This is a genomic window from Clostridium sp. BNL1100 (assembly GCF_000244875.1).
GTDB lineage: Bacteria > Bacillota > Clostridia > Acetivibrionales > DSM-1351 > Ruminiclostridium.
Genome location: NC_016791.1, coordinates 477,501 through 592,843 on the forward strand (window position 1 = coordinate 477,501; position 115,343 = coordinate 592,843).

The window sequence follows — 115,343 nt, forward strand, 5'->3', positions numbered from 1 at the left end:
GGTCGAAGATAAATGACAGGAAGGCTTGAGCTAAGCTCGCTGGACTGAAAATCATTATCTTAGAGTTTCTTTACAATCACTGTTTAGTTTTCAAAGCCCATGTAACTATTGATAATAGTAATATGGTGTTTTAATTATTGATGGGCTCATAGCTCAGATGGTTAGAGCGCACGCCTGATAAGCGTGAGGTCGATGGTTCGATTCCATTTGAGCCCACCATACTAAACTGTAACAGTTTAGTATAAAATACCAGTTGACATGATAATTGAAACTGGTATAATAGGAACTCCGCAGTCAGTGTGGCAACACAAACAACTGCGAGGTTTGTACCTTGAGAACTGAATAATGTTATTCAAAGAATGCGTTTCAAACGAGAGTTTGAAATACGTTTTAAGAAGATGAGAAGACAAGAGATATATAATTAATTATGTATTTTCTGAAAAGTAATAAGGGTAACATGTGAAAAGGAGAAATCCTTTAAACACGTAAAGCAGTTTACGTTGGAAACATGCAACTCTTAGGAAACTAACTCATTGATAGGTTAAGACAATCACTTTAGTTCAATTACGATGTAATTGACATTGAGAATCTGATCAATCGAAGATATTCGATAAAAAATTGATAGAAGCAAGCAGTACAAGGAAGGCGACCGACGAGAAGCGGAGTTTACGGTGGTAAATGAGCATCGCAGGAGGGAAGCCTGACACAGTAATGCGAAGCTTATAGCAATTTTAGAGGTCAAGCTACTAAGAGCATAGGGTGAATGCCTTGGCACCAGAAGGCGATGAAGGACGTGACAAGCTGCGAAAAGCTACGGAGAGGCGCAAATAGCCATCGACCCGTAGATATCCGAATGGGGAAACCCGGCCGAGTTAAACACTCGGTCATCGTAACATGAATACATAGTGTTACGAAGGCAGACGTTGGGAACTGAAACATCTAAGTACCAACAGGAGTAGAAATCAAAAAGAGATTCCGTAAGTAGTGGCGAGCGAAAGCGGAAGAGCCCAAACCAAAAGATAGCAATATCTTTCGGGGTTGTGGACTAGCATAATGATCCTCAAGACATAGCAGAATGAGCAGCTGGAAAGCTGAGACCATAGAGGGTAAAAGTCCCGTAAGCGAAATGTTAAGAGGCAGGCTAGTATCCAGAGTACCACGAGGCACGTGAAACCTCGTGGGAAGCAGGGTGGACCACCATCCAAGGCTAAATACTAACTGGTGACCGATAGTGAAGCAGTACCGTGAGGGAAAGGTGAAAAGAACCCCGGGAGGGGAGTGAAAGAGAACCTGAAACCCTATGTTTACAAGCAGTTGAAGAGCGTTAAAGCTCGACAGCGTACTTTTTGTAGAACGGTCCGGCGAGTTATTGTATGCAGCAAGGTTAAGTACTAAAGGTACGGAGCCGAAGGGAAACCGAGTGTTAAAAGCGCGTCAAGTTGCATGCTATAGACCCGAAACCGGGTGACCTACCCATGGACAGGTTGAAGCGGGAGTAAAATCTCGTGGAGGACCGAACCACATGACCGTTGAAAAGGTCTGGGATGAGCTGTGGGTGGCGGAGAAATTCCAATCGAACTCGGAGATAGCTGGTTCTCCCCGAAATAGCTTTAGGGCTAGCCTCAAGGGAAAATCAAACGGAGGTAGAGCACTGAATGGGCTAGGGGCCTTACCGGGTTACCGAACCCTATCAAACTCCGAATGCCGTAATGATGTTACTTGGGAGTCAGACTATGAGAGATAAGTCCCATGGTCAAAAGGGAAACAGCCCAGACCATCAGCTAAGGTCCCAAAATCACAGTTAAGTGGAAAAGGATGTGGGCTTGCTAAGACAACTAGGATGTTGGCTTAGAAGCAGCCACTCATTCAAAGAGTGCGTAATAGCTCACTAGTCGAGTGAGCCTGCGCCGAAAATTACCGGGGCTAAACTGTGTACCGAAGCTATGGATCAGCGTACATCCAATAGTATTGCTAAATAAATTAAGAAGCGATGAGGTAATTTCACGAAATGTAACATATCAAAAATGATTCAAAACATTTCGTCAAATTCCCACAGCTAAACTTGTGCCATTAGCAGTAGTATTGGATGTACGAGGGTGGTAGGGGAGCTTACTGTTGTAGGTTGAAGCAAGATCGAAAGGACTTGTGGACGAAGCAGTAGTGAGAATGCCGGAATAAGTAGCGAGAGTAAAGTGAGAATCTTTACCGTCGAAAACCTAAGGTTTCCTGGGGAAGGTTCGTCCGCCCAGGGTAAGTCTGGACCTAAGCTGAGGCCGAAAGGCGTAAGTGATGGACAACAGGTTGAAATTCCTGTACTACCGTTAATCGATATGAGAGAGGTGGGGACGCAGGAGGATAAGTCAAGCGATCAGCTGGAAAAGATCGTGCAAGCGAGGTAGATAGTCCGGTAGGCAAATCCGCCGGATGTTTCGAAGACGTGATGCGGAGGGAAAACAAGTACCGAAGTGACAGATTCCACACTGACGAGAAAAACCACTATCCAGATTAAAGGTACCAGTACCGCAAACCGACACAGGTAGGTGAGGAGAGAATCCTAAGACGAGCGGGAGAAGCGTTGTTAAGGAACTCGGCAAATTGACCCCGTAAGTTAGCGAAAAGGGGTGCCTCAAGAGATTGAGGCCGCAGAGAATAGGCCCAAGCAACTGTTTATCAAAAACACAGGTCTCTGCTAAATCGAAAGATGAAGTATAGGGGCTGACGCCTGCCCGGTGCTGGAAGGTTACGGGAATTGCTTAGCGCAAGCGAAGGCATGAACTTAAGCCCCAGTAAACGGCGGCCGTAACTATAACGGTCCTAAGGTAGCGAAATTCCTTGTCAGGTAAGTTCTGACCCGCACGAATGGCGTAATGACTTGGGCACTGTCTCAACAACGTACCCGGCGAAATTGTAGTACTTGTGAAGATGCAAGTTACCCGCGACTAGACGGAAAGACCCCATGGAGCTTCACTGTAGCTTGATATTGGGTTTCGGTATTTTTTGTACAGGATAGGTGGGAGACTGAGAAGTGGTGGCGCCAGCCATCATGGAGTCGACGTTGGGATACCACTCTAAAAGTACTGGAACTCTAACCTGAGACCATAAGCTGGTCTAGGGACACTGTCAGGTGGGCAGTTTGACTGGGGCGGTCGCCTCCCAAAGAGTAACGGAGGCGTCCAAAGGTTACCTCAGCGCGGTTGGAAATCGCGCAACGAGTGCAAAGGCATAAGGTAGCCTGACTGCGAGAGAGACACCTCGAGCAGGTACGAAAGTAGGGCTTAGTGATCCGGTGGTATGAAAGTGGAATTGCCATCGCTCAACGGATAAAAGCTACCCTGGGGATAACAGGCTTATCTCCCCCAAGAGTCCACATCGACGGGGAGGTTTGGCACCTCGATGTCGGCTCATCGCATCCTGGAGCTGTAGCAGGTTCCAAGGGTTTGGCTGTTCGCCAATTAAAGCGGTACGCGAGCTGGGTTCAGAACGTCGTGAGACAGTTCGGTCCCTATCTGTCGCGGGCGCAGGATATTTGAGAGGATCTGTCCTTAGTACGAGAGGACCGGGATGGACGAACCTCTAGTGCACCAGTTGTCATACCAATGGCACAGCTGGGTAGCCAAGTTCGGCAGGGATAAACGCTGAAGGCATCTAAGCGTGAAACCCACCTCAAGATGAGATATCCCACTAGCAATAGGTAAGACCCCATGTAGACTACATGGTTGATAGGTCAGGAGTGTAAGCATAGTAATGTGTTAAGCTGACTGATACTAATAGGTCGAGGGTTTGACCCAAAGAAAACAGGTATTCAAAAGTAAAAGGTCTTAAAACTAGACAATGAGAGAGCTTCACATCTTCTTAAAAGGATAACATTAATCAGTTCTGAAGGTACAAAGTACCTAATAAATCTTCTGGTGGAAATGACGAGATGGCCACACCCGTTCCCATACCGAACACGGCAGTTAAGCATCTCAGTGCCGATAATACTTGGCTGGAAACGGCCCGGGAAAGTAGGTCTCTGCCAGATTTATATGAAAACCTCAAGCTCATAGCTTGAGGTTTTTTTACATAATCAAAAAAATGTGCAAGTAAAGTAAAAATATATTTTAAAACCACTTGCAAATATAAAAAATATGTAGTAAAATATTGAATGTTGTGGCGTGGCATACGATGACGCAGGAGATTGCTATTCATAGAAATAGGTAACTTTTGCTGAGAATGTCCGATTCAAGAAACCGGGCGACAAGTCACTGTACATTTTGAAGTGTAATATAATCGCTTTAAATGCCCAGGTTAAGTTTGTCCAATTAGGATAAGAACGATCCTGGGTTTTTATATAAAACGTTATGAAACACCCGGCATAGTGTACAGACAAAACTTGTTGTACGTGACAAAATCCAACGTACGAGGAGGTTTATGTATGTCAAACAAACAGAAAATACGTATCAGACTAAAGGCGTTCGATCATCAGGTGCTTGATCAGTCAGCTGAGAAGATCGTTGAAACTGCTAAGAGGACAGGCGCAAAGGTTTCAGGACCTGTACCGCTTCCTACTGAGAAAGAGATTATTACAATCTTAAGAGCTCCACATAAATACAAGGACTCAAGAGAGCAGTTTGAAATGAGAACTCATAAAAGATTGATAGATGTAGTTCTACCAACGCCAAAGACTGTTGACGCATTAATGAGGCTGGATCTTCCAGCGGGTGTAGACATTGAGATTAAATTATAATTTCAATATTTGAAAGTAATAAATGTCAAGCTAGTCTACAATGTTAAGTGTTAGTAGTAGGTCATGTTCATAGAAAATATGAACCAATAACCATAGGAGGTAATTTTAATGAAAAAAGCAATGTTAGGTAAGAAAATTGGAATGACTCAAATATTTGATGAAAATGGTTTGGTTATACCAGTTACAGTTGTAGAAGCAGGCCCATTAACAGTTGTTCAGAAGAAGACTGTTGAAACTGACGGATATAATGCTTTAAAAGTTGGATATCAAAAGGTTGCGGAAAAGAAACTTAGCAAACCTGCTTTAGGTCAGTTCAGCAAGACTAAGCTTGCTCCAATGAAGTATCTTAGAGAGTTCAGACTGGAAGATATATCAAGCTATGAAGTCGGTCAGGAAATTAAGGCTGAGGATATGTTCCAATCTGGAGATAAAATAGACGTAAGTGGCCTTTCAAAGGGTAAAGGATTTCAGGGTACTATTAAGAGATACGGCCAAAAAGGTGGACCTAAAACTCACGGTTCAATGTACCACAGAAGAGTTGGTTCCATGAGTGCAAACACCAATCCGGCAAGAGTATTTAAGGGCAAGAAGTTACCAGGTCATATGGGTATGGACAACACTACAGTTCAAAATCTTGAAGTTGTTAGAGTTGATGCAGAAAGAAACCTTATTCTTGTAAAAGGTGCTCTTCCAGGACCTAAAGGTGGATTGCTTGTTATTAAAAGTACGGTTAAATCCGGTAAATAATAACGTGAAGGGAGGAAGTAACACATGCCAAAGGTTGATTTATATAACATGAAAGGTGAAGTAGTTGGAGATATTCAACTTTGCGATAATGTTTTCGGTGCAGAAGTAAATAATGAAGTACTTCACGCAGTAGTAGTAAATCAGTTAGCAAATAAAAGACAAGGTACTCAGTCGACAAAAACCAAAAGTGAAGTTAGAGGTGGCGGTAAGAAGCCATGGAGACAAAAGGGAACCGGTCGTGCAAGACAGGGTAGTATCCGTTCAGCACAGTGGATTAAAGGTGGTATAGTATTAGGACCTAAGCCACGTAGCTACAGATACACTATGCCAAAGAAAGTAAAGCGTATTGCTATGAAGTCAGCATTGACATCAAAGGTTTCAGGAAATGAAATTTTTGTACTGGATGCTTTGACATTGGAAGCAATTAAGACTAAGTCAATGGTAGGTGTGCTTAACAATTTGAAAGTTGATTCAAGTGCTTTGATAGTAATAGATTCAAAGAATGAAAACATTGTTAAGTCTGCTAGAAATATACCAGGAATAAAGACAGCATACGTAAATACTCTTAATGTATTTGATATATTGAAATATGATAAGTTTATTATAACTAAGGATGCTGTTGAAAAGGTTGAGGAGGTGTACGCATAATGAGATTGCCACAAGACATAATTATAAAGCCATATATAACTGAAAAAAGTAATATGGAAATAGGTGCTGGTAAGTACACTTTTATTGTTGATGTAAAATCAACAAAAACCGAAATAAAAAAGGCAGTTGAAGCATTATTCAGCGTTAAGGTATTACAAGTTAATACCATGAACTTTGAAGGTAAAATCAAGCGCACAGGTGTTCACGAAGGACCACGTCCAGCTTGGAAAAAGGCAATCGTTAAGATTGATACTGATCCAAAGCCTGTTGAATACTTAGCAAAGGGCGGCAAGACTGTAACAAATAATAAGAAATATAAAAATAGCATTGAAGAATTTGGCGTTGCTCAGTAATTAAGCCAGGTTATAAAAGGAGTGAGAAGAGATGGCATTAAAAAAGTATAGTCCTACTTCTCCATCCAGAAGGTTTATGACAGGAATGGATTATTCAGATTTATCGAAAGTTGAACCTGAAAAGTCATTACTGGAACCTCTGAAGAAAAATGGAGGAAGAAACTCTTATGGTAGGATTACTGTTCGTCATCAAGGCGGCGGTAACAGACAAAAATATAGAGTTATAGATTTTAAGAGAGACAAAGATGGAATCAAAGCAAAGGTTGCTACAATCGAGTATGATCCAAACAGGACTGCAAATATTGCGCTTCTTAACTATTTAGATGGTGAAAAGAGATATATTCTTGCACCAGTAGGATTAAGTGTTGGCGATATTGTTGAGTCAGGAGCATCTGCGGATATCAAACCAGGTAACGCACTTCCTCTTACAAATATCCCTGTAGGTTCATTAATTCATAATATTGAACTTAAGCCAGGTAAGGGTGGCCAGATGGTTAGAGCTGCAGGAAACTCTGCTCAATTGATGGCTAAAGAGGGCGAATATGCTCAGGTTAGACTTCCTTCAGGTGAAGTTCGTATGGTTAGAATCAATTGTAAAGCTACAATCGGACAGATTGGTAATCTTGAACACGAAAACGTGTCACTTGGTAAGGCTGGTAGAAAAAGATGGATGGGTATCAGACCTACAGTCCGCGGTGTTGTTATGAACCCGGTTGACCATCCTCACGGTGGTGGAGAAGGTAAATCACCTATCGGTAGACCAAGTCCTGTTACACCTTGGGGTAAACCAACTCTTGGCTTGAAGACTAGAAAGAAGAAAAACAAGTCAGATAAGTTTATTGTTAAGAGAAGAAATCAAAAGTAATATATCGGGATATTTGGAAGTAAGAGCGGTTTAACCGCTCCGCCAAATCCTACGAGATGGCGGCGAAGGGAGGATTTTAGAATAATGAGTAGATCAGTTAAAAAGGGACCTTACGTGCTTGATTCATTGCTTAAGAAGATTGAAGAAATGAATAAAGTAAATGATAAGAAAGTTATCAAGACCTGGTCAAGGGCTTCAACTATATTCCCTCAGATGGTTGGACACACAATTGCTGTTCATGATGGAAAGAAGCACGTTCCTGTATATATAACAGAAGAAATGGTTGGTCATAAGCTTGGTGAATTTGCACCAACAAGAACATACAAGGGACATGGCGGTAACGAGAAGTCTTCTTCTCTAAGGTAAAAGATTTTTTAAACTAAAAGTTTAAGATTAGAACTGAAAGGAGGCTATTCAGTTGGAGAAAAAAGTATTGTCCAAAGAGGAGCTATTAAAGAATAAAGATCAGATTTTGGCTGAACAAAATGCTAAGCATACTAAGTCAAATAAGCCTGCACTTCTTACTAAGAAAGAGAGAAAAGTTCTCGGAATCGGTAAAGATGAAGGAAGAGCAGTTTTAAAATATGCACGTATATCATCCAGAAAGGTTAAAATCGTACTGGATTTGATAAAAAATAAGGGTATAGATGAGGCTTATGGTATCCTCAAATTTACACCTAAGGCTGCATCAGAGGTTTTGTACAAGCTTCTTAAATCAGCAGAAGCAAATGCTGTTAACAATAATAGTTTGAATCATGATAACCTTTTTATTGCAGAAGCTTTTGCAACTCAAGGACCAACATTAAAGAGAATTATGCCACGTGCTCAAGGTAGAGCATTTAAAATTCAAAAAAGAACCAGCCATATAACATTGGTTGTAAAGGAAAGAGAATAAGCGAGAAGGAGGTTGAGTAATGGGCCAGAAAGTAAATCCTCATGGATTAAGAATTGGAATTATTAAAGATTGGGATACAAAATGGTATGCTAATGACAAATCTTTTAGCAGCTATCTTGTTGAAGATGTGAAAATAAGAAATTTCATAAAGAAGAAGCTTTATATTTCAGGCATTTCTAGAATTGAGATTGACCGTGCAGCAAATAAGGTCAAGATTAATGTAAATACTGCAAAGCCAGGACTTGTAATAGGCAAGGGTGGCCAAGGTATTGAAGAACTTAGAAAAGAAATAGAAAAAATGACAGGAAAGAGCGTTCTGATTAACATCACTGAGATTAAAGTTCCTGAAATGGATGCTCAGCTAGTTGCAGAGAACATCGCGTCACAGCTAGAAAAACGTATATCTTTCAGAAGAGCAATGAAGCAGGCTATGTCAAGAACAATGAAACTTGGTGCTAAGGGTATCAAGACTGCGTGTGCAGGTAGACTTGGTGGTGCAGAAATAGCAAGAACTGAGCATTATCATGACGGTACTATTCCACTTCAAACACTTCGTGCTGATATAGACTATGGTTTTGCCGAAGCAAACACAACTTATGGTAAAATTGGTGTCAAGGTATGGATATACAAAGGAGAAGTTCTTCCTGCTGTTAAGAGAGACAGAAAAGCGGAAGGAGGGGTTAAGTAATGTTAATGCCCAAAAGAGTAAAACATAGAAGGGTTCACAGAGGTAGAATGACCGGAAAAGCTACCAGAGGTAACTTTGTTAGCAATGGTGAGTTCGGAATTCAGGCTTTAGAACCTGCTTGGATAACAAGCAACCAAATTGAGGCTGCCAGAATAGCAATGACTCGTTTCATCAAGCGTGGCGGTAAGGTTTGGATTAAAATATTCCCGGATAAGCCGGTAACAAAGAAACCTGCTGAAACTCGTATGGGTAGTGGTAAAGGTTCACCGGAATATTGGGTTGCAGTAGTTAAACCTGGAAGAGTATTATTTGAAATTGCGGGAGTACCTGAAGAGACAGCTAGAGAGGCATTAAGACTCGCTATGCACAAGCTTCCGGTTAAATGTAAATTTGTAACCCGCGAGACAGAAATGGGTGGTGAAGCAAATGAAAGCTAGTGAAATCAGAGAAAAGGATATTGTTGAATTAAACAAGGAATTGGGCGAATTAAAGTCTGAACTCTTTAAGCTTAGATTTCAGCTTGCTACAAATCAGCTTGAGAACCCAATGAAACTTAAGGATGTTAAAAAATCCATTGCCAGAGTTAAAACAATAATAAGGGAAAAAGAGCTTAGCGATAACAAGTAATAGCTATTTGCTAAAGTAATTGAAAAACCTTAACCATAATGAATAACGTCAGTTATGTTCTTTGTAATACATCAACCGATAGTATCACAAAGACGAGTATTCGGAAGGAGGTAATTCCACTTGGTTGAAAGAGCTTTAAGAAAGACTAGGGTTGGCAAGGTTGTCAGCAATAAGATGGATAAAACTATTGTTGTTGCTATAGAAACTAGTGTAAAGCATCCGTTATACGGAAAAATTGTTAAGAGAACTTATAAGCTAAAGGCACATGATGAAGAAAACACATGCCAGATTGGTGATAAAGTTAAAGTAATGGAAACAAGGCCATTGAGTAAGGAAAAGAGATGGAGACTTGTTGAAATCGTTGAAAAGGCACAATAATATATGTGCAGTCTGAGCAGAAATTTTGGAAGGAGGTACCACTATGATTCAAGTTCAGTCTAGAATGAAAGTAGCTGATAATACCGGAGCTAAAGAACTTATGTGTATAAAAGTTCTTGGCGGTTCTTGGAGAAAGTATGCTAATATAGGTGATGTTATAGTAGCTTCTGTTAAAAATGCAACACCCGGCGGTGTTGTAAAAAAAGGTGACGTTGTAAAATGCGTTATTGTACGCTCTAAGAAAGGCGTTAGAAGACCTGATGGATCTTACATCAGATTTGATGAAAATGCTGCAGTTATAATTAAAGACGATAAGAACCCAAGAGGAACTCGTATATTTGGACCTGTTGCAAGAGAATTAAGAGATAAAGATTTCATGAAGATTCTTTCTCTTGCACCAGAAGTATTGTAAGGAAGGAGGCGGCTTAATTTGGCAAACAAAGTTCATGTAAAAAAGAGTGATACAGTTCTTGTGCTTTCAGGAAAAGATAGAGGCAAGAAGGGCAAGGTATTAAGCGTAAATCCTTCTACTAATCAAGTACTTGTTGAAGGTGTAAATATGTCAACAAAGCACAAAAAGCCTAGAGGAAAATATCAACAAGGTGGCATTATCCATCAGGAGTCACATATCGACAGTTCAAATGTTATGCTGGTTTGTGATAAATGTGGAAAGCCTACCAAAGTTGCAAAGAAAGTTCTCGACAATGGGCAGAAGGCTAGAGCTTGTAAGAACTGTAACGAAATTATTGATATAGTATTAGATAAAAACAAAGACGGTTAATAGTACTGCCGAAAGGAGGTATAGCACATGGCAAGGTTAAAAGATAAATATCTTAGTGAAGCAGTTCCTGCTTTGAAAGAAAAGTTTAAATATAGCAGTAACATGCAGATTCCAAAGCTTGAGAAAATAGTTCTTAACATGGGAGTCGGAGAAGTAAAAGACAACCCAAAGGCTATGGATTCAGCAGTAAATGATATGACATTGATTACCGGACAAAAGCCGATTGTAACCAAGGCTAAAAAGTCAGTAGCGGCATTTAAGTTGAGACAGGGAATGAATATTGGCTGTAAGGTCACATTAAGAGGCGCGAGAATGTATGAATTCGTTGATAAGCTCTTTAATGTAGCCATTCCTAGAGTAAGAGACTTCAGAGGTCTTTCTAACAACTCATTTGACGGTAGAGGAAATTACTCTATGGGTGTCAAGGACCAGTTAATATTCCCTGAAATTGAATATGACAAGGTTGATAAGTTAAGAGGAATGGATATCGTTTTTGTAACTACGGCTAAGAGTGATGAAGAAGCTAAAGAGCTTTTAAAATTACTTGGTATGCCATTCAGCCAGAGCTAAGGAGGGATTGAAGGCATGGCAAAGAAATCTATGATTATAAAGCAACAGCGTACACCCAAGTTTAGTACAAGGGCTTACAATAGATGTAAAATATGTGGAAGACCACACGCATACATTAGAAAATTTGGAATTTGCCGTTTATGCTTTAGACAATTAGCGTACAAAGGTCAAATACCTGGCGTTAAAAAAGCAAGCTGGTAATATCATTGGAAGGAGGTTAAACATATGCAAATTACTGATGCAATAGCTGATATGTTAACCAGAATAAGAAATGCAGGTTCTGCTAAACATGAATCAGTTGATATACCCGCTTCCAACCTCAAGAGGTCTATAGCAAACATTTTGCTGGAAGAAGGATATATTAAGAATTTTGAAGAAATTAGTGACGGTAAGCAGGGCGTACTTAGAGTTAGCTTAAAGTACACCAATAATAAGCAAAACGTTATAACTGGAATAAAGAGAATTAGTAAGCCTGGTTTGAGAGTATATGCTGGAAAGGACGAACTACCTAAGGTATTGGGTGGACTCGGTATCGCAGTAATCTCAACATCAAAGGGAATAATGACTGACAGGAAAGCCAGAGTAGAAGGTATAGGCGGAGAAGTTCTGGCATTTGTTTGGTAAGTTATAAATCCTCAGGTAAAGTATTTTCAAATTCTTATTTAAGAATTTGAAAATACTCTAAGGTCTGAAAAGGGCACTAAATGGCCCATAATTTTAAGAACTGGAGGTATACGACATGTCAAGAATAGGAAAGTTGCCAATAGCTGTTCCAAAGGGAGTAACAATTAAACTAGACGGCGACAATTTATTGACTGTAAAAGGTACAAAAGGAACTCTTACAAAGCAGTTCCACAAGGATATGATTATTAAGGTTGAGGCTGATCAGATAGTAGTTGAAAGACCATCTGATTTAAAAATGCACAAATCACTACATGGTTTAACAAGAACACTTATTAACAATATGGTGGAAGGTGTTACCAATGGATATCAGAAGGCTCTTGATATCAACGGTGTTGGTTACAGAGCGCAGAAGCAGGGTAAGAAGTTGGTTTTAACACTCGGTTATTCACATCCTGTTGAGATGGAAGATCCTGAAGGCATTGCAACTGAAGTTCCTGCACCTAACAAGATAATTGTTAAGGGAATTGACAAGCAGGTAGTTGGAGAAGTAGCTGCTAAGATTCGTGAAAAGAGACCTCCTGAGCCTTATAAGGGAAAAGGTATCAAATACGAAACTGAAGTTATAAGACGTAAAGAAGGTAAGACTGGTGGCAAGGGTAAAAAGTAGAAAGGAGATGAGAGTAAATGATTAATAAGACAAATAGAAACGAAGTAAGACTCAGAAAGCATCTGAGAGTACGCAAAAAGATTACTGGAACTGTTGAGCGTCCAAGAATGAACGTTTTTAGAAGTTTAAACAACATTTATGTTCAGATAATCGATGATACAACCGGTAATACTCTTGTATCCGCTTCAACCCTTGATGCCGCATTAAAAGAAAAAGTTGCTAACGGCGGAAACAAGGAAGCAGCTAAAGAGGTTGGAAAATTAATAGCTTCTAAGGCTATTGACAAGGGTATAAAGAAAGTTGTATTTGATAGAGGCGGATATATCTATCATGGAAGAGTTAAAGAGCTTGCTGACGCTGCTAGAGAAGCAGGCTTGGATTTTTAAGGAGAAGGAGGGGAATACATGCAACGAATTGATGCCAGCACTTTAGGAGAGCTTAAAGAGAAAGTTGTTAATATAGGACGTGTAACAAAGGTTGTTAAAGGTGGTAGAAATTTTCGTTTCAGTGCGTTAGTAGTAGTAGGAGACGAAAACGGCTATGTTGGAAGTGGAATGGGTAAAGCTGCTGAAATACCTGAAGCTATTCGTAAAGGTATTGAAGATGCTAAGAAGAACCTGATTAAAGTTCCGCTTGTTGATACAACAATTCCACACGAAGCAATTGGAGTGTTTGGAGCAGGTAAAGTATTACTTAAACCTGCTGGACAAGGTACCGGAGTTATTGCCGGCGGGCCTGTAAGAGCCGTACTTGAACTTGCAGGAATTCGTGATATAAGAACGAAGTCATTGGGCTCAAACAACCCAATTAATATGGTTAATGCAACTATTGAAGGTCTTGCTCAGTTAAAGACAGCTGAAGAAGTTGCTAGACTTCGCGGAAAAACAGCAGAAGAGATTCTGGGCTAGGGGGGACATTAAATGGCTAAGTTAAAGATAACTCTAAAGAAGAGCACAAATAAGGCTGTTAAGAGTCAGGCTGCAACTGTTAAAGCTCTTGGTTTGGGTAAAATCGGAACTACAGTTGAACAAAATGACAACCCTCAAATTAGAGGAATGATTAGAAAAGTATCACATCTTGTTTGTGTAGAAGAAATATAAGGGAGGTGTAGTCAATGAAATTATTTGAATTACAGCCTGCTCCTGGATCAAAAAAGCTACCTAATAGAAAAGGTAGAGGTATAGGCAGTGGTAACGGTAAAACCGGTGGTAAGGGTCACAAAGGACAAAATGCCCGTGCCGGCGGTGGTGTTAGACCAGGTTTTGAAGGTGGTCAAATGCCTTTATATATGAGATTACCAAAAAGGGGATTTAATAACTACGAGTTTGCTAAAAAGTATACTGAAGTTAACGTATCTGATTTGAATATTTTTGATGAAGGTACAGTTGTAACTGAAGAACTTCTTAAATCTTCCGGCCTTGCTAAAAAGATTATAGACGGAGTAGCAATTTTAGGTAACGGAGAGTTAACTAAAAAGTTAACAGTTCAAGCGACTAAATTTACAAAAACAGCTACTGAAAAGATAGAAGCTGCGGGAGGAAAGGTCGAGGTGGTATAACGTGAGTGGAATGATGGATACACTTAAGAATTCCTGGAAGATTCCTGATTTAAAGAAAAAGATATTAATAACTATTGGCCTTCTCCTAATTTTTAGATTAGGATCCAGAATCCCTGTTCCTGGACTGAACCCTGATTGGTTTGCACAGCTTATCTCAAAGGGTGGACAGTTGTTTAACTTTATTGATATCATTGGTGGTGGATCCTTTAAGAATGCAACTATATTTGCAATGAGTATAACACCATATATCAATGCATCAATTATTATGCAGTTGTTAACGATTGCTATTCCTAAACTGGAACAGTTATCAAAGGAAGGCGAAGAGGGCAGGAAAAAGATAGGTCAATGGATAAGATATGCAACAGTAATTTTGGCATTCTTACAGGCTACAGCCATTACTATTGGTCTAAGAGGTGCTCTTATTTCAGGACTTAACGTTATAACCTTCATTACAGTAACACTTACACTTACTGCCGGAACAGCATTTTTGATGTGGCTTGGTGAACAAATCACTGAGTACGGTATTGGAAACGGTATTTCAATGTTGATTTTTGCAGGTATATTGTCAGCTGGTCCTACAGGGGCTAACTATATTATAAAGAACTACACTTTGGGTAACTTAGGAAGTGGTGCAATAGGTATTTTAGCAATATTAGGAATACTTGTTGTATTCGTTGCTGTTATTACTTGTGTTGTTTGGGTTAATCAGGCTGAGCGTCGTATACCTGTACAATATGCTAAAAGAGTTGTTGGTAGAAAGGTTTATGGAGGACAAAGTACTCATTTACCTATAAAGGTAAACTGGGCTGGAGTTATTCCTATAATCTTTGCAATGTCTATCATGATGCTTCCTTCAACAATTGTTGGTTTTGCAAGACCTAATGCAACTGGCGGATTTGCTGGATTTATAAAGAATTGGTCAGGTCATTGGTCTTATGCAATACTTTATGCATTATTAATTATCGGATTTACATTCTTCTATACTTATGTTCAGTTCAATCCAATTGAACTGGCTAATAACATGAAGAAGAATGGTGGATTTATACCTGGTATAAGACCTGGTAAGCCGACTTCCGAATATATTGCAAAGGTATTGAACAGGATAACCTGGTTTGGTGCATTGTTCCTTGCTCTTATAACGATATTCCCATATATCATTGGTTGGATTACAGGAGTACAAGGAGTTTGGTTTGCAGGAACAAGCGTTCTGATCTTGGTTGGTGTTGCAATTGATACCGTAAGACAAATCGAGTCACAAATGCTTATGAGACACTATAAAGGATTCTTGGAATAAGGTCCTTTCAAATTAGATTAGTTAGCAAATGGTTTGGGGTTTATGATACGTCATAAGCCCTAAACTTAATGTTATGAGTAATTGTAAAGAGGTGACAATAATGAGGATCATATTATTAGGAGCTCCCGGAGCTGGAAAGGGAACTCAAGCAAAAATTATTTCTGAAAAACTCACTATTCCGCATATTTCAACCGGTGATATTTTCAGAGCAAACATAAAAGGAAATACTCCTCTTGGACAAAAGGCAAAAGAATATATGGACAAAGGAGAACTTGTACCGGACGAATTGACTGTGGAAATAGTAAAGGACAGATTGGGAAATGCCGACTGTGCAAACGGATTTATTTTGGATGGCTTCCCAAGAACAATTCCTCAAGCCGAATATCTTGATAAAGTATTGGTACAAATGAATATTAATCTGGACGTAGCTATTTTAATAGATGTAAAAGATGAAGATATTATACAAAGAATGTCCGGAAGACGTGTGTGTACAAACTGTGGTGCAACATATAATGTTGTATTCAATCCTACAAAAGAAGAAGGAATATGTGATGTTTGCAAATCTCCTGTTATTCAAAGAGCTGATGATGCTGCAGAAACAGTATTGAACAGACTTGAAACATATCATAAGCAAACACAGCCACTTATCAATTATTATGAAAATGCTGGCAAGCTAAAAATAGCTGTAGGTGCCGGAGAAGTAGAAGAAACATCACAACGTGTAATGAAAGTTTTAGGTATTTAAAATGTATACTATAAAATCACAATCTGAAATTGAAAAGATGAAAAAAGCTGGGGAGATTTTATATGAAACTCTTCAACTAATAAAGAAAAATACTGTACCGGGTGTTACCACAAAGGAATTGGACAGAATTGCTGAAGAGTATATTACAAAGAATCATGCAATACCTTCTTTTAAAGGATATGATGTTGGTGTTCCTGGAATGGCTCCTTTTCCCGGCAGTATATGCGCATCTGTCAATGAGGAAGTGGTTCATGGGATACCAAGTTTAAAGCCTTTAAAAGATGGCGATATTATCAGTATAGATGTTGGTGTGTATTTAAACGGATATCATGCGGATGCAGCAAGGACCTTTGCCGTAGGAAATATAACTGCTGAAGCACAAAGACTTATTGATGAAACGCGTCAGAGTTTCTTTGAAGGATTAAAACAAATGGTTATAGGCAATCACATAAGAAATATATCAGAAGCTATTCAAAATCATGTTGAGAGTAAGGGCTTTTCGGTTGTAAGAGATTTTGTAGGGCACGGTATTGGAAGAGATTTACATGAGATGCCTGATATACCTAATTACGTTACAAAGAGAAGAGGCCCACGGCTTGAAAGCGGGATGACGATAGCTGTTGAGCCAATGATTAATGCAGGTAGCTATAGTGTAAAAGTTTTAGAAAACAGATGGACTGTTGTAACAACTGACAAATCGCTTTCTGCACACTATGAGAATACAGTAGCAATTACTAACGACGGACCGGTTATACTGACAAGGTTCTAATAAATATTTTAGATATTTTTATAAATTGTATTGTTATAATTTTAGTTTTCCTGTATAATTTATATTTGGTTTGACTGTGTAAATTTTATGCTTAGAGGTGAATTACATTGAATGTAGTCCTGGGACAGGTTGTACTTTCTAAAGCAGGGCGGGACGCAGGAAGAATATTTGTAGTGACAGGTTTGATTGATGATAGTTATGTACTCATCAGTGATGGAAGCTCCAGAAGATTGGAGAATCCTAAAAAAAAGAAGTTGAGACACCTGATTGTTACAAACAATGTTATCGAAGCTATTGCACAGAAAATTTCTTCAGGAGAAAAATGCACAAATGCCGAGGTAAGGAAGGCACTTGTTGAATATAATGTACCTGTTGACAGTAAAGTTTAGTTAAGAGCAATGAATTTATAAATGTATTATTTATCCTTTGGAGGAGGTGTTAGTTTGGCAAAAGATGATGTTATAGAGGTTGAAGGTACTGTTATTGAAGCATTGCCTAATGCTATGTTTCAGGTAGAGCTTGAGAACGGGCATAAGGTATTGGCTCACATTTCAGGTAAGCTCAGAATGAATTTTATAAGGATTCTTCCGGGAGATAAGGTAACCCTTGAATTGTCACCATACGACCTTACCAGAGGAAGGATAACTTGGAGAGCAAAATAATATATACCTAAAGGTATTATTTATTAATATAAAAGTATTACCCAATTAACTAATTAAGCAGATTTTTTTCTTATTATAAGGAGGATATAGCGATGAAAGTAAAACCATCAGTTAAGACTATATGCGAAAAGTGCAAAATTATTAAAAGAAAAGGCAGAGTAATGGTTATCTGCGAAAACCCAAAGCACAAGCAAAAACAGGGTTAATATTGGACCCACATCTATGTTTTATTTAATTTCGTAAAATCTCGGCAAGAAGCGGCTGAACAAAAGAATTTCCCGATTCATTGTTTTCTTGTTGACATTTTAAATATTTGACGATATCGTTTGGACATGAGCCTATGGGAATGGCATCGTTAAATTTCATGATCCAACGGTGGAGAATTAGTTTGAGTGCAGCAATTATGGCAGCACGAATTTTAATGGAGGTGTAAGTAAAGATGGCACGTATTGCCGGAGTAGATTTGCCCAGAGAAAAAAGGGTAGAAATTGGTCTCACTTATATTTACGGTATCGGAAGACCTAAGTCTAATGAAATTCTCGTTAAGACTGGCGTTAACCCTGATACTCGTGTTAGAGATCTCACTGATGATGAAATAAACAAAATCAGAGAAGTAATTGACAAAGAATACAAGGTTGAAGGTGACCTTAGAAGAGAAATAGCATTAAACATCAAGCGTCTTATTGAAATCGGATGCTACAGAGGAAGAAGACACAGAATGGGTCTTCCTGTAAGAGGACAGCGTACAAAGACAAATGCAAGGACTAGAAAAGGCCCTTCAAAGCCCGTTAGTGGCAAAAAGAAATAGTTAAAGGAGGTTTGCGAATAAATGGCAACGAAGACTGGTGCTAAAAGAACTACCAGAAAAAGAAGAGAACGTAAAAACATTGAACGTGGAGCTGCTCATATCCGTTCATCTTTTAATAATACAATTGTTACCTTGACAGACACTGCCGGAAATGCACTATCATGGGCAAGTGCAGGCGGACTTGGCTTCAGAGGTTCAAGAAAGAGCACACCATTTGCTGCACAGATGGCTGCTGAGACCGCTGCAAAAGCTGCAATGGAGCATGGACTTAAAACTGTTGAAGTATACGTAAAGGGACCTGGAGCAGGTAGAGAAGCCGCTATTAGAGCTTTGCAAGCTGCTGGACTTGAAGTAAGTCTTATAAAGGACGTTACACCAATTCCACACAATGGCTGCAGACCACCTAAGCGCAGAAGAGTATAATTGATAATTATTATGGAGGTGTTAACTTAGATGGCAAGATATACTGATGCATCTTGCAGACTCTGCAGAAGAGAAGGCGAAAAGCTTTTTCTAAAGGGCGAGAGATGCTATACTGATAAATGTTCTGTAGCAAGAAGACCTTATGCACCTGGACAACATGGACAGGCAAAGAAGAAGATGTCCGAATACGGCATACAGCTTCGTGAAAAGGCTAAGGTTAGAAGATTTTATGGCGTTTTGGAAGGCCAATTCAGTGAATACTTTGAAATGGCATCAAGACGTAAGGGTATAACAGGTGAAAACCTGCTTCAAATCCTTGAAACAAGACTTGACAACGTAGTATACAGACTTGGACTTGGTACTTCAAGACCTGAATCAAGACAGTTAGTTACACATGGTCATTTCACAATAAATGGTAAGCGTGTTAACATACCTTCATACCTTATAAAGGTTGGAGATGTTATAGCAGTAGCTGACAAGAGCAAGAGTTCACCAAAAGTTAAATCAATTAGAGAAATTGCCGGTGGAAAAGTAGTTCCAAAGTGGTTGGAATTTAATGAAGAAAACCTGGTAGGAAAAGTTGTTGCTCTTCCTGCAAGAGAAGACATTGATTTACCAATCAAGGAACACTTAATCGTAGAGTTGTACTCCAAGTAATATATATTAGATGGAATTATAACTTGGAAGCAACTGAAAGAATTATTTATAATTCTCTATGAAAAGTACGTTTAGAATCAGTTGCCCTCAAAAAATAAAAAGTTGTTAAGGGAGGGTTCTTGGTGATAGAAATAGAAAAGCCTAGAATTGAATGTGTATCAAATAGCGATGATAACACTTATGGCAAGTTTATAGTTGAGCCTTTGGAAAGAGGCTATGGTATTACCCTCGGTAATTCTTTAAGAAGAATATTACTTTCTTCATTACCCGGTGCTGCTGTCAATTCAATAAAGATTGATGGAGTATTGCATGAATTCTCCACAGTTCCAGGGGTAGTAGAAGATGTAACTGAGATAATACTCAACATCAAATCTCTTTCATTATTAATTCATGGCGAAGGATCAAAGGTTATTTATATCGATGCAAATGGAGAAGGGCCAATAACAGCTGGTGACATTATCACTGATCAGGATGTAGAAATACTTAATCCTGACCTTCATATTGCAACATTGAATGGCGATCATAGATTCTACATGGAGATGGTAATCAGCAAAGGCAGAGGATATGTTTCTGCTGATAAGAATAAACAGGCTGGTCAACCTATAGGTGTGATTCCTGTTGATTCAATATATACACCCGTCAAGAAAGTAAATTACACTGTTGAAAATACACGTGTTGGTCAGATTACTGATTATGATAAGCTGACGCTGGAAGTATGGACTGACGGAAGTATTAATCCTGATGAAGCTATTAGTCTCGGAGCTAAAATACTTAGTGAGCATTTAAATCTGTTTGTAGATTTGTCTGATCAGGCTAAACATACTGAGATTATGGTTGAAAAGGAAGAAACCAAAAAAGAGAAAGTTCTTGAAATGACTATTGAAGAGCTTGATTTATCAGTTAGATCATATAACTGTTTAAAGAGAGCAGGAATCAATACTGTAGAGGATCTTACCAACAGAACCGAAGAGGATATGATGAAGGTAAGAAACCTTGGAAGAAAATCTCTTGAAGAGGTTCTCCAGAAACTTCAGGCACTTGGATTGTTCTTAGCACCAAGTGAAGAATAATTGTTATAAAAATTAGACGCTAATTATATAGTAGTGTAAAATACGAGGCAAGGAGGGATAGGTAATGCCAGGTCAAAGAAAGTTGGGGCGTGCAACAGACCAGAGAAAGGCAATTTTAAAGAATCTTACAACAGCTTTATTTGTAAGTGGTAGAATTGAAACTACCGAGGCAAGAGCCAAGGAAGTTAAAAGTATAGCAGAAAAACTTATCACTTTAGCAATCAAGGAAGCAGATAACTTTACTTCAAAGCAGATTAAGGTTAGTGCTGCAAAAGTTGATAGCAAAGGAAAGAAGCTTACCGATACTAAAACATCAAAGAATGGTAAGAAGTATTTTGTAGTAGACAGAGAGCAAAAGACAGATATGGTATCTGTTGATAGTGCTTCAAGACTACATGCTAGAAGACTTATAATGAACTGGGTATATAGACCAACAACTGCTGATGGAGAGAATATCAACATCACAGATAAGCTTTTTGATGAAATAGCTCCTAAATACAAGGACAAAAAAGGCGGTTACACCAGAATCTATAAGCTCGGACCTAGAAGAGGCGATGCTGCAGAGATGGTAATACTTGAATTGGTTTAATATACTTAAATATCTGTATCAACATATATCTAAGTGATTATTATGTGGGGATTAAACAGTAAAAATGTTTAATCCCTATATTTATATACTTTGATAGAAATAAAATAACTGTATAAAATATAGAGGGTTGCTATTTGGGAGGCTTTTCAATGAGTAATAATATGTTCGAAATTGAAAACGTCAGTTTTTCATATAAATCATATGGAGAAGTAAATATTGATATTCCTGCATTGGAACATGTAAGTACTACAATAGAAAAGGGTGATTTTGTAGTAATTTTAGGAAGAAACGGATCGGGAAAGTCAACATTTGCAAGGCTTCTTAACGCTCTTTTGATGCCTGTTGAAGGCAGGGTTATTGTTTTAGGTAAAAATACCGCTGATGAAAACAATTTATGGGATATTAGAAGCACTGCAGGAATGGTGTTTCAAAATCCGGATAACCAAATAATAGCTACAACTGTTGAAGAGGATGTAGCATTCGGACCGGAAAATCTGGGTATAGAACCTTCGGAAATAAGAAAAAGGGTTGATGACTCACTACAGACAGTGGGGATTGGAGATTATAAGAAAAGTGCACCTCATATGCTGTCGGGAGGGCAGAAGCAGAGAGTTGCTATTGCGGGTATCCTTGCTATGAAGCCGGAATGTATTATTCTTGATGAAGCTACCTCAATGCTTGATCCTATAGGGCGAAAAGAAGTTATAAATGTTCTAAAAAAACTTAATAAAGAAGAGGGTATTACTATAATACACATAACCCACCATATGGACGAAGCAGCAATTGCAAACAGACTTATAATTATAGATAATGGAAGTATTGTTCTGGACGGGACTCCTAAAGAAGTGTTTAGTAATGTTGATACAGTAAAAAACCTGGGACTAGATGTTCCGCAGGTTACTGAACTAACTTATCGTCTTAAAGAGTATGGTATTAATGTTGATAAACTACCGTTGACAGTAGAAGAAGCTTTTGAAATTTTAAAGGAAATATAACTTATTTCTTAATTGATTTATATACTCTTACCCCGCCGCTTTTGTCTACATCAGAGACATTACCAAAAGTTGTTTCCATAACCTTTTTTAATGTGGAACCACCCTTATTATGAAATGCTACAAGCCATAATGCACCATTTTTTGAAAGGTGTTCGTAGGATTCGGTTATCAATCTGGTGTTCAATTCTTTACCGGCGGCTATTGGAGGATTTGATATTATATCATCAAAGGTTCTTTCTTCAAGAGAACTAAAAAGATTACTGTTTAATGCTTCAATGGAAAGGTTGTTATTTGCGGCATTTTTTTTGGTATATTCCAACGCTCTATTATTAACGTCTATCATTGTAATGTTTTGCTGAGGAAATATGCTCTTAATAAAAAGTCCTATAGCTCCGTATCCGCAACCGATATCAAGTACTGACAAGCCACTAGGAGTAAAATTTTTAATTAGATTTTCTGAGGCTCGGTCTATTTTAGTTTCAAAGGAAAAAACACCGCTTACGGAGGTAAAAGTAAGGGAAGAACCGCATAGACTCTCTGTAAAGGTTTTTTCTTTTATTTCAGATTCAGGGTTTTCAGTAAAATAGTGTTGACTCATTTAGTTTAACAACCTCCGTAACTTATAATAATAAATATTATAATATATAATTGTAGATATTTCATTCATCAAGATGAATATTAAATATATAGTTTTAGTGGTGAAGCGGTAAAATGCTTAACCCTTCACTAATATAACTCATTTATGGTATTATAGTTTGTAATGTTATAAGATAATTTAACCACAGGAGTAGGACATGCCAATAAAAGTTGAAGATTTATATTATACTTACATGGGAGGCGGACCTTTCGAAAAAAATGCCATCCATGACGTAAATATTGAAATAGATGATGGATCGTTTATAGGAATTATTGGTCACACAGGTTCCGGAAAATCTACATTAATACAGCATTTGAACGGTATTTTAAAGCCCACAAAAGGCCGTGTTGTAATTAACGGGATTGACACCAAGCAAAAGAACCTGAAAGAATTAAGACGCCAAGTGGGAATTGTATTTCAGTACCCGGAACATCAGCTTTTTGAAGAGACCGTAAAAAAGGATATATCCTTTGGATTATTGAAACAAGGGCTTTTGCAGAGCGATATTGATGAAAGAGTAATGGCGGCGATACAATCGGTGGGACTTGATGAGGCTGTTCTTGAGAAATCGCCTTTTGAACTTTCCGGAGGCCAGAAAAGAAGGGTCGCAATTGCAGGGGTTGTAGCAATGACTCCTCAGATTCTGGTATTGGATGAGCCTACGGCAGGGCTCGACCCCAAGGGAAGAGATGAAATATTCGGCTATATAACTAAATTGCATAAAGATTCGAACATGACCATTATTCTTGTTTCACACAGTATGGAGGATATTGCAAGACTAACGGAGAGGGTAATTGTCATGAATGAAGGTACCGTATTCATGGACAAACCTTCAAAAGAGATATACTCACAGCCTGAAGAATTAGAGAAAATAGGCCTTTCAGCTCCTCAGGTAACATACCTGATGAAAAAGCTTAAAGCCGTTTATCCCGGAATAAATGAGAATATATTTACAGTAGAAGATGCAGCTAAAGAGTTGGCAAAGTATTTGAACCATTAGAAGGCTAGTGGAAGGAGACGGGCAATTGATAAGAGATATAACCATAGGGCAGTATGTGCCGGGAGATTCGCTTCTGCATAAGGCTGACCCTCGAACAAAAATAATTCTGACATTTATAATGATGATATTCATTTTTTTAATAAGTACCTACTGGGGATATTTGTTGCTGACATTGTTTACTGCTATTACGGTAATATCCTCAAACATACCTGTTAAATTTGTACTTAAAGGTCTGAAACCGGTATTATTTATTGTTATTTTTGCGGGGATTATAAACATATTCACGATAAAAGGAACTGAAATTTGGAGTTGGGGTTTCCTCAGCATAACATATGAGGGTATTAATGTAGCTATTAAGATGGCTATAAGGCTTTTCCTTCTTATAATTACTGCAAGTCTGTTAACCTATACAACCACGCCGATTGCCCTTACGGATGCAATTGAAAAGCTTCTGGGCCCCCTTAAACGTATAAAAGTGCCTGTTCACGAAATCGCAATGATGATGACTATAGCTTTAAGGTTTATTCCTACGCTGCTGGATGAGACAGATAAGATTATAAAAGCACAGTCATCCAGAGGAGCTGATTTTGATTCGGGAAATATGATTGAGCGTGCAAAAAGTTTTATACCTGTACTGATTCCGTTATTTATTAGTGCATTCAGAAGAGCTGATGAATTGGCTACGGCAATGGAGGCCAGATGCTATCGTGGCAGTGAGGGTAGAACAAGAATGAAGCAGCTTCGTTTTTCAGGAAGTGATGCGGTTGTAACAGTTATAACTGTAGCATTTATGACGTGGGTATTACTAATGGAATATGTGCTATTTTAGAAAAGGAATAAACAGATAAATTTATGAGGAAAATTAAGATTACTATTGAATATGACGGTACAGATTATCATGGTTGGCAGGTTCAGAAAAATGCTAAAACAGTACAGGAAGTAATTCAAAAAGCGATTTCTAAGCTATTGGGTGAAGAGGTTGGGGTTACAGGCTGCAGTCGGACGGATGTAGGAGTACATGCATACGGGCAAGTTGCACATTTTCTGACAGAGTCCCAAATACCAGGAGATAAGTTCTCTTATGCTATAAATAATTTGTTGCCTGATGATATAGTTATAAAGCACTCAGAAGAGGTTACGGGAGAATTTCACGCAAGATACTCTACAAAGGGTAAAAAGTACAGGTACCTGATATACAATGCTCCACACCCATCAGCTATTATGAGAAACAGATCTTGCCATGTAAGGCCTAAACTTAACATTGCGCAAATGCAAAAAGCAACCGAGTATTTTATAGGGGAACATGATTTTGCAGCATTTCAGGCCACAGGAGGACAGGTTAGAAGTACTGTAAGAGAGATTTATAGTATGGAAGTTTCTGAGAAAGAAGATAATATGATTTACATAGAGGTTACCGGAAACGGATTTCTGTATAATATGGTAAGAATAATAGCAGGAACTCTAATATACGTGGGGATGGGAAAGCTGCATGAGTCTGAAATCCCCTCTCTTATTGCAGGGCTTGACAGGACAAAGGCAGGTAAGACCGCACCTGCACAGGGGTTGTATTTAATGGAGATCTACTATTAGAAGCTAAAATGAAAAAAGTGAAATGACGAACGATTATATGAGAGATATGGAGATATATTAAGAAAAATAGAGAGATAATGAGAGATAAATTAAATTTATCGCATTTTCTACTTGACAGACAAATTTCTGTATATTAAAATGTTGTAGTGTCCTAAACGGTTACTTTTGGTGAATAATCTGAAACTAACTGCTAACATAAATAGGTTATAGATTTTTAAGGAGGTTGTATTAAGAAATGAAAACTTTCATGGCAAAGCCACAAGAAGTTGAAAGAAAATGGTACATTATTGATGCAGAAGGTAAGCCGCTTGGAAGATTGGCAAGTGAAATTGCCAGCATTTTAAGAGGAAAAAATAAGCCAATTTTCACTCCACATGTTGATACTGGCGATCATGTAATAGTACTCAATGCTGAAAAGGTACTTTTAACAGGTAAGAAACTGGATCAGAAGCTTTACAGATACCATACTCTTCATCCAGGCGGATTAAAGGAAATCAAGTACAAGCACTTGATGGAAAAACACCCAGAGAAGGCTATTGAATTAGCTGTAAAGGGAATGCTTCCAAAGAACAGTCTTGGAAGACAGATGTACAGAAAACTCAAGGTGTACAGAGGATCTGAACACAACCATCAAGCACAAAAACCAGAAGTACTTGATTTGAACATTTAATGGAGGGAGGAAAAAATAATGGCTAAGGTATATTACTACGGTACAGGACGTAGAAAAAAATCAGTTGCAAGAGTAAGACTTGTTCCTGGAGAAGGAAAAATTCTTATAAACGATAGATCATTGGATGATTACTTTGGATTGGAAACTTTGAAGGTTATAGTTAAACAACCATTAACCCTCACTGACACTGTCGCAAAGTTTGATGTTATATGCAAAGTTATCGGTGGAGGATTTACAGGTCAAGCCGGTGCTATCAGACACGGTATCTCAAGAGCTCTTTTAAAGGCTGACGAAGAATTAAGACCAGCATTGAAGAAAGCTGGATTCTTAACAAGAGACCCAAGAATGAAGGAAAGAAAGAAATACGGTCTCAAAAAAGCAAGAAGAGCACCACAGTTCAGCAAGAGATAATATTTACAACATACAAAAGCCCTCAAACGGTTATCGTTTGGGGGCTTTACTATTGACATGCAGCTTATATCCCTCCACTAAATGTCAGGACCAAAAGTACCGCATTTGCTGCCAGTATTACAGAAGTAATAATCCAGCCCACCACATTTGTAGCGGGTTTGTTTACGAGGGAACCCATAAGATCCTTCCTCCTTGTAATCAACAACATAGGGATGATTGCAACAGGGAGAATAAAGCTGAGAACTACCTGACTTAGCACAAGAGCCTGCATTGGATTAATTCCCAAGATAATTATGAGCATGGCAGGAAGCATTGTCACAATCCTCGTAACGTTGTCGTTTATCTTTAGGCCTACAAAACCCTGCATAATAGTAGTACCAGCCATGGTGCCCACGACAGAGGATGAAAGTCCTGAGGCAACAAGAGCCAATCCGAAGGCACCGCTTGAAGCAGCCCCTAAAAGTGGTGAAAGTGAACGGTGTGCTTGTTCTATAGTATCAACAACCAAACCGTTTCTGTAGAATACGGCAGCTGAAACTACGACCATTGATGCATTTATAATAAATGCAATATTCATTGCAATTGTAATATCCAATCTTTCCAGTTTGAAATGCTTTTTCTTCTGCGTTTCTGTCAAATCCTTATTTCTCTGCTGTACCAGCTGTGAGTGCAAGAATATTACATGTGGCATCACAGTTGCGCCTAACATACCAACCGCAATCATTACTGCCTCGCCGTTAGGGAGAGACGGCATCAAAACGTGAAGTCCGGCTGATGTCCAATCAGGCTTTGCGAGAAAAAGTTCCATTGTATAAGATATGCAAATTACTGCTACCAAGATAGAGATAATGCCTTCCAAAAACCTCTGGCCGTATTTTCCCATATATACAATAAAAAAAGTAAGTACGGCAGTAATCAAGCCCGCGAGTGCCATCGGAATACGGAACAAGAGGTATAAACCAAGAGTACATCCGAGGAATTCTGCAAGATTTGTTGCAATAGCAGCAAGTTCAGCCACAATCCAGAAACACCAATTTACTTTTCTTGAAAAAACCTTTCCGCACATCTGGGGAAGATTGTATCCTGTAGCGATGCCAAGCTTTGCTGATAAGGACTGAAGGAATATGGCCATCAAATTACTCCAAAGGATGACCCACATCAGATTATAATTAAACTTGGAACCTCCGCTGATATTTGTTGCAAAATTACCTGGTGCTATGTACGTATTGACACACTAAAAAGGTTTTTCAAAGTTATAGTGAATTTTTATAGTCATGTCTTCAAAGATTTCTATTTTATCAATTAATCTAGCAACGGTATGTCTTTCAATGTATTTAAAACTTACAAAGTCATTAATAAATTTTTTAATGGAGTCACTTGAATTTTGATTTTTTGCTTCAGGTTCAATTTTCTTTTTGAGTATATTTAGCCTTGTGTTCAAATATTGTTTTTCTTCGGACAACAGGCTGCTAATGTCTTTGAATTCGTCCACCGTAATAACACCGTTATTTTTATCCTGATACGATTTAGAAATATGCTTCTTGATGTCTGTCAGCCTTTTTTCAATATCCCGAATTTCTTTCTTGATGGTAGACCATGTACTGCGATTTTTAGCATTGATTTGGGAATTCATCTCTTTTTCTGCCATAGCTGTTAAAGCATTAATGTTCAGGATTTGTTCGGCTATTGTACGTACTTCCTGTTTTATAATACTGCTGAGCATTTCCTCTGAAAAAGTGTGCCTTGTACACGTTCTGTATCTTTTGTAGTTGGAACACATTGTGTAGAAATATTTGCCTGTCCTTGAAAAGGTTATACTTCCACCACAATCTCCGCAAAATATCAGACCTGACAGTAAGTGGGGATGAACTATACTGTTCCGGTGATAGTTTCTTTTACTCATAAGACACTGAACTGCTTCGAAATCTTCTTTTGATATGAGGGGTTCGTGAGTATCTTCAACGACAATCCATTTTTCTTTTGGTATGTTTTTGAATTTCTTTGATTTATAGCTCACTTTTTGAAGCTTGCCTTGAGAAAGTGAACCTGCATAAGTGGGGCTTGAAAGTATCATCTTTATTGTTTCTGGATTCCAAAGATAGTTTTTTGTTCTTCCACCTCTGTATAATGTGGTGTTTTCTTTATATTTTGCCGGTGACATAATGTGTTCTTGGTTTAGTATTGTTGCAATTCCACTAAAACTCATACCTTGAATATACATTTGATATATTCTTTTGACCACCTCACAGGTTTCGGGATTTACCACAAGTAAATTTTTATTCTGTTTATCCTTGAGATAACCATATGGAGCAAATGCCCCTATAAAACTGCCTTCTTCTTTTTTAGATTTAAGAATACTTGTTATCTTGGAAGAGGTATCGGATGAGTAAATCTCATTTAAAAAGCTTCTTAAAACCGGCATGATGTCTGTCTGAAAATTCCTGCAATACGAATCGGTACTGTCATTAACAGCAATTAATCTAACATTATTCATTGAACAGTACTCAAAAAACTTTAATGATTCCAACAGGTTTCTGCCTAAGCGTGACAAGTCTTTTACAATTATTAAATTTACACTATTTGTTTCAACATCATGAATCAGCCTGTTATAGCCCGGTCTGTCAAAAGTTGTGCCGGACACACCGTCATCATAATAAATATCTACCAATTCCCAGTTGGGCTTACTTAAGACTATAGGCTTTAAAAACTGTATCTGATTTTCAATACTTTCAGAATTTTTGTCTTCTCGTGATAAGCGGGCATATATTCCTACTTTGAAAATGTCATGATTACTTTCGACATAATTCTCAGTTAATGAAAACAAATCCATACCTCCTTTTAGACTTATGAGTCGGGATTGTTTTGCTTTGTATTTTGCAAATAAAACATTAAACTTTCCATAACAAGCTGCTCGAAGGATTTGCCTGACGATTTATACTCAGATATTATGCTGTATTGAAAGGATTTACTCTTTTTCCTCATAACTATCACCCTCTATAATGTATATGACTTCAAATGCTTGTCTTAGTAGCTTCTGATGACAAAGATAAGTGAAATTTAAGGAAGTAACAAGCCTATTTTACAATAAAGGAAGTAATAAGTAGAATTACTATTTTACAATATTTGATTTAATATAATACAATAAAACAAAATAGAAACATTTATAACATAAATTGACAAAATGTAAAATAAGTGATAAATTATAAATAGCTACTCATTTTAATTTCAAAATTCAAAAATAGACAAAAGCATAAAATATCCTCTTAACAGAAATTATTAAAGATTGCCATTGGAATCTCACTTGCAATTATAATATTCTGTTATACCTTGGTATTTCAAGGTTATCAAATAAGTAAAATAGGAGATTACGAGGATTAAAATATATAAGTTTTTTGGACATATTATTTCCAAACATAATAAGCTTACCGAAATTCACAAAAATCTTTTGTGTTAACAGATTCGTATTTTTTTCACTATTTAAGTGAAAATGTAATAAATAAATCTGAATTAACTGCTTCAAGCTTATATTAAATAACACATTTACTTATTAAGATATGTAAATGGCGTGTTGTAAGTGAAGCAAAGGAAAGGATAGGATATGTTAAAAAAGGTATTTTTATTTCCGGGGCAAGGGTCACAATACGTAGGTATGGGAGAAAAGCTGTGCAGACGTTCCGAAGTTGCAGCAAGAACATTTGATGAAGCAAGTGAAATACTGAATTTCGATCTGAAAAAATTATGTTTCAAAGGAGAGCTTACCGAACTCACAAAGACTGAAAATCTTCAACCGGCAATATTGACAATGAGTGTTGCTTCATTCAGAGCCTTTACCGAGCAATTTGGAGCAAGGGCAGATTACATGGCAGGACACAGCTTAGGTGAAATATCAGCCTTGACCTGCTCAGGAGCAATAGCTTTTGAAGACGCAGTAAAAATAGCCCGCCAAAGAGGAAAGTTCATGCAGGAGGCCGTTGCCGAAAATGTTGGTGCGATGGCTGCAATTCGTAATATAGACAAAGAGACAATTGAATTAAAGTGTAAAGAGGTCGCAGGAGATAAAAAATCCGTCTCTGTTTCCAACTACAATTCCAGAAATCAAATTGTAGTATCCGGTTATAAGGAAGATGTATTAAAGGTAACTGAAATCCTGACGGATATGGGTGCTCAAGCCAAAATGCTTCAAGTGAGTGCACCCTTTCATTGCGCATTGATGCAGCCGGCAGCCGATAGGCTTAAGACTGAACTGGAGAAATACACATTTAATGATGTAAGATATAAAGTCATTTCTAATGTCACCGCCCGACCTTATGAAGGTAAGGAATCAATTATAGAGAATCTGGTAAAGCAGGTTGTAAGCCCTGTTCAGTGGATCGAGTCCATGTTATATCTTCGTAGAAAAACAGTTGAAATAGGAATTGAATTAGGTGCAGGAAGTGTGCTCAAAAATATGATGACACACAATACACCTTCTATTCGTGTGTTTACATATGACAATGACAGTGATATTAAGACATTGGGAGAGATAGATTTGACCAGTAAGTACTCATTTTTCTCTAGGGCAATGGGTATAGCTGTCGCAACTCCTAATAAAAACTGGGATAATGAAGAATACCAAAAAGGCGTGGTTGAGCCATATAGGGTAATTCAAAAACTCAATGAAAAAGCCGAAAATGATAATTCAGAAATATCAATAGAAGACATGAAGAATGCTGTTGATATGCTGTCAATGATTCTTAAGACCAAAGGTACATCAGAGGTTGAAATTAAGGAAAGAATGGAGCAATTCTTTTGGGATACAGACACAATGGATATGTTCTGTAAGGCTGAGTAAACGTTATAGTAAAATCTCAAAGATTTAAATTTAGATATAAAATAAATCAGCGGTAATATAAGTATGGTTATTGCTGGGGAGAGGATAAAATATCTATGAATTTAAATGTGGATATGGAAGATTTTATATCGGCTATTCACAATCAAAATAAATTGGTCCAACAGAAATCCATTTCAACAACTGATATAGCAATAATAGGAATTAGTGCGAAAATTGGAAGTGCCGAAGATGTTAATGAATTCTGGAACTGTATAGGTAATGGATATGATTTAATAGATACCTTTCCGCCGGACAGGCAGAGAGATATTGACAGATATCTTAAGACATGTTTTGGAAAAGAAAGTAGCAGTTTCATTGAGATGGCATATTTGAAAAATGTAGATTTGTTTGATGCGGGACTGTTTAATATGACTCCTGTAGAGGCGGAATTAATGGACCCGGTGCAAAGGGTATTTCTTGAGTGTATGCTGGTAGCTGCCGAGGATGCGGGTTATGGCGGTAATAGGCTGTTCGGATCAAAGACAGGAGTTTATGTTGGCAGTAACAGTAATACAAATGATAATTATTTTTCTATGATATCAGCGCTTTCGCCTTCAAAAATGGGCTTGGCTTTAGCAGGAAATTTAAATTCGGTAGTAGCAAGCAGATTCAGCTATTTATTCAATTTAAGAGGTCCCGCAGAAGTGATAGATACTGCGTGCTCTTCTTCTTTAGTGGCAGTACATACTGCTTGTCAGGCTATAAGAAGTGGTGAAGTTGATATGGCTTTTGCCGGAGGGATAAAAATCGGTCTGATTCCGAGATCTGTAAGCAATGAAAATGATATAGGAATCACATCCTCAACAGGAAGAACAAAAACCTTTGATGATGAGGCCGATGGCACCGGGGCTGGGGAAGGAGCCGGGGTAGTTCTTTTAAAGCCTTTGCACAAGGCAATAGAAGATGGTGATAATATACATGCAGTAATAAAAGGAACTGCAACTAACCAGGATGGAACCTCAGTAGGCATTACCGCTCCTAATTCACAGGCTCAGACAGAAGTGTTGCTGGCAGCCTGGGAGGATGCAAAAATAAATCCTTTGACCCTTCAATATATAGAAGCACACGGAACTGCCACTAATCTGGGGGATCCAATAGAAATCGAATCAATTACCAGGGCCTTTCAAAGATATACCGATAGGACCCAGTTTTGTGCTGTTGGATCAGTAAAGACAAATGTGGGGCATCTCGATTGTGCAGCGGGTATTGCAGGCCTTATCAATGGGGTTATGATGCTGAAAAACAGGAAAATACCGCCCAATATTCATTACAAGAGCGGAAATCGTAAGATAGACTTTATTAATTCACCTGTTTACATAAATGATAAGCTTGACAACTGGGAACGAGGCCAGATGCCAAGAAGATGCGGCGTGAGTTCCTTTGGTATAAGCGGCACAAATTGCCACATGGTACTGGAAGAAGCTCCGGCTGTAGTAGAAAGTGTGAAAGATAACGGTTACTATATTTTAACGATATCTGCAAAGAGCAGGAAGACTGTTGACAAAATATTAAACAGCTATTCCCAATGGATGGAAGGAAATAAGGAGGTCTCCCTAAGGGATTTATGCTATACGACAAATGTAGGAAGAGGACACTATAATTGCCGTATGGCCATTATAATCAACAACGGGAGTGACTCAAAAACGGGAGAAGCCTTCCAAAATAGAGATTCGGATAATACATTTTATGGCGAATTTCAAATCAGTACCAATAATGAACTACATAATAAAGAAGGCAGTATAACTATTCAGCAAAAGGCTGAGTATACTAAAAAAGCTAAAGAAATTGTCAATAACTTAATTTCTGAAAAATCCCAGCAAAGAAAGAAAATATTATTGCAGGAACTGGCATTGCTTTATGTATCAGGTGCGGATGTTGAATGGGATATATTACACAAAGAACAATTCTGTAAAATGTTAAGTATCCCGACTTACCCTTTTGATCACAAGCGATATTGGATAAGTGGTGAAAAGAGAGTTAACACTGTTAATTCCACAACAAAGACAGAGTATGAAAAAAGACTTCATCCTCTTTTGGACCAATGTCTCGTTGATTCAATGGAAATTGTAGTTTTTTCAAGAAATATAAATGTAGATAATTGCTGGGAGCTTAAAGAGCATGTCATTGGCAGAAACCATGTCTTGCCGGGTACTGCGTTTGTGGAAATGGTACATAAGGCGGGAAGTAGGTATTATCGGACAAATAGTATTGAAATTGATGAACTGCTGTTTTTAATGCCTTTTTCATGTAATGAAGGAGAGCAAAGAGAAATACAGGTTATCGGAAAGAATACAAATGACTGTATTGAGATAGGAATTGTCAGTGCTGACGTAAATGAAAGTGAAAAAACCTGGATTAGCCATGTGACGGCAAAAGTGAGAAAAACTTCTCCTAATGTTGTCGAAAAGTGTGAAATAGCTGAGATTATCAAAAGATGTCCGGATACTTTAGATGTATATTCAAAAGGACATTCTCAAAACGGACATGTTGCTGTAACAGACAGATGGAAAACTAACAGGATGGTTCATTTTAACGAGACGGAATTGGTAGCAAAATTTGAACTGTCAGAAGAATACCATAAAGGATTAAATGACTATTATTTATACCCTCCTTTATTAGATGGGGCAGTCAACATTGGTAACATATTTACGAAAAGTGGCTTTTGCCTCCCTCTGTCCTACGGTAATGCAAAGTTTTACAAGCCTCTGCCTAGTGAATTCTACAGCTATTTAAAAGTAAAAAATTTAAAAACCAGTGATGAGATCACAATATTTGATGTTTGTATTGTATCAAAAGAAGGTGAGATCATTGCTGAGATCGATGATTATACTTTAAAAGAGGTAGATGAGAGGGAGATGAGCAGGGTTAAAGGAGAAATGCTCTACTCAGTGAAGTGGATTGAAAGTCAAAGAATACAAACTGCCGATAGCAGTTTATTTGCAGATAAATCCATATTACTGATTAGAACAGAAAATCAGAAGGATAACAGAATTTATAAGCAAGTAAAAACCTTGAATGCAAAAGCAATAATCGATGTAGCTATTTCGAATGAGTACAAAAAAACCGGTCCTGACAGTTATAAGGTAAGGTGCTGTGAAGAGGATTTTGGAGAGGTATTTGATGCTTTTTCGGATAGACACATTGACTATGTATTCCACATTGCATCATTGGAAGAAAATAATGAAGATACATTTGAAAATCTCCACCGCAGTATTGATGTGGGGATAAAAAGTATGTTTGTTTTTCTTCAGAGTATTGCAAAGCATCAGGTTAAAGTAAAAAATATTACCTCATGTATAGACAACTCGGTTACCGTAAATGGTAATGAAGAAGAAACAAAGCCTCTAAACAGGGCATTATCAGGAATGCTCAAGTCAGCTTCCAGGGAGTTTGATAATATCCGATTTAAAATTATTGATATTGATGAAGAAACAGACACCAGTGTGGTATTGGATGAAATTCTATACGGTGAGGATATGGTATTAACAGCATACCGTAGTAATTGCAGGTTTGTTGAAGCCTTCGCTGAACACGTGCAAAGTGAACGAAGGAAAATTTCAATCAAAAATGATGGGGTATACGTAATTACCGGAGGTCTTGGCGGTGTCGGGCTTGTTATTGCAAAGCAACTGGCTGAGATGAACGGAAACGTAAAGATAGCACTTCTAAACCGTAGCAAGGCTCCACAAGAAGCCCTCTCAGAAAAAGATGATAGGACTATCAATTCTCTGGAGAAGATTTATGAAATAACAGGGGATAAAAATTCACTGGAAGTCATATCTGTGGATATTTCCAATATTGAAAGTGTGAGCCGTGAAATATCATTACTAAGAGAAAAGTATGGAAAAATTAACGGTGTGATTCATTGTGCAGGGGTTGCCGGAAAAGGCTTTTTGTTAAGAAAAACATGGGACGAATTTGAAAATGTTCTCAGATCAAAGGTATATGGTACATGGATCGTTGACAAGGTCACTGAAAATGATGATCTTGACTTCTTTATCATGTGCTCCTCCATTTCGTCTATTTTCACATCAAGCGGCCAAAGCGATTATTCAGCAGCAAATTCTTATATAGACAGTTTTGCAGAGTTGAGAAGCAAAAGAAATAAGAACACTCTTGCAATAAATTGGACAGGCTGGAAGGAAACCGGCATGGCGGTAGATTATAAGGTTAATCAGGGGGAAAGTTTATTCAAATTTATTGATAATGCACGGGGACAGGAAGCTTTTGAATATGCTCTGGGCTCCACTCAACCGAGAATCATTATCGGTGAGCTAAACTACGAAATGATTCAAAAAAGCCGGAATTTTCTTGACGATTTAATTGTTTTTTCAAACAGCATCGAGAACAAACTAAGGCAATATCAAAATTTGAATAATAATGAAGATGAGCAAGAGGAAATAAAAATAAGCGTCTTAGGCAAAAGCAATGGTGATATTACATCAACAGAATATCAGGTTGCAAAGGCGGTAGCTAAGACACTCAGATTCGAAGAAGTAAATATTTATGACAAGTTCTTTGAAATGGGTGGGGATTCATTGCTGGCAGCTTCCTTTAAAAAGGAGTTGGATAAACTATTTCCGGATGTAGTTGATATTACAGATGTGTTTACGTATGTATCCGTTTACGAAATGGCCAAATATATAGACAGTAAAATAAATACACCCGGACCAGGTGTAACGGAAGATAATAAAGTTCAGACGGATGATGAGTTAATGGATTTATTAATGAAACTCAACTCCGGCTCCATTGATATTGAAGAAGCGGAGAAAAGGCTGCTATAAATCGGGAGGAGAAAAAATATGAGTAATTTAAAAAAGTACATTTTGGAGCAGGTCGGAAGCAAAAAATTGTCGCAAGATGATGCTTTTAAAATGTTAAAAGAACTCCAGGAGAGCAATTATGCCAAGGATGAAATAGCTATAGTCGGTATGGCATGCAAGCTTCCGGAGGCAGAAAATCCACAGGAATTCTGGAATAACCTTATAAGTGAGTATAGGTGTTTTATTCCAATGCCTTCTGAGAGGCACGATTTTTACGACCCTTTTAGGAATCCTCATTACGCTGAATTTTTAGGAATGAAAGCCATACCCAGACAAACAGAAACAGAGGATACCAGTCTTGTTTCTGTAATTACTGATATTGATAAGTTTGATGCTGCCTTTTTTGGGATTCCCCCCAGAGAGGCAAAATATATTCATCCGGGACAAAGAATATTTCTGCAAACTGCATGGTCCGCTATTGAAGATGCCGGTTATGGTGTAGATAATATACAGGGCAGTAATACAGGAGTGTTTGTGGGTGAAGATCGTAATAATACACTTTTATACAAATATATAACCGAGCCTGACCAGATGCACCTGACCGGTTCATGGGAAGGAATAATGGCAAGCCGAATAAATTACATATTCAACCTCAGGGGACCATCAATGGTATTGGATACGGCATGTTCGTCGGGGTTGGTTGCTATTCATGAGGCAAGTAATGCCTTAAAGAACCATGATTGTGAAATGGCAATTGCCGGGGGTATTTCGTTGGGTGGAGGAACAACAGGAACCGGGCCTGACGATGAGGATGCCACAGAAGATGCATTGGCTGCAGTTGCATCTGATGACGTAGTCAGGGCATTTGATAAAAAGTGCTCAGGAACTGTTTTCGGAGAAGGATGTATAGCAATTGTGCTAAAACTCTTAAAAAATGCTATAAAAGACGGAGATAATATATACGGTGTAATAAAGGGAAGTGCTCTGAATAATGATGGGGCATCCAACGGTATTACAGCACCAAATCCGGTTGCTCAGGAAGATGTAATAAAAGAGGCGTGGAGCAATGCAAACATTAATCCTGAGACCGTTCAATATGTTGAGGCTCATGGAACTGGTACTATATTGGGAGACCCTATTGAGGTAAAAGGTCTTACTAATGCTTTCCAAAAATTTACTAATAGAAAACAATTCTGCGGTTTGGGTTCATTAAAGACTAACATGGGGCACATGGTCGGAGCATCAGGGTGTGCCGGTGTAATGAAAGTGGTTTTAGGCTTACAAAACAATGTAATCCCTGCAAGTATGTATTTTGAGGAGCCAAATCCACACATTAATTTTGTTGATTCACCTATGTTTGTTGTAGATAAACCTCTACCATGGGAGAAACGGGATTTGCCAAGAAGGGCCGGAGTCAGTTCCTTTGGATTCAGCGGAACAAATGGCCATGCAATTATTGAAGAAGCTCCTGTATTGGAAGAAAGAAATGATATAAAAGATGGGAAGCTTAATGTTATTACTCTTTCAGCAAAAAGCGAAACGGCTATTAACAACCTTGTTAAAAGATATCAAAAATTCTTGTGTGACAAGGCAGAGCTTGATATTAAAGATGCCTGCTATACAGCAAATACGGGTAGAGGGCATTATGAATACAGGATTATAATGCTGATTGATGATTTGAACTCATTAAAAGAAAAAATCAATCTTTTAGCAGAACGTGGAATAGCTACCTACGCTGAAGAAAACATCTTCTTCGGTCAGCATAAAATTGTATCAGATAAAAGACAATCTTTGCAGGATAATGAAATCAAAGAAGCAGGACTGCGTGCATTAAATACTGAGGTTGAGCAGATGATGCCGGAGTTATTCGAAGCTGATAAAGATTGCTATAACAGCATGCTTCAAAAAATGTGTACATATTATGTAAAGGGTGCCAGCATTGACTGGAAAAAGCTGCATTCAGGCAGAAAGAACCGCAGAGTAAGTCTGCCTACATATCCTTTTGACAAAACACATTATTGGGCTGATGTAAAGAAATCAAAAATTACAGGCAGTGTTCAGGCAGAAAACAGTACAAAACTCCACTACCTTATTGATGAACTTGTTATCTCATCAATGAACGAGGATATATACCGTGCAAAACTGTCTCCCGAAACTCATTGGGTATTGAAAGAACATGTTATCCTTGGAAACAGCACTGTTCCTGGAACAGCATACATAGAGATTGCCAGGGCTATCGGAGAAATATATTTCAATACGGATGAGCTGGAAATCAATAATTTCATTTTTTTGACTCCTCTTGTAGTACCAAATGATACACAAGTAGAACCTCAGATTATAGTTTCCAAAAAGGATGAACAAATTCAGATTACAGTTGCCAGCATGGTTAAGGATGAGAAAAGCGGTGTTGAAAGATGGGTTACACATGCAAAAGGTGAAATAAAACAGCATAAAAAGAGTACAGCGGAAATCCTTGACTTTACAGGTGTTATAAGCTCCGAAGATGCTCAGGAATCACCTACAAACCTTCCTGCTCTTAATGCACAAGGTTTGATGGGCCTTGGAGACAGATGGGACAATGTAGTCAAAACATACAGACAAAAGAATGTGGCAGTGAGTGAAATAAAATTATCTGACAAATATGCAGAGGATTTAAAGGAATTCAAATACCATACCAGTGTACTGGATATGGCGGTTAACAGGCCTGTTCAGGAATTTACCACGGGAATGTATCTGCCTTATTACTACAAGAAGTTCACTATGTATGCACCGCTTCCTGCACATGTATTCAGTAAGGCTACCCTTTTGGATAAGAACACCCATAATGACGAAACAAAAACATATGATGTTGTTATATCAGATACAAACGGTAAAATTGTAGCCGAAATAGAAGGCTATGTTGTTAAAAAGGTAAACGCTTTTAATGACTATGTCGCCAACTCCTTCTATGGAATTGATTGGGTTGAAACCGACAGTGACATTAAGTTGAGGGATACCGGGAAACAGGTGCTATTATTTAAAGGCTACAGTGATTTATCCGAAAAGGTTGAAGCTAAACTTAGAGAGAGTGCACAAAACCTTGTTACCGTTGAGTTTGGAAATGAGTTCAAGAAAGTAAATCCAAACCAGTATATTGTTGGAGAGCAGGAAGATGATTACGATATGCTTATGAAGGAGTTATCTTCTGATGGTATTACTGACATAATTCATATGGGAACTGTAGATTTTGACATTTCGGACAGTAAAATTGAAGATTACCAAAAGGCTCAGAACAACAGCATATATAGTCTGCTATTCACTTCAAGAACTATGCTTAAAAACAAAATAAGCGGAGAGATAAATTTTGTTCTAGTCACTGATAATGCTCAGGAGGTTAACGGCAGTGAAAAGACTGTTAAACCTCTAAATGCTGCATTTATATCACTGGCAAAAACAATTGTTATGGAATATCCGAATATCAAGATCAGAAGTATAGATATAGACGAAAACACTGATTTTGAATTGGTTTACAATGAAATCCACAATGCTGAGTATCGCCTGAGAACTGCCTACAGGAATAACATAAGATATAGAGAGTGCCTTGTAAAGCAGGAGGTCAGCAACTCGGAGGAATCAATAACCGGAATCAAAATCAAGAATCAGGGAGCATATTTGATTACCGGAGGTACAGGTGGTCTTGGCTTGGAAGTCGCTAGATATCTGGCAATGAAAAACAAAGCAAATATTTGTCTTGTATCAAGAAAGGAGCTTCCGTCCAGAGATAGCTGGAGTAATATATTGCAGGAAGCTTCAGATAAAAAATTATGTAAGATAATAAGCAAAATCCAAGAGATAGAAGAACAGGGATCTGTTGTTTCAACATATAGCTCCGACATAAATGATAAATGTCAAATGGAAGCAGTTTCAAAGGATATAATACAGAAATTCGGGAAAATAAATGGTATATTCCATTGTGCAGGTATTGCAGGGGATGGCTTCCTTTTCAATAAGAAAGCAGAAGTATTCTCTAATGTACTAAATCCAAAAATAGCTGGAACAAAGGTTTTAGAGTGTATAACTGAAAATCAAGATCTGGATTTCCTTATTTTATTCTCCTCTATGACCACATTTTTCAGTGCACCCGGGCAAGGTGACTATACAGTAGCAAATGCATATCTTGACGCATATGCCCAATACAGAAACAAAATGGGTAAAAGAACCATTGCTATTAACTGGCCTGGTTGGAGCGAAACAGGTATGGCAGTTGATTACAATATAGCAAATGCAGTTACATTGTTTAAATCAATTCCTACCAACAGGGCACTTTCAGCATTGGATACAATAATCAGCACTGGTATTACAAATGTAATCCCCGGAGAAATTGATTACGACATTCTGATGTCGTTAGTAGATGCTATGCCAATGCTGTTATCCGAAGAGTTTACCAAGGCATTATCCAGAAGAAAGAAAAATAGTGAGGCCAAGACTGGTAAGGCAGCTTCTTATGAATCCCTGCAATCAAGAGAAATAGTTATACTTGGAAAACCGGCCGATGAGCTAACTGCGTCTGAAACCAAACTGGCACAAATATACGCAGCTGTACTGGAACTTAACGAAATTGATATTTATGACAGCTTCAATGCCATGGGCGGTGATTCTATTATTGCAACGGAGGTATTCAAAATATTAAACCACTATTATCAAGGATTATTAGAGGTTTCGGATATGTTTGTTTATCCGACAGTTGCTGAGATGGCGGAATACGTGGACAGTAAGCTTCTTAGCAGTGGACCTTCAGCATTAGAGGAAAATGAGAATGTGGATGATATGCTGGAGAAATTCGAAGAGGGAGAAATTGAAGTAGAAGATATGATTCAATTCTTTGAATCAGAGGATGATTAATAATCATATCCGATAATGAGATCAGGAAGGAAAACCTATGGAAAAACTAGGAATTATTTTCCCGGGAACGGCATCTTTTTACACCGGCATGGGAAAAGAATTGTATATAAATTACCCCATGGCAATGGAAACATACAGGGAAATAGAGTCACTTACCGGATATAATTTGACCGACAGGCTCTTTGACAGTTACTGCTGTGAAGAGTTTACCACAGAGGAAAAGAAACTATCTGTTTTAGCGGCTGAGATCATAGGTTTCAAGTTATGGCAGGAGAAATATAGAATTAACCCCGAATGTTTTGTTGTAGAGGGTTTGGGGATTGTTCCGGCACTGGTATGTGCCGGAGCAATCACTATAAATGAGGCTGTATGTATTATTCAGGATATATGTAATGTGGAAAAAACCATATTCAAGATTCCGGAATATCCAATACTTTCAGAAGCCAACGGGTATAAGGAGTTTGGAAAGGAAGATATTCCATTCTTCGTTAAAAAGATTTTAGATGTTGAAAGTTTGAATATTAAAGAGTGTACGATAGCCTTAATAAATCGACAAATAGACTGTTTATTGGAAATAGGACCTGATAACCGTTTGTTCAAGGAATTCAGTGCTATGCCCCAGAAGTTCATTTGCGGTTACTTTGATACAATGAAGGATAGAAATTACATCATTGAGAATATCAGCTTTAAAAAGTTTTTCAATCTGAAGTATTTTATTATGAGACTTCTTGGAATTGCTGCGTCAACACGGAATTTCAGTACTGACTATTCAAACTATGAATCGGAAGTAGTAAGAAATTACGGAAAGCTAAAGGAATTATGTGACGGGCTTGAGAAAAGCGGAGCTGAAGTATCCGGGAATCACGTCTGTGAAGCTGTAAAGTTGTTAGAAAGTATTCTAATGTATAAGCAGGTACCATCGGAAGAAATGGCTGAACGTTACAGTATGCTTACTGAAGAAACGCTGATTCGTATTAATGATTATATTGATATGGATTAATAAATCAGGAGAATATCATGATTGACGAGAAGAAATTAAGCAAGTACATATTAAATGAATTGAAGAACGGAAATATAACAAAGGGAACGGCTATAGAACTGGTAAAGCAGATAAACTATACTGATCCTCAGGACAATGAAGTAGCTGTAGTTGGTATTGGCTGTAGATTCCGGGAGGCTGATGATTACCAGTCCTTCTGGGATTTACTGATAAATAAGAGGACTGCGGTGGACAGATGTGCCAAAAAAAGGGTATATGCTATGGAAAAGATCCTGCCTGAAGGGATTTTGGATAATACTACAACCCATAGCAAGGGATCCTATATCAATAACCTGTTTGATTTTGATTATCACCTGTTTGATCTTACCTTTGAAAATGCCACGATAATGGCACCCAGTCAAAGGATTATGCTGGAGGCTGCATATAGAACTCTTGAAGATGCAGGCTATCTGGGTGAAAGATCAAAGGAAAATATGACAGGAGTTTATATTGGCAATAATTTCACATCGGAATTATTGATTTCACATGCTTCCATAGTTGCACAGGTGGGGGTAGGGGGATTTGAGTCCATTATGTATAATTGGTCCAGCGGTTTGGCTACAAGGATATCAAAGCATTTCGACCTGAAAGGCCCTTCCTATGTTGTTGATTTAAGTTGTGCTTCCTCGACAGTTGCCATATTTAATGCGTATAAGGCAATATTGGACAAGCAATGTGACTCGGCAATTGCAGGTGGGATAAATATAATTCTGAAACCCAATATCCGTATAACGGGAACCGATGATAAGATTTTCGAACACGGAAATGATGTTATCCAAAGAGATTATGATGATAATCCGGGTGGTGTGTACCATGGTGAAGCGGCAGCGGCACTTTTTTTAAAACCTTTAAAAAAGGCACTACAGGACGGAGACAGGATCCATGCTGTATTTAAAGGTGGAAGCTTCAACAACAACGGAACAGATTGTGATTTTAACGGCAGTAGCGTTGCTGCCATAAAAGATGTTTTACTCAGTGCGGTTAAAAAGACAGGTATCAATATTGAAGATGTTGGCTGCCTTGATGGGGAAGGCTCCTCTGACAGACATGAGGAAATGATCCAGACCACCGGGTTGAGTGAGGGGATGAAAATGCTTACCCATAAGAGGCAATATTGTGCCATAGGAAGTGTACCACCCAATATGGGATATATACAGGCTGCAATGGGGGCTTTCTGTGCAATTAAGGGTATTTTGTCCCTGAAACATAATAAAATTCCGCCTGTATACCACTTTATAAAGCCAACTTCCTTGCTTAATTTTGCAGCTACTCCCTTTTATGTAAATGATTTTGCCGTCCAATGGGAAAAACAGCCTGATACTAAACGATGTACAGGTATTTATTCATTCGGATACGGTGGCAATAATCTTGTGACCTTTATCCAAGAAGCACCGGAACCTGAAATATTAGAAGAATCAGGTGAAGACGAATTATTTATTTTAACGGCTAAATCAGTCTACTCCTTCAATAAAAATATTGATTCATATATTAAGTTTTTAAAAAGTGAAGAAAAGAGTCGTATTATTGATATTTGTTACACTGCGAGTGTAGGTAGAGCTATTTATCCAAATTTCAGGTTGGCTATTATTGCAAATAGTTGTGAAGATTTATATTTAAAACTTAAGGCCTTCAAAGATGGAAAGATTCTTGAAAAAGTTTATTACCAGTGTAATGAACAAGCTGATTCAAAGTCAACGAGACCGGATATCAGATTTGAATCTTTACTGCAAGATAGAGATTTGGATAATGTCGCTAAGGAATTTTGTAAGGGAAGTAATATGAGTTTCAGTAAAATGTATGAAACAAAAGAAGTTAGGATATGTACATTGCCAAATTACACTTTTGATAGAAAAAGATGCTGCATATTTGACCAATATAAGAAAAAATAAAAACTAAGAAGTTTCAGTTAAGTCTTAATTTGAGAAAGTACCCTTATAATAGTTTTGTTGACATATATTTCATATAATAATATAATATGTTATATATTACTGTGTCACACACAATAGTATATAGTACAAAATGTTTTGTTATTAGAATGAAATATCTTTAAGCACCTAAAGGGTGTTAATTAAAGGGAAAGAGGGGGTAATTTGGACGCGAAACTTATTAGTGAAATGAATAGGGGCTATTTGCAGCTGATAGTTTTGGAATGCCTTTGTGAACCCATTCACGGATATGGGCTCATCAAAAAGTTAAGAGACATTGGATATGATTCGGTAGAAGCAAATACTTTGTATCCATTGCTGTGCCGGTTTGAGAAAAACGGGTGGGCAAGCAGCGAATGGACACTTAACGATGGGCAGCCGCAGAAAAAGTACACTATTACTGCTGAAGGTATAAGTGTACGAACTCAGTTAAATGAAATATGGAAAAAGCAATGTAATATCATGATGAAAGTAAAGGGGAGAATGTATGACGAATAATTTGAAGACATATTTGAATGAAATCAGTCAATATCTTTACACAAATAATTCAAAGGACAAAGAAGATATTCTGAAAGAGATTGAGGCGTATATTCTTGAAGAAACTAAAAATACCTACCAGAAAGTAACAGAAGAAGGAATCCTAAAAGTTACTAAAGATTTCGGATCTCCTAGAGAGGTAGCAAAAAGGTATATGCATGAGCTCCAAGAGAACACAATCCCCAGAAAAAGATTTTTTATGATGCTTCTGAGTATAGTATTTGCCATTCACTCAAGCATTTATATGTTCTTAATGATTAATAATATTGATAGTTTGGCTTTTGACAATTCATATTCTGACAATGTGCAGCTCCTTTTACAAATTTTAAGTGTATTTGTTGTTTTATTTATGGACGCTGTTTTATTGCTACCTATTACAGCGTATTTATTTAAAAAGAAGCGTGATTTTAAATTTTTTAAATTTATTAGTGACAATGATGAAAATACCAGCTTATCGGATATTAGTTTTTTCCGCCCTAAACAAAGAAAAGACAATGTTATTCTGATGTTTGTAAGCATAGTTGTTTTTGCTGTGGAGTTATTGGTTTATGCAAAATACAATACCCTGTTCGTTATTTCCTCTTTAAAGGACCATAACGCAATTCTTGCGGACAGTATAATATGCAAGGCCGTTTCTATAGCAATCATAGTTGTAACGGCAATTCATTTCGTTAACTACCTGTTGAAAGCATTATCAGGCAAAATCTCCGGAGAACTTTTATTGACAAATATAAGATTAGTTTTGTTATGGGCTGCTATAAACGTCATAACGTTTTACCGGAATGAAGTCCCTGAATTTCAGGATGCTTTGAAAAGTATGAATTATCTTAATATAGTTATGGTAATAGTGGTTATTTTGTTTTTGTACAGCTGCATTCGGAACTGTGTCATATCAAATATAAAATATAAGTTAAAATAAAAAGTTTGGAGGGGTATATAGTGGTTTTAAAAGTTGAAAGCATGGTTAAGAGTTTTAATAAATTAGTTGCAGTAAATGGTGTAAGCTTAAAGGTTAAAGAAGGCGATATCTTAGGATTGCTTGGTCCGAATGGTGCAGGTAAGTCAACATTTATCAATGCGATTCTGGGGCTTACAAAAGTAGATGAAGGAACCATTGAGATTTTTGGGAATAAAATTTCCAGGGCTGCAAAAAAGAAAATTGGCTTTGTGCCTCAGGAAATTGCTATATGTTACGAGCTAAATGCATATGACAATGTTGCCTTCTTTGGAAAACTATTTGGATTAAGAGGAGCTGCGTTGAAGGAAGCAGTTAAAAAATCAATGGAGTTCACTGGCCTTTGGGACAGAAGAAAGGAAAATCCCAAAAAATACTCAGGGGGAATGCAAAGACGTCTAAATATTGCATGTGCAATTGTCCATGAACCTGAACTTTTGATAATGGATGAACCGACAGTAGGTGTTGACCCACAATCAAGAAATAATATCCTGGAAACAATAAAAAAACTCAATGAGAACGGGACAACAGTTATTTATACTTCCCACTACATGGAAGAAATCGAGGAAATATGTACGAAAGTAGCAATTATTGATTTAGGAAAGCTTATTGCCGAAGGAACAAGCGAGAGTATTAAAAATAGTATTCTGACTGAGAGATTGACAAAATTTGAAGTTGAGGATGATAACGGCAAATGTGAGAGCATTATAAAAGACATTGAAGGTGTAATAAGCTGCAGTGTCAATGAGAATGGCAATACTCTTCTGGTAAAGTCAAAGAAAAACATCGATAATCTTCCTATTATGATTGAAAGACTTGTAAAAGGCGGAGTAAAAATAATATCTGTAAATATTGAGCAACCAACGCTGGAGGCTGCTTTTCTGTCTTTAACAGGTAAAACACTAAGAGATTAAGTGATTGGGGGATAGCAATGAATACATTATATATTGCTTATTATACAATAAAAAGAATCATGTTGGATAAAAGGACCAATATAATGAAAATATTGATTCCGATTGTCGCCATAGTAATATTGGGTGTGGCATTAAAAGGCTCTTTTGAGCTATCCAACATGGATATTATAAAAGTAGGGTACCTGAATCTTGATAATGGAAAACAGGGAGAGACCCTTGTAAAAATCTTAAAAGAGGATAAATCCATTAAAGAATTAATAAGTCTTGTTCAGGTTGATTCTGTTGATAAAGCTGAAAAAATGATTTCTGATGATAAAATATCATCGCTTATATTTATTGATAAAAATTATACGAAGCAAATAGAAAGCGGTGAGAAATCAAGTGTTACAATATACTCCAGCAAATATTCAGACTACAAACTGACAGTAGTACAGAACATTATGGATTCGTATGTCAATATTGTTAACACAAATATAGCGGTTGCCATGGTAACAGGTAAACCTGCAGAATACAGTTCTTCTTCCAGTATTAAGGAAATACCTATTTCAATCAACGGTAACAGGCCAAAAGCTATTGACTATTACGCAGTTACGATACTCGTGCTGTCGCTACTATCGGGTGCGGCATTTGGATGTGAGCTGGTGGGAGAAGATTACATAGGAATAATGGGAAAGAGGATTAAAAGCACTCCGGTTAGTCCAGTTCAACAATATGCAGGAAAGATGATAGGGGCATGCCTTTCAAACTTTGTGCAGGGTCTTGTCATGGTCTTATTTACAAAGTTTGTTCTTAAGGCCAATTGGGGAAGCAATATATTCATAATATTAGCTTTCACGTTACTGGTGGCAGTATTTGCTACAGCGATAGGTGCTATGTTATGCATAATGTTCAATGATGTAAACCGTGCAGGGGCTTTATCAAGTCTACTTGTTCCGATATTTACATTCATTGCAGGAGGGTATATAAAAATTGATTTTGGACCTATTAAATACCTTTCACCAAACCAATGGGCACATACAGCATTTTTTAATACCATTTACAATGGGGATCAGCATCTGGTAGTAACCAATGTTCTTGCGTTACTTATAGCTACCGTTGTTATTTCGACTGTTTCTATTATATTGGCAAGGAGGAGAACAAATTGACAGTATTATTAAGTAATATAAGACGTATTTTCAAAAAGAAATTGAACTTTCTTTTTATGTTGGTTATACCGGTTATTTTGACTGTTGTAGTTGTGGTTGGCTCAACAGGTAATGCGGTATACAAAGTGACTTTGGTGGATAATGACAATACAAAACTGACCCAGATGTTTTCAGATTTCCTGAAGGATAAAAGTGAAAATATTAAGCTGGTGGAATTCAAAGAAGATGAAATCAAAAATGCAGTGATAAATTCCAAAATTGATTGTGGAATTATAATAAATAAAGATTTTACGAAAAATGTTCTAAGCGGAAAAGATGATAATGTAGATTTTTATATGCTTGAAGGAACTAACGCAAATGAACCTATAAAGCTGTCAATAAGCAGTTTCTTCAGTTCGGCTAAAACAATAAGCAAATCAGCAAATCAAGATGAAAACCTATTCTATCAATCTATGGATAAATATCTCCATGGGTCATTGAAACTAGACAACAAGAAATTTGACGGGGAAGCAGAAAACAGTGAGAGAAAGACATTATCAATAGGATTCTTTTCAATGGGTCTGATGCTGCTTATGATGTCAGCTACAACATTGATAATGAAGGATAAGGAATATAAAACCTTTACAAGAATTATGACAACTCCAGTTTCACTTAGAAGTTATTTTCTCCAGAATATCATCAGCTTTACACTTGTAGCTTTTATCCAAATAGTAGTCGTCCTGTACATATTATGGAAAGGGTATCATATTGATTTTGGAGGAGTATTCCCGCAGTTAGTGCTATTATCCATGTTGTTCGCACTTACGTGCGTTTCAATAGGAATAATAATCTCAAGGTATGCAAAAAAGTCATCACATGTAAATGCAACAGTTGCTTTACTAACTATGCCTATGCTGATGCTGGGAGGCTGTTTATGGCCGTTTGATTTCATGCCCGAATCATTGCAGAGGATAGGACAGTTATTACCGACCAGGTGGTATATGCTGGCTGCGACAAAAATATTTGAAGGTAAGAGCATTGCGGACTGTGCTCTCCAGATAGGATTAATGCTTGCCTTTGCCTTTGTAATGTTTGTATTGACCTTCTTCCGCAAGGTTGACATGGCTAAGTCCTAAATTAACAGATTTAATAAAAAGGGCCCGAAAGTATTGTATTAGTAGAGGAGCGTTATATGAAAAAGGTAATGTTTATAAATCTATATGATTTTTCAAGCTTGAAACGTATACAGACTCCATTGGGATTATTGTCTTTATACTTTATTTTAAAGAACAAAACAGATTACGATGTAGAGATATGTGATTTTAATGATGTGTACTATGAAGGTATTCTGAAGGATGATAGTTTCCAGAAGAATATTGATTGTATGGTTGATTATATTATCGGAAAGAAGCCCGATATAATAAGTGTTTACACAATGTGTAACAACTATCACATAGCTCTGTTTTTGTGCAAGGCAATCAGAACAAAGAATCCCAATATTATAACACTACTTGCGGGCCCTCATGCAACTATGGTTGCTGAAGAAACACTAAGCGGATTTGATTCTATTGATTATATTGGTTTGGGTGAAGGTGAGGAAACAATTGTCCCTATACTAAATGGTATTTTCAATAATAATGTTGAGGGAATTGTCGGTTTGGCGTATAGAGATGGTGAAGGCAAAATCATAGCCAATTGGAACAGTACTGATATTGCAGATATTGAAAACCTGGAAGTAATTGATTTTACTAAGGTAGGGGTTGAGGCTGATAAAATCAGGGAAATTGGGTCTGTTGATATTGAAGGCGGAAGAGGATGTCCTTTCAGATGTGCTTTTTGCTCAACGCAAAAATTCTGGGGAAACCATTTCAGGGTCAAAAGTATCCCAAAGATTATTTCTGAAGTAGAGTTTTATATGGAGAAACTTCAGATCAAGGATTTCAATTTCCAACATGACTTATTTACTTTTAATAAGAAATACATTCTTGAGTTTTGTGATGAAATAATTAAAAGAAAAATGAATATAACATGGAAGTGCAGTGCAAGAATTGACACGGTAGACCGTGAAATGCTCCTTAAAATGTCTGAATCCGGATGTGTAGGAATATTTTTTGGAGTTGAGACCGGGTCAAAAACAGTTCAAAGGGCTGTAAACAAAAACTTAAAGCTTGAAAAGGTGGATCAGGTTCTAAAAGGGTTGATAGAAAGTAATATAACAGCGGTGTTTTCCTTTATTTATGGATTCCCAACTGAGCTGGGAGAAGACCTGAATGATACTCTTACCATGATACACCGGATTAAGAAAAGTAATATTACACGAAATTTTAAAGGAACATTTTTGATTGAATTGTGGCCGCTGGCATTCCTACCGGGTACAAGCATGGGGCAAAACTATTATGATGATCTAAAGTTCAACGAATTCCGTGGAATGGATTTTAATAATAGTGACTATACCAGATGCCCTGAAGTTAATGATCTTGTAAAAGAGAACAAAAAAATATTCCTTAATTTTTATAGCATTGAAAAAAACAGTACAGTGGAGTTCAAATTTTTAAATGTTTTTATAATGTATCTGTTTAATTTCTGCTATTCATTTATTTATGAAGCAATGGATTTAATTATAGAACATTATAATAATAATATTCTGGAAATGTATCTGGATTTCTTTAAATACAACAGGGATGAAGTAATAAGCTTTTTTCAAAATAAAACTATCGGAGGAATACTCCCCAAATATGATGAGTTGGGTGATTTCTTCAGCATATTGGATAGTTTTATAGGGAAGAGCCCAGTATGTAAAAATGCTAGTGAGAAATACCCTGATACTATGAAAACGATTAAATCATACGCTTCAATGTTTCAAGGCAAATCAAACAAAAATAGTCAGAGTTCTGGCAATGTACAAGCCTCCATGTATAAAGTATTGGAGAGAAGATATCCTAAATTACTCTTGCCGGTGGAAAAGGGCATGTCCGCCACCGAAGTATACCGAGATGTTGTGAGCAGGGGAAAAGTATATAGAAATAGCGAGAATCTGTTTATAACCTCGGATAAAGATTTTATGATGCATTTGGATACAAGGTCTGAACAAATAGAGCTTATATATATGCATAACCGCGCTGACTATAAAAGATTTATTCAAGTAATGGCATATCGTTGTGAACCTGTACAAATACCTGACAAATCAAATGTTTTTGTCCTTAATGAAGTTACAAACTGGGAGAAGATAAGAGAGTATAAAAAGGAATATGTCCGGCTGGGGGGAAATGAGTGGGAAAAAGAGCTGGAGACTTTCATGAGCAACCGTAAAAATTATACGGAAACAGTTATTGTATGTGGTCAAAAGTCAGGTGAGGCTCCCGGTTATCCGGAACATAGTCCGGATTCAATGGAAAATATCCAATTCAATGCAAAAATCAGACTGTTTCAGCAACTTTCATCTTACCTATCTTCAAAAAACAATTTGAAAACCAGTGATAAATTGACTAATAGACTTTTAAATGACTGTGTTGCACTGATTTTAACTACAGGTCGGTATGATAAGGATGTAGCTACGGCAATGGTAAATATAAAGAATGGAGAATGCTTTGATACAGCCAAGCTCCAGAAATATATTACCGAGAGTGAAACTATAGAAGGGCTAGTTTGCAAAGCTTTCAAGCTGACTTCCCAGTTGGAAGACATAGCCGGCAGCTACAGCGGAGATTTGGATGATGCAGAAAGCTTAATGGAACACATTTATTTGAATGTGATCAGAACATTATAGGCGAATTCCGTTTGCCATTTTAGAAATGAAATATTGGGAACAATTGGTGTGGTTCTATTATTTAGATAGTAACAAATGCAGGAGATTTATAAAATAGATTAATTGTACAAAAGGAGTTTGGAAGAAATAATGGAAGAAAACAAACGTTATGAAGACAAGATTCCTATGGTCAATTATTGCAGTAAAGATATATTTGCAGAAAATAATTTACCTTGTGATGATATCATGATTCCCAAATTTGAAGATAAGAAGACAGTGGATATTACAGCCCAAGGAGAATATTGGAAGACAATGTTTTCAGATGAGGTTCCTGTTCTAAATATGCCGCTGGATTATAGGAGACCATCGATACAGAGCTTCAGAGGCAGGGCTGTAGCAGCTGGTATACAAGGGAAACTGGCTGCGGATATTGAGAAAATCCAACGTAAGACAGAGACAACAGATTACATGATATTTATGAGTGCACTTATGATCCTACTGTCAAAATATACCGGGCAGCAGGATATAGTCATAGGCAGCCCTATGTCGGGGAGAACCCACAAAGACACTCAAAATATCCCCGGCATGTTTGTAAATACACTGGCATTCCGAGGAAAGCCGGAAAAAACAAAAAGGTATTCCGAGTTCCTGAGTGAGGTAAAAGAAATATGCCTGAATGCATATGAAAACCAGGACTACCCATTTGAAAAGCTCATTGAGTTGGTGAGTGCAAACAGGGAATCCTCTAGAAATCCCTTGTTTGACATAATGTTTGTTTTGCAAAATTATGATCATGGTACCGCAAGCTTTGACACAATGGAAATGCAGGAGCTTGACAAGTGTGAATGGCACAGGGCGGCAAGGTTTGATTTAGCAGTAATTGTTACCAAACAACGGGACGGATACAAGATCGTTTTGGAGTATTGTGAGGACTTATATGCAGAAGAAACGGCGGAGCTTCTGAAAAACCACTATATCAACCTTGTAAAGGAAATAGCCTCAAATTGTGAACAGCTCATCGGTAAAATTGATGTTCTGGATGAGAATGAAAAGAAGAGTATTCTATATGACTTTAATAAAACAGAGCTGGATTTTCCAAAGGACAAGGTCATGGCAGAGCTGTTTGAGGAGATGGTGGAAAGCTCCCCGGACAATCTGGCAGTAATATTCGGAGAAGAAAAGGTTACATATGGAGAATTAAACAGAAGGGCAAATTGTCTTGCAGACAGGCTCCGTCATATGGGCATAGGGAAAAATGATTTCGTGGCGATTATGACGGAACGCAGTGTAGAGATGATTGCGGGCATTCTGGGGATTATAAAATCCGGAGCGGCATACGTACCTGTTGATCCCGGTTATCCTAAGGACAGAATCGAGTACATGATATCGGACAGCAGTCCAAAGGCAATACTTGTGTACAACACAAATATTGAAACAGAGCTTCCCGTAATAGACTTAAAGGATAACACCATCTGGGAGGGTGACAGGCAAAACCTGGAGATTTTAAGTAGACCGGAAGATGTAGCATATGTTATATATACCTCCGGAACAACAGGCAGACCTAAAGGGGTCATGGTGGAGAACCATGGCATAGCAAATTTAAAGAGCTACTTTGAGTCAAGCTTCAAAATCACTCCCAAAGACAACGTTTTGCAGTTCGCAAACATATCCTTTGACGCATCCGTTTGGGAAATGTCCATGGGGCTGCTGACGGGAGCGACGCTGATAGTTGTTCCGTCAGAATGTATTATGGACACGCTGTTGTTTGAAAAATACTGCAGCGACAATAATGTAACGGTGGCAACTCTGCCACCTCAGTACTATCTGACCTTGAATAATTTTGCTCCAAGACTGCTGATAACAGCAGGTTCTGAGTCGAGTAAGAAGATTATAGAAAAAGTAGGTACCGATATAAGATACATAAATGCATATGGCCCAACAGAAACTACGGTTTGTGCCACACATTGGGAGTATGTGAAATCGGAAGCTGTAAGGGACAGCATTCCGATTGGCAAACCGATACCAAATACAAAGGTTTACATATTAAACGGTACGGAATTATGTGGCATCGGAATGCCCGGAGAATTGTGTATTGCAGGTGCTGGAATCACAAGAGGGTACTTGAACCGTCTTGAGCTGACTCATGAGAGATTTATAGACAATCCTTATGGTGAGGGTAAAATCTACCGTTCAGGGGATTTGGCAAGATGGCTGCCCGATGGAAATATCGAGTATCTCGGCAGAATAGATGAGCAGGTGAAGATAAGAGGATACCGTATTGAATTGGGAGAGATAGAAAATGTAATCAGAAAGATTGATTACATTACGGATGCTGCTGTTATCGCTCGGGAAGATTCAAAAGGAGAAAAAGCAATATTCGCATACATGGTTTCAACTGGAGAAATAGATTCAGAAGAAATTAGGAATATTATTGCTAAAAGCCTGCCAGACTATATGATTCCGGCATATTTAATGCAGCTTGATAACATACCCCTTAATAGAAACGGGAAGGTTGACAAAAAAGCATTACTGGCTATTAAAGCCAGTATTGACGGCTATAAAGCACCAAGGAATAAACTGGAACATGTAATATGCGAGGCGTTCTGTGAGGTTTTAAAACTGGATAAGGTAGGCATATTTGATTCCTTCTTTGAATTAGGAGGACATTCTTTAAGAGCAACAATGCTTGTAAACCTCATTGAAGAAAAAGCAGGAGTCCGTTTGTCACACAAGGATATTTTCTTGTACCGAACACCTGAAAAGATAGCTAATGCAGTAAATCAATCTGCGACAAACGAATATAATCCTATTTCTGCTGTTGCTGTGAAGGAATACTATACCATGTCTCCAGCCCAGCAAAGGCTGTATATGGTTGCTCAGATAGACGAGACAGGCATTGCATATAATTTACCTTGCGTGTATGAAATCAAGGGCAGGCTTGAACGTGAAAGATTTGAAAATGCAGTAAAGAAGCTTGTAGCACGTCATGAAATTCTCAGGACAAGCTTTACAATGGTAAACGGAGAACCAGTACAGACTGTTTCAAAAGATGTCTATATATCTTTAGAATTTGTAGATGCGGAAAAAGAAGAAATTGATGAAATACTAAAAGGCTTTGTAAAGCCCTTTGATTTAGGCCGTGCTCCGCTTATGAGAGCCACGGTAATAAATACTGGTGAAGGTTCAAGTCTCCTTTTATTGGACATGCACCATATCATTGCAGACGGGATAAGCATGAATATACTGTTGAGTGAGCTGTCAAGCCTGTATGGCAACGGTACCCTTCCTGAATTGAGGGTGCAGTTCAAGGACTACAGTGAATGGCTCAAGACAGTGGATATTACAGCCCAAGGAGAATATTGGAAAACAATGTTTTCAGATGAGGTTCCTGTTCTGAACATGCCGTTGGATTATAGGAGACCATCGGTACAGAGCTTCAGAGGCAGGGCTGTAGCAACCTGTATACAAGGGGAACTGGCTACTGATATTGAGAAAATCCAACGTAAAACAGAGACAACAGATTACATGATATTTATGAGTGCACTTATGATCCTACTGTCAAAATATACCGGACAGCAGGATATAGTCATAGGCAGCCCTATGTCGGGAAGAACCCACAAAGACACTCAAAATATCCCCGGCATGTTTGTAAATACACTGGCATTCCGAGGAAAGCCGGAAAAAACAAAAAGGTATTCCGAGTTCCTGAGTGAGGTAAAAGAAATATGCTTGAATGCATATGAAAACCAGGACTACCCATTTGAAAAGCTCATTGAGTTGGTGAGTGCAAACAGGGAATCCTCTAGAAATCCCTTGTTTGACATAATGTTTGTTTTGCAAAATTATGATCATGGTACCGCAAGCTTTGACACAATGGAAATGCAGGAGCTTGACAAGTGTGAATGGCACAGGGCGGCAAGGTTTGATTTAGCAGTAATTGTTACCAAACAACGGGACGGATACAAGATCGTTTTGGAGTATTGTGAGGACTTATATGCAGAAGAAACGGCGGAGCTTCTGAAAAACCACTATATCAACCTTGTGAAGGAAATAGCCTCAAATTGTGAACAGCTCATCGGCAGAATTGATGTTCTGGATGAGAATGAAAAGAAGAGTATTCTATATGACTTTAATAAAACAGAGCTGGATTTTCCAAAGGAAAAGGTCATGGCTGAGCTGTTTGAGGAGATGGTAGAAAGCTCCTCGGACAATCTGGCAGTAATATTCGGAGAAGAAAAGGTTACATATGGAGAATTAAACAGAAGGGCAAATTGTCTTGCAGGCAGGCTCCGTCATATGGGCATAGGGAAAAATGATTTCGTGGCGATTATGACAGAACGCAGTGTAGAGATGATTGCGGGCATTCTGGGGATTATAAAATCCGGAGCGGCATACGTACCTGTTGATCCCGGTTATCCTAAGGACAGAATCGAGTACATGATATCGGACAGCAGTCCAAAGGCAATACTTGTGTACAACACAAATATTGAAACAGAGCTTCCCGTAATAGACTTAAAGGATAACACCATCTGGGAGGGTGACAGGCAAAACCTGGAGATTTTAAGTAGACCGGAAGATGTAGCATATGTTATATATACCTCCGGAACAACAGGCAGACCTAAAGGGGTCATGGTGGAGAACCATGGCATAGCAAATTTAAAGAGCTACTTTGAGTCAAGCTTCAAAATCACTCCCAAAGACAACGTTTTGCAGTTCGCAAACATATCCTTTGACGCATCCGTTTGGGAAATGTCCATGGGGCTGCTGACGGGAGCGACGCTGATAGTTGTTCCGTCAGAATGTATTATGGACACGCTGTTGTTTGAAAAATACTGTAGCGACAATAATGTAACGGTGGCAACTCTGCCACCTCAGTACTATCTGACCTTGAATAATTTTGCTCCAAGACTGCTGATAACAGCAGGTTCTGAGTCGAGTAAGAAGATTATAGAAAAAGTAGGTACCGATATAAGGTACATAAATGCATATGGCCCCACAGAAACTACGGTTTGTGCGACACATTGGGAGTACAAAAAATGTGAAGCTGTAAGGGACAGCATTCCGATTGGAAAACCAATACCCAATACAAAGGTTTACATATTAAACGGTACGGAATTATGTGGCATCGGAATGCCCGGAGAATTGTGTATTGCAGGTGCCGGAATCGCAAGAGGGTACTTGAATCGTCTTGAGCTGACTCATGAGAGATTCATAGATAATCCTTATGGGGAGGGTAAAATCTACCGTTCAGGGGATTTGGCAAGATGGCTTCCCGATAGAAATATCGAGTATCTCGGCAGAATAGATGAGCAGGTGAAGATAAGAGGCTACCGTATTGAATTGGGAGAGATAGACAGCGTTCTTAAGAGTCTGGACAAAATAAAAGACGCTGTTACTATCATTCGGGAGCAAAATAATGAAAAATTACTTTGTTCTTATATTGTATCTGATCTGAAGCAAAATACAGACAGGATACGAGAGCAGATAAAAAATATCCTGCCGTCCTTTATAATGCAGGTGGAAAGCATAGCTCTTAACCGCAACGGAAAAGTAAATAAAGGATTGCTTCCTGAAATACAATCAGTGAGAGGGGAAGATTATACGCCTCCTCAAAATGAGGATGAAAAAGTTCTATGTCAGACCTTCGAAGAAATACTATCCCTTGAAAAAGTAAGTGTCAACGTTGACTTTTTTGAGCTCGGAGGGGATTCCATAAAGGCAATAAGAATTATATCCAAATTAAAGGATTTGGGATATAAAGTATCTGTGAAGGATATTATGCTGGGCAGGAGTATAAGGAATATATCAAAATATATTAAGAAAGATGCTGGTGTTATATTACAAGATGACACGGAACTTGCAGGCGAAGTTAAACTTACACCTATTCAAAAATCATTTTATCGATGGGAACTGTCAAATTTAAACCACCTGAATCAATCAGTTATGGTAAAGACACAACACTTTGACAGGGAGGCAATAAAGGCTGTGCTGGGTGAAATAGCCATTCACCATGATATGCTTAGGGCAGTTTTTTGCAATAGCAGACAATATGTACTAAGGGTGGAAGAGAGCAGCCTTTATGAACTTGAAGAATACGACGTTTCACATATCCCATATGAAAAGCTTCAGGTGTACATAAACGAGAAGTGTAATATAATACAAGGCTCTTTTAACTTGGAAAAAGGCCCCTTAATAAAAGCTGTTTTGTTCTCGAATAAAGAGGAAGAACATTTAATGCTTTGTATACACCATCTGGTAGTTGACGGGGTATCCTGGAGGATAATTCTTGAAGACCTGAACAATGGCTACAAACAATACATATCAGGACAGAAAATAAAGTTTCCTCCCAAATCAACTTCATACAAAAGTTGGTCTGAAAAATTGGAGCAGTATTCTCAAAGCCAAGAGATACTGTCTCAATTAGAATATTGGAATAACGTTAAAAATCAAGTTCAGGAGTTTTCTTTAGGTGAGAGATTTTTACCATCCGAAGGCATACAGGAGAGAGATCTGATAAAAGAAGAGCTGTGTATAGACCAGGAGTTCACGTATAAGCTCACCCGTTCTGCCTGGAAAAAATATAATACTGAGATAAACGACCTACTGCTGACGGCTCTAGGTGGTACACTTTATAAAGCAACTCATTCCGAGAGTATTGCAATTACATTGGAAAGCCATGGCAGACACGAAATTGATTCCTCCATGCAGATTGAACGGACGGTAGGATGGTTTACAAACATTTATCCGGTGGTACTTGTTATGTCAGGAGATTTGAAAAAAGATATTATTTCTGTAAAAGAAACTCTCAGAAAGGTTCCGGGTAACGGTATCGGGTTTGGTTTGCTTAAAGAAATGGAAGGGGTTAAAACGGAGGTTAGTTTTAATTATCTTGGGGAAATCAATGAGTCTGACAGTTTATCCGGTATGGAGATAAAGAGTTCTGAATTTACAACAGGGGAAGACAGAGGAAGGCACAATTATTTTGATAACTCATTACTAATTGACGGCCAAATAGTTAACGGAAAGCTAGTCTTTGAAATCTTGTATGATTGCAGTAAATACAGTAATGAGTTTATTGCCGGAATAAAAAAGGAATTCAAGGGAACGTTGGAGGAGATTATTTTGCATTGTACTGAAAACGATGAGGTTATAAAAACAGTATCTGACGTTGGCGCGGAAAGCCTGGAGGATTTTGAACTGGATGAGCTAAGTAAATTAATGGACTTATTATAATACATAAAAATATATCAGGAGTGATTGCTATGACAAAACTATTTTGTATTCCATATTCAGGGGCATCTGCCATGGTCTATTCCAAATGGACTAAACTTATAAATAAAGAAATCAAGGTAATCCCTTTGGAGCTTGCCGGAAGGGGAAGAAGATTCAACGACAAATTTTACAACGATATAGATGAAGCCGCAGAGGATTTATCTAATACTATAATAAACGAAGCAAAAGATGTTGATTATGCCCTCTTTGGACACAGTATGGGAGCTCGTGTAACATACGAAGTTTACTATAAGTTAATGGAAAAGGGTTTTAAGGAACCCGTTAAGATTTTCTTTTCAGGTTCAAAGGCACCACATCTTCCTCCGGATGAAATTAAAAGGTATCAGTTACCCGATGACCAGTTCAAGCAAGTGGTTTTACAATACGGTGGCAATAGCGAAGATGTATTCAAAAACAAGGAATTATGTGATTTGTTTATTCCGATTCTAAGAGCTGATTTCCGTATATACGAGGAATATAAATTTGTTCCCGGAAGAGAAAAAATCAAAACGGATGTGGTTGTTTATTATGGCAGGAGCGATAGCAGCATAACATATGATAATATGACTGCATGGCAGGAGGTTGCAGGCTCCGGCTTTAAGCTGGTGGCATTTGACGGGTCGCATTTTTATCTGAATGAGGATGTTAACGGAATAACTGCTTCAATCAATAAAGAGTTGGGCGGACAAAAATAAAACTATTGCTTAAGGTATGAATATAAAAACTGGGGAGTGTTTTACATGAGCAAAGAAATAAACAATAAGGTTGAAGGTATATATCTTTTGACTTCCATGCAGGAAGGAATGTTGTTTTATAAAAATCTTAATGAAAAAGATACCAGCTATTTTATACAATCTGTATTGAATCTGAAAGGTATTGTTGACGTAAAAAACATTCAGGAAGCGATTGATTTATTGGCTGTAAAACATGATGCCTTAAGAACGGCATTTTTATATAAAAAGGTTGTCAAGCCGCGTCAGGTTGTTATGACGGAAAGAAAGCTTGAAAATCAATACATTGATTTATCAAATGTTCAAGATATAAACACTGAATTAGAGAGAATTAAAAAAGAAGATGTTGAAAGAGGATTTGATTTATCCAGAGATCCTTTAATGAGAGCTATACTCGTAAAAATCAGTAATGATGAATATAAAATGATATGGAGTTTCCACCATATAATTATGGATGGCTGGTGCTTTTCCTTAATTCTTAAAGATTTTATGTCAAATTACGACCGGCTGCTAAAGGGCTGCTCACGAGAAGAGCTAGTAAAGGAAATTAAAGAATGCAATGCAGTAAGGACAAGCTATGGGGAATACTTGAAATGGCTGGAAAAGCAGGACAGAAATGAAGGCTTGGATTATTGGAAGGGAGTTCTGGAGGACTACGGGAGTACTGCGGATATTATTCCCCAGACTGCAGGGATAGGGACTGAGGAACAGGTTAAGACCGCTGAACTTCGTGTAGAAAAGGGACTGTGCAGTGCAATAAAAGAAATTAGCAAGAAGAATAAAGTAACCATTAATACATATCTGGAAGTTGCCTGGGGTGTGTTACTTCAGAAATTTAACAGGACAAATGATGTTGTTTTCGGTAAAGTTGTTTCAGGTAGAAATGCTGATTTGAAAGGAATAAATGAGACGGTAGGTCTTTTCATAAATACAATTCCTTCCCGTATTAAGGCAGATGAAAATATTTCGATAAAAGAGCTGGTTGACCGGACTATGGAGCAATCAGTGGAAAGTTCTAATTATGTTTATAATTCCCTTGCTGATATTCAGGAAATTACCGGGCTTGGCAAGGACTTGATAAAGACTCTGTTTGTATTCGAAAATTATTATGTAGATAAAGAGTCATATGAAAAGGGGATAGAGGATTTAAGCATGCAAATGGAATCTGCCAGAGAGCAGACAAACTATGCCATCTCATTCAAAGCCTCTTTTTCAGATCAGGGATTTTTGCTTTCCGGCGAGGACAGTTTGGATTTAAGTATCATGTATGACCCTAAAAGATATACATATCAGGAGATAGAGCAATTACTAAGAAGATATGAAATTACTCTGGCTCAGATTCTTTATAAGCAGGATACAAAAGTATCAGACATTGAATTGATTTCGAAGGAAGAGGCAGACAGGATAAAATATGTATTTAACAATACAGACAAAGACTATCCTCAGAATTTATGTCTGCATGAATTATTTGAAAAGCAGGTGAAAGAAAATCCTGATAATATAGCAGCATCATTCAACGGAATTGAGATAACCTACCATCAACTGAATTTAAAGGCCAACCAGATTGCAAGAAAGCTGAAAGAGCTGGGAGTCATGCCTAAAGACACAGTTGTAATCATGGCTGAAAGAAGCATAGAACTTCTGATTGCGTTGTACGCCGTCATGAAAGCAGGAGGAACATATATTCCGGTAGACCCGACTTATCCTCAGGAAAGACTGGAATATATCGTAAGCGACTGTAAACCTAAGGCGATTCTGTCACGCAGGGAGTGTGTGGGTTTTAATACAGATGTGCCCTTCATATCATTAATTGATGAGGGTAATTATACATGTGAGGAAACAAATCAACCAATTGTAAATTCACCTGAGGACCCGGTATATATTATTTATACCTCGGGAACCACCGGGAAGCCAAAAGGAGTTGTGGTAAGACATAAATCCGTTGTCAACCATTTATATATTGTCAGGGATAGATTTTACAAGGGGGATGTAGGAGTAACACCTTTATTCACCAACCCTTCATTTGACTTGACAGTACCGTCTATATTTGGACCGCTGTCCTTTGGCAGTAAATGCTATATTTATGAAAATATTGACGAAGGTATAGCAGATATTTTCAAAAATGATGAAATTTCATTAGTTAAGCTTACTCCATCCTTGCTTAAAACAATCTGTATGGACAAGAATCTGAAAAAGCCTAAAAACCTGAAATGCATTGTTCTTGGAGGAGAAAAACTGGACAAGGCACTTTTAAATAAAGCCTATGACCTTCTTGGGGGAGAGGTTGAGATTCATAATGAATACGGCCCCACAGAAGCCACCGTTTTTGCCACCAGTACACTTATGGAAAAAGACAGTGAAAAAATCGTTACTATAGGAAATCCAGTTGAAAATATGCATATTTATATTCTGGATGGAATCAGGCTTTGCGGTATCGGCATTGTAGGAGAGCTATGCATCAGCGGCATAGGTTTGGCTACTGGATATTTAAATAAAGCTGAACTGACAGCAGAAAAGTTTATAGATAACCCATTTGAAGAAGGAAAGCTGTATAGATCAGGAGATTTAGCACGATGGCTGCCTGACGGCACCATTGAATTTATTGACAGAATAGATGATCAGGTAAAAATCAGAGGGTTCAGAATTGAAACGGCTGAAATTGAAAATGTTCTGCGTAGCATCGAAGGTATCAATGATGCGGTAGTAATACCAAGGAAAGACGAAAACGGAGAAAATGAGCTTTATGCTTACCTTGTGTCAGATATAGCCATGAGATATGACCAGGTAAGGGAGAAAATGAGAAGAATACTCCCAGATTATATGATACCGAATTATATGATGACAATCGATGAAATACCTCTTACTTTGAACGGAAAACTGGATAAGAGAAAGCTGCCGATAATAGATGTCAAGAGCAGTACAGAATATCTGGCTCCAAGAAATGAGATTGAAAAAAGTATTTGTAACATATTTGAGGAGGTCTTAAATAAAGAAAAAATAGGCGTTCGGGACAATTTTTTTGAAATCGGAGGCCATAGCCTTAGAGCTACCCGGGTCATAAACCAGATTGAGATTAATACCGGAATAAGACTTCCGTTACAGCTTATATTCGGCAAACCTACAGCTGAAGAGATTGCAGAGGAACTGGCAACCCGAATTAAGGGCCAGCATACTTCCATACCCAAAGCAGAAACCAAAAAGTATTATCCCATGTCTTCAACCCAAAAGAGAATGTACTTTATGTACCAGATTGATGAGTCGGGTATTTCCTACAATATGCCAAACATTATGAGGGTCAGAGGCAGTCTGGACATTGAAAAGCTAAAGGATGCTTTTTCATATCTTCTAAGCAGACATGAGATTTTAAGAACTGAGTTCCATATGCAGGACGGCAATATGGTTCAGGAAATCCACGAAAATCCTGTTGTTGACTTTACATACATAGAATCCCAACTGTCAGTTGACGAACTTGCAGAATCATTTATCAGAAAATTTGAACTGGAAAAGCTTCCGCTGATAAGAATGCAGGTTGCAAAAACAAATGATGAAATGTACATTCTTCTTGATATGCATCATATTGTTTCAGATGGTGTAAGTGAGGGTGTATTTATCAATGAACTCTTAAAATACTATAATGGTATGGAACTTGAAGAACTCAGAATCCAATACAAGGATTATAGTGAGTGGATGAATACCAGAGATTTTTCCAAGCAAAAAGAATTCTGGATAAAGACCTTTGAGGGAGAAATACCTGTTATTGACCTGCCTTATGATTTTACTCGCCCACAAAATCGCAGCTATAAAGGTAAAATGGTAAAAACATCATTCGGTAAAGAAATAAAGGACCAAATTATGAAGGTCTCAAAGAGCACAGGTTCAACAGAGTATATGATACTATTGTCTGCCGTAATGATTTTGCTTGGCAAATACAGTCGGCAGGAAGATATCATTGTGGGAAGTCCTATATCCGGGAGAACTCACAGGGATATTGAGAATATGATGGGTATGTTTATCAATACACTTGCAATGAGGGCCAGACCACGAAAAGATGAGACGGTTCTTGGATTTATTAATAACGTAAAGGAAATGACCCTGCAAGCCTATGAGAATCAGGAATACCCATTTGAGCAACTTGTAGAAGATCTGAATATTCAAAGTGAAATTTCAAGAAATGTTCTTTTTGATGTAATGTTCGTATACCAGAATTATGAAAAGCGTAACTTGAAATCAAAGGAACTTACTCTGGAGGCCTGCGCCCCTGAAATAGATATTGAAAAGTTTGATTTGACAATACATGTAGACGTTACGGATGATGAATACCTTGTTGCGTTCAGCTATTGCTTGGATTTGTATTGTGAAGATTCAATTAGAATCATGATGAAGCATCTGGAAGTAATTCTATGCAGTATGATGGCGGATACCAGTCAAAAAATCAAGGATGTAGGTATTCTTACTGTTGACGAGAAGGATCAGGTTATCCATCAGTTTAATAATACATTTGAATCTTATCCATTTGAGAGAACTGTAATTGAGATGTTTGAAGAACAGGTAAAAATAAGTCCTGATAAAATTGTATTGGAGTATGGTGACATACATTTGACATATGGTGAGCTTAATGCAAGAGCAAATTGTATTGCCTCCAAGTTGAGAAATCTCGGAGTAAAAAATGACGACAGAGTGGCCATAATTGCAGAACGCAGTATTGAGACAGTTCTCGGTATTGTTGCTGTTCTTAAGGCTGGAGGAGCGTATGTTCCCGTTGATCCCGGCTATCCTGTGGACAGGATACAGTTTATGCTTGAGGATTGCAGTCCGAAAGCTATACTCATGGGTAAGACAGAACAATCCGTTAAGGATTGCATAATAACATTGAATATAGAAACAATAGATTTAAAAAATCTGGAAAATTACAGTGGCATACAGGACAACATACCTTTAATTTGCAGTGAGGATAGTCTAGTTTACATCATTTATACATCAGGAACAACTGGTAAACCAAAGGGTGTAATGATTGAACACAGATCTTTGATGAATTATATTACATATGCCAGAAACAGCTATGTAAAGTCTGAAATTTGCATGCCATTTTTCACGAATCCGAGCTTTGATTTAACACAGACATCTATATTCCTGCCATTATGCTTTGGTGGGAAATTAGTAGTGTATAATGATACGGTTGATAATGACATAAACAATATATTCCGAAATCAGGAGCTGACGTCAGTAAAGCTAACACCATTACATTTGAAGGAAGCTGCGGCACTTCAGGAGGTGGACAGACTTCCTAATTTGAATTCACTTATACTCGGAGGAGAGGAACTGGATTCGCATACTTCGAGACTTATAATGGAGAAATATGGTGAGCACATATATATACATAACGAGTACGGACCTACTGAAACTACTATAGGTTGCTGTGATTATGTATATCATAAAGAGGTTAAAACCAGAACTGTATCAATCGGTAAGCCTATTGCGAACACCCAGATATTTATTATGAACGATGCGGAGGCTTGTGGTATCGGAGTACCCGGAGAATTATGCATAGCAGGTATTGGCGTGGCAAGAGGGTATTTGAACAGACCTGAATTAAATGCCGAGAAATTCATTGATAATCCTTTCGGTGAGGGGAAAATGTACCGCTCAGGAGATTTGGCACGCTGGACCTCCGATGGAAATCTTGAATATATGGGAAGAATTGATGAACAGGTTAAAATCAGGGGTTTCAGAGTTGAGCCCGGTGAAATAGAAAATGTTATAAAGAAACTTGAAGATATAAAAGAAGCGGTTGTAATTGCAAGAGAAAAGGATGGAATAAAGTATCTCCTTGCATACATAGTTTCGGACAAAACTATAGACATCGGTAAAATAAAAAATCTGTTAAATAGTGAACTGCCCAATTATATGGTGCCGGCAAGAATAATGCAAATTGAATCTTTACCAATGAACAAAAACGGAAAGCTGGACAAGAAAAGTCTGCCGGAGATTGAGTTGTCAGGTTCCGATGAATATGAAGCACCCCGTAATGAAACCGAAGAGAAAATATGCGGGATTTTTAAGGAGATTCTGGGGGTACAGAAAGTCGGAGTACATGATGGGTTCTTTGATCTGGGAGGACACTCCCTCAGTGCGACCAAACTTGTAAACCGCATAGGGTCAGAATTAGGGGTTAAAGTTCCCCTGAAAACCATTTTCAGGGCCGGAAGTCCTGAGGAAATAGCCAAGGAACTGGACATATTAAGAGAAAACATATATTCACCAATTCCGAAGGCAAATTATATGGAATACTACCCAATGTCTTCATCTCAAAAGCGTTTGTATTTAATTAATCAAATTGGTGATATATCAACTGTATATAACATTTCCGGTTCATTTTCTCTCTACGGTGAGTTTAATGAAATGAAGATAAAGCATGCAGTTGAGAAAATGACACAACGCCATGAAATTTTAAGAACAAGCTTTCATATGATAAATGGCGAAATGGTACAAAAAATAAGTCAGAATAATAAAATAGATTTTACGATTATTGAGGATGGTAAAACTGAACTAAGTAAGCTTCAGGATAATTTCAGAAAGCCCTTTGACCTTCAGGAAGCACCTCTTATGAGAGTTTGTGCAGTAAAAAGGGAGAATGAGACAGTACTGCTCGTTGATATCCACCATATCATATCAGACGGTATGAGCATGGATATATTGAAGGATGAGCTGCTGAAGTTGTATGCCGGTGAAGAACTTAATGAAATAAAGGTTCACTATAAGGATTACAGCCAATGGATGAATCACAGGGATTTATCAAGGCAAAAAGAATATTGGGTCAGCCGATTCAGTGATGAGGTACCTGTTTTAAATCTGCCTCTGGATTATAAGAGACCCTCTGTTCAGTCATTTAAAGGCGGTGGGGTGAGCACCTTTATAGGCCCTGACCGGACTGCGGCTATCAAAAATCTGGCTCGCAGAACCGGAACAACGGAATATATGGTACTCCTCAGTGCTGTATTCATTTTGCTTGGAAAGTACAGCAGACAAAATGATATTACAGTAGGTACCCCGGTCTCCGGCAGAACCCATAAGGACACCGAAGGTATGCTGGGTATGTTCGTTAATACCCTTGTGATGAGGGCAAAACCTGAAACAACAAGACAGTATACTGATTTCTTGTCAGAAATAAGGGAAATCTGTTTATCTGCATATGAAAATCAAGAATTTCCTTTTGAAGAACTTTTGGAAGAAATCAAGGTTAACAGGGATATATCCCGTAACCCTTTGTTTGATGTCATGTTTTCAGTTCAGAATAACAGGAATTTTGATGATGAATTTGAAGGTATAAATATAAACGAAACTGCAGAGGTTTTAAACCACAATATTGCAAAATTTGATTTGGCTATCAGCGCCGGTGAAAGCAATGGCGGATATCTGGTTCTGTTTGAATATTGCAGCGATCTATTTAAAAAAGCAAGCATACTTGCTATGGCCGGGCATTTTAAAAAGATTATCGATGAAATTACGGACAGTAACGATTTGACTTTAGAGGAAATCAATACTGTAACAAACGAAGAAAAGAATAACATACTGAACGTATTTAATGATACCTCAAAGCAGTATGCAAAAGAAAAAACCGTCGTTGAATTATTTGAAGAGCAGGTCAAAAATTCACCTGATCGTATGGCAATAACTTATAAAGACACAAAAATAACATATTCAGAACTAAATAGCAGGGTAAATTGTGTTGCAGCCAGATTACGTGAAATGGGTATCCGGCCGGATGATTTTGTGGCTGTAATGGCTGAACGAAGTATGGAAATGATAGTGGGTATGCTGGCGGTTATAAAGGCCGGAGGAGCTTATGTACCAATAGATGCCTCATACCCTGCTGAAAGAATTGATTATATATTGGAGGACAGCAGAGCCAAAGCTTTGCTTGTATATAAGGCTGAGGTTAAAACAGATATCCCTGTTATTGATCTTGCAGAAAAGCAGCTTTGGGAGGGAAAACTGGACAATCTTCCTGTTGTTAATAAACCAAATGATCTGATGTATTTGATTTATACTTCAGGTACCTCCGGAAAACCTAAAGGTGTAATGTTGGAGCACAAGGGTGTTGTATCAATGACATCTTATCTTGCCGACTTGTACCAAATGAGTGGAGATGATGTAGTTCTGCAGTTCGCAAACTGTATATTTGATGCATCGGTTTGGGAGCTTACAATTTCACTGTTTACCGGAGCAAGTCTGTGCTTGATACCACAGGAAGTAATAGCTGATGTAAAGTTATTTGAAGAATATGTAGAGGAGCACAAAGTAACAGTTACACTTCTCCCGCCACAGTTCTGTCTTCAGACCTCAGTAAAGGGACTCAGAGTATTGACCACCGGAGGTTCTGCAGCAAACCGGGAAGTTATAAGGAAGTATGATGAAAAGACCAGATTTATAAACGCTTATGGCCCTACAGAGAATACGGTATTGGCAACACATTGGGAATATGCTCCCAATACTGAAATACCGAATAATGTCCCTATCGGAAAACCGATATACAATAGCAGGATATATATCCTCGATGGGAATAACCTGTGCGGTACGGGTATACCGGGTGAATTGTGCATTACTGGTGATGGAGTAGCAAGAGGATATTTGAATCTTCCTGACTTAACAAATGAAAAGTTTGTTGATAATCCCTTTGGAGAAGGTAAAATGTACAGGTCGGGGGACTTGGCACGCTGGCTGCCTGACGGAAATATAGAGTACCTTGGCAGAATTGATGAACAGGTGAAAATCAGAGGCTTTAGAATAGAGCTTGAGGAAATAGAAAGTGTTATCAGGAAAATACCATACATAAAGGACTCAGTAGCAATAGCCAAGCCGGATAATAGCGGTGACAATGCCATTTATGCATACGTGGTGTCTGATGAAGAAGTTGATTTAGGTGTATTGAAGGATGAAATCAGAAAATCACTGCCGGAATATATGATTCCCGGGTACATGATGCAGATTGAGTCAATTCCGGTTACCGGAAGCGGAAAGGTCGATAAACGTGCGCTGCCGGATATAGAAATCAGAAGTTCCGGAGAGTATCTGGCTCCGCAGAATGAAACGGAAGCAATAATATGTGCCGCATTTTGTTATGTACTGAATATAGAGAAGATGGGAATCCATGATAATTTCTTCGAGTTGGGCGGGCACTCATTGAGAGCCACTAAACTGGTAAATAAAATAGAGGCTGATACAGGTGTCAGATTATCATTGAAAGATATATTCAGCAGTCCTACACCGGAGCTTATCGCCTCATTGGTTGACGCACATTCCGGCAAGGTGTACAGCAGCATAACCCCTGCTGTACAAAAAGAATATTATACTGTTTCATCGGCTCAGAAAAGGATGTACTTGCTTAATGAACTTGATAATACAGGAGTAGCTTATAATATATCAGGTATTTTGGAGCTATCCGGAAAATTAGATAGTGTTAAGTTCGAGAGAGCTGTTGAGCAGTTGATCCACAGACATGAGGCTTTGAGAACCAGCTTTACTGTTATAAATGGTGAACCAGTTCAAGTTATTAATGATAATGTTGCTATTGACATAGCTTTTACCGAGGCAGAGGAAGCTGAGATTATAAAGCTGTACAGGGGATTCGTCAGACCATTTGATCTGAGCAAAGCCCCACTAATGCGGTTAATGGTTGTTTATACCAGAAATGGGATTACAAATATATTGATTGACATGCATCATATTATTTCAGATGGCATGAGCTTAAGCATTATCCAAAATGATCTTATAAGACTGTACAACGGTGAGGAACTTCCCAAACTTGATTTACAATACAAGGATTACAGTGAGTGGATGCTTTCAAGGGATTTGACTTCCCAACAGGAATATTGGAAAAATCAATTCAGCTATGAAATTCCGGTACTGGAAATGCCATTGGATTATCCCAGACCTTCAAAGCAAAGTTTTAACGGAAGCTCTGTGAAATCCTTCATTAGTGAAGCTCTGAAGGAACGCCTGCGCCAGCTGGCCCAAAAATCGGGAACTACAGAGTACATGGTGCTTTTTAGTGCTTTAATGATTCTCCTTTCAAAATATAGCAGACAGCATGATATTATAGTTGGAAGTCCTGTATCAGGGAGAAATCATAAAGATACCGAGGGAATAGCCGGTATGTTTGTAAATACCCTGCCCTTGAGAGCTAAACCTGAGGATGGGAAAAAGTACCTTGATTTTCTTGGAGAAATAAAAGAGACATGTCTCAAAGCATATGAAAATCAGGAATTTCCATTTGAAGAGATAGTAGAAGCAGCAGGTGTTAGTAGGGACTTATCAAGAAATCCGCTTTTTGATGTAATGTTTGTAATGGAAAACAATGATCAGAACACGGAAAGTTTTGATGGACTAGTGTTCAATGACTCGGCACAGGATGACACACACACTACATCCAAATTTGATTTGACGTTCACTTTGTTGCCATATAAAGATGGATATCAGTTGCTGTTGGAATACAGTACGGATTTGTACAAGGAAGACAGTGTTCTTGGAATAATGAAGCATTATATACAAGTACTAGATTCCATTACGGCCAACTATTACGGAACCGTTGGTGATGTTGAGATACTTACCGAGGAGGACAGGGTTAGTATTGCCAAGTTCAACTGGACTGAAACAGACTATCCGAAGGACAAAACCCTAGTTGAACTCCTTGAGGAGCAGGTTAACAAAGCTCCGGATAGTATTGCGGTAGTGTTCGATGATAACAATATAACGTACTATGAATTGAATAAACGATCTAATATATTGGCCAACAAGCTGCGCAGTATGGGGGTACGGCCGGATGACAGGATTGCTGTTCTGGCAGAACGAAGTGTAGAAATGATTATAGGTATCTGTGCGATTCTTAAGGCGGGTGGAGCATATGTACCTATAGACACCAGATATCCAGAAACAAGAATCAGATATATCATAGAAGATTGTTCTGCAAAAGCGGTTCTTGTACATAAGAACTTAATAGATGTAGGAATACCTTTATTTGATCTGGCAGAAAAGGGTACATGGGAAGGTAGCAGTGATAATCTGCCTAGGGTCAATACACCTTCGGATTTGGCATACATTATTTATACATCGGGTACCACTGGAAATCCAAAAGGTTCCATGATAGAACACAGGAGTGTTATCAGGCTTGTAAAGGACACCAACTATATAACATTTGGAGCTGATTCGGTAATCCTGCAAACAGGTGCAATGGCTTTTGACGCTTCAACCATGGAAGTCTGGGGACCGTTACTTAATGGAGGAAGGCTTGTCCTGGCTGACTACGATGTAATACTTGAAGCAAATGCATTGGAAAAGGTTATTTTAAAGCACAAAGTTAATACAATGTGGCTTACATCAACATTATTCAACCAGCTGGTAGAAATGAAATGCAGCATTTTTGACTCTCTGGACACCCTCCTGATAGGGGGAGAGAAGCTGTCTGACAAACACGTAAGGATATTTAAGAAGGAAAATGTTAAAACCAGACTGATTAACGGATACGGTCCAACTGAAAATACTACATTCACAACAACCTTCTGTATTCCCGATGGCTTTGAGAGAATACCGATAGGAACCCCAATTGCGAATACCAGAGTTTATATTGTTGGTGAACGGAAAGAACTTTGCGGAATCGGGATTCCGGGTGAGATATGTGCTGCGGGCGCAGGTGTTTCCCGGGGATATCTGAACAGACCTGAACTCACGGAGGAAAAGTTTATTCCGGGTGTTTTAGGTGAAGACAGGCTGTATTGCACCGGGGATTTGGGAAGGTGGCTTCCCGACGGTAACATTGAGTATTTAGGAAGAATTGACGAGCAAATCAAAATAAGGGGTTTCAGAATTGAGCTTAGTGAGATAGAGACTGTGATAAAAGGACTTGATGAAGTCAGTGACTGTGCAGTAATGGTTCGTGAGTATGAAGCGGCACAGAAGTCAATATATGCATATATTGTCCCTAAAAACACCATTTCGACTACGGATGTTAAGGAACAATTACGAAAGCTGCTGCCGGATTATATGATACCTTCTTTTATAGCAGTGCTGGATAAATTACCTGTAACCGCAAACGGAAAGCTGGATAAAAGGGCTTTGATGAACATAAAGGCATCAAGCCTCAGAGAACAGGTTGCACCGGGTACTCAAACTGAAAAGGCGATATATTCGATTTTCAGCAGTGTATTGAAAACAGATGAGTTGTCCATAAAGGATGATTTCTTTGAAATGGGTGGACACAGCCTCAGGGCTATGCGTGTTATCAATGAGATTGAAGAAGCAATGGGGATTCGACTTTCATTAAAAGATATTTTTGAATATCCTACAATTGAGAAATTGTCTCAATTTGCAGAAAAAGCTATAAATGGTGGTTTTGAGCCTATCCCTGTTGTTGATAAGAAAGAATATTACCCAATGTCATCAGCCCAGAAGAGAATGTACATGATTTACCATATGGATGAGACAGGGCTTTCATATAATATGCCTTTTATAATGAAGGTGTCCGGAGGTCAGCTAGATTTTGGAAGATTGGAAAATGCCTTCTCGGAACTACTTAGACGACATGAAATTCTGAGAACCGTATTTAAAATGATAGACGGTAATTTGGTTCAGGAAATTCTGGACAAGCCTCTGGTGAATTGTACATATGAAGAATGCAATGATTCACTTGAAAATATAATTAATGGTTTTGTAAGAAGGTTCAAGCTGGAGGAACTATCCCTCATAAGGTTAAAGTTAGTTCGCACGGAATTAGAAGAATATGTGATGCTGGATATGCACCATATTATATCTGACGGAATGAGCTCAGTAATTTTGTTTGATGAGCTTATGAAACTGTACGGCGAACAGGAACTCATTCCATTAAGAGTACAATACAAGGATTACAGCCAGTGGATTAATTCGAGAGATTTCCATACCCAAAGACAGTACTGGAAAGATCAATTCAAAGGCGATATACCGGTACTTGATTTTCCACTGGACTTTACAAGACCGCAGATTCAAACCTTCCGGGGGAAGACTATAGAGACAACTATTACCCATGAGACAAGAAGTAAGATAATAAAGCTTACTCAGGATACTGGTACAACAGAATATATGGTGCTGTTGGCTGCATTTACACTCCTGCTGGGCAAATATACCAGACAGGAAGATATAATCGTAGGCAGCCCTATATCAGGAAGAACACACAAGGATACTGAAAGTATGCTGGGGATGTTTGTAAATACTTTGGCCTTCAGAACATTTCCAGAAAAGGAAAAGAGCTTTGGAGAATTCCTGAAAGAAGTAAAAAGCACAGTTATGAATGGATACGATAATCAAGAATATCCATTTGAAGAATTACTGGAAGATTTAAATATAGAGAGAACCATATCCAGAAATCCATTGTTTGATGTGATGTTTGTCTACCAGAATAATGAGAGGATAAACTTAACAACAGAGGAATTCAGCCTTGAACCTTGTGCTTCAGGTACGGATATTGAAAAGTTTGATATAACTATAATCATAAGTCCTGCAGAAGAGGGTTATACCGTATCCGCGAGTTATTGTACCGATCTCTTCAGAGAAGAGTCAATTGATTTATTATTGGTACACTTTAAAAATGTTATACAAAATGCTATTGGGGATACAAGTCTTAAGCTCAGGGAAATAAGTGCCCTTAATAATGATGAGTATACAAAAGTAACAGATTGGTTTAATGACAATAAAACAGCCTATCCTTCACATAAGACTATCGGAGAGTTGTTTGCAGAACAGGCAAGGCTTTCACCTGACTCGGTAGCATTAATGTCTGACAGTACTGCCATAACATATGCAGAGCTTGATATCCTATCAGGTAAGATAGCCGCAACTTTGAGAAATGAAGGAGTAAGAGCAGGTGATTTTGTTGCGGTCACAACTGAGAGGACATCGGAGACTATTATCGGAATTTTGGGTATTGTAAAGGCTGGAGGTGCATACGTACCTATTGATTTAAACTATCCTGCGGAAAGACTCAAGTATATTCTCGAAGACTGTAAACCAAAAGTTTGTCTGCAGGGTAAGGAAAAATTACCGCTGGATACCGGGTATAAAGTTATTGATATTACCGATATAGGTGACTATCCGGTAGAAACTCCGGAAAATATCAATGGCCCGGAGGATTTGGCATATCTGATTTATACATCGGGAACAACGGGAACACCAAAGGGTGTTATGGTGAAGCATAGGAATGTTGTCAGACTGGTCAAAAATACAAACTATGTGTCCCTTGACGGAAATACTGTAATAATGCAAACCGGTTCACTTGCCTTTGATGCCTCCACATTTGAAATCTGGGGAGCTCTGCTAAACGGCGGAAAATTGATTATTGCATCCAATGAGGTGCTTACAAATGAGAAATATCTATACAAGGAGATAGTAAATAAGGGTGTTAATACAATGTGGTTGACAGCATCCCTTTATAATCAGATGGTTTCAGTCGACAGTAATATGTTTGACAGTATTTTATACCTTTTGATTGGCGGAGAAAAATTGTCGGAAAAGCATGTTAATATGCTAAAGTCCGAAAACACTTCAACCCACTTAATAAATGGCTATGGGCCTACTGAAAATACTACATTTACAACAACATACGAAATTAAAGAATGCATGAACCAGATACCGATTGGACGCCCGATTGCAAATACACAAGTGTACATAATGAATGGACATGAGGTGTGTGGAATAGGAATGCCCGGAGAATTATGCACATCAGGGGACGGTTTATCTGATGGCTATCTCAATAATCCTCAGCTGACTACTGAGAAATTCGAGCCAAATATTTTCGGAGAAGGCAACATGTACCACACAGGAGACCTTGTAAGATGGCTTCCTGACGGAAATATTGAATACCTTGGGAGAATTGACCAACAGGTTAAAATAAGGGGCTTCAGGATCGAGTTGGGAGAGATAGAAGCAACCATAAGAAAAAGTGACACTGTAGAAGATGCAGCGGTGGTATTAAAAGAGAAGCCCGATAACGAGAAGTATATCTGTGCATATGTGGTCATGAAAGACGGAAATGAAGCTTCTGGATTGAAAAATGAGTTGCGTAAAACTTTGCCGGAATATATGATCCCGGCCAGAGTAATTCAATTGAAGGAACTCCCGTTAACTATAAACGGAAAACTCGACAGAAAGCGACTTCCAGAGGTTGATTTTACTGAGGATACAGAATATATTGCCCCTAGAAATGAACTTGAAAATACTGTTGCCGGAATATTTGCGGATATTCTTAATATTGAAAAAGTAGGAGTAACAGACAACTTCTTTGAATTGGGCGGTCATTCGCTGCGTGCAACAAGGCTTATTAACCGTATTGAAGAAACAGCCGGAGCAAGAATTTCATTAAAAGACATATTCGTTTATCCTACAGTTGAAATGCTTTGTTCATTTATAGCTGAAAATAAAAACAACAGTAAATATGAACACATTCCAAAGGCTAAAATTAAAACTTATTATGATATGTCTTCGGTTCAGAGAAGGATTTATCTGCTGAATCAAATGGAGCCTGACGGCATCGCATATAATATGCCAAGGTTTATGAAGATTGAAGGAACTCTGGATGCTGAAAAAATGAAGCAATCATTTGTAGATATGCTTGAACGGCATGAGATACTGAGAACCTGCTTTATGATGCTTGACGGAAGAATGGTTCAGAAGATAGAAACTTCTGTAGACGTAGATTTTGAATTTAGTAGGTTAAACAATGATGAATTGGAAAAAACCATGAAGGACTTTGTCCGTCCCTTTGATTTAGACAAGGCACCGTTATTCCGTGTTAAGCTGATAGAAAACGGCAGTTGTTGGTATATGCTCTTTGACATCCATCACATTATCTCGGATGGAATGAGCAGTTCACTATTCTGGAAAGAGGTAATGCAGTACTACATGGGAAAGAATCCTGATGAATTAAATCTACAGTACAGGGATTACAGTGAATGGATGCTTTCAAGGGATATGAAACCGCAGGAAGATTACTGGATATCCAAGTTCCAGAATCATGTACCGGAGCTTGACCTTAGGTTGGACTATCCTCGTTCAAGAGTTCAGGGATTTAGTGGAGATACGGTGGAGTATTCTATCGGAAGTGAACTTAAGCAAAAAATAGACCAATTCTGCAAGACTGAGAATGTGACTCCATATATGGTATTTATGTCAGCGGTTATGGTACTGCTTTCCATACACAGTGGGCAGGAGGAAATATTATTAGGAACTGCAATGTCCGGAAGAAATCACAAAGATACCGAGGAAATGCTAGGCATGTTTGTTAATACAGTGGTTGTTGACGGTAATCCTGCACCCTACAAGCAGTGTCTTGAATTTATAAATGAAATAAGGACTGCATCTTTAAGAGCTGCGGAAAATCAGGAGTACCCATTTGATGAATTGTTGGACAAGCTGGAGATTAAAAGGGATATATCCAGAAATCCGTTATTTGATGTTATGTTTGTTATGCAGAATAATGAAAAATACATGTTTGATGCCGGAGAAATCAGAATAACAGATATCTCGGCAGAGTTTAAGGTTGAGAAATTCGACATCACAATAGCTGTTGGTGAGCAGGACAGCGAATATATAGTCAACCTGGGATATCGGAATGATTTATTTAATGAGTCCTCAATGAAGGTTATGCTATCACACCTTAATACTATTATCAGCAGTATGGTGCAGGATCCTTATCAAAGTATCAAAGCCATCCAGCGGATTAGTAGGGATGAGAAGCATAAAATACTGAATGTATTCAATAACACGGACACTGAGTATCCAAGAGATAAAGCAGTGCCTGAAATCCTTAACGAGCAGGCAGAAGTGAACCCTGATGACATAGCAGTCATATGTGGTAATGATGAAATTTCATATGCGGAACTTGGAAGGAAATCCGGTGTATTGGCATTCAAGTTGAGAAACATGGGTGTCGGAAGAGATGATACGGTTGCTGTTCTGGCACAAACAAGTATAGAAATGATTATTGGTATATGTGCCATACTTAAAGCAGGAGGAGCGTATGTACCTATTGACATCAGGTATCCGGAGGCGAGGGCACAGTTTATAATTCAAGACTGCAATCCTAAAGCGATTCTTACATATAATGCGAGGATTGACACAGAGGTTCCTTTGATAGATCTGGCAGATGCAAATATATTTGAAGGAGCTTGCAGTAAGATTGAGGTTATAAATAGGCCTACAGATTTGGCATATATTATTTATACATCAGGAACAACAGGGAATCCTAAAGGCACAATGATTGAGCACAAGAGCATATTGCGTCTTGTTAAGAACAATAATTTCTTGGAGCTAAACAGGGACACTGTCATTATGCAGACAGGCGCTATGGCCTTTGATGCCTCAACCTTGGAAGTCTGGGGGTCATTGCTGAACGGAGGTAAGCTTGTTCTGGCGGAACAGGAGGTAATATTAAACGCAAGTCTTCTGGGTGCTGCTATAGAAAAATACCATGTAAATACAATGTGGCTGACTTCTACTTTGTTTAACCAACTTGTAGAAACTGATTGCGGGATATTTGATCCTCTGGAGTCTTTACTGATAGGTGGGGAGAAACTGTCTGACAAGCACGTGAGAATGTTTAAGCAAAATAATATATCGACTAGGCTGATAAACGGGTATGGGCCTACTGAAAATACAACCTTTACTACTACATATTCCATACCGGACAAGTTTGAAAGGATGTCCATAGGTAGCCCGGTTTCAAATACAAAGGTATATATACTTGATAAAAATAGCAACCTCTGCGGAATAAATGTACCGGGTGAATTGTGTACAACAGGAGATGGTCTGGCACGAGGGTATCTCAACAGAGAACAACTCACCAGAGAAAAGTTTACGGATAATCCTTTCGGAGAAGGCAGGATGTACCATACTGGAGATTTGGCAAGATGGCTTCCAGATGGAAATATCGAATTTCTTGGAAGAATTGACGAACAGGTAAAAATAAGAGGATTCAGGATTGAACTTGGTGAAGTTGAGACAGTAATCAAAGGAATCGACGGTATAAAGGATTGTGCTGTTATTGTCCGTGAAGATGATAAGGGAGATAAGAGAATATGTGCATATACCGTAGAGGATGGTTCTAGCAAAGAAGTTGATGTCAGGGCATGTCTGAGAAATCTGTTCCCTGATTATATGATACCTTCATATATTACCAAGGTGGCTTCCCTCCCAATGACCAGAAATGGAAAGCTGGATGTTAGGGCTTTGCCTGACATTATTATGGAGGAGACGGATACATATGCTGCACCTGAAAATGATACCCAAAAAATAATAGCCGGTATTTTTGAAGATGTATTGGGAATTAAGAAAGTAGGAATTAAAGACGATTTCTTTGAACTGGGAGGACATTCCCTGAAAGCCACCAAGGTAATAAACAGGCTTGAAGCAGAGCTGGGTTACAGAGTTTCTCTGAAGGATATATTTACATATTCGACTGTTGAAAAACTCAGTGAAATAGTAGATAAAGGTAATAACAATTTTACTGAAATACCGGTATGTGAAGAAAAACCATATTATCTCATGAGCTCTGCACAAAAAAGAATATTTATCGTAAGCCAGTTTGATGAGACCCGGACAGCATATAATATGCCAATGGTATACGTTGTTCACGGTAATTTGGATATAGAAAAATTAAAATCTGCATTTACCGGATTGGTATTCCGCCATGAGATATTGCATACCCGCTTTTACATGAAACAGAATGAGGCGGTACAGGAAATTATTGATTCCTGCCGGGTAGATTTCGAATTCGAAGAAAGTAACAGCTTTAATGTGGACGAAGTCGTGAGAAAATTTGTAAGACCTTTTGATTTCATGGAGGGATGTTTGTTAAGGGTAAAGGTTGTAAGGTACTGTGACAGTTATTACCTGTTTATTGACACTCATCATATAATTTCAGACGGTATGAGCGTATCAATAATGTTTAGAGAATTATCTGAGTTATATATGGGCAAAGAACTGCCGCAATTGAGAATTCAATACAGAGATTATTGCCAATGGATGACCACACGGGGTATTGAGAAGCAGAAAGAATATTGGTTGCAGGAATTTTCTGATGAAATACCTGTACTTGAGTTACCTCTTGATTTTAAACGTGAAAAAACACAAAGCTTTAATGGTAAAATAATAAATTCATCCATTGACGAATCCATAAGGGAGAATGTAAAAAAACTGTCAAAGAGTACCGGAGCTACAGAATACATGGTGCTTTTATCAGCTATTATGATTACTTTGGGCAGGTTCAGCAATCAGGAGGATATTGTGGTGGGAAGCCCTATATTCGGAAGGACCCACAAGGATGTTGAAAACCTCATAGGTGTATTTGTTAATACTCTGGCACTACGAGGCAAACCGGAAGGTCATAAGAAATATATTGATTTTCTGAATGAAATCAAGGAAAAATCATTAAAGGCATACCAAAATCAGGATTACCAGTTTGACGATCTTGTGGAGGCACTGGACATAAAAAGGGACTTCTCCAGAAATCCACTGTTTGATGTTATGTTTTCATTCCAGAATAATGATAATGCAATACTGGAAATAGATAATATAACAATGGAACCGGTAGAGCATTGTATGGAAAGTCAGAAGTTTGATCTGACAATATATATCGGAGAATCTGAAAATTCGGGCTATGATATGAGTATAGGCTACTGTACAGACTTGTTCAAAGAAGATACCATCCGAAATATTATCAGTCACTTTATGCTTATACTTAAAAATACACTGGAAAATCCGGAACAAAAAATAATGGATATTGAGATTCTGAGTCCGGAAGAAAAGGACAGGCTGCTGAATCAATTCAACAATACAGGGACAAAGTATCCAAGCAATCTTACAATATGCCATCTGTTTGAAAAACAGGCTGATTCAGCCCCGGATGCCATAGCGGCAGTATATAAGGGCGTCAGGCAGTCATATTCGGAGCTGAATAGTGCGGCAAACCGCATTGCCAATCATCTGAAGAGACATAATGTGGGCAAAGAGGACATAGTAGGGATAATGCTTGAGCCATCCGAGTTTATTTTGCCAGGGCTACTCGGAATACTGAAATCAGGAGCAGCATATTTGCCGATAGACCCTGATTACCCTGAAGAACGAATAGAATACATGCTTGAGGACAGTAAAGCGGAAATTTTACTGACACAGCAAAGTCTGGCAGGTAAAGTGAAGTTTTCGGGAAAGACAATATGTATTGATAATGATTTCTCATATGAAGCTACGGAATTTGTATCAGAAAACAAACCGTCTGATCTGGCATATGTAATTTATACTTCGGGATCTACAGGAAAGCCAAAGGGGGTAATGGTTGAGCACAGATGTATAACCAATCTGGTTTATTGGCACAACCGTGTATATGGTGTTACAGAAAAAGACATAGCCACCAAGTACGCCGGCTTTGGATTTGATGCATCTGTATGGGAGATATATCCTTACTTGGCGGTAGGTGCACAGATTCACATAATTGAGAAGGATCTGCGGATGAATATGGCCGGACTGAATAAATACTTCGAGGAAAACCGTGTTACTGTCAGCTTCCTGCCAACTCAGATATGTGAACAGTTCATAAAACAGGATAACAGGTCCCTCAGGGTATTGTTAACCGGAGGAGACAAGCTGAGAAGCTTCGTTTCCAGAGGATATTCATTGGTGAATAATTATGGGCCAACGGAAAATACTGTTGTTTCCACCTACTTCACGGTTGACAGGGAATATGACAATATACCTATAGGAAGGCCCGTGGATAACGTCAGAGCTTATGTAATAGATAAAAATTATAAGCTGGTTCCCGAAGGAATGCCAGGCCAGCTTGCCGTTGCAGGAGACAGCCTGGCTCGGGGATATTTATATAATGAAAGCCTTACAAAGGAGAAATTTATTGAAGATGCTTTTTCCTATGATTCAAGGATATACCTGACCGGAGACATTGTAAGGTGGACCAAGGATGGAAATCTGGAGTATCTGGGAAGATGCGATGAGCAGGTTAAAATAAGAGGCAACAGAGTGGAAATAGGCGAAATTGAAAAGGTGGCATTGCAGTTCCATGGTATTACAGATTGTGTGGCAACTGTGTGGGAGACGAAATCGGCTGATAAAAGGATAGCTTTGTATTACTGTGCTTCGGAGACTATAGATTCACAGGAGCTGAAAGCTTTCATTGTAAGGTTCCTCCCGGGATACATGATACCAAATGCATATTGCTTCCTGGATAATATGCCTGTAACTTCAAACGGAAAAGTTGATAAAAAGAAGCTGCCTGATCCGGAAGCTTTTGAAGAAAAAGTAGAAATTACAGTTGAAATGACAGAAATAATGCAAAATGTGCTGAATGTGTGGAAAGAAGTATTAGAAACAGAAAATATAGGTGTATATGATAATTTCTTTGATGTGGGTGGAAATTCCATATTATTAATTAGTATGCACGAAAAACTAGAAGAAATTTATCCGAAAGCGCTTAGTATTTCCGACATTTTTGCAAACCCTTCAATTGTTATGTTGGCAGAAGTTATTGAGAAACAGCAGAACAGAAATGGCGAATTTAGGCAATTAAAGGGAATCGTTTTCCCAGAGGTGTTTTTCAGTGGGGACAAGGAAAATGGGGGAACCGGCAGATACAATTACTCGTGTACACCGGAACAGGTAAACGGCATACTCAGACAAGAGGCTGATTACATTGAATTACAGAATATATTTACAGGTATATACTATTACCTGCTGAATAATATCAGTAAGCAGGAGCAAATACAAATTCAATGCAGGAACAGTGACAGTAAATATTACTCTTTGGACATTGATCTTGAGAATAATCATTTGCTGGACAGTATAGTAAATAAGGTTAAAGAGGCTAGGGAGAATGCTGTAAAGAATTCTTACGGTTTAAATGAAATATCAAGGGCCTTCATAGAAAATATGGATGGAAATCAGGTCGTACCCCTCTTGAAGTTTGGTAATAAGTCTTCAAAAGAAGAGGCCGTGCTATTTGACTATGAGATTTGTATAAAAATCATGGAGGATACAATTTCCTTTGATTTGATTCAATTTAATGAAAGGCTTAATGGAGAATATATGGAACATATGCTTAATTCATATATTAACCTGATACTTAAGCTTTTCGGCTTGTAATAACATTATACCGGAGGGGCGTATTAGCCCCTCCGGCTTGTTTTTTGCAGATATATACGGAAAGAAAAAGTGTTCCAATTTCAAATTAGCTGGATCAATATATGCCACACTTACTATAAATGCAGGCCCTAAAAATTTAAGTACGGTTCTAATTCTACCAATTGATTTACTATTATGTGGTATAACCCTTCCAACACTTAAGGATTCGGCTTGTGAACCCAATGCCGGTGAAAAGCTCTCATCCAACAAAATTAACACCTCTAGACATTTTTTATACTTAACTAATAACTTTAGCTGAGTCTAATTTCGTTTACCTAATCTAAAATATGTATCATTATATAAAAGTGTTACATATGGGTACAAAAATTAAAAAGCTGCTTTGCGATTAAGTCACAAAGCAGCTGAATTAAAAACTTTTTAACCGATCTCTTGTTTACAGAAATCCCGGAATTTTTGAATCAAATCCGGATTTAATAACAGAAATTTGTTAAACATATTTAATGTTGATAAGGTTCCGGCAGAAATACTGTGTTCCACCAATTCTGTTTCAACGAGAACATCTTCATCTGCCCCAAGATTCTTTAGAAAGCTTTCTATAATATTGTGTCTATCCAACAAAAACTTACCAAGCTCACGACCATTATCAGTCAGGAAAATAATTCCATACTTTTTATATTGCAACAATCCAATCTTACTTAGCTTTTGAACCATCTTAGTTGCAGAGGGAGCTGCTACATTAAGAAGCTCAGAAATGGTATTAATTCTCATATAGCCCTCTGTCAGGCTGTTTCTGTATATCATTTCAAGATAATCTTCCATTGAGGAGGTGAGGAGATTTTTATTCTGCATTAAAAGCTGGTATCCTCGTACAGTATGAAATTTTGATAACTCTTCCATTAATGTCACTTCCTTCTGTGAAACTGCCTGAACAAGTATCTATAGACATTTATATTCATTTTAAAAAAATATATCACATAAAATTCCCTGCATGGTGCATGAACCGTAGGGGCTGAGCACAAACTAACCATTTATTATATTGTTTTTGATGCCATAATATAATAAAATTAGGATGTTAAAAATAAAGGGTTTTGTTTAGGATAAAATGTGGAGGTAAAAATGCTTTTAATATATAACGGCAAAGTAGTAACAATGTCAGATACAGATTATGAAAATGGATACGTGCTTATTGATAATGATAAAATAATAGCTGTAGGAAAGGATATATCAGAGGTTAAAGAACAACTGATGCCGGATACAAAGAGGATAGATGCAAACGGAGGCTACGTATTACCGGGCTTTATAGACCCTCACAGCCATATTGGAATGTGGGAGGATGCAGTTGGCTTTGAAGGTGACGACGGAAACGAGTCCACTGATCCGGTAACACCGCAATTAAGAGCAATAGATGCTATTTACCACGCAGACAGGTCTTTTGTGGAAGCTTATGAAAGCGGTGTGACAACTGTTGTTACCGGTCCGGGCAGTGCTAACGTAATAGGCGGACAGTTTGCTGCTCTGAAAACTTACGGGCGATGTGTAGATGAGATGGTTATAAAGCATCCTGTAGCAATGAAGGTGGCATTCGGAGAAAATCCAAAAACAGTGTATAACGAAAAACATCAGGCACCTATGACCAGAATGGCTACTGCTGCAATACTTCGTGAAAGTCTGTTTAAGGCAAAAGAATATAGGGAACTTTGTGAAGAATATAAAAAAGACCCTGAAGAATATGATAAGCCTGAGTTTGACTTTAAGATGGAAGCATTGCTTCAGGTATTAAACAGGCAGATACCTTTGAAAGCTCATGCACATAGAGCCGATGACATAATAACGGCTATCAGGATAGCTAAAGAATTTGATGTAGATATTACACTTGACCACTGTACGGAAGGTTATCTTATAAAAGACATTCTGGCAGAAGCAGGACTTCCTGTGATTATAGGGCCAATGCTTACCGACAGATCAAAAATAGAATTGAGAAACCAAAACCTGAAAACACCGGGGATTCTTTCAAAAGCAGGGTTAAAGGTTGCAATAATGACCGATCACCCTTGTGTTCCCGAACATCATTTGTGTCTGTGTGCCGCAATCGCCGCCCGTGAAGGTATGGATGAAAAAGAAGCCTTAAAGGCAATAACAATAAATGCTGCAGAAATAACAGGTATCAGTGAACGAGTAGGTTCTATAGAAAAAGGAAAGGATGCCGACATCGTTATATTTAACGGAAATCCGTTGGAATTGAAAACCACCGTACAGAAGACTATAATAAACGGTGTTGTAATTTATGAAAGGAAACAGGATGAATAAACTTGAAACACATTCCTTTGAAGAAACAGTTGAAGCAGGACTAAAGCTAGGTAATATTCTTAAACCCGGCGATGTTATCTGGCTGTCAGGGGATCTGGGAACGGGAAAAACCGCTTTGACCAACGGTATAGCAAAAGCTTTGGGAATAGACGCCTATATAACCAGCCCTACATTCAATTTGGTAAATGAATATGAAGGAAGACTGCCGTTATATCACTTCGATGTGTACAGGATTGCCGACCCGGATGAGATGTTTGATATTGGTTTCGAGGAATATTTAAGTAATGGCGGTGTGACGGTGATTGAGTGGGGAGAGCAGATAGCAGAAATTCTTCCGCCGGATATAATACGTGTTACTATAGCGAAAAATCTTCAAAAGGGATTGGATGTAAGAGAAATAACAATAGAATTTATAGGCAGTCGGTATTCCGACTACAGGATTTAAGCGGAGGCTAATATGAGAATACTTGCTGTGGACACTTCAACAAATGTTGCGTCAGCTGCAATATTAGAAGACGATACAATAATAGGAGAATATAACTGCAATCGGGGAAAAACACATTCACAGAGGCTTATGCCCATGGTACAGCACCTTATGGAAACAGTGGGGCTGACTGTAAGTGATATTGACGCCTTTTCTGCGTCAATAGGGCCGGGTTCCTTTACAGGCCTGCGAATAGGAGTTACAACAGTAAAGGCAATGGCATTTGCGGCAGAAAAGCCTGTAATAAGTGTACACACCCTTGATGCACTGGCGTATAATATCCCATTTGCAGAAAATCTTATTTGTCCCATGATAGATGCACGTAACAATCAGGTGTTTACCGCCATATATAGATTTATAGGGAATAAACTTGAAAGGCTAACCGACTACATGGGAATACCCGTTAAAGAATTGGCCGATGTATTAAGGAGTATGGAAGGAGATACAGTCTTTCTGGGAGATGCCTGCATTATGCACAGGGACTACTTTGTGAGTGAACTGGGTAATAGAGTAAAGATTGCACCTCCCGGCACAGCGCTGGCAAAAGCATCATCAGTAGCCATACTGGCGGGAAAGGCCTATAGGGAAGGAAAACTGGAAAGCTGCTATGATATGGTACCTTTTTATTTGAGAAAATCCCAGGCTGAACGAGAAAGAGAGAATCAAAAGGTAAAATCAGATGATTAACAAATTTGAAATAAAGGAAATGACAGCTGGCCATATAGACGGAGTGATGGTTGTAGAAAATCTCAGTTTTAAAATACCCTGGTCAAGACAGGCATTTGTGGATGAGATAACTACTAATGATATGGCCGTATATTTTGTAGCGTTGTGTAATGAGCAGGTTATCGGATATGGAGGTATGTGGAAAATATTTGATGAGGGACACATAACCAATATTGCCGTACACCCTGAATTCCGACGCTGTGGGGCAGCCTCGGGCATAATAGAGAAAATACTTGAAACATCGGAGGGAAAAGGGGTAAAAAGCCTTACCCTTGAGGTTCGGAAAAGCAATGTTGCAGCCCAAAATCTGTACTGCAAATATGGTTTTAAACCGGAGGGCATTCGCAAAGGTTATTATTCGGATACCGGAGAGGATGCACTGATAATGTGGAAACACGGTATCTAGAAATATCAGCTTTAAACATAAAAATGCAAAGCGGAGGTTAAACATGACAAAGCTAAAAGAGCTTTCATATCAAGATCTTGACAACAGATGTAAACTTGAATCATTACCATTTAAGAGCACATCACAGTTAGAAACCTATGAAGGCATTATAGGTCAGGAAAGAGCTTCAAAGGCTATGAAATTCGGTCTCAAGATGAAAATGAGAGGCTACAATATATATATGTCAGGGCCTACAGGAACAGGAAAAACAAGTTTTGCCAAACAAATATTAAATGAAACTGCCGCAAATCAGAAGATACCTGATGATTGGTGCTACATATACAATTTCAGTCAGCCTAATCAGCCTTTGGCTATAAACCTTCCAGCCGGAACAGGAAAGCAGTTTCAGCAAGACATGGACGAATTTACAAAAATAATAAAACAGGAAATAGTCAATGCCTTTGACAATGATCAGTACGAAAAAGAAAAATCAGAAATAATGGATGAGTACGAGGACAAGAAAGACGAGCTCCTTGATAAACTGAGCAAAGATGCTGAAGAGCATGGTTTCAAGGTTAATACAGGCAGCTCCGGAATATACTTTCTGCCTATCATAGAAGGAAGAACCATCAGTGAGGAAGAATTCAGCAGTCTGGATGAGGAAACAAAAGATGAAATAAACCAAAAAACAAATATTCTTCAGCAGGAAACACTGGATATAATAAGAAAGCTGAAAAACAATGACAAGGAAACAGAGAAGAAGGTGTCGGAATGGGAAAATAAAATCGCTTTACTGGCACTGGGCGTACATATAGATGATTTAAAGGAAAAATACAGAAAATTTGAAGTAATACAAAAGTACCTTGAAGAGGTACAGAAGGACATTCTTGATAATCTGGACGACTTCAAGGAAGAAGAAGTTTCTGAAGAACAGCAACAGCTGGTTATTCCTTGGATGCAAAAGCCGGAAACGTCCATTACAAAATATAAGGTAAATGTATTGGTTGATAATAGCACCCTAAAAGGAGCTCCGGTAATTCTGGATTCCAATCCTACATATTCCAACCTCATAGGAAAAATTGAATATGAAAATGAGTTTGGCTCTGTATCAACTGACTATACAAAAATAAAGCCCGGATTATTTCATGTTGCAAACGGAGGATATCTCATACTGCAAGCGAAAGATGTTCTCGGCAATCCACAGGCATATGAGGCTATAAACAGAGTATTGAAAACAAAGAAAATAATAATAGAGAACATGAAGGATCAAACAGGTGTAGTGGCTGTTACAGCAATTAAGCCCCAACCCATACCTGTAGATCTCAAAGTAATATTAGTTGGGAGTACTACCATTTATGAGTTGCTGTATGAATACGAGGAAGATTTCAGAAAGCTATTTAAAGTCAAAGTAGACTTTGATGAGGAAATGGAAAGAAATGATGAAAATATATTAAAGCTGGCTCAATTCATAAGCGGCTTCTGTAAAAAAGAGAATACACTTCATTTTGATAAATCAGGTGTAGCCAAGGTAGTTGAATATGCTTCAGGGCTAGTAGAGGATAAAAACAAGCTGTCTACAAGGTTTAATGAAATAGTTGAAATACTTTGTGAATCATGTATGTGGGCAGAGGATGACGGTGCAAAGCTTGTAAAAGCAAAGCACGTTCAGCAGGCTATTTCAGAAAAAGCTTACAGATGTGACCGTTTGGATAAAAAGCTTTTGGAAATGCTCAATGAGGGAACAATAATGGTAGACACCGAAGGCAGTGAAATTGGTCAGATTAACGGACTTACGGTCATGGATATGGGAGATTATTCCTTTGGAAAGCCTTCCAGAATAACTGCGTCAACCTACATTGGAGAAAGTGGGATAGTCAACGTTGAAAGGGAAGTTGATTTAAGCGGAACCTCTCACAGTAAGGGCGTTCTCATATTAAGCGGATATATAGGTCAAAAATATGCACAGGAATTTCCGCTTTCACTTACGGCAAGCCTTTGCTTTGAACAAATGTATGGAGGCGTTGACGGAGACAGTGCATCAAGTGCCGAGTTATACGCAATATTATCCAGTTTGGCGGAAGTACCCATAAAGCAATCAATAGCAGTAACCGGGTCTGTTAACCAGAAAGGTGAAATACAGCCTGTAGGCGGTGTAAGATATAAAATAGAAGGGTTTTTTGAACTTTGTAAACTCAGAGGCTTGACAGGTGAGCAGGGAGTAATTATACCTTGCCAGAATGTAAAGAATCTTGTTTTAAAGGACGAAGTAATAGATGCCGTAAAGAAAAAATTATTTCATATATACCCTGTTGAAACCATTGATCAGGGAATTGAAATATTGACAGGCAAAAAAGCAGGTGAAAAAGGTAAGAATGGAGAATACAAAAGCGATACCATAAATTACCTGGTAAATGAAAAATTGAGAAGATTTGCCGCTACAGTATCATCATCAGGAGGAAAAAGAAACATAAAGAGATAAATATAATTCAGACATATTTGAATTCTTTACGTAACTATTGTATTAACTTTTTTGGGGAAAGATAAATTAAACCTTTAAGATGATATTCTACTAGGGGGTGAATCAACTCTTGGCACTTACGGATGCAGAGCTGGTGTCTCAGTGCGTGAATGGAGATAGTAGTGCGTTTGAGGAAATAGTTACCAGATATAAGAAGCTGGTCTACAGCGTTGTATATAAAATGATATCGGACAAGGAAGAGGTACATGATGTATGTCAGGAGGTTTTTATAAGGCTTTACCGTTCCCTTGATAAATACAATCCGGAGTTTAAAATGTCTACATGGATTGTAAAAATCACCTCCAATTTATGTCTGGATACCCTCAGAAAGAAAAAACAGGACACTGTTACGCTGGACGATGCAATCGGAGTTTCAAGTGGGGTTGATACACCTGAAGAAGCAGTTATAAAGCATCAAAGATCTCAATTGATAAAAAAGGCCATAGATGAACTGCCGGAAAAGTATAAAATATTAATAGTACTTTTTCATAACCGAGGAATGTCATATGAAGAAATGACAAAGATATTAAACGAACCTATGTCAATTATAAAAAACCGCCTTTACAGAGCGAGGCTAATGTTGAAGGAAAAGCTTGAGAGTGCAAGAAAGGAGGAGGTATTATGAACTGTAACGAATCACAAAACTATATGATGAGATATTTTGACAAAGACTTAAATGATATTGAGCAGGCAAAGCTGAAACAGCACCTCAAAAATTGTGAGAAATGTTCGGAAGAATTCACTAATATGCAGGAGATATTTACCGAAATCGAACAGGATACAGAGTTTCTGGAACCTCCTGAAGACTTTGAACTTCAAGTCCTGAACAGGATCGAAAAAGAAGCTTATATGTACCAAAAGCAAAAAAACGACAATGTTTTTGTTTATAATATATTATTAATGGCTGTTTCCCTGATATTTATAATTGTTTTTGGAAGTATAATGTGGGAAGTATTAAACAAGCCTATCGGATTAATACAGCAGACTCACCTGACATTGGAGATGGTCAGGGACTTTTTATCAGCAGCCGTAAGTATGATTAAGGGTTTAGCCATAGCTGTTGTTGGTGTTACCGCTTCGATTTACAAAACATACTATTATGCATATATGATACTGGGTATTTTACTGCTCGTAACACAAGGACTTTTTATCCGAATGGTAAAAGCGGGTAATGGAGGAGCACAATGAGCAGAAAGATCAAGGCAATTTTAGTTTCACTGTTGTTCATACTATTTATACCCTGCATAGCATCGGCATCACAGTTCGACTTTTCAAATAAGTTGGTATTTTTTGAGGATAAGTTAATAACACAGCATAGTATGGGAAATGTTACCGTTGTTATTGGAGATGCAGATATCGAGACCAATATAAACGGAAGTGTAATAGTTGTCTTCGGAAAAGCTTCTATAAACGGCATGATAGGCGGAGATATTGTTTCGGTTTTTGGTGATGTTTATATTAAGGATAAATCTTTAATACAGGGAAATGTTGTATCCCTTGGAAAACTAAAAAATGATAACGATGTAATAATAAACGGTACGAAAGTTAATATAGACGTTGATATTATATCAATGTTTAAATCAAACGGAATAATTATAAACGGCCTTATTATATTGTCGTTAATAACACTTGCTGCTGGACTCATACTAATAAGTATATTTCCCGGAAGATACCGTGTTATGTCCTATAAGATGAGTAAAGGAATCTCCAGACGTATGATAATGGGCGGCCTGGTAGTTATAGGATTTACAATTATCGTAATATTTCTTTTATTCTTGATGGTTGCTCCCATATTTTACGTACTGTTCCTTATGTTCGCTGATATAGTTGCCAGTATTTTCGTCGGGACATTAATTTTTAAAGAAAATTATGATAGGACAACAATTTATCTTCAGTTTTTAGTAGGTCAAATACTTGTAAGCATCCTTAAAATAGTTCCCTTAATACTGATACCAAGCGGCTCCTATACGGCTATGCTAATATATGGAATCTGTTTTATAATACTGCAATACTCAATGGCATTTTTGGGAATAGGTACAATTATTGATACCGGTTTTGGAAAGAAAACGATTGCTACAAATAAAAAATGACCTATTTGATTTTATAGGTTGTTTTTTGTATAATAGATGATATATTGGCGAGTTTATAAAAAAATGGGGGAGCACAAGGATGATATCTACTAAAGTTACAATAAACTGCCCTGCAGGATTGGATTCCAAAGCTGCGGCGTTGCTTGTTCAGAAAGTATCCGGTTATAGTTCCAGCATATGGTTGGAAAAGGGTGAGAGAAGAGCAAATGCTAAAAGCCTTTTAGGGTTGCTTTCACTGGGAGTTGAAAGGAACGCTGCCATTACAATAATTACTGACGGAGAAGATGAAAAAAAAGCAGCAGATGAAATATCAGAATATTTTACTGTTGGATTTTAGAGACAAACCATAAATTTTAATTTTTTTGATATGATTTACGGCTGTGGCTTAGGATATTGAGGTCACAGCTTTTTGTCCTATATGCCGCTTCTGCTCCCGCTTAAAAAGCGTGATACAAGCGGCATTGTGTTTAATTAAAGCCAAAACAAGCATATGAAGAGGTGAGATAATTGTTTGATATTCAGGAAGAACTGAAAAAGTTACCCGATAAATCAGGTGTATATATAATGAAGGATGCCAACGGAGTGGTTATATATGTAGGTAAGGCTGTTGTACTCAAAAACCGGGTAAGACAGTACTTCCAGCAGTCTGCAAACCACCCTCCCAAGGTTCAGGCAATGGTTTCCAAGGTCAGCGAATTTGAGTATATTGTAGTTGACTCGGAAGTAGAAGCGCTTATGCTTGAATGTAATCTAATAAAAAAGTACAAGCCCAAATATAACATCCTCCTTAAAGATGATAAACATTATCCATATATAAAGGTAACTTTAAATGAGGAATACCCCAGAATTCTGAAGACCAGAAGAGTTGAAAAGGACGGTGCCAGATATTTTGGCCCTTACTCCAGCGGTTTTGCGGTTAATGATACCATAGATACTTTAAAAAAACTGTTTCCTCTTAAAACCTGTAATAAAAATTTGCCCAGGGATATAGGCAAAACCCGTCCCTGCCTGAACTACCACATGAAGCAGTGCTTGGCTCCCTGTCAAGGTGGGGTAAACAGGGATGAATACAGGGAAATGATGAAGAAAATATGCAGATTTTTAGGCGGACAGTATGACGAAATAATAAATGATATTCGTGTACAAATGGAAAGTGCTGCAGAACAGTTAGACTTTGAGAAGGCGGCACAACTGCGAAATAAAATATCAAGCATAAAGCAACTCTCGGAATCTCAGAAGGTATTATCTACAGATTTGGAGGACAGGGATATAATAGGTTATTACGCAGATTCCACAGACCTCTGTGTACAGGTGTTTTTTGTAAGAAATGGTAGAGTTATTGGCAGGGAGCATTTTATATTTGAAGGGGAAGCTAACGAGGATAAGAGATATTCCCTTTCAACCTTTATAAAGCAGTTTTACACTACAGTTCAGTATGTTCCTTCGGAAATAGTGCTTCAGAGTGAAATAGATGACAGTGAGACTATATCAAAATGGCTTAGTGAAAAGAGAGGCTTTAAAGTGGCTTTAAGGGTGCCTCAAAGAGGGGACTTGGTAAAGCTTGTTCATATGGTATCGGAGAACGCTGAAATTACATTAAAGCTTCACAGAGAACGTCAAAGCAGGGAAGGTACAGTGCCTGCGGAAGGAATGTCTCAGTTGGTAAAACTGTTAGGACTGGAGGAGGCTCCGGCAAGGATTGAATCTTATGATATATCCAACACGGGCTCATCGGAAATAGTAGCCTCTATGGTAGTATTTGAAAATGGAAGGCCTGCCCGTCAGGAGTACAGAAAATTCAAAATGAAGTCCATAGAGCAGCAAAACGATTATGGAAGTATGCAGGAGACTTTGTTCAGAAGGTTAAACCGTGCAAAGCGTGAAAAGGAAGAGGCTGCTGAAAATGCCAAATTCTCAAAATTGCCGGACTTAATACTTGTGGATGGAGGCTTAAACCATGTGAATGCAGCCAGACAGGTTGTTGAGGAACTTGGCTATAGTTTTAAAATAGCAGGTATGGCCAAAGACGACAGACACCGTACAAAGTCACTTGTTTACATGGGAAATGAGTATGATTTAGCGGCAAATATGCCTTTGTTAAGGCTGATTACGGAAATACAGGATGAGACTCACAGAGTTGCCGTAGAATATAACAGAAAACTCAGGGAAAAACGTTACGTCAAATCAGAGCTTGATGAAATAGAGGGTATAGGCCAAACCCGTAAAAAAGCCCTTATCAGGCATTTTAAATCAGTTGCGGCTATTAAAAAAGCAGATATTACACAATTGCAGGAAGTAGATGGTATAAGCGAGAAAATAGCAAAAAAGATTTATGAATATTTTAATTAAATAGGAAAGAGAAAAGTTTATATGTCAATTTTTACGATAGCAGACCTTCATCTTGCCTTGGGAATAGACAAGCCAATGGATGTATTTGGTGGCAGATGGTCAAACTATATGGAAAAGCTTAAAGAAAACTGGATAGGCAATGTTTCTGATAATGACACTGTAATTATTCCCGGTGATGTTTCTTGGGCCACCTATATAGACAGCGCTTATGAGGATTTCAGGTTTATAGAGGATTTACCGGGGAAAAAAGTAATTTCCAAGGGAAATCATGATTATTGGTGGACTACTTCGTCAAAGCTTAATAAATATCTATCAGAGAACAACTTGAGTACCATATCTTTTATGCATAACAATGCCTTTGAATTGGAAGGAGTTGCGGTATGCGGTACGAGGGGATGGAAGGGCCCCGGAGAAGACGATTTTAAAAAAGATGATGAGAAAATATACAAGAGGGAAATAGAACGACTGGAGTTATCCGTCAAGGCAGCTTTAAAGCTGGAACTTTCACATATGCTGGTATTTATGCATTATCCTCCGGTTACTGTCAAAAGTCCTATGACAGGATTTATTGATATAATGAAGAAATACGAAATAAAAGAGTGTTACTACGGTCATTTGCATGGCGAAGGTATAAAAGGGGCAATCGAAGGAGAGTATGAAGGTATCGATTTAAAACTTGTTTCAGCAGATTATTTGAACTTTAAACCATTTAAAATCATATAGGTTTTCCCAAACAAAAAAAGCGTTGAAAAGGCTGATATAAGCGAAAGTTTAAAATTTAACATATAATTAAGGTTACACTTGGAATTGTAATATTGTTTGTGGTATAATTGAGTGGTTAATTTTTAGAGTGTTAGGGAATTAGAGGTAACATAATTGTGCGGCAGTTATTGCAGCCTACGTAAATGACGGATAAAATTAATAAAAATAAAACTAAATACCGGGAGGAAGTTTGTTAAATGAAAGTAAAAGTTGAAAATGTTGAAAAGAATGTTGTACAGCTTGAGATAGAAGTTGATGCAGCTAAATTTGAAGAGGGAATGCAGCAATCATACTTGAAAAATGTAAAGAAGTTCAATGTACCGGGCTTCAGAAAAGGTAAAGCTCCAAGAAATATCATTGAACGTTATTACGGCGAACAGGCACTTTATGATGATGCAATAAATATTGTATGCTCAGAAGCATATGATAATGCTATAGAAGAGAACAATATTCATCCAGTAGACAGACCTGAAATTGATATAGTACAAATAGGAAACAAGGAGAACCTGATCTTTACTGCAAAGGTTACTGTTAAGCCTGAAGTTGAGCTTGGAGCTTACATGGGCGTAGAGGTTAAAAAGGCTGAAGCTAACGTAACTGATGAAGATGTTGAAAATGAATTCAACAAGGTTGTTGAAAAGAATGCACGTCTTGTTTCTGTAACTGACAGACCTATACAATCAGGCGACACAGCGGTAATCGACTTTGAAGGCTTTATTGATTCAGTTCCTTTCGAAGGCGGAAAAGGTGAGGACTACAGCCTTGTTATAGGTTCAGGAACATTTATTCCAGGCTTTGAAGACCAGCTTATCGGAAAGAATATTGCCGATGATGTTGATGTAAAGGTAACTTTCCCTGAAGAATACGGCAAAGAAGATTTGAATGGTAAAGAAGCATTATTCAAAGTATTAGTTAAGGAAATAAAAGTAAAGGAATTGCCTACGGTTGATGATGAATTTGCCAAGGATATAAGCGAGTTTGACACTCTTGAAGAATATAAGAAGGACTTGAGAAATAAACTTGAAGAAAGTGCAAAAAACAAAGCGGAACGCGATAATGAAGAAAGCGTAATCCAAGCTGTTGTTGGAAATGCAACTGTTGATGTACCAAACGTTATGGTTGAAAAGCATATTGACGCCATGGCAAGAGATTTTGATATGAGACTCCGTTATCAGGGACTTGACCTTCAGAGATATCTGGAAATTATGGGAACTGATTTTGAAGGCTTCAGAGAACAGTTCAGAGAAAGAGCTGCAAATGAAGTTAAGATTCAGCTGGTAGTTGAAAAGATCAGCAAGGTTGAAAATGTTGAAGCAACCGATGCAGACGTAGAAGAAGAAATCACAAAGACAGCAGAAGCATATAAGCAACCTGCTGAAGAGCTTAAAAAGACATTGAGACCGGAAGACCTTGAATACGTAAAGAATGATATCGCATTCAGAAAGACAATCAAGATTTTAACAGATAACGCAAAATTTAACTAATTTGTGTTATTTAATTGTTGGTAAAATGGGTATCATTATATAAATACCATTGTTAAGGTTCCATCAATAATAACTAAACATATATTAAATAAGGGAGGTATGCATATGAGTTTAGTACCTATGGTTGTTGAACAAACTAATCGTGGTGAGAGATCATACGATATATTTTCGAGACTATTAAATGACAGGATTATTGTATTAAGTGATGAGGTTAATGACGCTACGGCCAGTTTGGTTGTTGCACAAATGCTTTATCTTGAAGCTCAGGACCCTGATAAGGATATACAGTTTTATATAAACAGCCCTGGGGGGTCAGTAGCATCAGGTTTTGCAATATATGATACTATGCAGTATGTAAAGTGCGATGTATCAACTATATGTATGGGAATGGCAGCAAGTATGGGTGCTTTCCTGTTAGCCGCAGGAGAAAAGGGAAAAAGATTTGCACTACCAAACAGTGAAATCATGATTCACCAGCCTCTTGGAGGAGCAAAAGGTCAGGCTACAGATATTAAGATTCATGCAGAGAATATACTTAGAACCAGAGATAAGCTCAATAAGATACTAAGCGAAAGAACAGGTCAACCTCTTGATAAGATAGAGAGAGACACTGAGAGAGACTTCTTTATGTCTGCTGATGATGCTAAGGCCTACGGTATTATTGATGATATTATGGTTAGAAGAAAATAATTGAGGTGCAATGATGACCAGATATGATGAGAAGAAGCAGTTAAAGTGCTCTTTTTGTGGGAAATCTCAGGAGCAGGTTAAACGGCTGGTTGCAGGACCGGGTGTATATATCTGTGACGAGTGTATCGAGCTGTGTTCCGAAATTATAGAAGAAGAATTTGAAGACACAAAGGTTGATGCAGAAGTTAGCGAGATACCGAAACCAAAAGAGATAAAGGAAATTCTCGACCAGTATGTAGTTGGTCAGGATACGGCTAAAAGGTCTCTTTCGGTGGCTGTTTACAACCACTATAAGAGAATAAACAGCGATGTGAAGACCTCTGATATAGAACTTCAGAAGAGTAACATAGTTATGCTGGGCCCTACCGGTAGCGGAAAAACTTTTCTTGCTCAAACACTTGCTAAGATACTCAATGTTCCTTTTGCAATAGCCGATGCTACTTCTCTCACTGAAGCAGGCTACGTAGGTGAAGATGTAGAAAATATCCTTTTAAGGCTTATACAGGCTGCGGATTATGACATTGAAAAGGCTGAAAAGGGAATTATCTACATTGATGAAATAGACAAGATTGCAAGAAAATCAGAGAATCCCTCCATAACAAGGGATGTCAGCGGTGAAGGTGTTCAGCAGGCGCTCTTGAAGATTTTGGAAGGAACACTTGCTTCAGTACCACCACAGGGTGGAAGGAAGCACCCCCATCAGGAGTTTATACAAATAGACACTACTAATATTTTGTTTATATGCGGTGGTGCTTTTGACGGAATAGACAAGATAATACAAAATAGAATAGGTAAGAAATCATTAGGCTTTGGTGCAAAAATTGAAAGCAACAAGGACAAGGATGTTGGACAATTATTGAAAGACATACTTCCTCAGGATTTGCTGAAATTTGGGCTTATACCTGAGTTCGTAGGAAGACTTCCAATAGTTGTAACTCTTCAGTCTCTTGATAAAAATGCTCTTGTTCAAATACTTACCGAACCAAAGAACGCTTTGGTAAAGCAGTATCAGAAGCTCTTTGAAATGGACGATGTTATACTTGAAATACAGGATGAGGCTTTGGAGCTTATTGCTGAAAAAGCAATAGAGCGAAACACCGGAGCACGAGGACTGCGTGCCATTCTGGAAGAAGCAATGATGGGAGTTATGTATGACATTCCTTCAATGACTAATGTGGAGAAGTGCATTATAGGGAAGGAAGTGATTGCGGAACATTCAGAACCTGAAATGATTCTCAATGAAAACCGCAAATCGCTAAAAAAAGCGGGAGCCAAAAAAACAAGAGTTAAGAAGGAATCAGTTTCCTAGTCCATTCTTATTAAAAAACAGGCAGGATGTATGTGTTTAATGAACATATACACCCTGTTTTTTTATTTTCACATTTTCCATATTTTTTGGATAAAATAAAACTTGTTGCCAATAATATCTTTATAGGAATTTATCCAAGTTTAAGGAGGATATGATGTTTACGACAACTTTGTTTATTATACAGTTCTTCTTCTCAGTTATTATCGGAATATATTTTTTATCTCTTCTGAAGAACCAGCAAGGTAATAAAAGTGCTATAGAAAAGGAATCCAAAAAAGAGCTGGAAAAGTTAAGAAGAATGAGGGATATTCATCTTACAGAACCTTTGTCGGAAAAGACAAGGCCTGCAACCTTATCAGACATAGTAGGACAGGAGCAGGGGCTAAAGGCACTCAGAGCTGCTTTGTGCGGAACAAATCCACAGCACATAATTATATACGGCCCTCCCGGAGTAGGTAAAACTGCGGCTGCAAGGGTAATACTAGAAGAAGCTAAAAAGAACAGCATGTCGCCTTTCAGAAAAGAAGCAAAGTTCATAGAAATGGATGCTACAACATTGAGATTTGACGAAAGAGGGATTGCAGACCCGTTAATAGGCTCAGTACATGACCCGATATATCAGGGAGCAGGTGCATACGGTGTAGCAGGGATACCTCAGCCAAAGCAGGGAGCCGTTACAAAGGCACATGGCGGAATCCTTTTTATTGATGAGATAGGGGAACTTCATTCCATTCAAATGAACAAGCTGCTTAAAGTTCTTGAGGATAGGAAGGTATACCTTGAGAGTGCTTATTATAGCGCCGAGGATAGCAATATACCCTCTCATATACATGATATTTTCCAAAAGGGTCTGCCTGCTGATTTCAGACTGGTAGGAGCTACAACAAGAACTCCTGATGAGATACCTGCAGCAATAAGGTCAAGATGTGTTGAAATACATTTCCGTTCCTTACGTTCAGATGAAATATGCAAAATATGCGAAAATGCAGCAATCAAAGGAGGCTTTGAACTGAAACCCGGATGCAGCGAGTTGGTGTCAAGATACGCTCAAAATGGAAGAGATGCAGTCAATATTATTCAAATAGCCGGTGGTGTTTCCATGATAGAGAACAGGAGCACTATTGATATAAAAGACATAGAATGGGTTATAGAGTTCGGTCACTACAGCCCCAGACTTGATAAGAAAGTCAGCCCTGTAAATCAGATAGGTTGTATCAACGGGCTGGCTGTCTTCGGAGACAGTACCGGAATGGTTATAGATGTTGAGGTTACGGCAATACCGGTTGCAAGTGGAACAGGAAATATAAGAATAACAGGCATTGTTGAAGAAGAAGAAATGGATAACAGGGGCCATAAGCTCAAAAGGACAAGTTCAGCCAAAGCTTCAGTTGAAAACGTATTAACTGTTTTAAGAAAATATATGGATGTTGACTTTAAGAATTACGAAATACATTTGAACTTTCCCGGAGGTATTCCTATTGATGGACCTTCTGCAGGAATTGCTATAGCAACAGCAGTATATTCTGCGGTCAAAAATATACCTGTAAGCGGAGAATTGGCAATGACAGGGGAAATATCAATCAAGGGAAAAGTAAAGCCTGTTGGGGGCGTTGTGGCTAAAGTAGATGCTGCTAAAGCCGCAGGTATAAAAAAGGTGTTTATTCCAAAAGATAATTATCAGGAGATATTCGAAGATATGGATATCGACGTTATACCGGTTGAAAATATCAGTGAAGTTATGAAGGCAGTATTTGATATTGATCTGGTAGAAAAAAAGGACGAAACAGTTCCCAGTGGTTCTGCACCGATTACGGTACTTACTGCACAAGGAACATAGATGTTTTTTAACAGCCCTATGTAATTTTAATCAGCTTACGTGATATCGGCCAATACAATTTTAAACGCCAAAAGCCCTGTTCCCCATAGAGAGGAACAGGGCTTTTGGCTCGTTTATTAATAAATCATCTTCATAAATTTTCTTGTAGTGACAACATAAAATATCCCATAGAACACCACAAAGGTGATAATTGCCTTTAGGGCCGGAACAGTGAGACTGAGGCCCATAACCCCTCTCAGTACATCAATTGCAAAGAGACTGTGAATAATACCTATTATCAGGGGCAGTATCAGAGACAAGCCTACCTGCATGGAAACTGATTGATGAATTTCTTTTCTTGTCATGCCTATTTTTTTAAGTATTTCGTATTTTTCCTTGTCGGCAAGACCCTCACTCAATATTTTAAAATACATTATACTTCCTGTCGCAAGAATAAATACTATTGACATAAATGAGCCCAGAAAGTAGAACAAGCCCATAAAGGAATAAAGCCCCTCGTAATTTAATACATAGCTTGAAAATAGTGCGTTTTGTGGCAGTAGTTTACTAATCTTGTCCGATAATTCCTGAGATTTCTCAGCATCAGAAACAATCAGGCCGTTAAAGGTCTCAGGTTTATGTCCTACGGATAACTTCTCATATTGCCGATCTGAAACTATAAGACAGTCACTAAGACCGATTGAACCGTTGCCAAACAGAGGTGTTTTTAAAGTTTTAGCAATTTTATAACCACTATTCCCGGAATGTTTTGCATCTTCTTTGTTTTCCAATAAGCATTGTACCCCTTCTTCGGAATACAAATTCAAGGTTATTGTTCCTGAAGCCCTTGCTAAAAGTGCCTCATTGTCTGATACCGGATAATAAAAAGGTATTTTGTCGGGGTAATATTCCTTTAGCTTTTTTGTGAGATTGTCAAAATCCGAATATTTTATTACAGTCATAATATTCGTTCCGGTCACAATACCTTTATTGATTTTTGTTTTAACTTTAATATAATCAATATTTTCGTTGAGTAGGAGCGTATGTCTTGAGGAATTAATCTCATTGATAACCTTGTCATTGATTTTATTATCGCTTTCAACATAAGAGAATGAGTAGGGAAAATTAATATATCGTGTTTCTTCCACATAGTATTTCAGGGTCAGTGAGGTTCCAAAGGCAGATATTGTCGTGGCGGTCATTATCGCCAGCATTGCAAGACTTCTATAGTTTGCCTTGATTCTGAAGGAGATATTGCTTATGCTTATCAGACGTACTCCTTTATAAAGAATACTTTTGTTACCAGACAGGTATTTGGTAATGGCAGGGAGCAGTGCTCCAAACAACCAGTAGGTACCTATAACCACCAGTATAACTACAAAAAGCTCCATCAGAAGGTTTTTGCTGAGACGGTATCCAATTGCAATAAGAACTATTGAAAAGATGGCCCTGACAAGTTTTAATTTTGGTTCAGATTCATCTTTTGACGAGTCCTTTAGCAAATCAATAAGTTTGCTTCTGGAGATGGATATAAAGCTGTTTAAAGATGTTAATAAGAATATTGCTCCAAATACAATAAGCAACTCCTTAATACCCTTAAGGGGAATTACAAAGCCGATTGATACGTTTAGGAGAGAAACTTTGGCTACAGTCATCAGAAACAACCTGGAAAACAAAATTCCGACACCAAGTCCCGCAACTATGGACGCTAACCCTGAAAAAAGGCTTTCAATGGCAAAAATGCGACCTATTTTCTTTGTACTGATGCCCATAAGGGTATAAATAGCAATTTCTTTTTTTCTCTGCTTTAGAAAGAATGAACTGGAGTACCAAATGAAGAAAAAAAGGAATATCACCATTATGAAGGAAGTTACAGATGATGCTATTTGTGCTGATTGGATAGCATCACGTGCTTTTAGAAAGTCAGGGCTGTATTTGAGCACCATAAAGTCGTAATATACAGCTACCGAAAATACCATTACGGCTAGATAAAAACCGTAGGATCTGAGATTTGATTTAAACATCTTTATAGCAATACTAAAGGAGTTCATTTGAATTTGCACCTCCCATAGCTCCAAGCATGTCAAGAATCTGATGGAATAATTCCTTTCTGTCCCTTGTTTTATCGATTCTGGCATGAATGGCCCCATCCTTTAAAAACATAATCCTGCTGCAATAGCTGGCTGCAAAAGCATCATGTGTAACCATTATGATAGTCGTCCCATATTCCTCGTTGAGTCTTCTGAAACATTCGAGTATTCCCGCAGACGATTTGGAATCCAGAGCACCTGTAGGCTCATCGGCAAAAATTACTGAAGGATTCATAATCAATGCCCTTGCGGCAGCAGCCCTCTGTTTTTGTCCTCCCGAAAGCTGATATGGGCGTTTCGGCAATTGTTCTTCAATATCGAAGAAAGCAGCTAATTCTTTTACCTTTGAGATTATTTTCTTATGATGAACCCGGTTCAAGGCAAGAGGGAGTGCAATATTATCCATTACAGTCATGTTATCCAGAAGATTGAAATCCTGAAATACAAAGCCTATTTTATCCCTTCTAAAACGTGCCAGTTCTTCACTTTTTATTTTAAATAGATCTGTTCCTTCAAATATAACCTTGCCGGATGTGGGCTTGTCAATTGTTGAGAGCAAATTTAGAAGAGTGGTTTTTCCTGAGCCGGAGGGCCCCATTATTGCTAGAAATTCACCTTTTTCAACCTCGAGATTTATGCCGTTGAGTGCTTGAAACTTCATTCCTTTCGAACCGTAATCCTTTTTAAGATCCTGTGTTTGTATAATAGTCATTTTTAATCCTCCAAACTTTAAACATTCATGGTAAACTAACAATAATGATTTTATAAAATAACAGGTAGTTTATCCATAATGCGAGGGTTACATTTTAAGGCTAAAGGTTATATTTTTGTCACATTGAGATAATCGCTGAATTTACCCAAACTTAACTGAAATTCTGTGTACTCACCTTCAACGGAGCTGACGCTTAATCCTATACCAAGTCTTGTAGAAATTTTTTTGGAGTAATATAACCCCATACCTGTTGATTTGGAAGTTTTACGTCCGTTTTTTCCTGTAAAACCCTTGTCAAAGACTCTTGAAATATCAGAAGGAGGTATTCCCATGCCATTGTCCTTAATATGGAGAACTATGGTTTTGTCGGTTTCCTCTGCAAATATCTCCACCCTGCCATCCTGCTGTACATATTTACTTGTATTGTTTAAAATCTGCTCAAGGATATAAACTATCCATTTTTCATCTGTAGTTACGGTATAATCCAGTTTCCCGGTAGCAATCTCAATGTTTTTTGCCATCAGAAAGTATGCGTTGATTTTTATAGCTTCACCTACTGCTTTTTTTAGGCTGAATTGGGTTGCCATGTGATCTTCCTGATAATGGGCCGCCCGTCCGGCATACAAAACTTGGTTTACAAGAAACTTGATTCGCTCAAGCTCTCCTTTGAACTTTCTGGAAAACTCTATATCAGAATTATCGGAATTTTCAAGCATAAGTTCAGCAACGGAAATGGGGAGCTTTATTTCGTGAACCCATCTGGTTATATAATTATTCAACTCATCCAGATCGTTTTTATACACACTGACAAGCTCCAGATTTTCAGAAGTTTTTTGTGAAACAATGTCCCTGATAAGCTCCGAATAATAGCTGTCATCCTCCGGAAGAAAATAGTCTACAGAGGAATTTGAATCCAGACATTTTCTTAAATTCCCATACTTCCTTTTTTCCCTCAGGAACCCGTAAATAAAGAAGAAAAGGAAAATCAAAAGCATAAGTAGATCAAGGTAGAGGATATCCGCAGTACTTTTTTCGAGATTGGTGCTGGCTAGAAGTACACCGTTTATTACGAGAATAAGAGCCCACTGACAAAAGATACTTATTAAGTTGCTTTTAATATATTCCGAAATCTTCATATAACTATATACCCCTGTCCCTTTTTTGTTTCAATATAATCCTCAAGACCCAGGTCGGAGAGTCTGCTACGTAGCCTATTTATGTTAACAGTCAGAGTATTATCATTAACATATTGATCATCATCCCATAGGAGCTTCATAATACTTTCTCTTGATACAATCCTGCCCTTGTTACTCATTAGTAGTCTCAATATCTTCATTTCGTTCTTTGTCAGCTCTGACTTCGAATTCCCGTAAATAACAGAGCTTTCACCCATATTGAGAATAAGTCCCCTATGTTCAATATAATCATGGTCTGAAGTGGCATAATCATATGCACGGCGGAGAATGGCCTGTATTTTAGCAATCAGAATCTGCATAGAGAACGGTTTTGCAATATAGTCGTCCGCTCCTGTATTGACAGCCATAATTATATCCATGTTGGTATCCCGGGAAGAAAGGAAAATTACAGGTACTTTAGAGATTTCCCTTATTCTGCTGCACCAATAAAAGCCGTCGTAGCAAGGAAGATTTATATCCATGATTACAAGCTGAGGCTTGATTTTACTGAAATCATCAATGATATTTTCGAAATTGACTGCAGAATCCGCATTAAAGCCCCACTTTCTAAGTCCTTCTATTATTTGTGAACATAATGCACTGTCATCCTCCACAAGCATTATTCTATGCATATTCCATTACCTCCATGGTATAAATTCCTTTTTATTATAGCATGAAAAAAGAAACTATGTTCTTTTTTAGTTAAAAGTGATAGAATATCAAGAGCAAATTTTTATTATTGAATATTATTACATATTGAAAGGAAAATATATGAAGAAAAAAACTATAGCATCGGTAGCCTCTATAATAACTGCTGCTTTTGTGGTTTTCGGTGGCTACTTATATCAAGACGGAAACAAGACACCTGTTAATGATAAATCAAGTACATACAGCAGTATTCAGACACTGGAAAAAGTAGAGTTTCCGGATTCAATAATTGACGTAGCAGGAGAGGGTATTGAACCTTTTGGCTATATAAATGCCACTGTTACAAAGGTTACGGACGGTGACACTTTTCATGCCGAATATAAAGACAAGGAGTACAAGGTCAGAATGCTTGATATAGATACTCCCGAATCAGTTAAATCAGGTGTTGATCCCCAACCTTTTTCCGGTGAGGCATCAGATTTAACTAAAGATACTCTCACAAATAAGACGGTAAAACTGATTTTTGAAGAGGATACTACAGATCAGTACGGCAGACTTCTTGCTCATGTAGTTCTTGAGGACGGAAGCTTTTACAATGCCATGATGGTAAACGAAGGGTACGCTATTTCAGTTTTTTATAGTCCAAACACCCATTTAAAGTCCTTTTATGATAAACTGCAAAATGACGCTATTACAGAGGGCAAGGGCTTCTGGGAACTGCCCGAAAGCAAACGACCATATACTAAAAACCAAAAGGGGAAATATGTAGCGTCATACAAAAATAGTAAATAGCATAGTAATTAATCGAAATTTCACAAAATTTGGGACTTTAGAACTATTATATTGGTAAAATTTTTCTATATATTGTATAAGGATTTTTTGGTAATATAATATTGAACATTAGCATTTCTCCTTTTTAGGGGCATGGAGCCCGTAGGCTCCATGTTTTTTTGTGCCCTTTTTTCAAATTGAACAAATAAGTAAACATAAAGTGTAAACTTTCATATTATGTACTATGAAATAAAAATGGTATGTAGTAGGAGGTATTTATGAACAGATTGAGAAGCCCGGTTGCATGGGCAGCCTTTGTTGCTTTGGTATTGTTTGTACTAAAAACCTTTAACCTTCTTGCACCTATAGGCTTGAGCGAGGATAGTTTTAAGGAATTGACAACCCTTATCTTTGCGACACTAACGGCTTTTGGTATTTTTAATAACCCTACGGATAAAGATTCATTCTAGCAGCTCTTATACTTTAACGATAAATAAAATATCTGTATAAATAAAGTGTTTCCCCTGAAAAGGGGCCGATTCATACAGATACTTTTTTATATGGAAAAGGTGGCTTTTTGGCTTTTCCCAGTCCTTGATTATTGAAGACCATTAAGCTATGATAAAATAAAGCATACGAAATCGGAGGAAAATTGATGGATACACTTATACTTGGCATAGAAAGCAGCTGTGATGAAACCGCTGCTTCGGTTATAAAAAACGGAAGATATATAATGTCAAATGTTATTTCATCTCAAATAGATTTGCATAAAAAGTATGGTGGAGTTGTTCCGGAAATCGCATCGAGGAAACATGTGGAGTTGATTATGCCGGTTGTACATCAGGCACTGGAGGAGGCGGGTGTTTCCTTAAAGGAAATTGATGCGGTAGGTGTTACCTATGGACCCGGTTTGGTAGGAGCTCTACTTGTGGGTTTGACTGCGGCCAAGGCAATTGCATTTGCTGCCAACAAGCCGCTTGTCGGAGTACATCATATAGAGGGACATATTGCGGCAAACTATTTGCAGGAGCCGGAGTTGGAGCCTCCCTTTATATGTCTTGTGGCTTCCGGCGGACACAGCCATATAGTCTACGTGAAAAGCTACAGCGAATTTGAGATTCTGGGACAGACCAGGGATGATGCCGCCGGAGAAGCTTTTGATAAGATTTCCAGAGCTATCGGACTTGGGTATCCGGGAGGCCCTTTAATTGATAAAAATGCACTGACCGGCAACAGTAAAGCAATTCAATTTCCACGTGTAACCTTTGAGGACGGTTCACTGGATTTTAGTTTCAGTGGTCTAAAAACCGCAGTTTTGAATTACCTCAACAGGATGGAGCAAACCGGGGAGAAGATTAATATTCCTGATGTAGCAGCAAGCTTTCAGCAGGCAGTTGTGGATGTTCTGGTGAGAAATACCATAGCAGCAGCAAAAATGAAGAACATTGACAAAATAGCTTTAGCAGGTGGGGTTGCAGCAAATACACAACTGCGAAATGACATGAAGCAAAAAGCAGAAAAGCAAGGTATCAAGGTAATGTATCCGGGTTTAATACTTTGTACTGATAACGCAGCTATGATAGGTTGTGCTGCACACTACGAATTTATAAACGGAAAAAGAGCAGGGATGGATTTAAATGCCGTTCCGGGATTAAAGTTATCCACAAGTATTTCCAAAGACAAGAATGACCCCCTTTCACAGTGATATTAGTAAACAGAACCGTATTACATTTTTTTACACTATTTTTATAATCACCGTTAAACCCGGTAAACATAGGCATTCCCGCCTTTGAAGTCTTAAATGTGAATAAAAAACTGTGAATAATTTATAGATTCTGTGGAAACTCGGTAGAACATTTGGGAAATAAGTGTTTGAGACTTGTGGATAATTTTGTGGATAGTGTGAATAAGTTTGGGGTTAACTGTTCTAAAATTCAGGAAATGTAATAGCTAGAAATAAAATACAAGCAGGTGATTACCTGCTTGTTGACATTTTATACTGATTAAAATATTCTATGACATTTTTTACATAATTCTGGGTTTCCGTATAGGGTGGAATTCCACCGTATTTGTCCACACTGTTTGGGCCGGCATTATATGCTGCCAAGGCAAGACTTATGTTTCCGTTGAATCTTTCCAACTGGTTTTTTAAATAACGTGTTCCACCATCAATGTTTTGGACAATATCAAAGGGGTCTTTTATGCCAAGTCCGTCTGCGGTGCCGGGCATCAGTTGCATTAAGCCTTCTGCTCCTGCATTAGAAATAGCAGTAGGGTCAAAGGAGGATTCCTGCTTAATGACTGCTCTAATTAATTCTTTGTCTACTCCGTACTTTGCCGAGGCATTGTCGATACTTGAATTGATTAAATTCATCAGTTCAGTTACATCAGTGGGTATATAGGCTTTTGAATTTGCCAGAGCCGTACGAGCTTTTAAAATGTTACTTGTACTACTGTTATCAAGCTGACCAAGTAAGTCTGTCAGTGACGTGTCCTTCAAAGGGTTATCTACAAGTCCGTTGAGGGAATTAGCCAAACCCGGCTGGGTTACGTCATCGAGATACTTCTGAAAAGGAATATCTGAGCTGTCGGAGTTTCCTGTATTCATTCCGGGAATTCCAGCCAGTCTGCTTTCTATCTCTGCCAGTTTTTGTTTAAAAATTGCGTCTATATCAATATTCATATAATCACCTGACTACATTTCCTTTGTAAGTATAAACTACATTAATTATATCGGTATAACTGAATAAACATTTAATAGACATTTTAAAGGCTTGAATATACACTGCATTATGATATTAGTATTTTTTTACTGAATTTGGAACAAGGGTTCCTGTTGGTACCATCAAAATGTCTTTCTGAGAAGAGCTTGCAACGGCCTACATTTTCATTTGGAGAGTCAATATGTACAATGAAATTCTCACAGTGAATACATTTAAGGCTAACGTCTTTTGAAGCGGTTAAAACGGTACTCTCCTTATATCTGAAACAAACGTAATCCGGCGTTACAACTCCGTGGTATTTGCATAATATATCATTTGTCAGATGCAGGGATAAACCTCTCTCACAGCTTTTGCAGCACTTCTTATGCTTCATAATTAAAAACCTCCGTGACCCTAACTGCCATAAAAATAAAATAATTTACTACATTATAGCATTAACTGTTAGAGAAGTGATAAAATGGGAAATACATTTAGCATATAATAAGATAGACACTTCAAAAATAATTATTTGTAATGTATAATAACCATAAGAATTTTTGATGACTTTAGGAGATAAAATGAATAAGCCAAGCATATTTCGAACCAGATATATCCCATTTGAGACTGTTGATATTTCCAGCGATGAACTTTTGTTTAGGGACGAGGAGTTATTAATCACAAGGTGGAAAGCAATTAAGCCGAGAAATGATATTTCCGGTGGAATTTCATATACTTTTTTGAAAGAAGGCATTAAGATAAGCCGATTCTACGACGCAGACAAAAGGTTTGCATATTGGTACTGTGATATAATTGATGTTGAGTTTGATAATGAAACCGACAGGTTTACATTGATTGACTTACTTTTGGATGTCAAACTGATGCCTGATGGTACTATGAAAGTACTTGATGCCGACGAGCTTGCGGAAGCACTGGAAAAAGGACTGATAACCCAGAAACAGGCGTGCAGTTCTCTTAAAAAAATGGATAACATTTTACAGCAGATATATAAAGGTGTTTTTCCCCCTGCAATATGTATGGAAGAAATATACTGGAAGGTTTAGTTAATGTTTTTACGATTTAGGAAAAACTAAGCGGGATATCCCGATTACTTTAAACACGGAGATGATTGGATGGAGAAATTTATTGATTTGCATACGCATAGTACAGCATCAGATGGAAGCATGAGCCCGGCAGAACTTGTCCGCCATGCGAAGGATAGAGGGCTTGCAGCAGTGGCGTTAACCGATCATGATACTGTGGATGGCATTGAAGAGGCTATCAAGGAAGGAAAGCGGTCAGGTGTTGAAGTTATACCCGGGATAGAAATAAGCGTCAGATATAAACCTGAAATGCACATTTTGGGCCTGTTTCCCGATAGTGATAATTATATGAATATGCGTTCTGAGCTATTAACTGTAAAGAAGGGCAGAGAAGATAGGAACAAAAAAATCATCAGCAGGCTTAATGAGTTAGGGATTGAAATTACAGAGGAGGAGGTAAAGGATGTGGCAATGGGTGATATTACGGGAAGGCCCCATATCGCCAGAGTTTTGGTGGCTAAAGGATATGTCAAAACCATAGACGAAGCCTTTGACATTTATTTATGTAAGGAAGGACTTGCTTATTTTCAGAGATTTGAGCTTAAGCCTGTGGATGGAATTAAGGCTATTAGAAAATCCGGGGGTATACCGGTTATTGCTCATCCTGTTTTTTTAAGGAAAAGTTATGCTGAGATGGATAAACTGCTGCAAGAACTTAAAGGGTACGGCCTTGCAGGTATAGAAGCTCATTATAGTGAAAATACTAAAGAGGATACGGGTAATTTTTTAAGGCTTGCTATTAAGCATGAACTGGTTGCAACCGGGGGCAGTGATTTTCATGGAAATTTTAAACCCGGAATTGAGTTGGGGTGCGGAAGAGGCGGCCTCAAGATTCCATATGAATTGTTGGATAAACTTAGGGAATACCAGAATAACATGAATAGGTAGGTTTACTTGACCTTTGTGTTATTGTAGTGATATAATTAATTTTAGCCCTTTCACAAAAGGGTTATTTTTATCTTAATGAAACATGGCATTAATTAAAATTAGCAGTGGGCGGTAAGAAAATGGTTAAGGAAGCAGTTAAGATTGTTGCTCAAAATAAAAAAGCTCGACATGATTATTTTATCGAAGAAACGATGGAAGCAGGCATTGTGCTGTCAGGTACAGAGGTAAAGTCTGTCAGACAGGGCAAGCTTAATTTAAAGGAAAGCTACGCATCTATTGTTGATGGCGAAGTTATTGTCAGCGGAATGCATATAAGCCCTTATGAACAAGGTAATATTTTTAACAAAGATCCCTTGCGTGACAGGAAGCTTCTTTTACACAAGTCTGAAATAAACAGGCTTATAGGGTTGACCCAGCAAAAAGGATTCACATTGGTTCCTGTTCAGGCATACCTAAAACATGGTATGGTTAAAATAGAGCTTGGCGTTGCTCGCGGTAAAAAATTGTATGACAAAAGAGATGATATTGCAGCCCGTGATGCTAAGAGAGAAATTGACAGAAAGATGAAAGAGCAGCTTAGGTAATATATGTGAATTTTCCATAAATCAGTTGTTGTAGTTCTGTATATCAGATGTTATCATAATAGTCTGATTATTGATAATTTAATATTGTTTAAAAGCTTATTTGTTCGCCTTTAATTTGTTAAATTAATCTGTTACAATTTATTTATAGGTCAATATTTTTGATTCTATAATATTTTATACATGGGGGCGTAATGGTTTCGACGGGATTGTTGAGACTTGATAAGCGGGTAGAGGATTCTCGTGGGCCTCTTAAAAAACGAGAACTTAAAATTAAACGCTAAAAACGATAATTTCGCTTTAGCTGCTGCCTAATGGCAGCCCGTCAGTCCCAGGTTGCTGCACCTGGGGGCACTGGCGTCGATAAGTCAGCCCTTTTGCATAGGAAGGTTAAATGCTAGCACTGATTTGGCCGTAGCCTTGAGCCGAGTCGGAACTTAAAGGCTACCGAAAGTGGCACCCTGCCTGTAGGGGTCCACCGTAGGGAAACGCAGGGTTCAAGTCCCGTAAGGGATACTGAGCAATGCACAAATTACAGGCTACACCCGTAGAAGTTCTTGAGGATATGGTTTCGGACAGGGGTTCGACTCCCCTCGCCTCCACCAACAAAGCTAACAATTGTGTCAGTTTCGATATGGTTATCGAAAACGACAACACGGCAAACATAAGCCTGGATGATCCGTTTCTGATCTTCCAGGCTTTTGTTTTTTATATCGGCATCCTGACTGAGGTAGTAGTAAATCTGATCTCTGGACGGGGAATTTATTTCAGCCTGACGCTTTGCTTCCTCGATCCTGATTACCAGAGCTGATTTTCTTGCCTCCAATTCGTCCATCTTCTGCTTCATGGAAGGGTGGAACATTCCGTTGGCAATAGCATTTACGGTATTATTTATCTTTGTTTGAATTCCTGCTAGTTCGTTTTCGAATTCTTTTATGTTGTTTGAAATTTCAGAGGAACGGGACATTGCATATTCGGAAAGCATGTCGGCCATTCTTTCAATAGCCCCCGGAGCGAAAATTTCATTATAAAGTTGGTCAATGACAACGTTCTCTACAAAATCAGCACCAATAGATTTCATATTGCAGGTATGATTCCTGTACCTTGTACCGCAGGTGTAGCACCTGTATTTACTTTTGTTCCTTCCTGCAAACTTTCTTTGACCGTACATACCACCATTACATTCCCCGCAAAAAACCAGACCACTCAAAAGGTAGTTTTCCTTTGCAGAGTTGGCGGCCCTGGCACGTTTGTTTCCGATCATCTTTTTACTCACCTCATTCCATAATTCCTTTGAAATAATAGCAGGCATTCCGTTTTCCACCCGGATTATATGTTCATCCGATTTTGAACTATGGTTATTACGCTTGCCTCCGGCTTTGCTAACAGTGCGGTTGAAAATATATGTACCGGTATATTTCTCGTTTTTCAGTATATCGTGGAGGCTATTCTTGCCGAAGGACCGCCCGGACTTGCTCCTGTAGCCCTCACGGTTCATGGTGTCAATTATCTCATTGTAGCTGTGGCCTGAAGCATACATTTCAAATATGGTTCTTACAATCCGTGCTTCAGATTCATTTATAGCATAGCTTTTGTCAGAGAGTACATCGTAACCAAGGGGTGGAGTACCTCCGTTGTGCCTGCACTGTAGGGCAGTTTCCTTCATGCCCTTCATAACCTCACGGGCAAGGTTTGCACTGTAGTACTCGGCCATGCCTTCCAACACTGATTCAAGAATGATATTCTCCGGGCTGTCGTCCAGATTTTCCAGAACAGATATAAGCTTCACACCGTTCTTTTTCAGCTGTCTTTTGTAGAAGGCAGAATCGTACCTGTCACGGCTGAACCTGTCCAGTATGTGGACTATAACAGCATTGAACAGCCCTGTTGCACTGTCTTTCATCATCTGCAGGAACTGTGGCCTGTTGTCTGTTGTGGCGGATCGTGCCTCATCAGAATATATCTTTACTATGCTATAACCGTTTCTTTGGGCATATTCATTAATGGCCCTTACCTGTGCATCTATGGATTCCTCTCTTTGGTTGTCGCTTGAATATCTTGCATATATAGCAGCTATCATGACATACACCTCCATGTTATATTCTTTCATAAATATGTACTGACGGAAAGTTGGCAAGGTACAAACTTCTTTTACCGTCTATGTCCCACAGACAATTCTGCTTTGACATAAATTCCAACTTTTGAAGCATGAACTCATTTGTTACCTGAAAGTATTCCACCAGACCATCAAATGACGGTTGAAGCCATTCTCTAAGGGAATCAATTAGCATACCTGTAGGTACCATGAAATCTGTTGCCCACCGTAAGGCCAATTGTTCAATTTTGTCCACCGTGAGCCTATCCCTGTAGCACATGTATTTCCGTGGGGTTATATCGCCGATGGTGGTCCTGTAGTGGCCTATCTCTTCTGCAAGGACACAGCGGTAAAGCTTCTCATCATCCCTGATACTTTCGTTAATCAAAATAACATAGTAGTTCCCATCACAATAATAGTATCCCAGTATTGATTCCGGCAAGGGGGCAAATTCCTTGATAATGTGACATTTTCTACATATAAATTCTAGTTTTTCTGTTAGTATCATATGGTTACCTCGAATAATTTGTCGAACGTATGTTCTATTATATAACATAACTTATAATTTTAAAAGGATAAAAAATGTGACATGTTGTTTCACATTTTTACGCATGCTGATATAATTAACGTATAAAATGTATAAAATTAACAAGTGAGGTAGGTATATGTTCTTAACTGAGGAATTACCTTATAAGCACGATTGTCCTAAATCTATTGAAGATTATGCTAAAAAACTTATAGATAAAAGCTTTAAAGAAATATTTAATAAGGATATTGAAAAGGCTGGAAATAAAGGTGGTCTTGGTCAGTTACTAGAAGAAGAGTTTTTTTATCTTCAGAACAATAGTGATTCTGAACCTGATTTCAAAGAAGCTGGCGTTGAGTTGAAGGCGACACCTTTTAAAAAGAAAAAGTCCAATTCGTTTTGTGCGAAAGAACGTCTTGTACTCGGCATAATCAATTATATGGAAGTACATAAGGAAGAGTTTGATAAGAGTTCTTTCATGAAGAAAAATGCCTTATTACTTTTGGTTTTTTATTTATATGAAGAAGGCGTAAGTCGCTTAGATTATTTAATAAAGTTTGTACAGTTATTTCAATTTCCTGAAAAGGATCTTTTGATAATCAGGGACGATTGGAACAAAATTGTGGGAAAAATAAGGTTAGGACAAGCACATGAACTTTCTGAGGGGGATACTAATTTTTTAGGGGCATGTACGAAAGGTGCCAATAAGGAGACGGTAAGACAACAACCTTTTAACAACATAAAGGCAAGGCAGAGAGCTTTTTGTCTTAAGCAATCATATATGACTTACGTTTTAAATGAGTACATTATAAAGGAAAAGAAAACTTATGATGCAACTCTAATAAAAGATCCTAAAGTATTAAAAAATCAATCATTTGAAGATTTTGTAATATCAAAAATATCAGCTTTTGCCGGAAAGAGTATAGATGAATTGTCAACAATCTTTGATGTACATATAGACCCTAAGGCAAAAAATTATGCATCAAGAGTTGCTGACAATGTAATGTTGGGAATTTTAGGTGTAAATAGTAAGAAAATAGAGGAATTTAAAAAGGCTAACATAAAAATAAAGACTATAAGGTTGGAGAACAATGGTAAATTAGTTGAAAGCATGTCGTTTCCTGCTTTTAAGTTCACAGAAATAATAAAAGAAGAATGGGAAGAATCAACTTTAAGAGAAATGTTCCTTAATACCAGATTTTTATTTGTAATTTATCAATACGATGAAAATGAGGTGCTTAAACTTAAAAAAGCTATGTTTTGGAATATACCATTTAATGATTTAGAGGATGATGTCAGGGATGTTTGGCAAAAGACAGTTGAAACGGTTATATCAGGGGTTAAGGTTATAAAGAAAAGTGGTAAAAGGGAATTCAATAACCTACCTAGTGCAAAAGAAAACAGAGTGGCACATGTAAGGCCTCATGGTCGGGATAAGACTGATACGTATCCATTACCTACTGGAGGAGAATTCCCAAAACAGTGTTTTTGGTTAAATAATAGTTATATTCTGGGGCAGATTACAAAGAATGATTCTATAGGAGGTATAGAATAAAATGGCTTGGAAAGAGGATTAAACAGCGGAGGAGGAATTATACAAAAATAAGTCTGATTAAAAAGGCTCAAGCTATCAGAAATACGAATCAATATGGTCCCATTGACAAGGATAGAAGTAAGAAATTTTATTTTTACTTTACTGAAAATAAAGATGAAAAGCCCATAAACCTTGTTATTTACAAAGATAAGCTAATCCAATTAGCAGATAGTCATTACATAGTAACAAAAGAAAAAGTAACAAGATTAAAATAAGGTCGGATTTCCGACCTTATTCTTTATAGTTCATTTTCAAATATCTGATTCAATTTCCTTCCCATACGCTCAATCAGACCTACTACTAAAGCATTACCCATGCAGAAATATCTGAATTTTTCAGGCATGCCAGTATTTGTCCAGTTATCGGGGAAGCCGTTAATTCTTTCAGCCTCCACCGGAGTAATTAACCTGTATTTATCGGGATGGTCAATATCACTAACAACATGGGTACTCCTGTTCAGGCTGGATTCGCTTGTTAGCATTGTTCTTGCAGGTCTATCATGTGGATCAGGGAAAACCATAGCTCCCTCAGAAAATGTATATTTGAAGCCTTGTGCAGTAGTTCTTTCAATTTTTTTTGCCCCTTTGAGGAATTCCCATTTGGCTAAATCCCCATTTAAAAAGTACCTTTCATCTACGTTATGTTCAAGGATTTGTCCAATTGTAACCGGGTTTTCATATATAGGAACTGTTTCTTCGGTATAAATCCTACCACCTGTCATAAAACCGGAATTTTTAAAACTGAATGTAAAATGATTTGATATATCGGCTATATCATTGTAGATTAAATCAGTCTCAGAATTTAACTTTGATTCTAGCTCTACAGGAAATTGGTCTGCGAAGAAACCATTTCTGTGTATATGGCTTTCCAAATCGGTAGGATTTATATTGTTAAAATACATGGTGTCATTCCTACAGGCAAAAATGAATATCCTGCGACGTCTCTGAGCCATTCCATAGTCGGCTGCATTAATAACTCTCCATTCTACAGAATAACCAAGGTCATTGAAGCAAGCTAGCATTATACCAAAGTCTCTACCTCTCTGGCTTGATGGTGATTTCAGTAGTCTGTCTACATTTTCAAGAAGTACGAAGGCTGGATTCTTCTCAATCAATATGTCCCTTATCTGCCACCACAGTACGCCTTTATGGCCGACTATTCCTTGAGCCCCTGTCCTTGCCACGGAATAGTCCTGACATGGGAAACCGCCCATAAGCAGATTGTGGTCAGGTATAGTGCTTTTATCAATTTCTGCAATGTCCCTATTGACATGCTCAGGCCTATTACCGAAATGTTGAACATAACAATTAAAGGCGTGCTGAGAAGCCTTTTTTGGTTCCCACTGATTAGCCCATACACAGTGCCAATTACCTGCTTGTTCCAAACCTTTCCGAAACCCGCCGACCCCCGCAAACAACTCACAAACCGTTTTTTCCAAAAGAGACCCCCCATTAACTACAGTTAAAAAATGATATGCAATAAGATTATACAATAAAAACATGTGTTTGGGAAGATCAAATTTCAAAGAATCATAACCCTTTGGATGAATTGGAAAAAGACCTTATGTAATTCTTAAACAACTTATTATGTTTTAAAAAGAACTCATGCTTAATCTGCTGTTATCAAAAAATGTCACTCTATTGAATGCAATGCCATAGTTTGGTAAAATTTACAGTATATGAATTGAAATAGGAGGATACAATGGAGAAAAAAGAGAGAATTAGTAAATTGAATGATATTAAAGATCAACAGAAAGATAATCCGGCAATGTCTGGAATAAAAATAAAATATAATGGCTCGGTTCAAAAATTTAATGCTTTTAGAATACCTTTGGATTGCTTGATTTTTAATAAATATAATGGAAGGATTGCTAGATTTGTAAAATCATACGAGAAACAGTATCACCATGAACTGGATGCAGAAAATCCTGATGATGAAAAAGTAATAGAAAATTTTTTGTGGGAATCGAACAAGCCTAAAAATCGAATAACAATGAACAATATAGTTATGAATGAGCAACAGAAATATGGAATAGTTACCAGCGATGGACGAATTATTGACGGAAATCGTAGGGCTATGATTTTAAAAAGAATACATAAAAACAGAGATGAATGGCGTAAAAAAGGCCATGACGTTGGACATAGCGAGTATTTTACTGCAGTAATCTTGCCGGG

88 protein-coding genes, 1 tRNA gene, 2 rRNA genes, 1 other RNA gene and 2 pseudogenes (1 of these 94 only partly in view) are annotated in these 115,343 nt (G+C 38.0%); 79 read left to right on the forward strand and 15 right to left on the reverse strand.

The window, feature by feature from the left end; genetic code table 11:
* Positions 1–142 precede the first annotated feature (142 nt).
* The 36 genes from CLO1100_RS02115 (at position 143) to CLO1100_RS02290 (ending at position 22,139) form a co-directional block, all read left to right on the forward strand.
* Positions 143–219: transfer RNA gene (locus tag CLO1100_RS02115), tRNA-Ile, on the forward strand.
* Between the two features lie 517 nt (positions 220–736).
* Positions 737–3,788: ribosomal RNA gene (locus CLO1100_RS02120) — 23S ribosomal RNA — on the forward strand.
* A gap of 116 nt (positions 3,789–3,904) precedes the next feature.
* Positions 3,905–4,021 (forward strand): 5S ribosomal RNA (gene rrf, locus CLO1100_RS02125).
* A 393-nt stretch (positions 4,022–4,414) separates the two neighbouring features.
* Positions 4,415–4,726, forward strand: coding sequence for a 30S ribosomal protein S10 (gene rpsJ, locus CLO1100_RS02130; RefSeq protein WP_004620876.1), 312 nt, complete (start codon positions 4,415–4,417; stop codon positions 4,724–4,726).
* Between the two features lie 108 nt (positions 4,727–4,834).
* Complete coding sequence (rplC, locus tag CLO1100_RS02135; protein ID WP_004620874.1) at positions 4,835–5,473, forward strand: 50S ribosomal protein L3; 639 nt, start codon at positions 4,835–4,837, stop codon at positions 5,471–5,473.
* A 24-nt stretch (positions 5,474–5,497) separates the two neighbouring features.
* Complete coding sequence (gene rplD, locus CLO1100_RS02140) at positions 5,498–6,121, forward strand: 50S ribosomal protein L4 (protein WP_014312117.1); 624 nt, start codon at positions 5,498–5,500, stop codon at positions 6,119–6,121.
* Entirely contained in the window at positions 6,121–6,474 is a 354-nt protein-coding gene (gene rplW, locus CLO1100_RS02145) for a 50S ribosomal protein L23 (RefSeq protein WP_014312118.1), read from the forward strand. The genes rplD and rplW overlap by 1 nt, the downstream gene beginning before the upstream one ends.
* Positions 6,475–6,505: 31 nt before the next feature.
* The gene (gene rplB, locus CLO1100_RS02150) at positions 6,506–7,339 is read left to right on the forward strand and encodes a 50S ribosomal protein L2 (RefSeq protein WP_014312119.1); all 834 of its coding nucleotides are present in this window, start codon (positions 6,506–6,508) and stop codon (positions 7,337–7,339) included.
* 84 nt (positions 7,340–7,423) lie between these two features.
* Positions 7,424–7,705, forward strand: a complete 282-nt coding sequence (gene rpsS, locus CLO1100_RS02155; protein ID WP_004620867.1) for a 30S ribosomal protein S19 — start codon at positions 7,424–7,426, stop codon at positions 7,703–7,705.
* A gap of 106 nt (positions 7,706–7,811) precedes the next feature.
* Complete coding sequence (rplV, locus tag CLO1100_RS02160) at positions 7,812–8,234, forward strand: 50S ribosomal protein L22 (RefSeq protein ID WP_187288921.1); 423 nt, start codon at positions 7,812–7,814, stop codon at positions 8,232–8,234.
* 19 nt (positions 8,235–8,253) lie between these two features.
* Positions 8,254–8,922, forward strand: a complete 669-nt coding sequence (gene rpsC, locus CLO1100_RS02165) for a 30S ribosomal protein S3 (RefSeq protein WP_004620862.1) — start codon at positions 8,254–8,256, stop codon at positions 8,920–8,922.
* The gene (gene rplP, locus CLO1100_RS02170; RefSeq protein ID WP_004620860.1) at positions 8,922–9,359 is read left to right on the forward strand and encodes a 50S ribosomal protein L16; all 438 of its coding nucleotides are present in this window, start codon (positions 8,922–8,924) and stop codon (positions 9,357–9,359) included. Before rpsC ends, rplP begins: the two co-directional genes overlap by 1 nt.
* Entirely contained in the window at positions 9,349–9,549 is a 201-nt protein-coding gene (gene rpmC, locus CLO1100_RS02175; protein ID WP_004620858.1) for a 50S ribosomal protein L29, read from the forward strand. The genes rplP and rpmC overlap by 11 nt, the downstream gene beginning before the upstream one ends.
* A gap of 120 nt (positions 9,550–9,669) precedes the next feature.
* Positions 9,670–9,927, forward strand: coding sequence for a 30S ribosomal protein S17 (gene rpsQ, locus CLO1100_RS02180; RefSeq protein WP_004620855.1), 258 nt, complete (start codon positions 9,670–9,672; stop codon positions 9,925–9,927).
* Positions 9,928–9,970: 43 nt separating this feature from the next.
* On the forward strand, positions 9,971–10,339 hold the full coding sequence (gene rplN, locus CLO1100_RS02185; RefSeq protein ID WP_004620853.1) for a 50S ribosomal protein L14: 369 nt from the start codon (positions 9,971–9,973) through the stop codon (positions 10,337–10,339).
* An 18-nt stretch (positions 10,340–10,357) separates the two neighbouring features.
* Positions 10,358–10,708: a 50S ribosomal protein L24 gene (gene rplX / locus CLO1100_RS02190; protein ID WP_014312120.1), complete on the forward strand. Its 351-nt coding sequence runs from the start codon at positions 10,358–10,360 to the stop codon at positions 10,706–10,708.
* A 27-nt stretch (positions 10,709–10,735) separates the two neighbouring features.
* Positions 10,736–11,278: a 50S ribosomal protein L5 gene (rplE, locus tag CLO1100_RS02195; RefSeq protein WP_014312121.1), complete on the forward strand. Its 543-nt coding sequence runs from the start codon at positions 10,736–10,738 to the stop codon at positions 11,276–11,278.
* Positions 11,279–11,293: 15 nt separating this feature from the next.
* On the forward strand, positions 11,294–11,479 hold the full coding sequence (locus tag CLO1100_RS02200; RefSeq protein ID WP_004620848.1) for a type Z 30S ribosomal protein S14: 186 nt from the start codon (positions 11,294–11,296) through the stop codon (positions 11,477–11,479).
* 24 nt (positions 11,480–11,503) lie between these two features.
* Positions 11,504–11,902 carry a 30S ribosomal protein S8 gene (gene rpsH, locus CLO1100_RS02205; protein WP_014312122.1) on the forward strand — a complete coding sequence of 133 codons (399 nt, stop codon included), beginning with the start codon at positions 11,504–11,506 and terminating at the stop codon, positions 11,900–11,902.
* A 115-nt stretch (positions 11,903–12,017) separates the two neighbouring features.
* Complete coding sequence (gene rplF, locus CLO1100_RS02210) at positions 12,018–12,569, forward strand: 50S ribosomal protein L6 (RefSeq protein ID WP_014312123.1); 552 nt, start codon at positions 12,018–12,020, stop codon at positions 12,567–12,569.
* 17 nt (positions 12,570–12,586) lie between these two features.
* Positions 12,587–12,955, forward strand: a complete 369-nt coding sequence (gene rplR, locus CLO1100_RS02215; protein ID WP_014312124.1) for a 50S ribosomal protein L18 — start codon at positions 12,587–12,589, stop codon at positions 12,953–12,955.
* A gap of 18 nt (positions 12,956–12,973) precedes the next feature.
* Entirely contained in the window at positions 12,974–13,477 is a 504-nt protein-coding gene (gene rpsE / locus CLO1100_RS02220; RefSeq protein WP_014312125.1) for a 30S ribosomal protein S5, read from the forward strand.
* A gap of 12 nt (positions 13,478–13,489) precedes the next feature.
* A complete protein-coding gene (gene rpmD, locus CLO1100_RS02225) occupies positions 13,490–13,669 on the forward strand; it encodes a 50S ribosomal protein L30 (RefSeq protein ID WP_014312126.1) in 180 nt (59 codons plus the stop codon).
* Between the two features lie 14 nt (positions 13,670–13,683).
* Positions 13,684–14,127 carry a 50S ribosomal protein L15 gene (gene rplO / locus CLO1100_RS02230; RefSeq protein ID WP_014312127.1) on the forward strand — a complete coding sequence of 148 codons (444 nt, stop codon included), beginning with the start codon at positions 13,684–13,686 and terminating at the stop codon, positions 14,125–14,127.
* Between the two features lies 1 nt (position 14,128).
* On the forward strand, positions 14,129–15,421 hold the full coding sequence (gene secY / locus CLO1100_RS02235) for a preprotein translocase subunit SecY (RefSeq protein ID WP_014312128.1): 1,293 nt from the start codon (positions 14,129–14,131) through the stop codon (positions 15,419–15,421).
* Positions 15,422–15,521: 100 nt separating this feature from the next.
* Positions 15,522–16,166 (forward strand): adenylate kinase, encoded by a 645-nt coding sequence (locus tag CLO1100_RS02240; protein ID WP_014312129.1) that lies wholly within the window; start codon positions 15,522–15,524, stop codon positions 16,164–16,166.
* 1 nt (position 16,167) lies between these two features.
* Complete coding sequence (gene map, locus CLO1100_RS02245; RefSeq protein WP_014312130.1) at positions 16,168–16,935, forward strand: type I methionyl aminopeptidase; 768 nt, start codon at positions 16,168–16,170, stop codon at positions 16,933–16,935.
* A 107-nt stretch (positions 16,936–17,042) separates the two neighbouring features.
* The gene (locus tag CLO1100_RS02250; protein ID WP_014312131.1) at positions 17,043–17,324 is read left to right on the forward strand and encodes a KOW domain-containing RNA-binding protein; all 282 of its coding nucleotides are present in this window, start codon (positions 17,043–17,045) and stop codon (positions 17,322–17,324) included.
* 54 nt (positions 17,325–17,378) lie between these two features.
* Positions 17,379–17,597: a translation initiation factor IF-1 gene (infA, locus tag CLO1100_RS02255; RefSeq protein ID WP_004620820.1), complete on the forward strand. Its 219-nt coding sequence runs from the start codon at positions 17,379–17,381 to the stop codon at positions 17,595–17,597.
* Positions 17,598–17,689: 92 nt separating this feature from the next.
* Positions 17,690–17,803, forward strand: a complete 114-nt coding sequence (gene rpmJ / locus CLO1100_RS02260) for a 50S ribosomal protein L36 (protein ID WP_004620818.1) — start codon at positions 17,690–17,692, stop codon at positions 17,801–17,803.
* 233 nt (positions 17,804–18,036) lie between these two features.
* A complete protein-coding gene (gene rpsM, locus CLO1100_RS02265; RefSeq protein ID WP_014312132.1) occupies positions 18,037–18,405 on the forward strand; it encodes a 30S ribosomal protein S13 in 369 nt (122 codons plus the stop codon).
* A 21-nt stretch (positions 18,406–18,426) separates the two neighbouring features.
* Positions 18,427–18,828, forward strand: coding sequence for a 30S ribosomal protein S11 (gene rpsK / locus CLO1100_RS02270; protein WP_014312133.1), 402 nt, complete (start codon positions 18,427–18,429; stop codon positions 18,826–18,828).
* 30 nt (positions 18,829–18,858) lie between these two features.
* Positions 18,859–19,485 (forward strand): 30S ribosomal protein S4, encoded by a 627-nt coding sequence (rpsD, locus tag CLO1100_RS02275; RefSeq protein ID WP_014312134.1) that lies wholly within the window; start codon positions 18,859–18,861, stop codon positions 19,483–19,485.
* Between the two features lie 122 nt (positions 19,486–19,607).
* On the forward strand, positions 19,608–20,555 hold the full coding sequence (locus CLO1100_RS02280) for a DNA-directed RNA polymerase subunit alpha (RefSeq protein ID WP_014312135.1): 948 nt from the start codon (positions 19,608–19,610) through the stop codon (positions 20,553–20,555).
* A gap of 64 nt (positions 20,556–20,619) precedes the next feature.
* Positions 20,620–21,144, forward strand: a complete 525-nt coding sequence (locus CLO1100_RS02285; RefSeq protein WP_014312136.1) for a L17 family ribosomal protein — start codon at positions 20,620–20,622, stop codon at positions 21,142–21,144.
* A gap of 149 nt (positions 21,145–21,293) precedes the next feature.
* A complete protein-coding gene (locus CLO1100_RS02290; protein WP_014312137.1) occupies positions 21,294–22,139 on the forward strand; it encodes an energy-coupling factor transporter ATPase in 846 nt (281 codons plus the stop codon).
* A gap of 1 nt (position 22,140) precedes the next feature.
* Here CLO1100_RS02290 and CLO1100_RS02295 read toward each other — a convergent pair whose 3' ends face one another.
* Positions 22,141–22,737 carry a methyltransferase gene (locus CLO1100_RS02295; protein WP_014312138.1) on the reverse strand — a complete coding sequence of 199 codons (597 nt, stop codon included), beginning with the start codon at positions 22,735–22,737 and terminating at the stop codon, positions 22,141–22,143.
* A 196-nt stretch (positions 22,738–22,933) separates the two neighbouring features.
* On the opposite strand from CLO1100_RS02295, the gene CLO1100_RS02300 reads away from it, so the two are divergent.
* The 5 genes from CLO1100_RS02300 (at position 22,934) to rpsI (ending at position 26,447) form a co-directional block, all read left to right on the forward strand.
* Positions 22,934–23,776, forward strand: a complete 843-nt coding sequence (locus CLO1100_RS02300; RefSeq protein WP_014312139.1) for an energy-coupling factor transporter ATPase — start codon at positions 22,934–22,936, stop codon at positions 23,774–23,776.
* A 25-nt stretch (positions 23,777–23,801) separates the two neighbouring features.
* Entirely contained in the window at positions 23,802–24,605 is an 804-nt protein-coding gene (locus CLO1100_RS02305; RefSeq protein WP_014312140.1) for an energy-coupling factor transporter transmembrane component T, read from the forward strand.
* 23 nt (positions 24,606–24,628) lie between these two features.
* Entirely contained in the window at positions 24,629–25,366 is a 738-nt protein-coding gene (gene truA / locus CLO1100_RS02310) for a tRNA pseudouridine(38-40) synthase TruA (RefSeq protein ID WP_014312141.1), read from the forward strand.
* A gap of 235 nt (positions 25,367–25,601) precedes the next feature.
* Positions 25,602–26,036, forward strand: a complete 435-nt coding sequence (rplM, locus tag CLO1100_RS02315; RefSeq protein WP_014312142.1) for a 50S ribosomal protein L13 — start codon at positions 25,602–25,604, stop codon at positions 26,034–26,036.
* An 18-nt stretch (positions 26,037–26,054) separates the two neighbouring features.
* Positions 26,055–26,447, forward strand: coding sequence for a 30S ribosomal protein S9 (rpsI, locus tag CLO1100_RS02320; protein ID WP_004620793.1), 393 nt, complete (start codon positions 26,055–26,057; stop codon positions 26,445–26,447).
* A gap of 64 nt (positions 26,448–26,511) precedes the next feature.
* On the opposite strand, the pseudogene CLO1100_RS02325 reads toward rpsI, so the two are convergent.
* The 3 genes and pseudogenes from CLO1100_RS02325 to CLO1100_RS20590 all read right to left on the reverse strand — a co-directional run.
* Positions 26,512–27,669, reverse strand: a pseudogene (locus CLO1100_RS02325) (Nramp family divalent metal transporter); the annotation flags it as partial.
* A gap of 12 nt (positions 27,670–27,681) precedes the next feature.
* Positions 27,682–29,271 (reverse strand): recombinase family protein, encoded by a 1,590-nt coding sequence (locus tag CLO1100_RS02330; protein WP_014312143.1) that lies wholly within the window; start codon positions 29,269–29,271, stop codon positions 27,682–27,684.
* 20 nt (positions 29,272–29,291) lie between these two features.
* Complete coding sequence (locus CLO1100_RS20590; protein ID WP_187288903.1) at positions 29,292–29,429, reverse strand: hypothetical protein; 138 nt, start codon at positions 29,427–29,429, stop codon at positions 29,292–29,294.
* A gap of 616 nt (positions 29,430–30,045) precedes the next feature.
* Between CLO1100_RS20590 and fabD the strand changes: the two genes are divergently transcribed.
* From fabD to CLO1100_RS02400, 14 genes are all read left to right on the forward strand, one after another.
* On the forward strand, positions 30,046–31,278 hold the full coding sequence (fabD, locus tag CLO1100_RS02335) for an ACP S-malonyltransferase (RefSeq protein WP_014312144.1): 1,233 nt from the start codon (positions 30,046–30,048) through the stop codon (positions 31,276–31,278).
* A 95-nt stretch (positions 31,279–31,373) separates the two neighbouring features.
* Complete coding sequence (locus CLO1100_RS02340) at positions 31,374–36,101, forward strand: SDR family NAD(P)-dependent oxidoreductase (RefSeq protein ID WP_014312145.1); 4,728 nt, start codon at positions 31,374–31,376, stop codon at positions 36,099–36,101.
* An 18-nt stretch (positions 36,102–36,119) separates the two neighbouring features.
* Positions 36,120–40,961: an SDR family NAD(P)-dependent oxidoreductase gene (locus CLO1100_RS02345; RefSeq protein ID WP_014312146.1), complete on the forward strand. Its 4,842-nt coding sequence runs from the start codon at positions 36,120–36,122 to the stop codon at positions 40,959–40,961.
* A 37-nt stretch (positions 40,962–40,998) separates the two neighbouring features.
* Positions 40,999–41,961, forward strand: coding sequence for a hypothetical protein (locus tag CLO1100_RS02350; protein WP_014312147.1), 963 nt, complete (start codon positions 40,999–41,001; stop codon positions 41,959–41,961).
* A gap of 17 nt (positions 41,962–41,978) precedes the next feature.
* Entirely contained in the window at positions 41,979–43,889 is a 1,911-nt protein-coding gene (locus CLO1100_RS02355) for a polyketide synthase (RefSeq protein ID WP_014312148.1), read from the forward strand.
* Between the two features lie 201 nt (positions 43,890–44,090).
* Entirely contained in the window at positions 44,091–44,423 is a 333-nt protein-coding gene (locus tag CLO1100_RS02360) for a PadR family transcriptional regulator (RefSeq protein WP_014312149.1), read from the forward strand.
* Positions 44,413–45,381: a hypothetical protein gene (locus tag CLO1100_RS02365; protein WP_014312150.1), complete on the forward strand. Its 969-nt coding sequence runs from the start codon at positions 44,413–44,415 to the stop codon at positions 45,379–45,381. Before CLO1100_RS02360 ends, CLO1100_RS02365 begins: the two co-directional genes overlap by 11 nt.
* Positions 45,382–45,401: 20 nt before the next feature.
* Complete coding sequence (locus CLO1100_RS02370) at positions 45,402–46,331, forward strand: ABC transporter ATP-binding protein (RefSeq protein WP_014312151.1); 930 nt, start codon at positions 45,402–45,404, stop codon at positions 46,329–46,331.
* A 17-nt stretch (positions 46,332–46,348) separates the two neighbouring features.
* Positions 46,349–47,476: an ABC transporter permease gene (locus CLO1100_RS02375; RefSeq protein WP_014312152.1), complete on the forward strand. Its 1,128-nt coding sequence runs from the start codon at positions 46,349–46,351 to the stop codon at positions 47,474–47,476.
* Positions 47,473–48,591 carry an ABC transporter permease gene (locus CLO1100_RS02380; protein WP_014312153.1) on the forward strand — a complete coding sequence of 373 codons (1,119 nt, stop codon included), beginning with the start codon at positions 47,473–47,475 and terminating at the stop codon, positions 48,589–48,591. Before CLO1100_RS02375 ends, CLO1100_RS02380 begins: the two co-directional genes overlap by 4 nt.
* 56 nt (positions 48,592–48,647) lie before the next feature.
* Positions 48,648–51,221 carry a radical SAM protein gene (locus CLO1100_RS02385; RefSeq protein ID WP_014312154.1) on the forward strand — a complete coding sequence of 858 codons (2,574 nt, stop codon included), beginning with the start codon at positions 48,648–48,650 and terminating at the stop codon, positions 51,219–51,221.
* A 129-nt stretch (positions 51,222–51,350) separates the two neighbouring features.
* Positions 51,351–58,433 (forward strand): non-ribosomal peptide synthetase, encoded by a 7,083-nt coding sequence (locus CLO1100_RS02390; RefSeq protein WP_014312155.1) that lies wholly within the window; start codon positions 51,351–51,353, stop codon positions 58,431–58,433.
* Positions 58,434–58,462: 29 nt separating this feature from the next.
* Positions 58,463–59,167 (forward strand): thioesterase domain-containing protein, encoded by a 705-nt coding sequence (locus CLO1100_RS02395; RefSeq protein WP_014312156.1) that lies wholly within the window; start codon positions 58,463–58,465, stop codon positions 59,165–59,167.
* Between the two features lie 45 nt (positions 59,168–59,212).
* On the forward strand, positions 59,213–81,367 hold the full coding sequence (locus tag CLO1100_RS02400; protein ID WP_014312157.1) for a non-ribosomal peptide synthetase: 22,155 nt from the start codon (positions 59,213–59,215) through the stop codon (positions 81,365–81,367).
* On the opposite strand, the gene CLO1100_RS20935 is transcribed toward CLO1100_RS02400, so the two are convergent.
* Both CLO1100_RS20935 and CLO1100_RS02410 read right to left on the reverse strand, forming a co-directional pair.
* The gene (locus CLO1100_RS20935) at positions 81,329–81,616 is read right to left on the reverse strand and encodes a hypothetical protein (RefSeq protein WP_014312158.1); all 288 of its coding nucleotides are present in this window, start codon (positions 81,614–81,616) and stop codon (positions 81,329–81,331) included. The two genes, CLO1100_RS02400 and CLO1100_RS20935, sit on opposite strands and share 39 nt — an antisense overlap.
* A gap of 168 nt (positions 81,617–81,784) precedes the next feature.
* Positions 81,785–82,264, reverse strand: coding sequence for an iron dependent repressor, metal binding and dimerization domain protein (locus CLO1100_RS02410; RefSeq protein ID WP_014312159.1), 480 nt, complete (start codon positions 82,262–82,264; stop codon positions 81,785–81,787).
* 219 nt (positions 82,265–82,483) lie between these two features.
* Here CLO1100_RS02410 and CLO1100_RS02415 point away from each other — a divergent pair, with 219 nt between their 5' ends.
* The 15 genes from CLO1100_RS02415 to lonB all read left to right on the forward strand — a co-directional run bounded on the left by CLO1100_RS02415 (position 82,484) and on the right by lonB (position 98,308).
* Positions 82,484–83,674: an amidohydrolase gene (locus tag CLO1100_RS02415; RefSeq protein ID WP_014312160.1), complete on the forward strand. Its 1,191-nt coding sequence runs from the start codon at positions 82,484–82,486 to the stop codon at positions 83,672–83,674.
* Entirely contained in the window at positions 83,667–84,119 is a 453-nt protein-coding gene (tsaE, locus tag CLO1100_RS02420; RefSeq protein ID WP_014312161.1) for a tRNA (adenosine(37)-N6)-threonylcarbamoyltransferase complex ATPase subunit type 1 TsaE, read from the forward strand. The genes CLO1100_RS02415 and tsaE overlap by 8 nt, the downstream gene beginning before the upstream one ends.
* Positions 84,120–84,131: 12 nt before the next feature.
* Positions 84,132–84,845 (forward strand): tRNA (adenosine(37)-N6)-threonylcarbamoyltransferase complex dimerization subunit type 1 TsaB, encoded by a 714-nt coding sequence (gene tsaB / locus CLO1100_RS02425; protein WP_014312162.1) that lies wholly within the window; start codon positions 84,132–84,134, stop codon positions 84,843–84,845.
* A complete protein-coding gene (gene rimI / locus CLO1100_RS02430) occupies positions 84,838–85,290 on the forward strand; it encodes a ribosomal protein S18-alanine N-acetyltransferase (RefSeq protein ID WP_014312163.1) in 453 nt (150 codons plus the stop codon). The genes tsaB and rimI overlap by 8 nt, the downstream gene beginning before the upstream one ends.
* Positions 85,291–85,333: 43 nt before the next feature.
* Positions 85,334–87,748, forward strand: a complete 2,415-nt coding sequence (locus tag CLO1100_RS02435; RefSeq protein ID WP_014312164.1) for an ATP-binding protein — start codon at positions 85,334–85,336, stop codon at positions 87,746–87,748.
* A gap of 109 nt (positions 87,749–87,857) precedes the next feature.
* Positions 87,858–88,412, forward strand: a complete 555-nt coding sequence (locus CLO1100_RS02440; protein ID WP_014312165.1) for a sigma-70 family RNA polymerase sigma factor — start codon at positions 87,858–87,860, stop codon at positions 88,410–88,412.
* Positions 88,409–88,975: a zf-HC2 domain-containing protein gene (locus CLO1100_RS02445; RefSeq protein WP_014312166.1), complete on the forward strand. Its 567-nt coding sequence runs from the start codon at positions 88,409–88,411 to the stop codon at positions 88,973–88,975. Before CLO1100_RS02440 ends, CLO1100_RS02445 begins: the two co-directional genes overlap by 4 nt.
* Positions 88,972–89,877: a hypothetical protein gene (locus CLO1100_RS02450; RefSeq protein WP_014312167.1), complete on the forward strand. Its 906-nt coding sequence runs from the start codon at positions 88,972–88,974 to the stop codon at positions 89,875–89,877. Before CLO1100_RS02445 ends, CLO1100_RS02450 begins: the two co-directional genes overlap by 4 nt.
* Positions 89,878–89,956: 79 nt before the next feature.
* On the forward strand, positions 89,957–90,214 hold the full coding sequence (locus tag CLO1100_RS02455; protein WP_014312168.1) for an HPr family phosphocarrier protein: 258 nt from the start codon (positions 89,957–89,959) through the stop codon (positions 90,212–90,214).
* Positions 90,215–90,384: 170 nt separating this feature from the next.
* The gene (gene uvrC, locus CLO1100_RS02460; protein ID WP_014312169.1) at positions 90,385–92,226 is read left to right on the forward strand and encodes an excinuclease ABC subunit UvrC; all 1,842 of its coding nucleotides are present in this window, start codon (positions 90,385–90,387) and stop codon (positions 92,224–92,226) included.
* 21 nt (positions 92,227–92,247) lie between these two features.
* On the forward strand, positions 92,248–92,949 hold the full coding sequence (locus tag CLO1100_RS02465) for a metallophosphoesterase (RefSeq protein WP_014312170.1): 702 nt from the start codon (positions 92,248–92,250) through the stop codon (positions 92,947–92,949).
* A gap of 236 nt (positions 92,950–93,185) precedes the next feature.
* The gene (gene tig, locus CLO1100_RS02470) at positions 93,186–94,472 is read left to right on the forward strand and encodes a trigger factor (protein ID WP_014312171.1); all 1,287 of its coding nucleotides are present in this window, start codon (positions 93,186–93,188) and stop codon (positions 94,470–94,472) included.
* A gap of 105 nt (positions 94,473–94,577) precedes the next feature.
* Complete coding sequence (gene clpP, locus CLO1100_RS02475) at positions 94,578–95,162, forward strand: ATP-dependent Clp endopeptidase proteolytic subunit ClpP (RefSeq protein ID WP_004620762.1); 585 nt, start codon at positions 94,578–94,580, stop codon at positions 95,160–95,162.
* A gap of 13 nt (positions 95,163–95,175) precedes the next feature.
* A complete protein-coding gene (clpX, locus tag CLO1100_RS02480) occupies positions 95,176–96,471 on the forward strand; it encodes an ATP-dependent Clp protease ATP-binding subunit ClpX (RefSeq protein WP_014312172.1) in 1,296 nt (431 codons plus the stop codon).
* Positions 96,472–96,625: 154 nt separating this feature from the next.
* Entirely contained in the window at positions 96,626–98,308 is a 1,683-nt protein-coding gene (gene lonB, locus CLO1100_RS02485) for an ATP-dependent protease LonB (RefSeq protein ID WP_014312173.1), read from the forward strand.
* Between the two features lie 116 nt (positions 98,309–98,424).
* Here lonB and CLO1100_RS02490 read toward each other — a convergent pair whose 3' ends face one another.
* The 4 genes from CLO1100_RS02490 to CLO1100_RS02505 all read right to left on the reverse strand — a co-directional run bounded on the left by CLO1100_RS02490 (position 98,425) and on the right by CLO1100_RS02505 (position 102,896).
* The gene (locus CLO1100_RS02490) at positions 98,425–100,338 is read right to left on the reverse strand and encodes an FtsX-like permease family protein (RefSeq protein WP_014312174.1); all 1,914 of its coding nucleotides are present in this window, start codon (positions 100,336–100,338) and stop codon (positions 98,425–98,427) included.
* Positions 100,325–101,089: an ABC transporter ATP-binding protein gene (locus CLO1100_RS02495; protein ID WP_014312175.1), complete on the reverse strand. Its 765-nt coding sequence runs from the start codon at positions 101,087–101,089 to the stop codon at positions 100,325–100,327. The genes CLO1100_RS02490 and CLO1100_RS02495 overlap by 14 nt, the downstream gene beginning before the upstream one ends.
* Positions 101,090–101,196: 107 nt before the next feature.
* A complete protein-coding gene (locus CLO1100_RS02500) occupies positions 101,197–102,225 on the reverse strand; it encodes a sensor histidine kinase (protein WP_014312176.1) in 1,029 nt (342 codons plus the stop codon).
* Positions 102,222–102,896, reverse strand: a complete 675-nt coding sequence (locus CLO1100_RS02505; protein WP_014312177.1) for a response regulator transcription factor — start codon at positions 102,894–102,896, stop codon at positions 102,222–102,224. Before CLO1100_RS02505 ends, CLO1100_RS02500 begins: the two co-directional genes overlap by 4 nt.
* A gap of 139 nt (positions 102,897–103,035) precedes the next feature.
* Here CLO1100_RS02505 and CLO1100_RS02510 point away from each other — a divergent pair, with 139 nt between their 5' ends.
* From CLO1100_RS02510 to tsaD, 3 genes are all read left to right on the forward strand, one after another.
* On the forward strand, positions 103,036–103,704 hold the full coding sequence (locus CLO1100_RS02510) for a thermonuclease family protein (RefSeq protein ID WP_014312178.1): 669 nt from the start codon (positions 103,036–103,038) through the stop codon (positions 103,702–103,704).
* Positions 103,705–103,961: 257 nt separating this feature from the next.
* Positions 103,962–104,153, forward strand: a complete 192-nt coding sequence (locus CLO1100_RS02515; RefSeq protein ID WP_014312179.1) for a holin — start codon at positions 103,962–103,964, stop codon at positions 104,151–104,153.
* A gap of 185 nt (positions 104,154–104,338) precedes the next feature.
* On the forward strand, positions 104,339–105,388 hold the full coding sequence (gene tsaD / locus CLO1100_RS02520) for a tRNA (adenosine(37)-N6)-threonylcarbamoyltransferase complex transferase subunit TsaD (RefSeq protein ID WP_014312180.1): 1,050 nt from the start codon (positions 104,339–104,341) through the stop codon (positions 105,386–105,388).
* Between the two features lie 270 nt (positions 105,389–105,658).
* On the opposite strand, the gene CLO1100_RS20940 is transcribed toward tsaD, so the two are convergent.
* Together CLO1100_RS20940 and CLO1100_RS02530 are read right to left on the reverse strand one after the other, a co-directional pair.
* The gene (locus CLO1100_RS20940) at positions 105,659–106,366 is read right to left on the reverse strand and encodes a lytic transglycosylase domain-containing protein (protein WP_014312181.1); all 708 of its coding nucleotides are present in this window, start codon (positions 106,364–106,366) and stop codon (positions 105,659–105,661) included.
* 107 nt (positions 106,367–106,473) lie between these two features.
* Positions 106,474–106,779 (reverse strand): hypothetical protein, encoded by a 306-nt coding sequence (locus tag CLO1100_RS02530; protein ID WP_014312182.1) that lies wholly within the window; start codon positions 106,777–106,779, stop codon positions 106,474–106,476.
* 184 nt (positions 106,780–106,963) lie between these two features.
* Between CLO1100_RS02530 and CLO1100_RS02535 the strand changes: the two genes are divergently transcribed.
* The 4 genes from CLO1100_RS02535 to ssrA all read left to right on the forward strand — a co-directional run bounded on the left by CLO1100_RS02535 (position 106,964) and on the right by ssrA (position 109,559).
* On the forward strand, positions 106,964–107,446 hold the full coding sequence (locus tag CLO1100_RS02535; protein ID WP_014312183.1) for a DUF402 domain-containing protein: 483 nt from the start codon (positions 106,964–106,966) through the stop codon (positions 107,444–107,446).
* A 69-nt stretch (positions 107,447–107,515) separates the two neighbouring features.
* The gene (locus CLO1100_RS02540; RefSeq protein ID WP_014312184.1) at positions 107,516–108,373 is read left to right on the forward strand and encodes a PHP domain-containing protein; all 858 of its coding nucleotides are present in this window, start codon (positions 107,516–107,518) and stop codon (positions 108,371–108,373) included.
* Between the two features lie 119 nt (positions 108,374–108,492).
* Positions 108,493–108,957: an SsrA-binding protein SmpB gene (smpB, locus tag CLO1100_RS02545; RefSeq protein WP_014312185.1), complete on the forward strand. Its 465-nt coding sequence runs from the start codon at positions 108,493–108,495 to the stop codon at positions 108,955–108,957.
* Positions 108,958–109,139: 182 nt separating this feature from the next.
* Positions 109,140–109,559: a transfer-messenger RNA gene (gene ssrA / locus CLO1100_RS20145) on the forward strand.
* Positions 109,560–110,044: 485 nt separating this feature from the next.
* Here ssrA and CLO1100_RS02550 read toward each other — a convergent pair.
* Positions 110,045–111,064 (reverse strand): annotated as a pseudogene (locus tag CLO1100_RS02550) (recombinase family protein); the annotation flags it as partial.
* On the reverse strand, positions 111,051–111,557 hold the full coding sequence (locus CLO1100_RS02555) for an ImmA/IrrE family metallo-endopeptidase (protein ID WP_014312187.1): 507 nt from the start codon (positions 111,555–111,557) through the stop codon (positions 111,051–111,053). The gene CLO1100_RS02555 and the pseudogene CLO1100_RS02550, both read right to left, overlap by 14 nt.
* Before the next feature lie 157 nt (positions 111,558–111,714).
* Here CLO1100_RS02555 and CLO1100_RS02560 point away from each other — a divergent pair, with 157 nt between their 5' ends.
* Positions 111,715–113,130, forward strand: coding sequence for a Sau3AI family type II restriction endonuclease (locus tag CLO1100_RS02560; RefSeq protein ID WP_014312188.1), 1,416 nt, complete (start codon positions 111,715–111,717; stop codon positions 113,128–113,130).
* A 277-nt stretch (positions 113,131–113,407) separates the two neighbouring features.
* On the opposite strand, the gene dcm is transcribed toward CLO1100_RS02560, so the two are convergent.
* The gene (gene dcm / locus CLO1100_RS02565; protein ID WP_014312189.1) at positions 113,408–114,607 is read right to left on the reverse strand and encodes a DNA (cytosine-5-)-methyltransferase; all 1,200 of its coding nucleotides are present in this window, start codon (positions 114,605–114,607) and stop codon (positions 113,408–113,410) included.
* 263 nt (positions 114,608–114,870) lie between these two features.
* Here dcm and CLO1100_RS02570 point away from each other — a divergent pair, with 263 nt between their 5' ends.
* On the forward strand, positions 114,871–115,343 hold the beginning of the coding sequence (locus CLO1100_RS02570) for a hypothetical protein (RefSeq protein WP_014312190.1). Its footprint extends 841 nt past the window's final position; 473 of the gene's 1,314 nt are visible here — the first part of the coding sequence; it begins with the start codon at positions 114,871–114,873; its stop codon lies beyond the right edge, outside the window.

Bases quoted from the DNA above. Each gene is read 5' to 3' on its own strand.
- rpsJ (WP_004620876.1), top strand. From the start codon at position 4,415: ATGTCAAACAAACAGAAAATACGTATCAGACTAAAGGCGTTCGATCAT.
- rplC (WP_004620874.1), top strand. From the start codon at position 4,835: ATGAAAAAAGCAATGTTAGGTAAGAAAATTGGAATGACTCAAATATTT.
- rplD (WP_014312117.1), top strand. From the start codon at position 5,498: ATGCCAAAGGTTGATTTATATAACATGAAAGGTGAAGTAGTTGGAGAT.
- rplW (WP_014312118.1), top strand. From the start codon at position 6,121: ATGAGATTGCCACAAGACATAATTATAAAGCCATATATAACTGAAAAA.
- rplB (WP_014312119.1), top strand. From the start codon at position 6,506: ATGGCATTAAAAAAGTATAGTCCTACTTCTCCATCCAGAAGGTTTATG.
- rpsS (WP_004620867.1), top strand. From the start codon at position 7,424: ATGAGTAGATCAGTTAAAAAGGGACCTTACGTGCTTGATTCATTGCTT.
- rpsC (WP_004620862.1), top strand. From the start codon at position 8,254: ATGGGCCAGAAAGTAAATCCTCATGGATTAAGAATTGGAATTATTAAA.
- rplP (WP_004620860.1), top strand. From the start codon at position 8,922: ATGTTAATGCCCAAAAGAGTAAAACATAGAAGGGTTCACAGAGGTAGA.
- rpmC (WP_004620858.1), top strand. From the start codon at position 9,349: ATGAAAGCTAGTGAAATCAGAGAAAAGGATATTGTTGAATTAAACAAG.
- rplN (WP_004620853.1), top strand. From the start codon at position 9,971: ATGATTCAAGTTCAGTCTAGAATGAAAGTAGCTGATAATACCGGAGCT.
- rplE (WP_014312121.1), top strand. From the start codon at position 10,736: ATGGCAAGGTTAAAAGATAAATATCTTAGTGAAGCAGTTCCTGCTTTG.
- CLO1100_RS02200 (WP_004620848.1), top strand. From the start codon at position 11,294: ATGGCAAAGAAATCTATGATTATAAAGCAACAGCGTACACCCAAGTTT.
- rpsH (WP_014312122.1), top strand. From the start codon at position 11,504: ATGCAAATTACTGATGCAATAGCTGATATGTTAACCAGAATAAGAAAT.
- rplF (WP_014312123.1), top strand. From the start codon at position 12,018: ATGTCAAGAATAGGAAAGTTGCCAATAGCTGTTCCAAAGGGAGTAACA.
- rplR (WP_014312124.1), top strand. From the start codon at position 12,587: ATGATTAATAAGACAAATAGAAACGAAGTAAGACTCAGAAAGCATCTG.
- rpsE (WP_014312125.1), top strand. From the start codon at position 12,974: ATGCAACGAATTGATGCCAGCACTTTAGGAGAGCTTAAAGAGAAAGTT.
- rpmD (WP_014312126.1), top strand. From the start codon at position 13,490: ATGGCTAAGTTAAAGATAACTCTAAAGAAGAGCACAAATAAGGCTGTT.
- rplO (WP_014312127.1), top strand. From the start codon at position 13,684: ATGAAATTATTTGAATTACAGCCTGCTCCTGGATCAAAAAAGCTACCT.
- CLO1100_RS02240 (WP_014312129.1), top strand. From the start codon at position 15,522: ATGAGGATCATATTATTAGGAGCTCCCGGAGCTGGAAAGGGAACTCAA.
- map (WP_014312130.1), top strand. From the start codon at position 16,168: ATGTATACTATAAAATCACAATCTGAAATTGAAAAGATGAAAAAAGCT.
- rpmJ (WP_004620818.1), top strand. From the start codon at position 17,690: ATGAAAGTAAAACCATCAGTTAAGACTATATGCGAAAAGTGCAAAATT.
- rpsM (WP_014312132.1), top strand. From the start codon at position 18,037: ATGGCACGTATTGCCGGAGTAGATTTGCCCAGAGAAAAAAGGGTAGAA.
- rpsK (WP_014312133.1), top strand. From the start codon at position 18,427: ATGGCAACGAAGACTGGTGCTAAAAGAACTACCAGAAAAAGAAGAGAA.
- rpsD (WP_014312134.1), top strand. From the start codon at position 18,859: ATGGCAAGATATACTGATGCATCTTGCAGACTCTGCAGAAGAGAAGGC.
- CLO1100_RS02285 (WP_014312136.1), top strand. From the start codon at position 20,620: ATGCCAGGTCAAAGAAAGTTGGGGCGTGCAACAGACCAGAGAAAGGCA.
- CLO1100_RS02290 (WP_014312137.1), top strand. From the start codon at position 21,294: ATGAGTAATAATATGTTCGAAATTGAAAACGTCAGTTTTTCATATAAA.
- CLO1100_RS02295 (WP_014312138.1), bottom strand. From the start codon at position 22,737: ATGAGTCAACACTATTTTACTGAAAACCCTGAATCTGAAATAAAAGAA.
- CLO1100_RS02300 (WP_014312139.1), top strand. From the start codon at position 22,934: ATGCCAATAAAAGTTGAAGATTTATATTATACTTACATGGGAGGCGGA.
- truA (WP_014312141.1), top strand. From the start codon at position 24,629: ATGAGGAAAATTAAGATTACTATTGAATATGACGGTACAGATTATCAT.
- rplM (WP_014312142.1), top strand. From the start codon at position 25,602: ATGAAAACTTTCATGGCAAAGCCACAAGAAGTTGAAAGAAAATGGTAC.
- rpsI (WP_004620793.1), top strand. From the start codon at position 26,055: ATGGCTAAGGTATATTACTACGGTACAGGACGTAGAAAAAAATCAGTT.
- CLO1100_RS20590 (WP_187288903.1), bottom strand. From the start codon at position 29,429: ATGAGGAAAAAGAGTAAATCCTTTCAATACAGCATAATATCTGAGTAT.
- fabD (WP_014312144.1), top strand. From the start codon at position 30,046: ATGTTAAAAAAGGTATTTTTATTTCCGGGGCAAGGGTCACAATACGTA.
- CLO1100_RS02340 (WP_014312145.1), top strand. From the start codon at position 31,374: ATGAATTTAAATGTGGATATGGAAGATTTTATATCGGCTATTCACAAT.
- CLO1100_RS02345 (WP_014312146.1), top strand. From the start codon at position 36,120: ATGAGTAATTTAAAAAAGTACATTTTGGAGCAGGTCGGAAGCAAAAAA.
- CLO1100_RS02350 (WP_014312147.1), top strand. From the start codon at position 40,999: ATGGAAAAACTAGGAATTATTTTCCCGGGAACGGCATCTTTTTACACC.
- CLO1100_RS02355 (WP_014312148.1), top strand. From the start codon at position 41,979: ATGATTGACGAGAAGAAATTAAGCAAGTACATATTAAATGAATTGAAG.
- CLO1100_RS02365 (WP_014312150.1), top strand. From the start codon at position 44,413: ATGACGAATAATTTGAAGACATATTTGAATGAAATCAGTCAATATCTT.
- CLO1100_RS02375 (WP_014312152.1), top strand. From the start codon at position 46,349: ATGAATACATTATATATTGCTTATTATACAATAAAAAGAATCATGTTG.
- CLO1100_RS02385 (WP_014312154.1), top strand. From the start codon at position 48,648: ATGAAAAAGGTAATGTTTATAAATCTATATGATTTTTCAAGCTTGAAA.
- CLO1100_RS02390 (WP_014312155.1), top strand. From the start codon at position 51,351: ATGGAAGAAAACAAACGTTATGAAGACAAGATTCCTATGGTCAATTAT.
- CLO1100_RS02395 (WP_014312156.1), top strand. From the start codon at position 58,463: ATGACAAAACTATTTTGTATTCCATATTCAGGGGCATCTGCCATGGTC.
- CLO1100_RS02400 (WP_014312157.1), top strand. From the start codon at position 59,213: ATGAGCAAAGAAATAAACAATAAGGTTGAAGGTATATATCTTTTGACT.
- CLO1100_RS02410 (WP_014312159.1), bottom strand. From the start codon at position 82,264: ATGGAAGAGTTATCAAAATTTCATACTGTACGAGGATACCAGCTTTTA.
- CLO1100_RS02415 (WP_014312160.1), top strand. From the start codon at position 82,484: ATGCTTTTAATATATAACGGCAAAGTAGTAACAATGTCAGATACAGAT.
- tsaE (WP_014312161.1), top strand. From the start codon at position 83,667: ATGAATAAACTTGAAACACATTCCTTTGAAGAAACAGTTGAAGCAGGA.
- tsaB (WP_014312162.1), top strand. From the start codon at position 84,132: ATGAGAATACTTGCTGTGGACACTTCAACAAATGTTGCGTCAGCTGCA.
- rimI (WP_014312163.1), top strand. From the start codon at position 84,838: ATGATTAACAAATTTGAAATAAAGGAAATGACAGCTGGCCATATAGAC.
- CLO1100_RS02435 (WP_014312164.1), top strand. From the start codon at position 85,334: ATGACAAAGCTAAAAGAGCTTTCATATCAAGATCTTGACAACAGATGT.
- CLO1100_RS02445 (WP_014312166.1), top strand. From the start codon at position 88,409: ATGAACTGTAACGAATCACAAAACTATATGATGAGATATTTTGACAAA.
- CLO1100_RS02450 (WP_014312167.1), top strand. From the start codon at position 88,972: ATGAGCAGAAAGATCAAGGCAATTTTAGTTTCACTGTTGTTCATACTA.
- CLO1100_RS02455 (WP_014312168.1), top strand. From the start codon at position 89,957: ATGATATCTACTAAAGTTACAATAAACTGCCCTGCAGGATTGGATTCC.
- CLO1100_RS02465 (WP_014312170.1), top strand. From the start codon at position 92,248: ATGTCAATTTTTACGATAGCAGACCTTCATCTTGCCTTGGGAATAGAC.
- tig (WP_014312171.1), top strand. From the start codon at position 93,186: ATGAAAGTAAAAGTTGAAAATGTTGAAAAGAATGTTGTACAGCTTGAG.
- clpP (WP_004620762.1), top strand. From the start codon at position 94,578: ATGAGTTTAGTACCTATGGTTGTTGAACAAACTAATCGTGGTGAGAGA.
- clpX (WP_014312172.1), top strand. From the start codon at position 95,176: ATGACCAGATATGATGAGAAGAAGCAGTTAAAGTGCTCTTTTTGTGGG.
- lonB (WP_014312173.1), top strand. From the start codon at position 96,626: ATGTTTACGACAACTTTGTTTATTATACAGTTCTTCTTCTCAGTTATT.
- CLO1100_RS02490 (WP_014312174.1), bottom strand. From the start codon at position 100,338: ATGAACTCCTTTAGTATTGCTATAAAGATGTTTAAATCAAATCTCAGA.
- CLO1100_RS02495 (WP_014312175.1), bottom strand. From the start codon at position 101,089: ATGACTATTATACAAACACAGGATCTTAAAAAGGATTACGGTTCGAAA.
- CLO1100_RS02500 (WP_014312176.1), bottom strand. From the start codon at position 102,225: ATGAAGATTTCGGAATATATTAAAAGCAACTTAATAAGTATCTTTTGT.
- CLO1100_RS02505 (WP_014312177.1), bottom strand. From the start codon at position 102,896: ATGCATAGAATAATGCTTGTGGAGGATGACAGTGCATTATGTTCACAA.
- CLO1100_RS02510 (WP_014312178.1), top strand. From the start codon at position 103,036: ATGAAGAAAAAAACTATAGCATCGGTAGCCTCTATAATAACTGCTGCT.
- CLO1100_RS02515 (WP_014312179.1), top strand. From the start codon at position 103,962: ATGAACAGATTGAGAAGCCCGGTTGCATGGGCAGCCTTTGTTGCTTTG.
- tsaD (WP_014312180.1), top strand. From the start codon at position 104,339: ATGGATACACTTATACTTGGCATAGAAAGCAGCTGTGATGAAACCGCT.
- CLO1100_RS20940 (WP_014312181.1), bottom strand. From the start codon at position 106,366: ATGAATATTGATATAGACGCAATTTTTAAACAAAAACTGGCAGAGATA.
- CLO1100_RS02530 (WP_014312182.1), bottom strand. From the start codon at position 106,779: ATGAAGCATAAGAAGTGCTGCAAAAGCTGTGAGAGAGGTTTATCCCTG.
- CLO1100_RS02535 (WP_014312183.1), top strand. From the start codon at position 106,964: ATGAATAAGCCAAGCATATTTCGAACCAGATATATCCCATTTGAGACT.
- CLO1100_RS02540 (WP_014312184.1), top strand. From the start codon at position 107,516: ATGGAGAAATTTATTGATTTGCATACGCATAGTACAGCATCAGATGGA.
- smpB (WP_014312185.1), top strand. From the start codon at position 108,493: ATGGTTAAGGAAGCAGTTAAGATTGTTGCTCAAAATAAAAAAGCTCGA.
- CLO1100_RS02555 (WP_014312187.1), bottom strand. From the start codon at position 111,557: ATGATACTAACAGAAAAACTAGAATTTATATGTAGAAAATGTCACATT.
- CLO1100_RS02560 (WP_014312188.1), top strand. From the start codon at position 111,715: ATGTTCTTAACTGAGGAATTACCTTATAAGCACGATTGTCCTAAATCT.